At 47.9% G+C, this 115343-nt stretch carries 105 protein-coding genes, 1 tRNA gene and 1 pseudogene (2 of these 107 cut by a window edge); 76 read left to right on the top strand and 31 right to left on the bottom strand.

Annotation, left to right across the window (positions count from 1 at the left end; genetic code table 11):
* From QM657_RS05645 to QM657_RS05620, 6 genes are all read right to left on the bottom strand, one after another.
* On the bottom strand, window positions 1-379 hold the 5' end (the start) of the coding sequence (locus QM657_RS05645) for a PTS system mannose/fructose/sorbose family transporter subunit IID (protein ID WP_415065600.1). Its footprint begins 446 nt before the window's first position; only the first 379 of its 825 coding nucleotides appear in the window; its start codon is at window positions 377-379; its stop codon lies beyond the left edge, outside the window.
* Window positions 379-1167, bottom strand: a complete 789-nt coding sequence (locus tag QM657_RS05640) for a PTS mannose/fructose/sorbose/N-acetylgalactosamine transporter subunit IIC (protein ID WP_415065599.1) — start codon at window positions 1165-1167, stop codon at window positions 379-381. Before QM657_RS05640 ends, QM657_RS05645 begins: the two co-directional genes overlap by 1 nt.
* Window position 1168: 1 nt before the next feature.
* On the bottom strand, window positions 1169-1633 hold the full coding sequence (locus QM657_RS05635; RefSeq protein ID WP_415065598.1) for a PTS system mannose/fructose/N-acetylgalactosamine-transporter subunit IIB: 465 nt from the start codon (window positions 1631-1633) through the stop codon (window positions 1169-1171).
* Window positions 1620-2054 (bottom strand): PTS sugar transporter subunit IIA, encoded by a 435-nt coding sequence (locus QM657_RS05630; RefSeq protein ID WP_415065597.1) that lies wholly within the window; start codon window positions 2052-2054, stop codon window positions 1620-1622. Before QM657_RS05630 ends, QM657_RS05635 begins: the two co-directional genes overlap by 14 nt.
* Window positions 2042-3136: a tyrosine-protein phosphatase gene (locus QM657_RS05625; protein ID WP_415065596.1), complete on the bottom strand. Its 1095-nt coding sequence runs from the start codon at window positions 3134-3136 to the stop codon at window positions 2042-2044. Before QM657_RS05625 ends, QM657_RS05630 begins: the two co-directional genes overlap by 13 nt.
* Window positions 3137-3460: 324 nt before the next feature.
* Window positions 3461-4261: a MurR/RpiR family transcriptional regulator gene (locus QM657_RS05620; protein WP_415065595.1), complete on the bottom strand. Its 801-nt coding sequence runs from the start codon at window positions 4259-4261 to the stop codon at window positions 3461-3463.
* A 287-nt stretch (window positions 4262-4548) separates the two neighbouring features.
* Here QM657_RS05620 and QM657_RS05615 point away from each other — a divergent pair, with 287 nt between their 5' ends.
* The 5 genes from QM657_RS05615 (at window position 4549) to QM657_RS05595 (ending at window position 8387) form a co-directional block, all read left to right on the top strand.
* Window positions 4549-4665 (top strand): putative holin-like toxin, encoded by a 117-nt coding sequence (locus QM657_RS05615; protein WP_415065594.1) that lies wholly within the window; start codon window positions 4549-4551, stop codon window positions 4663-4665.
* A 260-nt stretch (window positions 4666-4925) separates the two neighbouring features.
* Window positions 4926-5201 carry a metal-sensing transcriptional repressor gene (locus QM657_RS05610; RefSeq protein ID WP_415065593.1) on the top strand — a complete coding sequence of 92 codons (276 nt, stop codon included), beginning with the start codon at window positions 4926-4928 and terminating at the stop codon, window positions 5199-5201.
* 118 nt (window positions 5202-5319) lie between these two features.
* Entirely contained in the window at window positions 5320-7203 is a 1884-nt protein-coding gene (locus QM657_RS05605; protein ID WP_415065592.1) for a heavy metal translocating P-type ATPase, read from the top strand.
* On the top strand, window positions 7200-7373 hold the full coding sequence (locus QM657_RS05600; RefSeq protein ID WP_415065591.1) for a hypothetical protein: 174 nt from the start codon (window positions 7200-7202) through the stop codon (window positions 7371-7373). Before QM657_RS05605 ends, QM657_RS05600 begins: the two co-directional genes overlap by 4 nt.
* A 129-nt stretch (window positions 7374-7502) precedes the next feature.
* Entirely contained in the window at window positions 7503-8387 is an 885-nt protein-coding gene (locus QM657_RS05595; protein WP_415065590.1) for a DMT family transporter, read from the top strand.
* 11 nt (window positions 8388-8398) lie between these two features.
* On the opposite strand, the gene QM657_RS05590 is transcribed toward QM657_RS05595, so the two are convergent.
* Window positions 8399-9502, bottom strand: a complete 1104-nt coding sequence (locus QM657_RS05590; protein WP_415065589.1) for a 5-methyltetrahydropteroyltriglutamate--homocysteine S-methyltransferase — start codon at window positions 9500-9502, stop codon at window positions 8399-8401.
* A 236-nt stretch (window positions 9503-9738) separates the two neighbouring features.
* Here QM657_RS05590 and QM657_RS05585 point away from each other — a divergent pair, with 236 nt between their 5' ends.
* The 3 genes from QM657_RS05585 to QM657_RS05575 all read left to right on the top strand — a co-directional run bounded on the left by QM657_RS05585 (window position 9739) and on the right by QM657_RS05575 (window position 13960).
* Complete coding sequence (locus QM657_RS05585) at window positions 9739-10362, top strand: TetR/AcrR family transcriptional regulator (RefSeq protein WP_415065588.1); 624 nt, start codon at window positions 9739-9741, stop codon at window positions 10360-10362.
* A 95-nt stretch (window positions 10363-10457) separates the two neighbouring features.
* Entirely contained in the window at window positions 10458-12209 is a 1752-nt protein-coding gene (locus QM657_RS05580; RefSeq protein ID WP_415065587.1) for an ABC transporter ATP-binding protein, read from the top strand.
* The gene (locus QM657_RS05575) at window positions 12206-13960 is read left to right on the top strand and encodes an ABC transporter ATP-binding protein (protein ID WP_415065586.1); all 1755 of its coding nucleotides are present in this window, start codon (window positions 12206-12208) and stop codon (window positions 13958-13960) included. Before QM657_RS05580 ends, QM657_RS05575 begins: the two co-directional genes overlap by 4 nt.
* Window positions 13961-14112: 152 nt before the next feature.
* On the opposite strand, the gene QM657_RS05570 is transcribed toward QM657_RS05575, so the two are convergent.
* The 3 genes from QM657_RS05570 to QM657_RS05560 are packed head-to-tail and all read right to left on the bottom strand — an operon-like array spanning window position 14113 to window position 17989.
* The gene (locus QM657_RS05570; protein WP_415065585.1) at window positions 14113-15345 is read right to left on the bottom strand and encodes an MFS transporter; all 1233 of its coding nucleotides are present in this window, start codon (window positions 15343-15345) and stop codon (window positions 14113-14115) included.
* Window positions 15342-16517, bottom strand: coding sequence for an ROK family transcriptional regulator (locus QM657_RS05565; RefSeq protein ID WP_415065584.1), 1176 nt, complete (start codon window positions 16515-16517; stop codon window positions 15342-15344). Before QM657_RS05565 ends, QM657_RS05570 begins: the two co-directional genes overlap by 4 nt.
* Window positions 16514-17989 carry an arylsulfatase gene (locus QM657_RS05560; RefSeq protein WP_415065583.1) on the bottom strand — a complete coding sequence of 492 codons (1476 nt, stop codon included), beginning with the start codon at window positions 17987-17989 and terminating at the stop codon, window positions 16514-16516. The genes QM657_RS05565 and QM657_RS05560 overlap by 4 nt, the downstream gene beginning before the upstream one ends.
* Window positions 17990-18282: 293 nt before the next feature.
* Here QM657_RS05560 and QM657_RS05555 point away from each other — a divergent pair, with 293 nt between their 5' ends.
* The 7 genes from QM657_RS05555 to QM657_RS05525 all read left to right on the top strand — a co-directional run bounded on the left by QM657_RS05555 (window position 18283) and on the right by QM657_RS05525 (window position 24714).
* Complete coding sequence (locus QM657_RS05555) at window positions 18283-19584, top strand: ABC transporter substrate-binding protein (RefSeq protein WP_415065582.1); 1302 nt, start codon at window positions 18283-18285, stop codon at window positions 19582-19584.
* A 105-nt stretch (window positions 19585-19689) separates the two neighbouring features.
* A complete protein-coding gene (locus QM657_RS05550; protein ID WP_415065581.1) occupies window positions 19690-20583 on the top strand; it encodes a carbohydrate ABC transporter permease in 894 nt (297 codons plus the stop codon).
* A 12-nt stretch (window positions 20584-20595) separates the two neighbouring features.
* The gene (locus QM657_RS05545) at window positions 20596-21429 is read left to right on the top strand and encodes a carbohydrate ABC transporter permease (protein ID WP_415065580.1); all 834 of its coding nucleotides are present in this window, start codon (window positions 20596-20598) and stop codon (window positions 21427-21429) included.
* Window positions 21430-21441: 12 nt separating this feature from the next.
* Window positions 21442-22752 carry an alkaline phosphatase family protein gene (locus QM657_RS05540; RefSeq protein ID WP_415065579.1) on the top strand — a complete coding sequence of 437 codons (1311 nt, stop codon included), beginning with the start codon at window positions 21442-21444 and terminating at the stop codon, window positions 22750-22752.
* Window positions 22752-23588: an MBL fold metallo-hydrolase gene (locus tag QM657_RS05535; RefSeq protein ID WP_415065578.1), complete on the top strand. Its 837-nt coding sequence runs from the start codon at window positions 22752-22754 to the stop codon at window positions 23586-23588. Before QM657_RS05540 ends, QM657_RS05535 begins: the two co-directional genes overlap by 1 nt.
* A 39-nt stretch (window positions 23589-23627) precedes the next feature.
* Window positions 23628-24317 carry an MgtC/SapB family protein gene (locus tag QM657_RS05530; RefSeq protein ID WP_415065577.1) on the top strand — a complete coding sequence of 230 codons (690 nt, stop codon included), beginning with the start codon at window positions 23628-23630 and terminating at the stop codon, window positions 24315-24317.
* A 133-nt stretch (window positions 24318-24450) separates the two neighbouring features.
* On the top strand, window positions 24451-24714 hold the full coding sequence (locus tag QM657_RS05525; RefSeq protein WP_415065576.1) for a hypothetical protein: 264 nt from the start codon (window positions 24451-24453) through the stop codon (window positions 24712-24714).
* 262 nt (window positions 24715-24976) lie between these two features.
* On the opposite strand, the gene QM657_RS05520 is transcribed toward QM657_RS05525, so the two are convergent.
* From QM657_RS05520 to QM657_RS05510, 3 genes are all read right to left on the bottom strand, one after another.
* Complete coding sequence (locus QM657_RS05520; RefSeq protein ID WP_415065575.1) at window positions 24977-25828, bottom strand: lysostaphin resistance A-like protein; 852 nt, start codon at window positions 25826-25828, stop codon at window positions 24977-24979.
* A gap of 101 nt (window positions 25829-25929) precedes the next feature.
* Complete coding sequence (locus tag QM657_RS05515) at window positions 25930-26430, bottom strand: hypothetical protein (protein WP_415065574.1); 501 nt, start codon at window positions 26428-26430, stop codon at window positions 25930-25932.
* Between the two features lie 315 nt (window positions 26431-26745).
* The gene (locus QM657_RS05510) at window positions 26746-27264 is read right to left on the bottom strand and encodes a hypothetical protein (protein WP_415065573.1); all 519 of its coding nucleotides are present in this window, start codon (window positions 27262-27264) and stop codon (window positions 26746-26748) included.
* Window positions 27265-27507: 243 nt separating this feature from the next.
* On the opposite strand from QM657_RS05510, the gene QM657_RS05505 reads away from it, so the two are divergent.
* From QM657_RS05505 to QM657_RS05495, 3 genes and pseudogenes are all read left to right on the top strand, one after another.
* Entirely contained in the window at window positions 27508-27897 is a 390-nt protein-coding gene (locus QM657_RS05505; protein WP_415065572.1) for a BlaI/MecI/CopY family transcriptional regulator, read from the top strand.
* Window positions 27897-29096: a M56 family metallopeptidase gene (locus tag QM657_RS05500; RefSeq protein WP_415065571.1), complete on the top strand. Its 1200-nt coding sequence runs from the start codon at window positions 27897-27899 to the stop codon at window positions 29094-29096. The genes QM657_RS05505 and QM657_RS05500 overlap by 1 nt, the downstream gene beginning before the upstream one ends.
* 360 nt (window positions 29097-29456) lie before the next feature.
* A pseudogene (locus tag QM657_RS05495) lies at window positions 29457-29618 on the top strand (MgtC/SapB family protein); the annotation flags it as partial.
* Between the two features lie 91 nt (window positions 29619-29709).
* Here the strand turns inward: QM657_RS05495 and QM657_RS05490 are convergent.
* Window positions 29710-29850 (bottom strand): hypothetical protein, encoded by a 141-nt coding sequence (locus QM657_RS05490; RefSeq protein ID WP_415065570.1) that lies wholly within the window; start codon window positions 29848-29850, stop codon window positions 29710-29712.
* Between the two features lie 124 nt (window positions 29851-29974).
* Here QM657_RS05490 and QM657_RS05485 point away from each other — a divergent pair, with 124 nt between their 5' ends.
* Window positions 29975-31201 (top strand): amidohydrolase, encoded by a 1227-nt coding sequence (locus tag QM657_RS05485; RefSeq protein WP_415065569.1) that lies wholly within the window; start codon window positions 29975-29977, stop codon window positions 31199-31201.
* Window positions 31202-31327: 126 nt separating this feature from the next.
* Entirely contained in the window at window positions 31328-31747 is a 420-nt protein-coding gene (locus tag QM657_RS05480) for a hypothetical protein (protein ID WP_415065568.1), read from the top strand.
* Between the two features lie 105 nt (window positions 31748-31852).
* Here the strand turns inward: QM657_RS05480 and QM657_RS05475 are convergent, their stop codons facing one another.
* Both QM657_RS05475 and QM657_RS05470 read right to left on the bottom strand, forming a co-directional pair.
* Entirely contained in the window at window positions 31853-32548 is a 696-nt protein-coding gene (locus tag QM657_RS05475) for a flavodoxin family protein (RefSeq protein WP_415065567.1), read from the bottom strand.
* 134 nt (window positions 32549-32682) lie between these two features.
* Window positions 32683-35226, bottom strand: coding sequence for a LuxR C-terminal-related transcriptional regulator (locus QM657_RS05470; RefSeq protein ID WP_415065566.1), 2544 nt, complete (start codon window positions 35224-35226; stop codon window positions 32683-32685).
* 288 nt (window positions 35227-35514) lie between these two features.
* Here QM657_RS05470 and QM657_RS05465 point away from each other — a divergent pair, with 288 nt between their 5' ends.
* The 15 genes from QM657_RS05465 to QM657_RS05395 all read left to right on the top strand — a co-directional run bounded on the left by QM657_RS05465 (window position 35515) and on the right by QM657_RS05395 (window position 57098).
* The gene (locus QM657_RS05465; RefSeq protein ID WP_415065565.1) at window positions 35515-35874 is read left to right on the top strand and encodes a four helix bundle protein; all 360 of its coding nucleotides are present in this window, start codon (window positions 35515-35517) and stop codon (window positions 35872-35874) included.
* Window positions 35875-35893: 19 nt separating this feature from the next.
* Window positions 35894-42418 (top strand): S-layer homology domain-containing protein, encoded by a 6525-nt coding sequence (locus QM657_RS05460; RefSeq protein WP_415065564.1) that lies wholly within the window; start codon window positions 35894-35896, stop codon window positions 42416-42418.
* Window positions 42419-42706: 288 nt separating this feature from the next.
* Entirely contained in the window at window positions 42707-44230 is a 1524-nt protein-coding gene (locus QM657_RS05455; RefSeq protein ID WP_415065563.1) for a DNA methylase, read from the top strand.
* Window positions 44227-44646, top strand: coding sequence for a hypothetical protein (locus QM657_RS05450; protein WP_415065562.1), 420 nt, complete (start codon window positions 44227-44229; stop codon window positions 44644-44646). The genes QM657_RS05455 and QM657_RS05450 overlap by 4 nt, the downstream gene beginning before the upstream one ends.
* A 236-nt stretch (window positions 44647-44882) precedes the next feature.
* Window positions 44883-45707 carry a helix-turn-helix domain-containing protein gene (locus QM657_RS05445; protein WP_415065560.1) on the top strand — a complete coding sequence of 275 codons (825 nt, stop codon included), beginning with the start codon at window positions 44883-44885 and terminating at the stop codon, window positions 45705-45707.
* Window positions 45708-45802: 95 nt separating this feature from the next.
* On the top strand, window positions 45803-46807 hold the full coding sequence (locus tag QM657_RS05440) for an ABC transporter substrate-binding protein (protein WP_415065559.1): 1005 nt from the start codon (window positions 45803-45805) through the stop codon (window positions 46805-46807).
* A gap of 225 nt (window positions 46808-47032) precedes the next feature.
* On the top strand, window positions 47033-47863 hold the full coding sequence (locus QM657_RS05435) for a helix-turn-helix transcriptional regulator (protein ID WP_415065558.1): 831 nt from the start codon (window positions 47033-47035) through the stop codon (window positions 47861-47863).
* Between the two features lie 127 nt (window positions 47864-47990).
* The gene (locus tag QM657_RS05430) at window positions 47991-49019 is read left to right on the top strand and encodes an ABC transporter substrate-binding protein (protein ID WP_415065557.1); all 1029 of its coding nucleotides are present in this window, start codon (window positions 47991-47993) and stop codon (window positions 49017-49019) included.
* Between the two features lie 91 nt (window positions 49020-49110).
* On the top strand, window positions 49111-50880 hold the full coding sequence (locus QM657_RS05425; RefSeq protein ID WP_415065555.1) for an ABC transporter ATP-binding protein: 1770 nt from the start codon (window positions 49111-49113) through the stop codon (window positions 50878-50880).
* 9 nt (window positions 50881-50889) lie between these two features.
* The gene (locus QM657_RS05420; protein ID WP_415065554.1) at window positions 50890-51942 is read left to right on the top strand and encodes a FecCD family ABC transporter permease; all 1053 of its coding nucleotides are present in this window, start codon (window positions 50890-50892) and stop codon (window positions 51940-51942) included.
* Window positions 51942-52982: a FecCD family ABC transporter permease gene (locus tag QM657_RS05415; RefSeq protein WP_415065553.1), complete on the top strand. Its 1041-nt coding sequence runs from the start codon at window positions 51942-51944 to the stop codon at window positions 52980-52982. Before QM657_RS05420 ends, QM657_RS05415 begins: the two co-directional genes overlap by 1 nt.
* Before the next feature lie 16 nt (window positions 52983-52998).
* Complete coding sequence (locus tag QM657_RS05410) at window positions 52999-53823, top strand: ABC transporter ATP-binding protein (RefSeq protein WP_415065552.1); 825 nt, start codon at window positions 52999-53001, stop codon at window positions 53821-53823.
* Complete coding sequence (locus QM657_RS05405; RefSeq protein ID WP_415065551.1) at window positions 53823-54578, top strand: AAA family ATPase; 756 nt, start codon at window positions 53823-53825, stop codon at window positions 54576-54578. The genes QM657_RS05410 and QM657_RS05405 overlap by 1 nt, the downstream gene beginning before the upstream one ends.
* Window positions 54575-55873 carry a nitrogenase component 1 gene (locus QM657_RS05400; RefSeq protein WP_415065549.1) on the top strand — a complete coding sequence of 433 codons (1299 nt, stop codon included), beginning with the start codon at window positions 54575-54577 and terminating at the stop codon, window positions 55871-55873. The genes QM657_RS05405 and QM657_RS05400 overlap by 4 nt, the downstream gene beginning before the upstream one ends.
* Complete coding sequence (locus tag QM657_RS05395) at window positions 55854-57098, top strand: nitrogenase component 1 (protein WP_415065547.1); 1245 nt, start codon at window positions 55854-55856, stop codon at window positions 57096-57098. The genes QM657_RS05400 and QM657_RS05395 overlap by 20 nt, the downstream gene beginning before the upstream one ends.
* Before the next feature lie 75 nt (window positions 57099-57173).
* Here QM657_RS05395 and QM657_RS05390 read toward each other — a convergent pair whose 3' ends face one another.
* The 7 genes from QM657_RS05390 to QM657_RS05360 form a co-directional block, all read right to left on the bottom strand.
* Window positions 57174-59528, bottom strand: coding sequence for a heavy metal translocating P-type ATPase (locus QM657_RS05390; protein ID WP_415065546.1), 2355 nt, complete (start codon window positions 59526-59528; stop codon window positions 57174-57176).
* Window positions 59529-59550: 22 nt separating this feature from the next.
* Complete coding sequence (locus QM657_RS05385; RefSeq protein WP_415065544.1) at window positions 59551-59778, bottom strand: heavy-metal-associated domain-containing protein; 228 nt, start codon at window positions 59776-59778, stop codon at window positions 59551-59553.
* Between the two features lie 62 nt (window positions 59779-59840).
* Entirely contained in the window at window positions 59841-60026 is a 186-nt protein-coding gene (locus QM657_RS05380) for a hypothetical protein (RefSeq protein WP_415065542.1), read from the bottom strand.
* Window positions 60027-60122: 96 nt separating this feature from the next.
* Complete coding sequence (locus tag QM657_RS05375) at window positions 60123-60491, bottom strand: metalloregulator ArsR/SmtB family transcription factor (protein ID WP_333649279.1); 369 nt, start codon at window positions 60489-60491, stop codon at window positions 60123-60125.
* A gap of 137 nt (window positions 60492-60628) precedes the next feature.
* A complete protein-coding gene (locus QM657_RS05370; RefSeq protein WP_415065541.1) occupies window positions 60629-61156 on the bottom strand; it encodes a GNAT family N-acetyltransferase in 528 nt (175 codons plus the stop codon).
* Window positions 61157-61195: 39 nt separating this feature from the next.
* Window positions 61196-62404, bottom strand: coding sequence for a DUF3810 domain-containing protein (locus tag QM657_RS05365; protein WP_415065539.1), 1209 nt, complete (start codon window positions 62402-62404; stop codon window positions 61196-61198).
* A gap of 153 nt (window positions 62405-62557) precedes the next feature.
* A tRNA-Ser gene (locus QM657_RS05360) sits at window positions 62558-62645 on the bottom strand.
* A gap of 205 nt (window positions 62646-62850) precedes the next feature.
* Between QM657_RS05360 and QM657_RS05355 the strand changes: the two genes are divergently transcribed.
* Together QM657_RS05355 and QM657_RS05350 are read left to right on the top strand one after the other, a co-directional pair.
* Window positions 62851-63072 (top strand): HPr family phosphocarrier protein, encoded by a 222-nt coding sequence (locus QM657_RS05355; RefSeq protein WP_415065538.1) that lies wholly within the window; start codon window positions 62851-62853, stop codon window positions 63070-63072.
* A gap of 72 nt (window positions 63073-63144) precedes the next feature.
* Entirely contained in the window at window positions 63145-63870 is a 726-nt protein-coding gene (locus tag QM657_RS05350; protein WP_415065537.1) for an N-acetylmuramoyl-L-alanine amidase family protein, read from the top strand.
* A gap of 19 nt (window positions 63871-63889) precedes the next feature.
* Here the strand turns inward: QM657_RS05350 and QM657_RS05345 are convergent, their stop codons facing one another.
* Window positions 63890-64645 carry a hypothetical protein gene (locus tag QM657_RS05345; protein ID WP_415065536.1) on the bottom strand — a complete coding sequence of 252 codons (756 nt, stop codon included), beginning with the start codon at window positions 64643-64645 and terminating at the stop codon, window positions 63890-63892.
* Between the two features lie 208 nt (window positions 64646-64853).
* On the opposite strand from QM657_RS05345, the gene QM657_RS05340 reads away from it, so the two are divergent.
* From QM657_RS05340 to ftsH, 8 genes are all read left to right on the top strand, one after another.
* Window positions 64854-65630 carry a basic amino acid ABC transporter substrate-binding protein gene (locus QM657_RS05340; protein WP_415065535.1) on the top strand — a complete coding sequence of 259 codons (777 nt, stop codon included), beginning with the start codon at window positions 64854-64856 and terminating at the stop codon, window positions 65628-65630.
* Window positions 65631-65647: 17 nt separating this feature from the next.
* Window positions 65648-66340 carry an amino acid ABC transporter permease gene (locus tag QM657_RS05335; protein WP_415065534.1) on the top strand — a complete coding sequence of 231 codons (693 nt, stop codon included), beginning with the start codon at window positions 65648-65650 and terminating at the stop codon, window positions 66338-66340.
* Window positions 66330-67079, top strand: coding sequence for an amino acid ABC transporter ATP-binding protein (locus tag QM657_RS05330; protein ID WP_415065532.1), 750 nt, complete (start codon window positions 66330-66332; stop codon window positions 67077-67079). Before QM657_RS05335 ends, QM657_RS05330 begins: the two co-directional genes overlap by 11 nt.
* A 108-nt stretch (window positions 67080-67187) precedes the next feature.
* Window positions 67188-67829 (top strand): precorrin-2 dehydrogenase/sirohydrochlorin ferrochelatase family protein, encoded by a 642-nt coding sequence (locus QM657_RS05325; protein WP_415065531.1) that lies wholly within the window; start codon window positions 67188-67190, stop codon window positions 67827-67829.
* A complete protein-coding gene (gene hemC / locus QM657_RS05320) occupies window positions 67819-68721 on the top strand; it encodes a hydroxymethylbilane synthase (RefSeq protein ID WP_415065529.1) in 903 nt (300 codons plus the stop codon). The genes QM657_RS05325 and hemC overlap by 11 nt, the downstream gene beginning before the upstream one ends.
* A gap of 12 nt (window positions 68722-68733) precedes the next feature.
* The gene (cobA, locus tag QM657_RS05315) at window positions 68734-70257 is read left to right on the top strand and encodes a uroporphyrinogen-III C-methyltransferase (protein WP_415065528.1); all 1524 of its coding nucleotides are present in this window, start codon (window positions 68734-68736) and stop codon (window positions 70255-70257) included.
* 131 nt (window positions 70258-70388) lie between these two features.
* The gene (bilS, locus tag QM657_RS05310; RefSeq protein ID WP_415065527.1) at window positions 70389-70886 is read left to right on the top strand and encodes a flavodoxin family protein BilS; all 498 of its coding nucleotides are present in this window, start codon (window positions 70389-70391) and stop codon (window positions 70884-70886) included.
* A gap of 122 nt (window positions 70887-71008) precedes the next feature.
* A complete protein-coding gene (ftsH, locus tag QM657_RS05305; RefSeq protein WP_415065526.1) occupies window positions 71009-72874 on the top strand; it encodes an ATP-dependent zinc metalloprotease FtsH in 1866 nt (621 codons plus the stop codon).
* A gap of 763 nt (window positions 72875-73637) precedes the next feature.
* Here ftsH and QM657_RS05300 read toward each other — a convergent pair.
* A complete protein-coding gene (locus QM657_RS05300) occupies window positions 73638-74546 on the bottom strand; it encodes a radical SAM protein (protein WP_415065524.1) in 909 nt (302 codons plus the stop codon).
* Window positions 74547-74648: 102 nt separating this feature from the next.
* On the opposite strand from QM657_RS05300, the gene QM657_RS05295 reads away from it, so the two are divergent.
* Both QM657_RS05295 and QM657_RS05290 read left to right on the top strand, forming a co-directional pair.
* The gene (locus tag QM657_RS05295; RefSeq protein WP_415065523.1) at window positions 74649-75356 is read left to right on the top strand and encodes an AzlC family ABC transporter permease; all 708 of its coding nucleotides are present in this window, start codon (window positions 74649-74651) and stop codon (window positions 75354-75356) included.
* Window positions 75353-75688: a branched-chain amino acid transporter permease gene (locus tag QM657_RS05290; RefSeq protein ID WP_415065522.1), complete on the top strand. Its 336-nt coding sequence runs from the start codon at window positions 75353-75355 to the stop codon at window positions 75686-75688. Before QM657_RS05295 ends, QM657_RS05290 begins: the two co-directional genes overlap by 4 nt.
* On the opposite strand, the gene QM657_RS05285 is transcribed toward QM657_RS05290, so the two are convergent.
* On the bottom strand, window positions 75685-76581 hold the full coding sequence (locus tag QM657_RS05285; protein WP_415065521.1) for a helix-turn-helix domain-containing protein: 897 nt from the start codon (window positions 76579-76581) through the stop codon (window positions 75685-75687). The genes QM657_RS05290 and QM657_RS05285 overlap by 4 nt on opposite strands.
* A gap of 188 nt (window positions 76582-76769) precedes the next feature.
* Here QM657_RS05285 and uxuA point away from each other — a divergent pair, with 188 nt between their 5' ends.
* The 5 genes from uxuA (at window position 76770) to QM657_RS05260 (ending at window position 83517) form a co-directional block, all read left to right on the top strand.
* Window positions 76770-77825, top strand: coding sequence for a mannonate dehydratase (gene uxuA / locus QM657_RS05280; protein ID WP_415065519.1), 1056 nt, complete (start codon window positions 76770-76772; stop codon window positions 77823-77825).
* An 18-nt stretch (window positions 77826-77843) separates the two neighbouring features.
* Window positions 77844-78692: an SDR family oxidoreductase gene (locus QM657_RS05275; protein WP_415065517.1), complete on the top strand. Its 849-nt coding sequence runs from the start codon at window positions 77844-77846 to the stop codon at window positions 78690-78692.
* Window positions 78693-78921: 229 nt separating this feature from the next.
* Window positions 78922-80955, top strand: a complete 2034-nt coding sequence (locus tag QM657_RS05270) for a methyl-accepting chemotaxis protein (protein ID WP_415065515.1) — start codon at window positions 78922-78924, stop codon at window positions 80953-80955.
* 202 nt (window positions 80956-81157) lie between these two features.
* Window positions 81158-81691, top strand: coding sequence for a glutathione peroxidase (locus QM657_RS05265; RefSeq protein ID WP_415065513.1), 534 nt, complete (start codon window positions 81158-81160; stop codon window positions 81689-81691).
* Between the two features lie 95 nt (window positions 81692-81786).
* Window positions 81787-83517, top strand: a complete 1731-nt coding sequence (locus tag QM657_RS05260; protein WP_415065512.1) for a methyl-accepting chemotaxis protein — start codon at window positions 81787-81789, stop codon at window positions 83515-83517.
* Between the two features lie 147 nt (window positions 83518-83664).
* Here QM657_RS05260 and QM657_RS05255 read toward each other — a convergent pair whose 3' ends face one another.
* Window positions 83665-83868 carry a hypothetical protein gene (locus tag QM657_RS05255; RefSeq protein ID WP_415065511.1) on the bottom strand — a complete coding sequence of 68 codons (204 nt, stop codon included), beginning with the start codon at window positions 83866-83868 and terminating at the stop codon, window positions 83665-83667.
* Between the two features lie 159 nt (window positions 83869-84027).
* Here QM657_RS05255 and QM657_RS05250 point away from each other — a divergent pair, with 159 nt between their 5' ends.
* The 8 genes from QM657_RS05250 (at window position 84028) to QM657_RS05215 (ending at window position 93554) form a co-directional block, all read left to right on the top strand.
* On the top strand, window positions 84028-84603 hold the full coding sequence (locus tag QM657_RS05250; RefSeq protein ID WP_415065509.1) for a LytTR family transcriptional regulator DNA-binding domain-containing protein: 576 nt from the start codon (window positions 84028-84030) through the stop codon (window positions 84601-84603).
* A 338-nt stretch (window positions 84604-84941) separates the two neighbouring features.
* Window positions 84942-86390: a histidine kinase gene (locus tag QM657_RS05245; RefSeq protein ID WP_415065508.1), complete on the top strand. Its 1449-nt coding sequence runs from the start codon at window positions 84942-84944 to the stop codon at window positions 86388-86390.
* A 10-nt stretch (window positions 86391-86400) separates the two neighbouring features.
* A complete protein-coding gene (locus tag QM657_RS05240; protein ID WP_415065677.1) occupies window positions 86401-87243 on the top strand; it encodes a response regulator transcription factor in 843 nt (280 codons plus the stop codon).
* Between the two features lie 131 nt (window positions 87244-87374).
* Window positions 87375-88406, top strand: a complete 1032-nt coding sequence (locus QM657_RS05235; RefSeq protein WP_415065506.1) for a PDDEXK nuclease domain-containing protein — start codon at window positions 87375-87377, stop codon at window positions 88404-88406.
* A 341-nt stretch (window positions 88407-88747) separates the two neighbouring features.
* Complete coding sequence (locus QM657_RS05230) at window positions 88748-90274, top strand: sugar ABC transporter ATP-binding protein (RefSeq protein ID WP_415065676.1); 1527 nt, start codon at window positions 88748-88750, stop codon at window positions 90272-90274.
* A 24-nt stretch (window positions 90275-90298) separates the two neighbouring features.
* Window positions 90299-91354 (top strand): ABC transporter permease, encoded by a 1056-nt coding sequence (locus QM657_RS05225; protein ID WP_415065505.1) that lies wholly within the window; start codon window positions 90299-90301, stop codon window positions 91352-91354.
* A gap of 27 nt (window positions 91355-91381) precedes the next feature.
* The gene (locus QM657_RS05220) at window positions 91382-92446 is read left to right on the top strand and encodes an ABC transporter substrate-binding protein (RefSeq protein ID WP_415065504.1); all 1065 of its coding nucleotides are present in this window, start codon (window positions 91382-91384) and stop codon (window positions 92444-92446) included.
* A gap of 73 nt (window positions 92447-92519) precedes the next feature.
* Window positions 92520-93554, top strand: a complete 1035-nt coding sequence (locus QM657_RS05215; RefSeq protein WP_415065503.1) for a TRAP transporter substrate-binding protein — start codon at window positions 92520-92522, stop codon at window positions 93552-93554.
* 83 nt (window positions 93555-93637) lie between these two features.
* Here QM657_RS05215 and QM657_RS05210 read toward each other — a convergent pair whose 3' ends face one another.
* Window positions 93638-96115, bottom strand: coding sequence for a doubled motif LPXTG anchor domain-containing protein (locus QM657_RS05210; RefSeq protein WP_415065502.1), 2478 nt, complete (start codon window positions 96113-96115; stop codon window positions 93638-93640).
* A gap of 351 nt (window positions 96116-96466) precedes the next feature.
* On the opposite strand from QM657_RS05210, the gene QM657_RS05205 reads away from it, so the two are divergent.
* From QM657_RS05205 to larE, 11 genes are all read left to right on the top strand, one after another.
* The gene (locus QM657_RS05205; RefSeq protein ID WP_415065501.1) at window positions 96467-97183 is read left to right on the top strand and encodes a transglycosylase domain-containing protein; all 717 of its coding nucleotides are present in this window, start codon (window positions 96467-96469) and stop codon (window positions 97181-97183) included.
* A gap of 139 nt (window positions 97184-97322) precedes the next feature.
* Window positions 97323-97991: an exonuclease domain-containing protein gene (locus tag QM657_RS05200; protein WP_415065500.1), complete on the top strand. Its 669-nt coding sequence runs from the start codon at window positions 97323-97325 to the stop codon at window positions 97989-97991.
* Between the two features lie 46 nt (window positions 97992-98037).
* Window positions 98038-98553 carry a GNAT family N-acetyltransferase gene (locus QM657_RS05195; RefSeq protein WP_415065499.1) on the top strand — a complete coding sequence of 172 codons (516 nt, stop codon included), beginning with the start codon at window positions 98038-98040 and terminating at the stop codon, window positions 98551-98553.
* A 271-nt stretch (window positions 98554-98824) separates the two neighbouring features.
* The gene (locus QM657_RS05190; protein ID WP_415065675.1) at window positions 98825-100384 is read left to right on the top strand and encodes an ABC transporter substrate-binding protein; all 1560 of its coding nucleotides are present in this window, start codon (window positions 98825-98827) and stop codon (window positions 100382-100384) included.
* Window positions 100381-101373 (top strand): ABC transporter permease, encoded by a 993-nt coding sequence (locus QM657_RS05185; RefSeq protein WP_415065497.1) that lies wholly within the window; start codon window positions 100381-100383, stop codon window positions 101371-101373. Before QM657_RS05190 ends, QM657_RS05185 begins: the two co-directional genes overlap by 4 nt.
* Window positions 101370-102194, top strand: a complete 825-nt coding sequence (locus QM657_RS05180) for an ABC transporter permease (protein ID WP_415065496.1) — start codon at window positions 101370-101372, stop codon at window positions 102192-102194. Before QM657_RS05185 ends, QM657_RS05180 begins: the two co-directional genes overlap by 4 nt.
* Window positions 102195-102206: 12 nt before the next feature.
* Complete coding sequence (locus QM657_RS05175) at window positions 102207-103148, top strand: ABC transporter ATP-binding protein (RefSeq protein WP_415065495.1); 942 nt, start codon at window positions 102207-102209, stop codon at window positions 103146-103148.
* Window positions 103145-103756 (top strand): ABC transporter ATP-binding protein, encoded by a 612-nt coding sequence (locus QM657_RS05170; RefSeq protein WP_415065494.1) that lies wholly within the window; start codon window positions 103145-103147, stop codon window positions 103754-103756. The genes QM657_RS05175 and QM657_RS05170 overlap by 4 nt, the downstream gene beginning before the upstream one ends.
* Window positions 103757-103774: 18 nt before the next feature.
* Window positions 103775-104518, top strand: a complete 744-nt coding sequence (gene larB, locus QM657_RS05165) for a nickel pincer cofactor biosynthesis protein LarB (RefSeq protein WP_415065493.1) — start codon at window positions 103775-103777, stop codon at window positions 104516-104518.
* 1 nt (window position 104519) lies between these two features.
* Window positions 104520-106136: a nickel pincer cofactor biosynthesis protein LarC gene (gene larC / locus QM657_RS05160; RefSeq protein WP_415065492.1), complete on the top strand. Its 1617-nt coding sequence runs from the start codon at window positions 104520-104522 to the stop codon at window positions 106134-106136.
* The gene (gene larE / locus QM657_RS05155; RefSeq protein ID WP_415065491.1) at window positions 106121-106951 is read left to right on the top strand and encodes an ATP-dependent sacrificial sulfur transferase LarE; all 831 of its coding nucleotides are present in this window, start codon (window positions 106121-106123) and stop codon (window positions 106949-106951) included. The genes larC and larE overlap by 16 nt, the downstream gene beginning before the upstream one ends.
* A gap of 446 nt (window positions 106952-107397) precedes the next feature.
* On the opposite strand, the gene QM657_RS05150 is transcribed toward larE, so the two are convergent.
* From QM657_RS05150 to QM657_RS05140, 3 genes are all read right to left on the bottom strand, one after another.
* Complete coding sequence (locus tag QM657_RS05150; protein ID WP_415065490.1) at window positions 107398-108315, bottom strand: ketopantoate reductase family protein; 918 nt, start codon at window positions 108313-108315, stop codon at window positions 107398-107400.
* Between the two features lie 26 nt (window positions 108316-108341).
* On the bottom strand, window positions 108342-108851 hold the full coding sequence (locus tag QM657_RS05145; protein WP_415065489.1) for a hypothetical protein: 510 nt from the start codon (window positions 108849-108851) through the stop codon (window positions 108342-108344).
* A 99-nt stretch (window positions 108852-108950) separates the two neighbouring features.
* The gene (locus tag QM657_RS05140; protein WP_415065488.1) at window positions 108951-109904 is read right to left on the bottom strand and encodes a LysR family transcriptional regulator; all 954 of its coding nucleotides are present in this window, start codon (window positions 109902-109904) and stop codon (window positions 108951-108953) included.
* A gap of 224 nt (window positions 109905-110128) precedes the next feature.
* On the opposite strand from QM657_RS05140, the gene QM657_RS05135 reads away from it, so the two are divergent.
* The 5 genes in view from QM657_RS05135 to QM657_RS05115 are tightly spaced (at most 58 nt apart) and all read left to right on the top strand, a layout consistent with a single transcriptional unit that may run on beyond the window.
* On the top strand, window positions 110129-110962 hold the full coding sequence (locus tag QM657_RS05135; RefSeq protein WP_415065487.1) for an ABC transporter permease: 834 nt from the start codon (window positions 110129-110131) through the stop codon (window positions 110960-110962).
* Window positions 110955-111737 (top strand): ABC transporter permease, encoded by a 783-nt coding sequence (locus tag QM657_RS05130; RefSeq protein WP_415065486.1) that lies wholly within the window; start codon window positions 110955-110957, stop codon window positions 111735-111737. Before QM657_RS05135 ends, QM657_RS05130 begins: the two co-directional genes overlap by 8 nt.
* Window positions 111738-111749: 12 nt before the next feature.
* Window positions 111750-112784 carry an ABC transporter ATP-binding protein gene (locus QM657_RS05125; protein ID WP_415065485.1) on the top strand — a complete coding sequence of 345 codons (1035 nt, stop codon included), beginning with the start codon at window positions 111750-111752 and terminating at the stop codon, window positions 112782-112784.
* A gap of 58 nt (window positions 112785-112842) precedes the next feature.
* Window positions 112843-113898: an ABC transporter substrate-binding protein gene (locus tag QM657_RS05120; RefSeq protein ID WP_415065484.1), complete on the top strand. Its 1056-nt coding sequence runs from the start codon at window positions 112843-112845 to the stop codon at window positions 113896-113898.
* Window positions 113899-113910: 12 nt separating this feature from the next.
* A protein-coding gene (locus QM657_RS05115) for an adenine deaminase C-terminal domain-containing protein (RefSeq protein WP_415065483.1) crosses the window boundary here: on the top strand, window positions 113911-115343 show its 5' portion. The gene runs 271 nt beyond the window's last position; only the first 1433 of its 1704 coding nucleotides appear in the window; it begins with the start codon at window positions 113911-113913; its stop codon lies off the right edge, out of view.

Genomic DNA, 115343 nt, shown 5'->3' with positions numbered 1-115343 from the left:
CTAAGGAGGCTCCGATACTTCCTACGATAGGAACCCAGGTGAACTTCACAAGGCTGTCGCCCAGTCCGGCCAGAGGGCCCATAAGGCCTGTCTTTAAAGGATTGATGCCTTCCTTTTCATCGGGGCCTGTGGATTCTTCCATGGCCGCTGCCAGCCCCAGGATGGCCGCATCTCCGTTTACGTGGGAGTTGTAGAAAACCGCATGGCGTTTCATGGCTTCGGATAAGTCCTGTTTATCCGGATAAATCTTTTCCAGGGCGGGAGAAATGGCGCGCATGAATCCGACTCCCTGCAAGGTTTCGTAATTTAAGGTGATTCTCATGGTGTTTAAGCGCATAAACATGATCCATAAGTCTTTTTTTGTCAATTTCTGTTCCATTATAAATCATATCCCCCTTCCTCTGGGCTTTGAGGTGCTTCAACGGTGACTGTATTTTTCTGGGTAGCCAGATCGTATAAGTAAGCGATGACCAGAGCGATCAAGGTGATGGGCAGGATTGCCAGACCTAAATAGGAAGCCAGCACAAAACCGAAGATCAGGAACATCCAAAACTCCGCCTTTTTGATCATGGCCATCATTAACAGGGCGATGCCCACGGCGGGAATGATCTTTCCGGAGGTGGCCAATCCGTCAATGATGATCTTTGGAAGGGAGTCCACCAGAGACTGAATCGCACCTGCGCCAAACCGCAGTGCGATAAAGGTGGGGACGGAACGGGCCAGGCCTGTTAAGATGGCAGGTGGATAAATCAGCCATACAGTGCCTTTTACATCGGCGTTTTCAGCCAGACGTGCGGCCCAGGCATTTAAGGAGCAGTTGACGGTCTCGATGAGCACCAAAAGCTGCTGTGCTAAAAGCGCTGTCGGAACTGCCAGGGTAACGGCTGTCGCAACCGTGGTTTCCAAATCAGCGCCGCCCCGGCTTGCGATGGCGAGAGAAGTGCTGATCAAGGTTCCGGTGATGATGTCCGGAGCCATGTAAGCGCCTACGTTTCCGATGCCCATCCACATGATTTCAAGGGTGGCTCCGATTGCCAGACCTGCCTGGACATCTCCCATGATAAATCCGATGATGGTGGCAATGAATAAGGGCCTGCGGAAAAACTTTGTGCTGACATCATCAATACCGATGAAAAATGCCACTACGGTTATTAAAAATGTGGTCATATTACAGTACCTCCCTCATCTTGACTGCGGCGTCGCTGGGAACCATCTGAATCTCTACGTCCATGCCGCCTGCAATCAGCTTTTCAAATGTTTTTCTTTCCTCAGGTGTTAAGAAAACGGCTCTTGTCACCTGGGAACGGTCTGTATTTCCCCTCATGCCTCCCACATTCAGCTTTGGAATGGAATAGCCTGCATCCACCAGTTTTTCCACATCAAAGGGAGATGCGAACAGCAGCATGGTGTTTCTGGTAATGGGGTTTTTCTGGATGATTTCCAGGAACTTCTCCGGTGCGAAGATGTGGAGCTTGATGTTGCTGGGGGCGCTCATCTTCAGGACGTTTGACTGGATTTTATCCTGTTCCACTGCCGCATTTAAAATAATGATCTGTTCGATTTTATGTACATTCACCCAGGTGGTCACCACCTGCCCGTGGATCAGCCGGTCATCGATTCTACAAAATTTCACACTCATCTTCATCTTTCCTTTCTTTGAATAATTCCGTCACGTTGGTAAATCCGTTGTGGTACGTTTCCTCTAAGGACTTTGCGATTTCTTCCAGGCTCCGCTCCCGGTTCATCAAAAGATCAACCAGCAGAGGGAGATTGAGGCCGCTGACCACCAGCACATTTTCCTCGGTCAGAGCCAGACGCCCGCTGACATTGGAGGGGGTTCCGCCCAGAATGTCAACCAGAATCACGGTTCCTGCGCTGCGGTCCAGACTGTTGAAGATTTCTTCCATCTGCTTCACGGCATCCTCTAAAGTGAAATCCATGGTCACGGTTAAAACGCCGCAGTTTTCCTGTTTGCCTACTACCATTTCCGCGCTGTCAAGGGCATACTTTGCAAGCTGTCCATGGCTGGCGACGATAAAAGCTACCTGTCCCATACGGCACTTCCCTCCTCTAAGTAAAATGATTTCATTGTCTCAATCTGTTCCTTCGTCAGTTCAAAATGCTGAATCATATAGTCCTCCACAGAATCGTAGAGCTCATAAATCCGGTCCATGCTGGCTTCTATGTACTCTCTTCTGGTCTCAATCAGTGCCATGAGATAATCCAGATGATTCTGATTGGAGGTCAGTTCCCGGTACTGCTCATATTTTAGCTGGTTCCGCTCTTTTCTGATGATTCCTGTGAGGATGTAGTCTTCGATGATGTCTTCTCTTTTTACTCCCAACAGGAGCAAAAGCAGCATGGATGCAAATCCGGTCCGGTCCTTTCCGCCCCGGCAGTGGTGCAGCAGGGGAAGGTTTTTTTTGTCTGCGCAGGCATGGAGGAATTGGCCGTAAGCCTTCTTTGCGGTTTCGGCAGTCACCAGGTCCCGGTAGCTGAGAATTACCTTCTCCCCTTTTCCGTTTAAGTATTTTTCCTCTACCTCCCCGTTTTCTAAGGAGTTTACCAGTTTGACGTTTTCGCTGTGAAGGTCAATGGCATTGGCTGCGGACTCGGAAAAGCTTGACTGGGGATCGCAGTGAAGAAGGTTTTTCACTGTCCTGATCTCTTTGTTGGGATTGATGGTGCGTTCATGGTCAGATCGGTAATCGACGAGAGTGGTGAGTCCGATGCGCTCCAGCATGGAGATATCCTCCGGCACTAATTTTGACAACTGGTCTCCCCGGTAGAGAAGCCCCCATTTGACGAATTTTCCAGCCTCTGTTTCATACCCTCCCATGTCCCGGACGTTGATGGCCTCCTTTAGCTGAAGGACCCGCTCTGAGAAGATATTTGTCTGAAAGTCCTGGGCCTTTATCATAAAATAACAGGGGCCGTTTTCTGCCGGAAGAGTCAGGTGAAACACTCCGTCCCTGCTTTTGGCAGCGGGCTGGGTGATGGCCTCGGCCTGGGGGCTGCTGCCCATATACAACTGATAATCTGATGGTTTCACAGCTTCCAGGGCAACCGTTAATTCATCACCTTCCCTTTGGACTGAAATGCCTGGAATTGTGTATGGCTGTTCATAAACTTTCACGTAGAGCTCCTTTCTTCTGTTTTTTAAATTGGCTTTGTAATACCATCATATATCACGGTAATTATTTTTTCAATAATAATTTTCGGTAATAATTTTCATAATAACTCATTTTCATAATGGGAGGCAAAAGAGAAGAAGAGAGATTGTTTACAGTACACAAGAATATAGCTGAAAATTATTTTCTGATCTGAAATAGTTTACAAAAAAAATATTTAAAAAATATTTATTTAGGAAGTATTAAACATAAAAGTCTGGGATTTTGATAAAATAATAAAAACATCCGGAGCTTTTCCTGTAAAAGGGAACCGGATGTTTTTGGCGGATTCATATGTCGTTGATGATCTCCCTGGTAGCCAGGAGGGGGGTGCGAAACTCTTCATCCTGGAGCAGATAGGTGGTGATCACGTCAATTAAGTAGATGTTGGAAAACTGGGAATTGGCAAATTTTTCATTGTGGACGAATCTGGTGTTGTATACGTGGAAGATCAGATCGCTCAGTTTGGAAATGGGATTTTCCGAATAGCTGGTGATGGACACAATGGTGGCTCCCCTGGACTTTGCCTGTTCCAGAGTTTCAATGACGGAGCTGGTGACGCCGCTGTTTGAAATGGCGATGAAAAGGTCTCCTTTTGAGCAGATGCCGGCCTGCATCAGCATCCAGAGCGGGTCGGAATAGCTCTTTACGGTAAGCCCCATCCTCATCAGGCGGATGCCGAAAATCTCTGCGGTGATGCCGGAGCTGCTGGCCCCGATCAGGATGATGTTTCTGGCTGCCTTGATCAGTCTGGCAAATTCTTCAATTTTTTCCGTTTCGATTAGGTGCTGTGTGTTTTTGATCACGTTCTGGTAGTATACGAAAACCTCATCGGCAATTCCGTTGGATTTTTTGTATTCCACAGGGGCGGACTGAGCGTTGATGTGAAACTTCATGTCGGAATAGCTCTTGCAGCCGATTTTTTTGACAAAGCGGGTGACAGAGGAATTGGAGGTTCCTATTTTTTGTGACAGTTCGGTGATGTTCATGTTTTGAAGCTGATGGCTGAAACGCAGGATATAATCTGCAATTTTTTTCTCCTGTTTGGAAAAGCTCAAATAGTCTTTTTGGATATTGTTCAGTATATTCATTATTTTGCAGCCTTTCTTTTGTTTTTTCGATCAGTGGATGATGTAGATATTATACACATTTTTGAAAGTCATTACAAATATTTCTTGATGGCAGTAATTATTTTCAATGGGGAAAAGGGGGCGATTTGGTTTTTCGTTTGATGGGAAAGAAATAAAAAGAAAACCCGATTGCCAAACATATGTTCTTGTGATAAAATGAAATCAGGAAAGCACTCACGACAGGAGTGGAAGCCTCCCGAAGGTGTAATACCGGCTCGCCGGAATACATAGGAAAGGAGGCGGCGCCCATGACAGCATATGAAGTCATTACGATTCTCATCGAGATATTAGCTCTGTTAATATCTTTTGGCAGCTTGATTGTAGCGTTTCTTGCCTTTCTCGATAAGAGAAGCAAGCGGAAATAAAAATGCCCACCCTGTCTGCAAACAGGGTGGGCGGTGTCCGTAAGGACATTTAGCACTTAACCTTGAGAGCATCCACTTTTGGAGTGAGTGCTTTCTTTTATATTTCTATTATAGCTAATTTTCTTCTCAAATTCAAGTCATTTCTGTAAACTATACGGCAATCATTGTTTTCAATATCGGCCAGGGCTGGTCCTGTCTTGACAAAGAAGAGTATTGGAAGTAAGATGTACATATACCCCTATTGGTATGGAGGTGGAAACATGAAGCAATGTATGGATTCAGAAAATCTGCACCGCAGGTTGAAAAAGATCGTGGGACAGGTGCAGGCCATTGACCGGATGGTCGATGAAGATGTTCCCTGCGAGGACATCCTTTCCCAGATCAATGCCGCCAAATCCGCGCTGCACAAGGCGGGACAGGTGGTTTTGGAAGGACATATCAAACACTGTGTGCGGGATGGGATTGAACACGGTGATGCGGACAAGACAATTGAAAGTTTCACAAAAGCAGTGGAGAGATTTGCAAACCTCACCTAGTGCCAGCGCTTAAACAGCCGTTTTTCAATGGCTGTTTTTTCTTTTTCTCCTTGACAAACCCATACCCCCTATGGTATCAATGTACATATACCCCCATGGGTATAAAAGGGAGGTTTCTATGGATAAGACAATAGAAAAAATAGAAGATTTAATGGATGCAGGCGGCACGAAAAAGGATATTATTTTCCTGGCAGTTTCCGGGGCTGCTCTTCTGGTCAGTATTTTTGATTTGCTCCCCCTGCCCTTTGACGCCGCCTGGGTGGCTATTGTGCTGTGCGGGATTCCCATTATTCTGGAGGCGGTCATAGGGCTGATCACTGCTTTTGACATTAAAGCAGACGTTCTTGTTTCCCTGGCTCTGATTGCGGCGGTCTGCATCGGAGAGGACTTTGCAGCCGGGGAGGTGGCCTTTATCATGCAGCTTGGCGCCTTACTGGAGGATTTGACCGTTGCAAAGGCCAGGGCTGGAATTGAAAAGCTCATCCGCCTGACGCCCCAGACCGCAAGGATCATAAAGGACGGACAGGAGCAGATCATTTCCGCCCATCAGGTTTTAGTCGGAGACCTTCTCCGTGTGCTTCCGGGAGAAACCATTCCAGTGGATGGAGTACTGATTTCCGGCCAGACCTCCGTCAATCAGGCTGTTATGACGGGAGAGTCTCTTCCCGTGGATAAGGGTGTGGGAGATGAGGTGTCCAGCGGAACATCCAATCAGTTTGGAGCATTTGAAATGAAGGCTTCCAGGGTGGGAGAGGACAGTTCCATTCAGCGGATGATCCGGCTTGTCCAGTCGGCAGATGCGGGTAAGGCAAAGATCGTGGGCATTGCAGACCGGTGGGCCACCTGGATTGTGGTGACTGCCCTTACCGTTGCCGCCCTTACATGGCTGATGACAGGAGAGGTGATCCGGGCTGTCACCATTCTGGTTGTGTTCTGCCCCTGCGCTCTGGTGCTGGCTACGCCTACTGCTATTATGGCGGCCATCGGAAATGCTACGGGACACGGATTTCTGGTCAGGGAGGGGGATGCCTTAGAGAGGCTGGCTCTCGTTTCTAAAGTCGCATTTGACAAAACAGGGACCCTCACCTATGGAAATCCTCAGGTCATAAAGGTGAAAAGCATGCTGCCTCAGTATGAGGAACAGGAATTATACGAGCTTATCGCTTCGGCAGAGCTGTTGTCGGAGCATCCTCTCGGCAAGGCGGTGGTCCGTTGTTATAAGCAGGAGACTAAAAGCCCTGTTTTGCCTGCCAGGGAGTTTCAGATGATGCCGGGAGAGGGCGTGTCTGCTGTCATTGACGGAAAAAGGCTTCTTGCCGGAAACGAAAAGATGATTTCTGCCAATGGGATGCTGCTTTCCAAGGAGTTGAAGGAAGAGGCAGAGCAGTATTTTTCACAGGGATGTACAGTCATTTATATTGCCATTGATCAGGAGATTGCCGGTTTTGTGGTTCTGTCGGATACGGTCAGGAAGGAAAGCGGACAGATGATAGAGCAGCTAAAGAAATTGAAGCTGCAGCCGGTTCTGTTGACAGGGGATAATGAAAATGCTGCCAGGGCCATTGCCGGGGAGCTGTACATAGAGGAGGTATACGCAAACTGTCTTCCGGAGGATAAGTTAAAACGGATTGATGCCTGCCAAAAGGGCGGGGAGAAAATCTGCATGATCGGTGACGGAGTCAATGACGCTCCTGCCCTGAAAATGGCGGATGTGGGCATTGCCATGGGAGGGATAGGAAGCGATATTGCGGTGGATGCCGCGGACATTGCCCTCGTGGATGACGAGGTGAAGGAGCTGCCTCATTTGCTGGCCCTTTCCCGGAAGATGATGGCGACCATCAAATACAACATGGTATTTTCCATGGGTCTGAATTTTCTTGCCATTGCCCTGGCAGTTTCCGGGACGCTGAATCCTGTTGCAGGGGCTTTGGTGCACAATGCAGGCTCTATTGCCGTGATTATCAATTCATCACTATTATTAAAATGGAGGAAAAAAGTATGATTTTTAACGCAATCAGTCTGGTTATCGGAGTAATGATTTTGATCGGGGGCATTTATTATCTGATTAAAGAAAAGGAAGATGGGGAGTCGAAAAAGATATATTCCATCGTATCGGCAGCAGGAGCTGTCATTGTGACCGGCATAATATTGAAAATCTTAATTGCAGGCTGATGAGCCATAGAAAGAACGGTGATTAAAAACTGATTTGAGGATTGGTAAAAATATGGTATACTAACTCGCAGAAGCACGCTGTTACTGTACGCACAACATAAGATTATTTAAGAGAGGAAGTACCATATCATGAGCATGGCAGGCGGCAAACGGCCCCAGGCATATTTCAAATACCTTTTATCCCTTTTGTTTTTCGGTTCCAATGGAGTTGTGGCAAGCCGGATTTCCCTCAACAGCTATGAAATCGTCTTTTTCAGGACTTTGCTGGGAAGTTTATTTCTCATTGCAGTGTTCCTGCTTTCAAAAGGTAAAATGCAGGGCTTTCGGAACAAAAAGCACCTGATGTTTTTAAGCATTTCCGGGGTGGCCATGGGGGTGAGCTGGATGCTCCTCTTTGAAGCTTATACCAAGATCGGGGTCAGCATGGCAACGCTGGTGTACTATTGCGGACCTGTCATTGTAATGGCCCTGTCCCCTCTGATTTTTCATGAACGGCTGGGCATGGGCAGGATCACAGGCTTTGGGATCGTTTTAGCCGGAATGCTTTTGATCAATGGAGAGGCCCTGCAGCAAAATGAATTTTCCTGGGGCCTCCTTTACGGAATACTTTCCGCGGTCATGTACGCTTTTATGGTTATTTTCAACAAAAAGGCCAAAACGATCACCGGACTGGAAAATGCCATGCTCCAGTTGATTGTCAGCTTCGTGACTCTGTCGCTGTTTATGATGGCAAAGCAGGGATTTCCCATGGCTTCCCTGTCACAGAACCTGCTCCCTGTATTATTTTTGGGAATCGTCAATACAGGGATTGGGTGTTATCTCTACTTTTCTTCCATTGAAAAGCTGCCCGCCGGGACCATCGCAATTTTCGGCTATTTGGAGCCATTGTCAGCCGTGGTATTTGCCGTAGCTTTTTTGCAGGAGAGATTGTCGGTTGTTCAGATTCTTGGAGGAATCTTCATCATCGGCGGAGCAGCCGTCGGAGAACTGTCAAGCCTGAAAGGCTCCCGCTGAGTGCCCGGTCATTATATAAAATCCTTGCAGGAAACCAGCAAGTCAATCTTTTTCCACTGGGTTTCTTCATCAATGCAGTTGCCTTCTTCCACGGAGGCAAATCCGCATTGGGGAGAAAGTGCGATATTGTCTCCCACAACAGCCTTCGCTTCTGCATATCTTCTCTTAAGGTCTTCCAGGCTTTCTAATTCCGGATTCTTGGTGGAAATCAGACCGGCCACAAAGGTGGCATCACTCCCCTTTAACACCGCCCAGGGCTCAAAGGAGCCGGAGCGCTCATCGTCATATTCCACGAAAAATCCGTCATAGGGAATCCGGCTGATGATGGGGGCTACCGTGTCATAAAAGCCTGAGAAAAGAGGATTTCCCTTAAAATTGCCCTTGCAGAAATGAGTGGCAATTACCATGTCCTCAGGCCTGCCTTCCAACGCCTTGGTGGATACGCGCTGGAACCAATCCAACACCTCTTCTTTTTTATATCCAAGAGAAGCTACTTTCTGCAAAAATTTCTCGTCGATCATATAAGTCCAGGAAGTATCGTCAATTTGAAGGTATCTGCATCCGTGGGCATACAAATCCTTAATTGCGTTCTGGTATGCGATGGCAATGTCCTCAATCAGCCCTTCCACATCGCTGCCATAATAGGGAACTTCTTTAATGCCAAGCTGAAGATAGTTGTCCACCAGAATCATATTTGGCCCGGAAATGCATTTCTTTGCTGTAATGCCGGGATATTTCCCTGCTTCCTTGTGGAGAAAATCGTAGGCCTCGATCTCCGGGTGAGAGCGGTCCGGGTCATAGAAAATCTTTCCGGTGATGTAACCCAGCTCAATGTGGTTGATGACACCACCCCGTTCTATGTCCAAATGTTCCGTTGTAAAGCCGTCAAACTCCTTAAGCCAGTCCAAGTGCCACCATCTGCGGCGGAATTCTCCGTCAGTCACAAATTTCAGGCCGTGAGCCGCCTCTTTTTCAACCAAATCTGAAATCGCCTCATCCTCAACCGCTCTTAATTCTGCCAGTGATATTTCCCCGTTTGCGTATTGAGCTCTTGCTGTCTTTATCTGTGACGGTCTTAAAAAAGAACCGACAATATCATATTTAATATTTAACATATTTTACTCTCCTTTTATGTGGAATTTATTTGATCAATACCTCTGCAATGCATTATATATCATTTCGGCTGACATGTGTTAATATATAAAAATTATAGTTTGCAATAACTTAAATCTATCACTGGATACGGAACAGTTATAGATAATTCCTTGACAATCTCCATAAGGCCTGATAAACTGATAACTAAAATACCGATAATTTAATTATCGGTTATGAGAAGGAGGTGAAATAATACATGTCAAAGCCAGATCGTTCCATTGACCCGCGGATTATGGAGAGCGCAAAGAAGGAGTTTCTTGCCCATGGATTTGAAAAGGCATCCTTAAAAACAATCTGCCAGGAGGCAGGGGTCACGACAGGGGCACTTTATAAGCGGTATAAGGGGAAGGAAGATTTGTTCTGTGCCGTGGTAGCGGATACGGTTGCAGCTCTGGATGGTTTTGTAGAAATGCGAAGCTCTGCCCAGGTGAAAGACCTCTCTGACGAGGAACTGGTGGGCGCATGGGAGATGGAAGAGAGCATGCCGGAGTGGTTCCGGTTTCTCTATGAACACCAGGAGGGGTTTACCCTGCTCATTTCCAGTGCAGGAGGGACCCGGTATGCAAATTTTCAGCACGACCTGGCAGACAAAATGACGGCTAAGACCTACGAATATTTTCAGGAAGCCAAAGTCCGGGGGCTCACTCACGGGGATATCTCTGAGGAGGAAATGCACATCCTGCTTTCCGCATTCTGGACGGCTGTCTGCGAACCCTTTATCCACGGATATACGTGGGAACAGATGGAGGCTCACAGCCGCATCATATGCAGCCTGTTTCACTGGAGCCGGGCTTTAGGGTTTGACGCACCCGTTATTTAACCTGCGACCAGCAATCCCTTTGTCAAAGGGATTTCTGTTTGCCAATGGGTTAGTTTTATCTAACCTAAATCAATCAATAAAAGGAGGGATTTGTTTTGTTTAAAAAGGTACTGGAATATGCCGGTGAGCACCGAAAAACAACTTACTGCGCCGTAGCCGCCATGCTGGCCGGCATGGTGATGCAGGTGCTGCCGTTCTGGTTCATCTACCAGATCATCAGGCCTCTGCTGATGGGGGAAACAGTTGCAGCAGAGTATATGATCTGGCGCATTGCCGCCATTGCAATCTGTACGGTGCTCTATGCCGTGATCTATATCCGGGGGCTTTCTCTTTCCCATAATTCAGCCTACAACACCTTGAAAAACTTGAGGATTTCCCTGCAGGCAAAGCTGGAGAGCCTGCCTCTGGGCATGATTCAGGAAAAAGGGGTGGGCGCCGTCAAAAAAATGTTCATCGATGACATTGAAAAAATAGAGCTTCCTCTCGCCCATGCCCTTCCGGAGGGAATTGCCAACGTGACCATCCCTGTTCTCGTATTTCTGGGCATGTTTCTGGCGGACTGGCGGATGGCCCTTCTGGCCCTGGCCTCCCTGCCTTTTGGAATGGTTGCCATGATGATGATGTACCGGAGCGGCACGAGCAAAATGGAAGACTATTATGAGTCGGCCCAGAAGATGAACAACACCATCGTGGAGTATATCAACGGCATGGAGGTGGTCAAGGTATTCAACCGGGACGGCGAATCGTATCATAGGTATGAGCAGGATATCAGGAGCTACCGGGATTTCACCCTGGCCTGGTACAAGGCGTGCTGGCCCTGGATGGCCATTTATAACAGCCTGGTTCCCTGCGTGGCCCTCTTTGTCCTTCCGGTGGGCTCCTGGTTTGTCATGAAGGGGTATTCCACCCTTCCCGGTCTGGCCCTTGCGCTGTGCATGTCCTTTGGAATCAGCGGCCCTCTTTTAAGGGCCATAAGCTTTCTTCCCACCATGGCCCGCATTGACTATACCATATCCAGTCTGGAGCAGATGATGAATGAGCCGCCTCTCATCCAGTCGGCAGAGCCATTTTCCGGCAAAGATCACGGAGTGAAATTTGAGAACGTGAGCTTTGCGTATAAGGAAGCAGAGGTGCTTCACGGAATCACCCTTGAGGTGCCGGAAGGCAGTCTGACTGCACTGGTTGGGGAGTCGGGAAGCGGAAAAAGCACTCTTGCCAGACTGCTGGTCCATTTCTACGATGTGACAAAAGGCTCTGTCAGAATCGGAGGCCAGGACGTGCAGCACATGAGCCTGGAGGCCCTTAATAACCAGATATCCTATGTGGCTCAGGAACAGTTTTTATTCAACATGAGTTTGATGGAAAACATCCGGCTGGGCAGGCCTGAGGCAACGGATGAGGAAGTGCTGGAAGCTGCTAAAAAAGCGCAGTGCGGCGAATTCCTGGACCGGCTGGAAAACGGCATTCATACCATGGCAGGAGACGGAGGCAGGCAGCTTTCGGGAGGGGAGAGGCAGCGGATTTCTTTAGCCAGGGCCATTTTGAAAAATGCGCCTGTTGTGGTTCTCGATGAGGCCACAGCATTTATGGACCCGGAGAATGAGGAAAAGATGAATGAAGCCATCGCCCAGGTCATTGAGAGGAAGACTGTTATCGTCATCGCCCACCGGCTCCACTCCATCATAAACGCCGACCAGATCTGCGTGCTGGAGACGGGAAATCTGGCAGCAGCAGGAACCCATGAAGAGCTGCTCACAACCTGCCCGGCTTATCAAAGGCTCTGGCAGGCAGCCGAAGGCAGCGCGCAGTGGAAGGTCAGCACCGAGAAAGGGGGCAATACCTTATGACAGCGTTAATGAAACGCATCTTCACCGCTTCCGGGAAGTACAAGGGCAGGATTGCTGTAGCTTTTGTGTTCTCCTTTTTAAAAGGAATTTTGAAAAATGCACCCATCGGCCTTGCGCTTTTTGTGCTTTCCGCTTTTTATCACGGGACGGAAGCTCCGGAGCTGTCCCTGGGCATTGGAATTACCCTGGTTGTCATTCTTCTGCTTCAAATTCTGTTTCACAATATTTCAGACCGGCTCCAGTCAGCGGCAGGCTTTCTCCTCTTTGCTGACAAGCGGATGGAGCTGGGGGCTCATTTGCGTAAAATGCCCATGGGCTATTTCACGGAAGGGAACATAGGAAAGATCAGTTCCGTGCTCTCTACGGATATGGTGTTCATTGAAGAAAACTGCATGAGTGTGCTGGCAGATATGATGAGCTACATCTTTTCACAGGGCATTTTGCTGGCATTTATGTTCTACTTTGACATATGGCTGGGATTTGCGGGGCTGGCTGTGCTTGTTCTGATTCTGCTGGTGGCACGGGGGCTGAAAAAGGAGGCCCTTGAAGATTCCGCGATCCGCCAGGAACAGCTTGAAAACCTGACGGAGGCGGTTTTGGACTTTACCGAGGGAATTGGCATCATCAAGACCTACAACCTGCTGGGGGAGAAGTCTCAGGCTCTTTCCGACAGCTTTCGGGAGACGTGCCGCACCAGTCTGGAGTTTGAGGAAAACCACACCCCATGGCAGAGGGGGCTGAATCTGGTTTACGGCTTTGGCGTGGTTGCGGTAACGGCCCTTTCTGTATTCTTGTATTTTCAGGGAAAGCTGGATGTGCCTTATCTGGTGGGAATCATGCTCTTTGTATTTGACTTGTTCGGCCCATTAAAGGCCCTGTACGGACAGAGCGCACGGCTTACGGTGATGGATAGCTGCATGGACCGCATTGAAGATGTGTTTGCGCAGCAGGAGCTTTTGGACACAGGCAGGGAGGAGATTCCGGAGCAGAGTGATGCTCCTGAGGTACAGTTTGAACGCGTCAGCTTTGCCTACGGTGAAAAAGATGTGCTCCACGACATCACCTTTGATCTGGAAAAGAACCGGATGCTGGCTTTAGTGGGACCGTCAGGCGGAGGAAAATCCACCATTGCAAGCCTTTTAGCCCGGTTTTGGGATGTGAAATCCGGGCGGATTCTGGTGCGGGGAAAGGATGTAAGAAATGTTCCCCTCAGTCAGTTGATGGACCATATCAGCATGGTGTTTCAGCGGGTGTATTTGTTTCAGGATACGATTTACAATAACATCAGCATGGGAAGGCCGGGGGCCAGCCGGGAGGAAGTGATGGAGGCGGCCAAAAAGGCAAGGTGCTACGATTTTATTATGGCTCTGCCGGAGGGCTTTGACACATTGGTGGGAGAGGGCGGCGCAAGCCTTTCCGGAGGGGAGCAGCAGCGGATTTCCATTGCCCGGTGCATTTTAAAGGACGCTCCCATCGCCATTCTGGATGAGGCGACAGCCAGCGTGGATGCGGATAATGAAAGCTATATCCAGCAGGCCATCAGCGAGCTGTGCAAGGGAAAGACTTTGCTGGTCATTGCACACAGGCTGAACACCATCCGTCATGCGGATGAGATATTGGTCATTGCAGAGGGCGGTATTAAAGAGCAGGGAACTCATGAGGATTTGATGGAAAAAGGCGGTATTTATAAGAATTTTATAACGGCCAGAGAAAACAGCCGCGGTTGGAGCAGAGTGACTGGTCCGTCTTAATGCCTGAAAAATAAGAAAAGGTGTGCCTCTATAACAACGGGCACACCTTTTTTAATAGCAGCTAATGAATCCCATAAGAAATGCCGCATGCGAAGAAACTGATTCCAGTCGTGATCAATGCCGCCCATAAAGTGAGAGACAGATATCTTTTATCAGCCATTTTCTTTCAGGAATTTCCCCCACCGGGGAATGCAGATCAAACTTCCAAGAACCCCCGCGCCTGCCACCGCGCACAAAAATTTCAGTATAAAGGACCAGCCTGCAGTATCCGCCAAAGCTCCCAGACCATAGGTGGCTATGCTGCTTCCGATATAAACCGTGGAATTGAGCAGGCCTGAGATGGTGGACACCTTGCCAAAGCGGATGAAGTAAGAAGGAATAAAGCTGACCAGCATCACATTAATGCCCATCATGCAGGAAGTGGTCACGGCAAAGAAGAACAGGGATAAAAACAGTGACATTCCTTCAAACACGATCAGACAAAAGATGGAAAAAAGGGAGATCACAAACAGGATCATGGTGGTTTCCAGTTCATTTTTCTTCCCCTTCCGGTAAATCAGATTAGCGAAATACACGCCGAATAAATTAATAAACGGAAGAAATGCGGTAGCAAAGATGGCGATAAAGGTTCCCACCTGATACGTATTTGATAAGTAAGAAGGCACCCAGCCCGTCACCCCATCCCGCAGCGCTCCCTGAACCGTGAGAAGAAAGCCGGCCAGAGACAGTAGAAGAACCAGGCTTCCCGTAAACCGGAAATCCTGTCCCATAGTGCCGTATTCATCCAGGGTCTTCCTGCTGTAGCTGCGCTCTCCTTCCGGATATAAGCGCTCCAGCCTGGTAAAGCCCAAAATCCATAGGGCGGACACTGCCGCCATAAAGCCGCCGGACACCAGAAACACCATCTTCCAGCCGGAAATATAGATCAGAAAGGAGCACAGAGGATAGATGAGAAATACGGCTGCCGGATATGTCGTGGCAATATTGACACAGGCTGTTTTCTGTTCTTCCTCAGGAAGGTATTCCGCAAAAATACGCAGCAAAGGCGACCAGGTCATGGACTGGGCGGCCCCGTTGACGCACCATACCGCTGTCATGGCCTCCGGTGTGGTCAGAAAAGCCATGGAAAGGTTGGATAAGGAAGATAAGAAAATCCCTGTAAAAATCATCCACTTGGGGTGAAACCGGTCCCCCAGAAACCCGCTGATAATCTGTCCTACCCCATAGGTGATGAAAAATCCGGTTCCCACCAGCCCGCAGGTGCGGTTTAAATAGCCCTCTGCGGCGATGATTTCCGACATGGAAGCCGTGTAGTTCTGCCGTCCGATATAGGTGGAAAAATAGGCGATCCAGCATAAAAGGAATAAGATACGGTGTTTTTTCATTGCTCATCTCCGGCGGATCTGGTGCAAATCTGCTTAAAGTAAAATTCCCGGCTGGTAGCGATCAGGCCCAAAACAGATGCCTTTTCTCCCAGCCTTGAGGGGATGACAGGAACCGGGATGGCAGCGTGGCTGTCAACGATTTTCTGTATTCCGGGGATCAGCCGTTCCTCAAAGGCCAGATAATCACCGCCGATGATCACCAGTTCACAGTCAATGACGGACAAAAGGTTGCAGACCGCACAGCCTAATTCAGTGCTGATAAGGTCCACCATCCCAATGATTTCAGGATCGCTGGTCTGATACTGCCTGATCATATCCGGGAAAGTGAGGGGGGGGTCCTGGCGGCCATCATTGAGCTGCTTTAATACAGAGTCAATACAAATCCTGTTTTCCAGGGAAGCATTTTTGGAGTTTAAGGTTTCCGGGGTGATGGAAAAACCGATCTCACCTGCTGCCAGATGGCTTCCTTCATACAGCCTACCATTTAGCAGGATACCGGCACCCACGCCCTGTCCGCAGCTTATAAAAGCCAGATGTCTTTTATCCTGTCCGCCGCCGCAGCACCATTCTCCCAGGACGGAAGCGTTGGTGCTGTTTTTGATCAGGACAGGAACGGGAAATGCAGCGGAAAGCTGTTCTTCCATCTGTCCCACGTTAAAGTCCCCGTATTTGGAGCTGACAATATAGTTCTTGTCGCTGTCATTGAGAATACCGGGAGCTGACACGGCAATGGTCGCTAAATCCTGATGGGTAATGCCCTGAGAGGCCATCAGCATGGATACCGCGTTGATGCACATGGTGATCCAGGAATTTAAATCAGCAGTAGGCGTTTGCTGGATAGTAAACTGATTGATGATGGTGCCTCTTAAATCGCTGAGACAAAAATAAGAGTGCTGATACTGGAAATCCATCACAATAATGTATTTAAAGTCATCGCAGAAACGCAAAAGAGTCGGTTTTCTGCCGCCGCCGCTGGAACAGGCCCCTTCCCCCATCTCTTTAATAATGCCGATCTGCAAAAGCGCTGCCACGTTGTCGGCCATGGACGGCTTGCTCATGTCCAGCATCCGGGCCAGTTGGGCCTTGGAGCTTTCCCCGTTTTGGAAGATGGCATCCAGAATAGCCCTTTGATTGACTGTGCGGACGTGGCTTAAGTTTACTGTTTTTTTCATAGTTGCTCCTGTTTGTCAGATATGTTTTTTAACTGGGATACCGGCTCTTTACCCGGAATCAGGGAAATGCCGTCAGAATAGCCTTCTTCCCTGCCCTTTAAAACTTCGATCAGATGGTCCCGCAGACAGGCAATCCGCTCCTGGCTGCCTGGGTCCCGGATTAAGTCGTGAAGCTCCTTGGGGTCCTGGTCCAGACGGAAATAGTGTTCCTGCCCTGTCTGGCTGTACCAGATATACTTGTCCGAAGCCGTGACAATGAACTGGTTGGACAGTTCTCCCCAGCTATGTTCGCCGTGTAAATATTCCCTGTTAAAGCCGTTTTCTCCAAACAGAGAAGAAAAGAAGCTCTGCCCATCGGCTCCGTCAGGCAGGGCCAGATTTAAAGCATCCAGAATGGTAGGCATAACGTCCCTCAGCTCCACCAGATCGTCGCAGACCCGGACCTGAGTTTTATCCGGAATGAGGTTCTTTCCTACCCGGATGATCATGGGAATCCGGATGCTGCCCTGGTAAGGCTGTACCTTCCGGAACAGGCCGTGATCAAAGAGCAGCTCTCCGTGGTCAGAGAGGAAAATCAGGATGCTGTCCTCTAAAACCTCCTGCTGGTAAAGGGCCTGTAAAAGCCGCCCGATCTGATGGTCCATATGGGTAATGCAGGCGTAATAGCCGGTCATGGCATCTTTTTTGACCGCATCATTTTTCGTTCCGTAGGGAGAATCGTAAAGCCCTTCGTAATCCTTTGCCTTCCCGGAAAAGTCCTCCCAGTCGCCCATGGCCGGAGGCGTAAGCTCACGGCTGCGGTAAAGGTCAAAGTATTCCGAGGGAGCGTCCAGAGGCGGATGAGGCCTCACAAAAGAGGTCATCAGGAAAAATGGCAGGTCAGGGTCCCGTTTTTCCAGGAAGCGGATGCTCTCCGTCACAGTCCAGTTGGTAGGGTGGGACATGGCGTCGTACACCCAGGGGGAAGCGATGAAGGAGTTGCATTCCAACCCGGTATCGTTGACATCCGCATCATTTCCGTGCCGGTCTTTCAGCCAGCCTAAGTAGCTGTCGTTTCGAAGCTGGTGCTGCCTTGCGGGAATGCCGGCCTTGCGGTAAAAGCCGATATATCCGTCATGGAGGGTCAGGTTATGAAAGCCGCAGCGCCGAAGGGGCGGATGAACGTGAAGTTTTCCAACAGCTTCTGTGTGATAGCCGTGGTCTGAGAGGACTTTGGGAAGCATGTTGGGATAATCCCAGTCAATACCGTCCTGATAGCCCACCCTGCCGTGGCGTTCCTGGCTCATGCCGGTGAATAAGGCGGCTCTTGACGGGATGCAGCTTGGGCAGGAAGCATAGGCATTGGGAAAATAAGTGCCTTCTGCTGCCAGAGAATCCAGGTAAGGCGTCTGCACATCCGGATGCCCTGCAACTCCCATACAGTCCCCCCGCATCTGGTCGCACATGATTAGAACAATATTGGGCTTTTTCATAAGTGCCTCCTTAAAGTGAAATTTCATTCATAAATTCCATACAAAGATAGTAAGGAATAATTGCTAAATCAATAAAAATATTATACGCCATTCTGGAAAAAAAGTAAATGTGTTTTAGGAAAACCCCGATTAAGTGGTGAAAAAATACGAATAAACTTAAAAAACACAGTAAAAAAGGTGCAAAGTTTACAAAAAACTTTAAATCCCCTATTGACTTGATAAGGAAAACTTGCTAAGATGGTGCCATCTACATAAAGTCAATGAACCTATCCAAATAAGGAGGAGAATCAATCATGAAAAAAAGAATCGGAGCGATCGCATTATCGTTAGGCCTGGTCTGTTCACTTTTAGCCGGCTGCGGCAACGGAGGGCAAACGTCTGACAAACCGGCCGGAGAGGCAGCCGCCACCAAAGCAGGGGAAACTGCCGGAGCAGCAGGGGGCCAGGTCACCCTGGAGCTGTATCTGCAAAAAACAAACGTGGTGGATGTGTTTAAGGAAATCATCACCCGCTTTGAAGCCCAGAACCCGGAAATCAAGATCGAACTGACAAGCGTTCCTGACCCTGAAACAGCCCTGGTTACGAGAATCGCTTCCAACGATTATCCTGATATCGTGACCATCTGGCCGGCAGAAAAATTTTACCGGGATTTAATGAGAGACGGAGCTCTGATGGATATTTCCGATCAGGCATTTTTAAATGACATCGCAGATGAAACCAGAGAGATTGCCAAATACGACGGCAAGGATTACGCCCTTTCCATGACAATGAGCGCCTATGGCCTTATCGTCAACAATAAGCTGTTTGAGGAAAACGGCATTGAAAAGCCCCAGACATGGGATGAACTCATTGCCGCAGCAGAGGCATTCCAGGCAAAAGGAATCCAGCCCTTCGCATTCTATGACAAATCCACAGAGCAGTTGGGACAGATGGCAGAAAGACTCATAGGCGTCATCAATAACGACATCACCTCCCAGTTTAAAAAGGTGGGCAAAAGTGAGACAGCCTGGGAAAATGAAAAAGAGATGAAAGCTCTCGCAGACGCCATGCTCCAGCTTCGCCAGTATGGACAGAAGGACACATTAGGCGCAGGCTATGAGGATGCATTCAACGATATCGCAACAGAAAAGGCAGCTATGATATTCTACGGAAGCTGGGGAATCCAGACCATTCTCAACTTAAATCCGGACCTGGATATTGAGATGATCACCATTCCCAATCCTACAGGAGAACTCGCCAAGGTTCCAGCCAGCATTGATACGGCGCTTTCCATCACAGAAAGCTGCGAGAACAAGGAAGCAGCCCTTAAGTTCCTGGCATTCATGGGCTCCAAGGAGATTGCACAGTATTATGCCGATACCGAGCAGAATCCTTCCGTCATCAAGACCGTGGATTACAAGCGTCCTCAGCTTCAGACCATGAGCGAGAAGCTGAAATCAGGAGACATGTTCTTCAGCCCGTCCGTATACTGGCCGGCAGGCTTTCGCAAGAGCTGGGAAGCACCGCTTCAGCAGTTGATTCTTTCCAAGGACGTGAACGCCTTCTTAAAGGACAGCGATTCCATCAGCGTGGAATATTTTCAGAATGAAGAGTAAGCAACCGTAACCTGGATTTCTGCCAGGATATGTGATACCATGCGGCTGCCGTTTCCCGGTAATTCCGATAAACGGCAGCCGTACTCTGATAGAGGGAGAAAGAAAATGAACAGCCAAAACAGAAGGATGACGTTTTTTAAAAAACAGTCCATTATTTTGAGCCTATTTGCAGTTCCCCAGGCAATCATCTATGTGATCTTTTTTATTGCCCCCATTATTGGCGGAATTTTTTACAGCTTCACCGATTATAACGGAATCAACAAAAAACTGAACTTTGTGGGATTTGACAATTACCGGATGGTGTTCAGCAATTCCCGTTTTTTAAAAACAGTCATGTTCAACGTAAAGTACAGCGCCCTTCTGGTTCTGTTCATCGTGTCCTTAAGCCTGGTGCTGGCCCTCATTCTAAACAGCAGCTTAAAGGGCAAGACCGTGTTCCGTTCCGTGTTCTTTTTCCCGGCAGTGCTGCCGCTGCTGACCATGGGACTAGTGTTTAACAGCATCATCACAAAGGGACTGCCTCAGCTCGGTGCAAGCCTTGGCCTTGAAAGCTGGGAGATCAGCGTTTTGTCAAAGCCCGATACCGCCATGTACGCCATCCTGTTCGTAGCCATATGGCAGGGGCTGGCCATTCCCACGGTCCTGTTTCTGGCGGGCCTTCAGACCGTTCCAAAGGAGTTGGAGGAGTCTGCCAGCCTGGACGGCGCGACGGCCTGGAAGCGGTTTCTCTACATCACCCTGCCTTTTCTCGTTCCCACCATCACCATGGTATTTGTGCTGACCTTAAAACAGGGGCTTATGGTGTTTGACTTAATCATGTCCATGACCCAGGGCGGCCCTGCCGGCTCCACGGAGAGTATGGCGATGCTGATCTATAACCACGGTTTTGTGGAGCGGCGCTTAAGCGTGGCAATGGCAGAGGCTTTGATACTGGCAGTGATTGTCTGCACCGTTTCGTTTATCCAGATTGTCTGGTCAAACAGAAAACGAATCTACTAGGAGGAAATGGATATGAGCCAACGTAAAATACTGAACGCATTAAAATACGTGATCCTGCTGTCCGGGGCCGTCACCATAATCCTTCCTCTGATTCTCGTGGTGATGACTGCCTTTAAGTCAAATCTGCAGATTGCAGAAAGCTGGTTTTCCCTTCCGGTACCTTTGTATCTGGACAATTTTAAAACCCTCTTTGACAAGAACGAGCTCAAATACGCTTTCATAAACTCCGTTTTGATCGCAGGCGTTTTCCTGTTCGTCAGCACAGTGACCCTTCCGCTGACGGCTTACGGCGTGTCCCGGACCATGGCAAATAACCGTTTTCTCCGGTTTTTCTATTACTTTTTGATCATCGGCCTCTTTGTTCCCTTCCAGGCGAAAATGATTCCGCTGATCATTATCGCCAGCAAGCTGGGCATGATGAACGTGCCGGGAATTATTGTGCTCTACATCGCCGGTTCCACCTGTGAGGGGGTGTTCCTCTGCGCCGGTTATCTCCAGTCCATTCCCCCGGATATGGAGGAAGCCGCTTATATTGACGGGGCAGGCTTTTTTGGAACGTACAGCAAGGTGATTCTGCCCCTTATGAAGCCCATACTGGCTACCGTGGCAATTCAGAATGCCCTTTGGGTGTGGAATGATTTCCAGCTTCCCCTGCTGGTGCTGAACAAATCGTCGAAATTTTGGACGCTGATTCTCTATGTATATAACTTTAAAACGGCATATCAGACGGACTTTGGTTTGATTTTTGCGTCATTCCTGATTTCCATGCTGCCAATTATGGTATTCTATATTCTCATGCAGAAGCAGATTATCGGAGGCTTGACGGCAGGAGCAGTGAAAGGGTAAGGAGGAGTTGAGATGAAAAGAAAAAAGCTGATTTTGGTATCCCTTGATGCCTTATCCTGCACGGATTTAAAATATGTGAAGACCCTGCCTCATTTTTCCAGGATCATGGAAGAGGGAGCTTACTGCACCCATGTGCATTCGGTATACCCATCCCTCACATTTCCAAGCCATGCCAGCATTGCGACAGGCTGCCGCCCTTCCTCCCATGGAATCGTGAACAATTATGTTTTAGACCCCTTTGCCAAAATCCAGAAATGGAATTTTTACGCTTCCAATTTAAAGCGTAGGGCCATATGGGACTATGCCAACGAGAGCGGAAAACGGCTGATGAGCATGTCCTGGCCCGTCAGCGCCGGGGCGCACATGGCCTATTCCATGCCGGAAATGTCTCCGGTCAAGCCTAAGGTCTGGAACATGGACAGCTTTGTCCGCCAGATGAAGGTGCTGTGTAAGTACGGAACCCCCGGTTTTGCTGTCAGGACCCTTTTAGCGGACAGAGCCCTTCCCAAAGCATGGTTTCTGGGAAAACAGCCTCATTTGGACTTATCCATGATGAACCGGTTCTTAGACGCTCTGAACCGGTATGATTTTGATATCGCTTTGCTCCATATTTATGGACTGGATGATGCCAAGCATACGGATGGCATCTATTCCAAAAAGTCCAGGTACTATCTGAGACAGTATGATAAATTTGTGGGGCAGCTCATGGAGTATGCAAGGCAGCGGGACAATGAAGATGTGACGCTTTTGTTCACCGGCGACCATTCCCAAAAACAGGTGTCTTATGCCATTCACGGAAATATGGTTCTGGAGCGTCTGGGCTTTTGTGTCTATGAAAAGGAAAAGCTCGCAGATTACAGGGCTTATTTGGACTCCGGTGACGGAATGGCCTATATTTACATAAAGGGCGGGGATAAGGAGCCGGTGATTGCCGCGATAAAGGAAGCCTTTGCCGCAAACAGGGGCGTGAGCCGGGTCATGGAGAAAGAGGATTTTGAACATCTGGGCTGCGCAAAAGAGGCCGATCTGGTCCTTGAGGCGAAGGACGGTTATTATTTTGAGTCCGGATATGAGGCGTCAGCCGATGAAGAGGGAATCGTGGAAAGCCATTATAAAGGCGTTCACGGATATCTTCCCGATGGAAAAGATTATCAGACCATGATGTTTGCCTGGGGAGAGGATGTGGCCCCTGTCAAGATGGAAACGATGGGGATTATTGATATTCTGCCCTCAATCTGCCACTGGCTGAATATGAAAACGGACCCCATGGACGGAATCGCCAGAAAAGAGATGTGGAAGGAAGAAACGGGGGGAGATTTCTGATGAAGGTCCGGTATTTAGGTACAGGAGCGGCGGAAGGAATCCCTGCCGTTTTCTGCCAATGTGAAACGTGTCAAAAAGCTTCGGAGCAGAAGGGAAAGGACATCCGCACCAGGGCCAGCGCTTTGATCAATGATAAGCTGCTTTTGGACATTTCTCCGGATTTGTACTTTCATAAGCTTCGCTATGACCTGGACTTATGGAAGGTAAAGGCGGCCTGTATCACCCATTCCCACAGCGACCACTTTGACGGTGCGGAACTGACCCGCCGAAGCAGCGCAAACTACTGCCATATCCTTGATGAGAAGCCGTTGCAGGTCTATGGAAATTCCAAGGTCTGCCGCCTGGGAGCGGAAAGCTTAAAAGAGGAGTTTGGAAGAGAAGATGACCCGTCTGTCCTGTTTCTTCCAGCCGAGCCGTTTACAGAAATCAGGATAGAGGAACTGACGGTTACCCCCATCCCTGCAAACCATGATCCGGCGGAAATGTGTTTTATCTATCTGGTGGAAGAGGGGGAAAACAGAATCCTTTATGCCAATGATACCGGGCTTTTGGGAGAGGAGGCTTACGCATTTCTGAAAGGAAAGGCGCTTTCCCTTGTGAGCCTGGACTGCACGTTTGGGGCCGGCGGATACCGCAGCAGTGTCCACATGGGGATAGAAGAAAATCTTCTGGTTGTAAAACGCTTAGAGGAAGAGGGCTGTCTGACTTCTTCTACTGTGATCGCTGCCACTCATTTTTCCCACAACTGCGGGATGAATCACCAGGAACTGGAGAAAAAGCTGGGTGAGGCGGGAATCCGTGCGGCCTGGGATGGGCTGATGCTTCAATGGCAGTAAAACACAGACGGCTTTCGTACAGGAGAAAGGAGGGTGTCCATGATAAGCGGGGAAATATTTGAAAGCATAAATCTGGTATCTGTTTTAACCCGCCTGACCATTGCAGTCATACTGGGGGGAATCCTGGGTTTTGAGCGGGGAAGAAAACGAAGGCCGGCAGGGCTGCGCACTTATATGATCGTCTGTCTGGCCTCGGCCCTGGTGATGATCACGGGAGAATATTTAACGGAGAGATATCAGACCGGTGATCCGGCCCGCCTGGGTGCCCAGGTGATCAGCGGAATCGGATTTTTAGGAGCAGGAACCATCATCGTCACCTCAAAACAGGTGAAGGGCCTGACGACTGCTGCCGGGCTTTGGGCCGCGGCCTGTCTTGGACTGGCGGTAGGGGCCGGTTTTTATATGGGGTCTATGGTGGCAGGGGCATTCCTGCTGCTCATCATGTCCATGATGCAGAGGATTGACCGCTATTTGTGTCTCAATTCCAATCACATCCATTTCTTTGCAGAGTTTAAGACCATGGAGGCGCTGGGCAGCTTTATTGAACAGCTTCGGGAAATGGGGTGCCAGTTGGATGATTTAGAACTCAATTCCAGAGGGGGTTATACGGATTATGTTGGTGCCACCTTTTGGGTGAAGATGGATATGCCCATCAATCATATAGAAGCGATCCAGAAGATGAGTAGGATTAAAGGAGTGAAATATCTGGAGGAGCTGGAATTTATGTGAGGTAAAAATACTGAATGCCAATGGGCCTGATTTTGCCGGCAGTGAGGTGTGCTGAATCCGCAGCTTTTATCTGGAGTCCCTGCTGTCTGGACACAAAGACTGTCATATGGTACAATAATAAGCATTCAGAATCATGCAATTTAAAACAATATTTCTCATACTGCCGGCAAAAAATACGGTTTCTCACAGAAGGGTTACCGTATTTTTTACTGGTCGCCATGAGGATATCCATGAAAAGTGCCTGTGCCTGGTCGAATTTGACGGTGTTCAGAAAATCGAACCTCCGCTGGCCTTTGACCATCAGGGCAATATGGACGATTGGCTGATTATTGATAAGATTGAAGATATGGTTGTGGGTACAAGCATACCCTATAACTATGAAAATTCCAGATTTTAGCACCATTATATTACGCAGGGTTGTTGCAAAAAGCATAATCTAAAAGCTCAACAGCTCCCTAATCCAGAAAAACACGAGAGTGACTGATAAAATCAGCCATCTCGTGTTTTCGTGGGTAAGGGGCGTCTACATTTTCAATAATGCTTTTTGCAACACCCTCTTTATCTCGGCCTTAGTAAATGGGCTTTGTTCAATAAGCAATAAATTTCCTGTAGCCTTCTCTGATTCGCTTATAGGAGCGAATGCTCATAATCTTGATATGCTATCTGAATGTCTTTTTGTTGTAGAATTTTCCTTTACAGAAGACAACAAGTACAACGACAAATGAGACCGTTTGTGCGATGGTAATCCGCATAAATTGCAATTCATCTGCACCTGTTATAGTAGAAATGTGCAATATGTTGATGATGGTATTGTTAAAAAAATGGTCTGCCATCGGTAGCCACAAAGAGCCTGATATTTTTGTAAGCAGGCAAAATTTTGCCCCCGTAATTCCTGTTGTTACAATAAGCAGGAGCATCATCGTAAGTGTGCCGCCAATACTTCTTTCTGCGTCCAAAAAACTTCGCAGAGGGGAGGCTATATGCCAAAATCCGAACAACACGGACGAAATAATTACAGCAATGTGAAATGAATATTTCTTTTCTGCAAGTTTCAAAAACAGTCCCCTAAAAATGCCTTCTTCCATAACAACATTTATGATGTTGCCAATAATGCAAATGGCAAAGAATAAAAATTCTGTTTGATTTCCTAAATTGCCCTCGACAGAATAACTTGTCACGTAAAGCTTCAATGACGGCGTATTGCCTGACATAGAAGTCATAAAAAATTCAAACCCATAAGCCAATGCATAAACGGATGATCCAAGCAACAATCCATACAGAATGCTTTTAAGAACCCTTTGGGAAAGGAAGCCTATTTCGTTTATACCAATAGATAAATACTTTATTGCTACGAACAGAATGCCAATTCCTATTAGTTTATGTATAAAAGCTTCCCCTAAAATACTTTGATCGGTCCTGATAAACATATACTCAATTCCACGGAATGCAAAGCATATGAAATAAATAAACAATATAATTCCAAGCACTGTTTGCGCGTGTTCCTTTTTCATTTCCAAACCTCCTGCACTTATTGAACTTGCGTGAGTTATATAAATTTCCTGTAGCTTTACTTTACTTCGCCTACAGGAATGAATGCTCATAGTATGTGTAGTTATACTAAAACAGAAAATGGCTCTTTTACATACGAATAATAATCTTTCATAGTAAAATCAGATGGCAAACTTGCTAAGTCGGAGCGCCCTGCTTCGATATTATCTTTATTCATTTTAAGCCACTGCACAAACATTTCGGGGTCATTTTGTTTTACATCCTTAACCCAGTTTATCCCCTCATTTTTTATAAACTCAACTCTATCATTAAATGACAAGTTCAGACTATCCGCCTTTTTTAGACTTTCATCTATATGACTAATGCGACTATCTAATGCTTCAATGGCAATTGTCCACTCACGAGGTTTGTTTATTTTGATTTCACATGGCGCATTTAAAAGCATACTTTTTGAAATCACCTCATTGTTTAGTTCTAATTTGTCACAACGAGGTTCTTGATTTATTATTTGTGAAGATTGCCTATCTGATATATTTTTAGGAATGCTATTTACGGTAAATTTCTGTATAGGTCCTGCATATGTAGGATTTATTGAGTTTATCATAATTAATACCTCCTTGCTAATTTTTATCATCTAATTTACTATAAAGTTAAGTTTTTGAACAAGGTTATATAAATTTCCTGCAGCCTTGTTCTAATTCGCCTACTGGAGCGAATGTATTTTGTTCACAACGATACTAACGTTCTTTTATAATGCGCCCTGTGATAATGTATTCTTAAAGCTGACATAAGAAGTATCCGCACGGTTTTTTCTGCTTATATAATTTTTGGCACGGTGTAAGAGGGTTGCCTGTTCCCATAGTGTGAAACGATCGTCTTGGCGACGATTTTTCGATTATAGGAACAGGTTCTCAGAATTCTATACCTTGACGTTAAGAAGCTCACCAACAGGCATCGGCTGCGGGAGAGGAGTTTCCGGCACAGTCATAGGGGCGTAAGCCGTCATTCTTCGTCCGTAGGTACTGATGTCCACTATATCTCCATCTACAGATTTTGCATATGTACCGCCTGTCTCAGATACGCCATCCGGTGTTGAAGCAACCGATTCTGGTGCCTTGGCAACTTCTGCTTCTTTCGCTTTCTCGGCAGCCTTCTCCTTGTTGATTTTTTCGTTATCATCAGCAACCTTATCGTTTAGCTTATCTGTGTTTTCCGCAATCTGCCCCATAAGGTTGTTCGAACTGGCTTCTAATTCCGAAACTCTTTCTTCTTTGTTCGACGTGTCTATGCCACGTCCCTTGTCCGTCTTGATCTCACTGTTAAGCACGCCCATTTCGCCTTTCATCATGTTACGATTTCTGCTTAAATCGCTTGTGTGCTTCAGCACTGCCTGCGAGGACAACAAAGCGTTCATTTGTGCTGATCCTAAACCTACCATTTTTCATGCCACCTTTCTTTTGACTGCATTTGTAGTCAATTTGTATAACAAGCAATTCGCTTCGCAATATACTTGTTATCATTAGGAAAGTCGTTTATAATTCTGTTAAGAGAGCCTTTTCGCCTCCATATCAAAATTTAACTACATATGTAGTCATTATATATATCGTCTGATTTTTGAAAAAGTAAAGGGCTTTCGTCGAGAAATCGACTACAAATGTTTTCGATTAAAAAGGAGATGCTTATGCAATACAATATTTCCAGTTCGGAGTGGTACATCATGCAGGTGCTTTGGGCAAGCGACGAGCCGATGACCTCCGCCGAAATTGTCACAAAAGTAAAGGACGGGCGCGACCGCAGCCCGACGACCATCAAAACACTTCTGCAAAGGTTGGTTTCAAAAGGCTTTGTGGATTTTACAGTTGATGCTGCAGACAGCCGCATATACCATTACCGCCCCAGGGTAACTGAGGACGAATGCGTGGAAAAGGAAAACCGGGATTTCGTATCGCTCTATTACAGGGGCGATGTAGGGGGAATGCTGGCGCGCTTCATTGGTGACAGTGATTTAAGCCCGGAGCAGATCAAGGAACTGACTGCACTACTGGAGGCAAAAAAGGAGGATGGAGTGTGATGGTAAATCGGATTATGTTTGGCTATCTTCCGAAGCTTACAACACTGTTAAGCCTTTTGACCGGCAGGATTCTGTTTGCGGCTTTTGTGCTGGCTATTTTAATTGGTTTCATCATGCAGGTGCGTAGAAAGCTCTCACCTGCCATTCGCTCATGGCAGTGGGGGCTTTGTCTGCTTGCCTTGTTTATCCCTTTTGAGCGTAGCGCCATTATCATAGCACAGGAACTGAAGTTCTTTCCTTTTATGCAGGACGGCACAATTGCTGATATCCCGCTTTTATATTGGACGTTCAAGTTATGGAGTCTTATCTGGTTTTTTGGATTTATTTTCTCTGCCCTAAAAACACACAGGGCGCACAAATATACGTTACGCCTGCTGAAAGAGGGTAAAATGACCGGCTGCGCAGCTTATTTTTACAGAGGACGTTCGCATATCTATCTGCCACCGGAGTTTAAGAAAGCGTACACATCCACCGAACAGGCGATGCTGATTGCCCATGAAAAGCAGCACATCAAGCATCATGACCCATTGCTATACCGGTTTCTCCAGGTTGTGCAATGCGTTTTCTGGTTTTGCCCGTTCATTCATAAAGCGTTGCGTCTGATTCGTCAAGACAGGGAGCTTTTATGTGATGAGCGAGCGTCCAGCGGCTTCTCCAAGCGGGAATACGGTATGCTGCTGTTACGGGAGGCGCAAAAGGAAGTTCCTGGTCGAGCGGTAGCCGGAATCGTTTCGGAACCAAGCGGTGTTTATGAGCGTGTTCAGGCTTGTGTATCACCATTTCCGGGCAATACCAAGGCAGCCGTTAGAGTTGTGTGTATTGCAGCAGCGATGTTTGCAGTCGGTTTTATTGGGATAATAAAACCGGTGGTTTCAGCACCTATGGATATTCGTGTATTTCTCGCAGATGATAAAAGCTTTTTACATATTGAGGGCACGGAACGATTTGTTTTGTTGAAGCAAGGCGGTATTGCCTTAGCCCAACAAGAGCTTTATGAATATGCAATATCGGTTGGGTTAAAACCCGAACAGCGTTTGAATGTGAGTGTACTCCAAGGGGAGCGGCCGACATTGGTAGGTTTCCACACAGTAAACGGCGGGGGCTGGTTTCTGATAAGCGAGTTGAAATCAAAGGATATATTTTTCCCGTACTATGACGAAGGGTTTAATCTATGGAGTGTGCTGTTTAAGGGGCTGTAATATCTCACATGACAAACACTTTTACTGTTACGGGAACCGCAGCTTAGAGTTTTTGCGGGAGGAGATAAATAATCTACAGCGGGAGCTGGATTCAGCAAAGCAAAAGGATGCGGAACTGACCTCACTGTTCAAAGTCTCTATGAGGATAATGTGCTGGTACGTGTGACCAATGAGCAGTTCCAAATGCTGTCTGCCGATTACAGTGATGAGCAGAAGGTATTGCGGGATGCGATCCCCGCCAAGGAGGCAAGGCTGCAAAAACTGATGGACTCCGTATCCGATGTGGAGGCTTTCATCGAAAAGGCCAAGCGGTATACGGAGATACGGGAGATTACACATGATTTGACGGAGATATATCAGACTGGTGATCCGGCCCGCCTGGGTGCCCAGGTGATCAGCGGAATCGGATTTTTAGGAGCAGGAACCATCATCGTCACCTCAAAGCAGGTGAAGGGCCTGACGACTGCTGCCGGGCTTTGGGCCGCGGCCTGCCTTGGGCTGGCGGTAGGAGCTGGAATTTATGTAAGGTAAAAATACTGATGTTTTGGATATGGCATGTGAGTATTGCAGAATATATAAAGAAAACGTCTTTTTAGGAAAAGTTTGGGGTGATTCAATCCGCTTTACTCAAAGAGGCGTTTTCTTTTTTGGTTTCATACGGAATGTCAATGGGCCTGATTTTGCCGGCAGTAAGGAGTGCGGCATCCGCAGTTGCTGTCTGGAGTCCCTGCTGTCTGGACACAAAGACTGCCATATGGTACAATAATAAGCATTCAGAATCATGCAATTTAAAACAATATTTCTCATACTGCCGGCAAAAAATACGGTTTCTCACAGAAGGGTTACCGTATTTTTTACTGGTCGCCATGAGGATATCCATGAAAGGAGATCATCTGATGCGCTGGCTCACAAATATTAAAATGGAAACAGGATACGATTTCAGCAGGGAAAACAATATCCGCACTAAAACGGAATACGCCGCAATCGGAATTGAGGACGGAGTGATCCGTGCCATTGAAAAAGATGCTGTACCAAAGGAGGAGGAAACGGTCATTGACGGGCAGGGATATCTGCTTCTTCCCGCATTTGCGGACAACCACATCCACCTGGATAAAGGCCATTACGGCGGCCCCTGGCAGGCGGTTGTTCCTGTGGCAAACGGAGTGCAGGACCGAATCCGGGAGGAAGAAGGCTTTCTGCTGAATTTCCTGGAAAGCACCCCTGAAAAGGCTCAGGCTCTCATTGATTTGGTGGCAGGAAACGGAGCCACATTTTTAAAGGTACAGGTCAACGTGGACCCGGTTGTGGGCTTGAAAAACTTGGAGTGTGTGTACGAGGTTCTGAAAAAGAACTCTCACCGTCTGGAATATGAAATTGTGGTATTCCCTCAGCATGGCACCCTGGCGACAGAGGCGAAGGGCTGGCTTACAGAGGCCATGAAGCACCCGGCAGTGACCGCCATCGGCGGCCTGGACCCGGCCACCATTGACGGTGATATTGAAGCTTCCTTAAAAACCGTTTTCGATCTGGCGGCAGCTTACCAAAAGCAGATTGACATCCACCTCCACGACGGCGGCACTCTGGGACTGTTTGAAATGCACCGCATTGTGGACTATACGGAAAAGTATCAGATGGAGGGCAGGGTGCAGATCAGCCACGGCTTCTGTCTGGCCGATCACCCGGAAAAGGAGATTATACGGATCGCACAGCGTCTGTCTCAGGCCGGAATTGCCATTAACAGTGCGGTTCCTCTCGACGGAGCCCCCAACCTACCCCTTTTGCGCAGAAATGGCGTCAAGGTGCATGTGGTAAATGACAATATCAACGATCACTGGAGTCCTTTTGGAACCGGAGACCTGCTTCAGCGCGCAAGCCGCGGGGCAGAAAAGTTTGATCAGGTGGATGAGCGTTCCCTGGCACAATGCCTGTCCATGGTCACCAGAGGCGTGGCTCCATTATCCTGGGAAGGAGAATTGCAGTGGCCCAAGCCCGGCGACCCTGCGGATTTCGTTCTGGTTCCCGCTGAATCGGCAGCCCACGCAGTCGCCAGAGTTCCCCAGGAACGTGTTGTCATATTCAAAGGAGAGGTTGTTTCTCAAAAGTGAGGACCTGCTTCTGAAATTGAATAAAGGCCTTTTTTTAGGTATTGGTCATTCCATATAATTAAAAGGGGGAAAACAAGAATGGTGCATCTCGTGTATTGTGATAATACGGGCAAAAAAGGGGAACATGTGTTAGATAAAATTTTAGAGGGAACGAAAACAATGGTTGTGAGAGGTGCGGCCGGCCGCAAAATACCCCACAGCCGGGTATTTGAGGGGGAAACCGTTTACTTTATGGAAAAGGGAACATCCCTTATTTCCGCTCTTGCCTCTGTGACATCGGTTCAAAACCACGTGAAGCTGACGGAAGATGAGATTGTGAAAATATTAAATAACAATCAGGACAAGCTGAATTTAACCGAAAAGCAAAAGGAGCGCTGGCACAAGAAATGCCTGTGTCTGGTTGAATTTGACACTGTTCAGAAAATCGAACCTCCGCTCGCCTTTGACCATCAGGGCAATATGGACGATTGGCTGATTATTGACAAGATTGAAGATGTGGTTGTTGGTACAAGCATACCTTACAACTATGAAAATTCCAGATTTTAGCACCAGTATACCAAAAGAGCCCATCATGGCCGTAAACCGTGACGGGCTCTTTCTTATGGCAGTACCGATGTCTTGAGTGTGGGAAGTGATGCGGGAAGTTGTATTTTATAGTTTGATCCATCCCTTCTCAACCCAATGCTGATTGTCGGCAGACAGCGGATTTTCGTTTTTAGCAACAGCTTTGTGCATCATTTTACACATGAAAAATTTTGCAGAAACGATGATTCCTTTATTTGCTCTGCCGGGTTTTTCATATCTTTTGGAAAGCCGCTTCACCTTGCTGATAATAGCTTTTCTGCGTTTGACGGACAATTCATTCCAGATAACACCCTCCATCAGTCCGATCCCAAGCTTTTTAATATCGGATACTCCCAGCCATGAAAGACTGGTTGCAATATCCTTTTGTGCGCCGCCGTTTAACACTCCGATTGCATTTGTCAATATAACGGCTCTTTTGGTAAACATGTGATCGTCCGGCCGATGGACCATCCAATGTACGCAGAGATGGTCAAGCAAAGCCTTCATCTGTCCTGTCGTTCTGAGCGCATATACAGGAGAGGAAAAGACAAGCAGGTCAGCAGATAAAACAGCATTCCATATGGGCAAAACGTATTCGGCGTGAGGGCAGTTTTTTTCGCTCTTGAAAAAACAAACCTTGCATCCGCAGCAAAAATGCGGCAAATCCTTTGGAAGGTAAAACTCCTGTATTTCATTGTCTTTCCTCAACCCTTCCAAAAAGGCTTCCTTGATATGGTAGGTGCAGCCTTTCACTTCCGTTCCATTTATTACGACAATTTTCATGAACATCTCCCTCGAAAAATATAAATACTCCCACGGTAAAACCGGTTAAAGCCTGTGGACATTCCAATCCTGGCTTTTTTGTAATGATAGCATAATACTCTGTTCCGATCAAAGTATTTATACATGGAAGGCCTTTATTCCATCAACCCCAGCTTCCTGGCTTTTAATACGGCATCCATGGAGTTATTTACATCCAGCTTTCCGTAAGCGGCGGTGGCGTGAGATTTGACGGTGTGGATGGTAAGTCCGGTAAGCTCCATGATCTCTTTGTATTTATATCCCATTGCGAGCAGGCCCAGGATGCGTTTTTGCTGTTTTGACAGCTTGATTGTTTTCGGGTTCAGAGGGATAGCAAGCCCTTTTTTCCGCCTGGACTGCTCATAGGCGGCTAACGTGACTTCGTGAACGTATTTTGATGTCAGTTCTCCCGCATAGCCCTCCCGTTCGGTCTTTAAGGAAATTTTACGGAGAATGGGCAGGATTGCGGCGCCTTCTTCCGCAAATATCCGCACATAACCGTATTCCTGAGCGGCGGCCAGTGCAAGCTCCAGTGTATGCTGCGCTTCCTTGCGTTTACCAAGCGCCCATTCAAGAATTGCCTGCAAACTGCCTGCTTCCGCCATATCAAGAGGCCTGCAAAAATCCTCCCCCAGCTTTTTCAAACCGGCAATATAATGCATGGCTTCTTCTGCTTTTCCAAGCACCATATAAGCCCTGGCCGTTGTGAAATGCTGGGAAATCTTATACAGCTCCAAATCTTTGGAAGAAGTCACAAAATACTGTTCAAACCACTGAGCAGCAGCGCTTTCATCCCCCTCGGACAGGCGCAGCCTGGTTTCGTATGCCTTGAAGTTGGGCAGCAGAAAGAGAAACCCCTGTTCCATGATGACATTTTGATTCCGGATGAGCTCTGCCTCCACTTCCTCATTGCGCCCAAGGGCGGAGAGAATGGCAATCCGGGTCATCTGTGTGCTGAAGCACAGCTCCGGCATGGCTTTCTGCGGCAGGAACCCCATGGCCTGTTCACAGCAGGCGTTTGCTTCCTTTAACATATTCCTTTCATAATAGAGCATGGCGCGCAGCAAAAGCACCATGCGGGTGTCGTCTGCGCTGATCAGGGCGGCAAGTATGGGCTCTGCCATTTGTACATTTTTCTCAATGTCCGGTATGAAATCGGAGTAATCCCGGTGGCTGCGGTGGATAAAAGGCAGGGCTTTCATCAGAGAGGTGGCCTTGGCATTGCCCCTTCTGGCCTCCTCGATGGCTCCGGGGAAAAACTCCAAGACGCTGAAAATCGGGCGGCGAAAATCAATGGCCGCCATGAAAAGAGCATATTTCGTAAATGACTGATACTGCTCCATGATTTCCGGCAGTTTCCCATACAGTCTGTCCAGGCAGCCGCAAAACCGCTGCGCATCCCCAAGCAGATAATAATACCAGCTCTGGCTGATTAAAAGATAAGGCTTGTGGTTTGCAAGGCTTTCCGGAATGCTGTCCCCAAGGTGGGAAAGGTCCTGTATGGAAATGCGGTCAGCGGCTGTCTTTCCGGGAGTGCTGTATTCGTACATCTCCAGCATATCAGCGGTGAGAGCCTCAAAGTCCTTTGCTTTGACTGCAAACCGGATGCTGTTGTAATACTCCCCCCGTTCTCTATAGTAGGCAGCCGTGGACTTGTAAAGGTCCTCTTTGTCAAGGCCGTCTTCTTCCTCCAGCACCTCTCTCAGAAAATCCAAAAACACATGGTAGTAACGGTAATGCTGCTCATCGGTGCGGCTGACAAAGAAGCTGCCAAAACAGAGCCGGTCCAGCAAATCCCCGCTGTCTTCCCTTCCGGTCAGGCGGTTTGCCAGCTCCGGGGTCATTTCATCCACGGTACACGTTTTCAGCATGAAGTGCTGCAGCTCCCTGTCGCATTGATCCCATATCTGATGCCTGATATAGCGCTTTAAGGCTTCATCCATCTTTCCACCGGATTCCAACTGTCCGCTTTTCGCGACCACATCCACGCCAATGGCCCAGCCTCCCGTAACGGCTTTGACTGCAAGGGCCTCCTCCGGAGTGATAAAATGGCCGCAGGCTTTGAAATATCTCTGTATTTCAGACTCAGAGAAAATCAACTCCCCGGAGGTGATCCGGGCCGCTTTCCCTTCCTGGATATAAGACTCTATATAACCGGTATACTCTTCCCTGGTCAGGATCAATGTGATAAAGGACATGGGAAGGCGTTTTAAGATAAATGGCAGGGATTTTCGGATTTCCTCGTCCGTAATTAAGTGGATGCCGTCAAGCACCAGGGCGTAAGGCGCAGAGTCAGGCTCAAGGCAGGATAAAAAGTTGATGGTATTTTCCACCGGCAGGGCGGCAAAAGCCGGATTCTTGATCAGCTTTGCCATGGCCCTGTTGCCGGGGAAGGCTGACAAAATTCCGGTGCAGAGCAGCTTGTAGAAAACAGCCGGGGAATTATCGTACTCATCCAGTCCGATCCAGATGTTCTTTCGCCCCGAAGCTGCAAGCCAGAGGAGGGATGATACTGTTTTTCCAAAACCGGCAGGGGCGGATACGAGGATGGCTCTTTTTCCGGCATATTCGTTAAATGTATGTAAAAGTGCATGCCTTGGCACACAGACGGAAGGCAGTTCTTCCGGTATGAATTTTTCGTTTAATAAATGGCTGTTCATAAAAATCCCCCTTTTTTTCAGTATATCACTGCCTTTTTGGAATTGCACGAAAAATATACTTGTGTATGAAGTTTTTGAGGGTATTTAGGCATGCTGAGAAATCAATCAGATAAAAAACCTCATACTTTTTGAAAAATAGATGTTTTTTGTTTCGGAATCCCTGAAAATATTTCCCTAAAACCTCATACAAAGCTAATTGTTTTCTTTATGGGCGTGTCTCTATAATAATAAAAAATACAGTTCTATGATGCAGCGTTTAAACACAGGTTATGGTTTGGAGGTGATTCAATGAAGAATGAGATTCAGGAAAGAGCATTTGACTTTTCCATCCGTATTGCAGAGCTTGTGTCATTTTTAAGAGAGGACCCAAGAGGTTTTCCCTTATGTGAACGGCTGCTGGTCTGCGGGGTCGAAACAGGGCTTGCCTGCCGGGCGTCGTCGGATAGCAGATATCCGGCAAAGAGGGCAAAACAGGCGGCCGCCTATGTTATGGAAGCGGATTATATCATTGAAATGGCTCAAGTGGCCGGATATCTGACCCAGGAGCAATGCATTCACATCCGGGCGGATTGCAGCAATCTGTTTAAGCTGCTTGCGTCTGGCACAACCATAGATGAGCCATATGCGGGTAAACGGTTTAAGGAATAGAAGAGTGGAGGGAAGACATATGAACAAGCACAAAACAATACGGCGATTTTTGGCGATGGCATTATCTGTCGTCATGGCAGTGGGAATGCTGCCGGTTTCAGCAGCGGCGGAAGTTTTGACGATCGGGGCAGGCGGAGAGATTATTGCTTTTGAAAAGCTGGCTGAAGGAACTGCGAGGCAGACGGTATCACCCGGAACAACTATGGCTGAACTGGATTTACCGGAAACGCTGACGGCAACGGTGCGTTTTTCAGTGGATGACGGGGAGTTCACGAAGGATTCCGAAGAACTGGGACAGCAGGGAGCAGAGGAACCGGAGGAGCCGGATTTGGGTGATGTACCGCAGCCTGGTGAAGGCGAAAGCAACCCGGATGAACTTAAAACAGCAACCGCCAGTTCTGCAGACCAGGCGGATGAAAGCGAGATGCCGGAGCAGACTGCTGCGGAGCCTGAGTGGGAAGAAGACGGAACCGATACAGTGGAAATGCTCATCCCCGTGCCGGTGGAGTGGGTTTCCTCACCGGAATATGACAAGGATAAGGCGGATACTTACATTTTCACTGCTGAGACCCAGGGATTTACAGTGTCTGTACCAATGTTGGAAATCAGGGTAACAGTGGGAGAGACGGCAGCAGTTACGGGTATGGTTACGGCATTCGACGATCTGCCTGACGAACTCCGCTGGCAGAATACCCTGACGCCGGACTTTCCCCAAACCGTTTCCGGCACTGTGGAAGGGAACACGGCTCCAGTCCCGGTGACATGGGAAGCAGATCATCTATATGACACAGAGAATCCGGAACGGGGACTGTATGTGTTCACGGCTGAGCCCGGCGAGGGTTATGCACTTGCGGACGGCGTTCAGGCTCCGCGCCTGACTGTATATATTCCGCAGAGAATTATGGGACGCATGGCTGGCAGCGGAACGGCGGCAAGTCCATTGGAAATCACCACGGCGGCACAGCTTGCAGAGGTTGCCACGCTGGTAAACGCGGGCCGGCTTGAAACCTTCCTGTTCAACGATGCGGGGGCAAAGGTGAGTCTGGAACTGATGAACGATATCGACCTCTCTGCCTACACAAGCGGAGAAGGCTGGCTGCCCATTGGCGGAGTGAGTAATCCATTTAAGGGCATCTTTGACGGTGGCGGCCATAAGATAAGCGGCCTGACCATTGACCGCACCGGTATGGAGTATCAGGGTCTGTTTGGATATGTCGGCATCGGTGCATCGGTAAAAAATCTCGGCATCGAAAACGCAACGATTGTGGCGAAAAGCTTTGCCGGGGGAGTGGCGGGGCATGTTTATGGGGGAACTGTGCAAAACTGCTATACTGTGGGCAGCATCAAAAGCACCGATGCAGGCGGCTATAGTATCGGCGGCGTAGTAGGACGCCTTAATCTTAGCACACTGCAAAACTGCTACAGCATCGGCAGTGTCGACGGCGCAAATAACATTGGCGGAGTGGCGGGCGCTGTTATCGGCGGCAGCACGCTGCAAAATTGCTACAGTGCCGCCAGCGTCAACTCCACTGCCGTCAGCGGCGGCGGAGTGGTGGGATATCTTGTTAACAGTACGGTCACAAATTGCTACAGTACCGGCGATGTCAGCGGCAACAACCATATTGGCGGCGTGGTTGGTTTGGTTTCAACCACCAGCAGCATGCGTAACTCCGCTGCGCTGAACTCCTCCGTCACCGGCACAGGCAATGTCGGGCGCGTGTCAGGAAGTGTCAGTGACAGTATTCTTTTGAATAATATCGCTTTTAGCGGCATGGCGGTGACAGTGGGAGGCAGCCCAAAATCGATCACCAATAACGCAGCAGGATTGGACGGCGATTCCAGAACCGCCGCCGAAATCGGTGCGGAGGACTTCTTCCAGACGCTGTTTGAGGGCAATTCCGCATGGACTTACGAAACCGGAAAACTGCCCGGCCTGAACGGCGTGGCGGTGGATATGCCGATTCACATTGCGGACAAGGGCGGCGCGGAGTTTCTGGGCAGCGGCACGGAATTAGCCCCCTGGCAGATCCGCACGGCTGCGGAGATGAAACGGCTTTCTGAGCTGGTCAACGCGGGAACGACCCCTTATGCGGATTCGGGCAAGCACTACAGGCTGATGCGGGACATCGACCTGTCTGATTACGCCACTGGTGAGGGCTGGGTGCCCATCGGAAACTCTTCGGCTCGGTTCAATGGCAGCTTTGACGGCGGCAGCCACAAAGTCACCGGCCTTTTCATCAACCGCCCGGGCATTGAATATCAGGGGATGTTCGGATATGTTGCCGCTGCAGGTGTGGTGAAAAGACTCGGCGTGGATGCCCATATCACGGGTAAATCAATGGTTGGCACTATAGCGGGATACGTGGACGGAACGGTGGAAGGCTGCGGCGTCACCGGCAGTATCGTCGGCGCAGGGTGGGGTACCGGCGGTGTGGCGGGGGTTCTTGAAGGAACAATACGGCACTCCTACTCTGCCGCCAGCGTCAGCGGCGCATGGTATGGCGTCGGCGGTGTGGCGGGAAGCAGTGGGGGAACGATCGAATATTGCTATGCCACCGGCAGTATCACCGGCGCAGTTGACAAGGTCGGCGGCGTGGTGGGATTTATGAATTACTCCTCTGCTACGGTGGAGCGCTGTGCCGCGTTGAACACCTCAATCAGCGGCGACAGCAGTGATAGCCGTGTGGCGGGGTATATCGCATCTGGAGCTGCAACCGGCAACGTAGCGTTTTCGGGAATCCCCGGCTCCTGGGGAAGTAACGGATCGAACGGCGAAGACAAGTCAGCCGCGCAGATCTGCCAGACGGGCTTCTTCCAAGCGCTGTTTGGCAGTGATCCCACATGGACCTATGCAGACGGTAAGCTGCCCGGGCTGTTCGGCGCGGCGCTGCCGATGCCCCCGCACATCACCGAAACGAGCAGCGGAGGAGTGTTCTGGGGCGCGGGCACATCCGGCGACCCCTATCAAATCCGCACAGCGGCGGATCTTGCCCAGATGGCCGTGTTGGTCAACGCAGGGAACGCCACTTATCTCAACAAATACTACAAGCTGATGAACGACCTCGACCTCTCCGGCTATGCCGGTGCGGACAGCGGAGCGGGCTGGACGCCAATCGGGACAGCCAGCCCCGGCGGGTCCTTTAGAGGACATTTTGACGGAGGCGGCAAGGTCATCACCGGTCTTTTCATCAACCGTCCCAGTGCTGATAACCAGGGTCTGTTTGGGATTATTTCTACAGCTGCCTCGGTGAAAAACCTCGGCGTGGTAAATGCGAGCATTACAGGTGCGGACTATACCGGAGGCGTGGCGGGACAAATTTCGGTCAACAGCACGGTGGAAAGCTGCTATACCACCGGCAGAATCAGCGGCGGCACCGGTACGGGAGGTCTGGTCGGTGTGGTTGGCCTCAGTACCACACTGAAGAATTGCTACTCCGCCAGCGAGGTCAGCGGCATTGCACAAATTGGCGGTGTGGCAGGGAGAACCAACGGCACGGTACAGAATTGCTATGCCACCGGCAAAATCAGCGGAAGCACCTATTCCGCCAGCGGTGTGGCGGGAGAGGCACGGTCCGGGAGCACAGTGAGCAACTGCGCTGCGCTGAACACCGCGGTTACCGCAGGGACAGCGCCTAAACGCGTGACCACCAGCTCGGGAGCAACTCTCGCCGGAAACGTGGCTTTCAGCGGGATGCCCGGAACATGGAATGCATCCCTCATGGACGGGAACAAGGAAAACGGCGCAAGCATCACCCTTGCACAAATTGATTCCGCCGATTTCTGGCGCAGCGCGGCCAACTGGGACACCGCAGGCTGGGACGAGAGCGTCTGGACGCTGGCGGACGGCAAGCTGCCCGTACTGAAAAATGCCGGCGGTGCGCAATCCGGCGACGGCGGACTGGGGTTTACCCAGCGGGATATTGCCCATGCCGTCGTGCAGGTGACGGGAACCCACACCTACACCGGCAGCGCCGTCATCCCGACCATGACCGTTACCTTTGACAGCGTGACACTGACGAAGGACGAGGATTATACGGTATCCTCCGGCAGTATAAACGTCGGAGCCGCGACTGCCACACTCACCGGAACAGGCAACTTCACCGGCACAAAGGATGTGACGTTTACGATCGGCAAGGCCGCGGGGCCGGCCGTGGCCACGGTTACCGGCAGTTCCATCCTGAGCGGCACAACCCATACCTATACGGTGGACTCCATCCCCGGCGCACAGTATCGGATGGGTAGCGGTGATTGGCAGGACAGCAACGTATTCCACGGCATTGTGCCGGGCAGCAGCCATTCCTTTTTTGCCCGTATCAAGGAAACAGAAAACTATGAGGCCGGAGCAGAGGGAAGTACCGGTACAGTCGTTTTTGAAAAGCTGGATGGCGGCTCTGCCCCAGTGCTCCAGTACACCGTGAGTACAGGCGGCTTCCCCAAAGACGTGACGATCACGCCGGTTGCGGATGCGGAGTACCAATTTAACAGCGGAGGGTACAGCCCGGTGAATACATACATCTCAAGCAGTGCCGAGAATGTGACCCTGTATATCCGGCTGGCGGAAACAGCCACACATAAATCTTCCGCGGAAGCCAGTGCAATCGTCAGCACGGAAGACCAAAGCCAGGCTGCACCGGATGCGTTCACGCTTATCTATGAAAGCGTGAATGATACGGCCTACACCGTAACAATTCCAGCCACAACAGGTGCGGAATACAGCTTTGACGGCGTTGCGTGGAGCAGTGACAATACAAAAACCGACTGTCTCCCCGGTTCGGTTACCGGCTACAAACGTGTGGCGGCAAAGCCGGGATTCCATGAAAGTCCTGCTGTAAGCTCCAGTGTGACCCTGCCCATGTTCCGGGTAAAAACACCGGCGGCATCGCCAAATGGCTCCACCTTTATCGGCAGCCAAATCGTAACTCTTTCCAGCGAAACAGTGGGAGCCGCAATTTACTATACCACTGACGGAAGTACGCCGACAGCAGGCAGTACCCTTTATACGGTGCCATTCAGCCTCACATCCACTTCTGCTGTTAAAGCAATTGCAGTGAAAGCGGGGATGGAGGACAGCGGTATTTTGTCTGTAACATTTACAAAGCGAGCGGACGGTGGTTCCGGCGGTGCTGATTTCACAGCGGTAAATGTGCCGGGAAGACGGCCCAATCAGCCGGTGATGGCGGCAATGCCCATTACGGCAGCCGCAGGCGTCAATGGTTCAGCCAGCGTGAGTGTCCCAGATGGGGCCATTGCAGAAGCCATCTTCAGAGCTCAGGCTGACGCAAAGACCCAGGGCAAAACCGCAAATGGAATTGCCGTGGAACTGAATATTGTCTTACCGGAAGGGACGGCTTCCATTTCCTCAGTATTTTCAGCCAGTGCGCTTCAAAGCCTTGCAGATGCAGGCGTAACGAGATTTTGCATCAACAGTGCGCATTTATCATCCGTATGCTTTGACTTAAATGCACTGAAAGCGATCCAAAGACAGAGCAGTGATTCCGTAATAGTGAGCATGACCCCTGTAAGCAATCTTTCCGAGGGTGCCAGGAATCTCATCGGTACAAGGCCGGTATATGACATTGCGGTGAGTTTTATAAAAGATGGAAATACCGTCAGAATTTCAGATTTTAACGGCGGAATTGTAACAATCTCGATTCCATACACAGTAGATGCAAATGAAGCTGCCGGATATCTATACGGTGTATACGTGGATGAAAAGGGCAATGCCTCCAGAATAGACGGCTCAGCCTATGATGCAAACAGCAGAAGTATTCTGATTTCTACCGGGCATCTGTCGGTGTACGGCGTGGGATATACTGCTCCAGGCGTCAGGTTTACGGATATTAACGGCCATTGGGCAAAGGAAAACATCAATTATGCAGCAGGACGGGGGCTTATCTTCGGCACATCGGAAAATGCCTTTTCACCGGATGTTGCTATGACCAGGGAAGTGCTGGTGACAGCACTTGGAAGGCTGGCTGGCATAGATGTAAACGAATATACCTCTGACGGCGCCCTTAGTCCCTACGCAGAATGGGCATACAGGCAGGGCATTATTCAGAACAACGGCAGCAGACAGTTTGTACCAGACAGCCCGGTCACCCGCGAAGAAATGGCCCTGATTCTGCAAAATTACGCCAGGGCTGCAGGATATCACCTGCCTGTGACCCGCGAGGCCGCCGTTTATGCGGATGCTTCCAGCATAGGCAGCAGTTACAAGAATGCGGTCACAGCCATGCAGCAGGCGGGAATTATGATGGGTGGCAGCGGCAGGAAGTTCAATCCGAAAGCCAGTGCCACCCGCGGGGAGGTCAGCGCCATGCTTCACCGTTATATCAAGCTGACCATTGACCCGGAAACGGCTCAGGACTGGGCGCTGAATGATGCCGGACAGTGGCTCTACTTTATGGATGGCCGGATGGCATCCGGTAAGTGGCTTCTGATTGACGGTAAATGGTATTATTTTTACGCTGACGGTTCCCTCGCCCAAAGTACCGTAGTTGACGGATGGGAAGTGGATGAAAACGGTGTGAGAAAGACAAAATAAAACCATCTGGCTATGAGAAATTTTACCGGTAAAACAACATAAAGACAAAACGGTTCGTGTGGATTGCCCCGCGGACCGTTTTATTTGATTCCATTGATTTAATATTCTTACTCTGACTTTTCTGTTTAAAAATTTCAGATAACAGATAAGGCTGTATTTCCCTTTTTTTATTTGTTATAATTAACAAACAGGAATCTAACGCTATGTATTACAATTACTGAAATAGAAGACGATAATTTCCAGCTTGCAGAGCGTATAAAATTTTAAGGAGGCGGCCGCAGAATAAACATGAAGAACAGAACCTATATTGCAATCGATTTAAAGTCTTTTTATGCTTCGGTCGAATGTATCGAACGAAAACTTGACCCGATGACCACCAACCTTGTTGTGGCTGACGCAAGCCGGACTGAAAAAACCATTTGTCTTGCTGTTTCACCGTCACTCAAAGCGTACGGCATTCCCGGCAGGCCCCGGCTGTTTCAGGTGGTGCAAAAGGTCAGGGAAGTCAATGCGGCACGGCTGCAAAAAGCGCCGGGGCGGGCCTTTTCCGGTACCTCCTTTAACGATATTGAAGTAAAATCCTCACCGGAGATATCCCTGGACTACGTGATTGCCCCGCCGAGAATGGCACATTATATAGAACACAGTACACGGATTTACAATATCTATCTGAAATACATTGCCCCTGAAGATATCCATGTTTATTCCATTGATGAGGTCCTTATTGATGTCACCGGGTATTTGGATACGTACCATCTTTCGGCCCGTGAACTGGCCACGAAAATGATCCTGGATGTTCTGGAAACGACGGGCATAACCGCATCAGCGGGAATCGGCACAAACTTATACCTTTGTAAGGTTGCTATGGATATTCAGGCAAAGCATATTCCGGCGGATGAAAACGGGGTGCAGATTGCTGAATTAGACGAAATGAGCTACCGTCATCTATTGTGGCCGCACCAGCCTCTGACAGATTTTTGGCGTGTTGGCAGAGGATACGCAAAGAAGCTGGAGGAACAGGGCATTTTTACCATGGGAGATATTGCGAGATGTTCTCTCGGCAAACCCACCGATTATTACAATGAGGACTTACTGTACAGATTATTCGGCATCAATGCAGAGCTGCTGATAGACCATGCCTGGGGCTGGGAGCCATGCACGATTGCCGACATTAAAGCGTATAAACCGGCCACAAACTGCATTGGATCGGGACAGGTGCTGCAATGCGCCTATCCCTTTGACAAAACGAAGCTGATCGTGCGGGAAATGACCGATTTGCTGGTGCTCGATCTGGTGGATAAAAGGCTTGTGACCGACCAGCTTGTTTTAACGGTTGGATATGATATTGAAAATCTGACCAACCCGAAGATAAAGAAATTATATCTTGGACCGATTACCGTAGACCACTACGGACGTTCCGTCCCGAAATCCGCCCACGGTACGGCAAACCTTGGCAGGCAGACCTCCTCCACCAGGCTGATTATGGAGGCTGTTACAGACCTTTTTGAGCGCATCGCCGACAAAAATCTCCTGGTCAGGAGAGTCAACGTCACTGCCAATCATGTTGTGGATGAGGGAACCGTTCATCAGGAAGACGGATTTGAGCAGCTCGATCTCTTCACGGATTACGAAGCTGTGCAGGCGAAAAAAGAGGCGGAAGAAGCCGAACTTGTGCGGGAAAAAAATATACAAAAAGCTATGCTGGAGATAAAAAAGAAATACGGCAAAAACGCTATCATAAAGGGAATGAACCTGGAGGAAGGCGCCACCTCATTAGACCGGAATAATCAGATTGGAGGGCACAAGGCATGACAAAGACGTATGACGATATCATTCATCTGCCCCGCCATATCTCTGAAAAACACCCTCATATGGCAGTCAGTGACCGGGCAGCCCAATTTTCCCCCTTTGCAGCCCTGACCGGCTATGATGCCGCTGTCAAGGAAACCGCAAGGCTCACTGATGAGAGAGCAGAGCTGGACGAATATATGAAAGCTGTTTTAAGCCATAAGATGCAGATCATATCTGACAGGTTTAAGGAGCAGCCTGAAATCGCAATCACCTATTTTCAACCCGATGAGAAGAAGAATGGCGGTGCCTATGTCACTGCTGATGGAATTATTAAAAAGATAGATGAATATGAACGGATTATGATTATGGCAGATGGGACCGTGATTTCCATTGATGAGATCATCGGTATAGAGGGACAGATATTTGAAAATATGTAACACAAACCATTTCTGATATTGGCTTTATATCTATGGACAACCCGGTTCCTGAGACGTGCGCATTATTCTTGAAAATCATTCTGAAACATGGTATCATGTTGGTTAGATTTGACTAACTTATATTTACCGCTGATGCACAAAAAGGTAAATCAAACAGAGCCATGTGAACGGAGCGATCAATATGAAGATTAATTTGGAGGCTTTCTGCAATCCATTCATGAAAAGGAGTGCGCAGTATGAAAATTGACATAAACAAACTGGCGGAACACTTTGCGCGAACTTCTTTTCAGGTTGAAACAGTATACCGCTGCGTGCGTGAGCCTGGGATGTGTTACAATGCCTATTCCAAGCCGTTCCCAGGCTTTGTGTTTCCTCTGAGCGGCAAGGCGGAGTTCATTTTTAACGGTACGCCCTATATTCTTGCACCGGGAAACATCGTTCATGGCGGAGCTGATATGCAGCTCAACAGCCGCGTCCTTGGAAATACGAGATGGGAGTATCTGCTGATTCTTTATAACATTACCGTTCCGGAGCCGAAAGGGTTTAACCTGTCAAAAGAGCATTTTGAGCTTGGGGTCGGCCAAAGTCTCCGGCTGTCCCAATTGCTTCAACGCTTGCGGTTTGTCTCCAGCCGGCCCGGAGGTGTTGCCATGTTTCAGACAGAAACACTATTCCGTGAAATTTTGGAGGAAGTATTCGTCTGCATGCGCAATCAGACCAATGGTGATGCACAGAAATTATTTGAACAGGTGTCCGCATATATTCATGAACGGTACATGGAGGCACTTACCGTTCCAATCCTCGCGGAAGAAAACGGTGTAAATAGAAACCGGCTCGCTTACGTGTTTCATAAATATGCAGGCATGGGGCCGGGGGATTACTTGCTTCAATACCGTTTAAACAGGGCGAAAGAGATTCTGCTTTCCAGTAAAGCTCCATTGCATGAGGTGGCGCAGGCTGCCGGGTTTAACGATCCTTTTCATTTCAGCAAGGCATTTAAGAAACAATTGGGAATTTCTCCCAGCCAGTTCCGGAGTAAATTCATAAATAACACATATTAGTTTCATAAATAACACATTCCCCTATGGTGATCGGCTTGCTATACTAACTAATGCAGAGTTAGACAATACTAACTACTATGGCATTGGAGGAATGAATGATGAAGAAACTGATGGGGCTGATTTTATCAGCCGTGTTATTAACAGGATCGCTGGCGGGCTGTACAGGAGCGCCTGCTGGAAATAGTGTTACAACCACCCCGGAGAGCACCCCGTCTGCAAAAACCGGCACGCCTGCGGCAAGCGCCGGCACAGAGGCGGCATGGCCGAGAACGTATGTCGATGAGCTTAAGCGGGAGATCGTTCTCGAAAAGAAACCGGAAAAAGCCGCCCTTTTGTTTTTCCGCAATTTTGAGCATATGTTCCTGCTTGAAGAAGGTCCGGCGGCGGCCACTGAGGTGAACATGCTGGATGAATGGGCTTCTTTAAAACCGTATAAAGAGCAGTATGATATTGCTGATATAGGCTCCATGAGAGGTCCCAACATCGAAAAACTTCTGGAAATTGAGCCGGATATCATCATCATGTTTTCCGGTTTATATGAAACATACGGGGAAGAACTTGAGAAAATCGCCCCGGTCATTACGGTTGCTGCAAATGAAAATAACTGGAAAGGCGCTTTGCGGGGATACGGTGAAATATTCGGAAAAGAGGAGAAAGCCGAATCCGAGATATCCCGGATTGAGACCCTGATTGCCGATTCCAAAGAGCAGTTGGCAGACTACAGCCATAAGACCTTTGGGGTGATCATGCTGGGAGATAAGCAGTTTTGGGCGTTTACCACACAGTTTGTTTTCGATGAAGAAAACGGCCTGGGGCTGAATTCTCCGGAAAATTATGTGGATATGGGGACAAAAGGGGAAGAGATTTCCTTAGAAGCGCTGGCAGGCATGAATCCTGATTACATATTTGTTGCGGATATAAACGGCTCTTCGGCTGCTTTGGAAAAATACTTAAAAGACCTGGAGAGCAACTCCGTATGGAATTCTCTTAATGCAGTGAAAAACGGAAATATGTACGCACTGGACAGTTCTATTGCAGCCGGAGGCCCTTTAGGAATTGAATTGGGTGTGAAAACCATCATCGAAAATCTTTCAGACTGATAACAGCATCTTATGCCGGGGACGGCTTGCTTTCGCGGCCCTTCGCCCGGCTTTATGAAACGGTGCGGATGGAGAAGGTATCGTTGTTTATTCTTGAAAAATCCATAGAATTATGATATCATAACAAAGGTTAGAAAAGACTAACTTATATGGCTTCAGTGCCGGACCATTGCTGTAAGGCAATGTCAGATAACCATGACGTTATGGTAGCAAAAGGGTGAAATTATGGAAACCGATATCAATCAGATCATAGATTATTACGCGAAGGCAGACACCGCATTTGCAGGGATGTTTTTTGAATACAGAGAGTTTAACAACAGAAGCATTGACAGAAGAACCAACCCTTTTTGCGGGGGACTGGTGATTCCTCTTATAGGAAGTGTTTGTTTTACCTTAGATGGAACGGAATACACGATTCAGCCGGGTGTGGTGGTACATGCCGGACCCAATATGAGAGTGAGCATAAAGGGATCGGATGATAAACCGTGGAGGCTGGCTGTCATCCATTATCACATTCCTGAAAATGAGATAAACCGTTTACCGCTTTTTCAAAAGCACTTTTCTTTCGTAATAGGTGAAAATGTGAAAATTCCGGATTTGATTCAACAGCTTTTGCTGAGCCAATCCACGCCGGGAGCCTTTGCATTGTTCAAAACAAAGTTACTGTTTACAAACCTTTTAGGGGAGTGCCTTGATTCGGCAAAGAGGCAGTGCGCCGACAGCGGCAGCAAACTGGTAGAACAGATCATGGAGTATATCCGGCAAAATCATGCGGAGCCAATTACCATCTCCCAGACAGCATCCCGTTTTGGCTTGGACAGACGGAGGCTCGCCGCGTTGTTTGAACGCCATGTGGGCATGACGCCCAGCAATTATTTAATTGAATGCAGAATACTCAAAGCAAAGGAGCTGCTGTGTACTTCTTCCTGCCCCATCAGGCAGGTGGCCGAATGCGTGGGCTATTCCGACAGCCTCTATTTCAGCAAAGCTTTTAAAAAGCTGTCCGGCATATCCCCGTCGGAATTCCGGGACCGCATGGCCCGCAGCGCAGATTGAATAAAAGGATGAGATGACGGACAAAATTCCATGCCATTCAGGTCATTATTCCATTTCAATATGATTTTGGTTTTGCTATACTAAGTCGAGTTAAATGAAACTAACTGATGCCATATTGGAGGAATGAATGATGAAAAAATTTATAGAAGTATCCGCTTTGTTATTGGCTTGTGCAGGCCTGCTGGCGGGCTGCGCAGGAACACCTGCCGAAAATAACGGGACAACCGCCCCGGCTGCTGCAGAAACCTCTGCACCGGAATCAAGGAGCGAAACAGAAGCCCAATGGCCGCGGACGTATGTGGATGCTCTCGGCAATGAAGTGGTGATTGAAAGCAAACCTGAAAAAGTCATTTCGACTTTCCACGCAATGTTCCCTGATTATTTCTATACGTTCGGTCTATCACCCTTGGCTGTAGCTGCCGCAGAAAGCAGGTTTCATCACTTATCAGCCTTTGAAGAGTTTCTGGCAGTCAATAAGCCGGAAGATATTGGCCCGGCCAACTCCCTGAATTTTGAGAAAATACTCTCCCTGGCTCCTGACCTGATTATTATGACAAAGCTCCAGGAAGAAGTTTACCCGCAGCTTTCTCAGATCGCACCTGCAATTGTTTTAGATCATACCCAGATAAATGCTGACTGGAAGTATGGCGTCAATGAGTTTGCAAAGATTTTCGGGGAAGAAGATAAGGTTGATGAAATCATCAGCGGAGTCGAAAAAACCGTGGCTGACGGAGCGGAAAGCTTAAGTCAGTTTAGGGATAAAAATGAAACGGTGATATTCCTTGCCGTGACGGGAAAGCAGTTATTTCCCTATCCTGTAACCCAGCTTCAAACAGTATACAATGGTGTAAATGAAGGCGGTCTCGGTTTAACAGCGCCGGAAGCATATACAAAGCTGACCGACTATTCCCAGCCTCTTTCCTTAGAAACGGTTGCGGTTGATTATAAACCGGATCACTTATTTATCATAGCCGACAATGTGGACGGAGATGCGGCGCAGTACATAACCCAACTGGAAGAGAATGCCGTATGGAAAAATATGGATGCGGTAAAAAATAACCGTGTTTATAAGATTGACCGTTCCATATTCGGTTTTAATGCTCCTATAGGCACAAAGTTCGGAGTGAAGTTCGTGGTTGACAGCCTGACTGAGTAAGGGGTATTGACCGGTATAAGAGTTTAAATGAAAACCAGGTGCAGCCGGCAACGTGGGCCTGTGCCTGGTTTCTTATTGCCGGAATTACTTTATGATTCATAAGAGAGGAATAAAACAGGCTATGATGAAAAACTTAAAACGCTTCCTGCGGTATTACCGCCCCTACAAAGGGTTGTTTTTTCTGGACTTATTCTGCGCAGTGACGGCGGCTCTGCTGGGGCTGCTGTTTCCGTTTACGGTAAGCCGTATCGTGGACAGGCTTTTGCCCACCGGGGACTGGATTCTGATTTTGTCTGCCTGTACAGCGCTTGCAGGAGTGTATCTCGTCAACACTGTCCTCAAATATATTGTAGGTTACTGGGGGGAGAGGCTGGGACTGTACATTGAAACTGATTTGCGCACCGAACTGTATACCCATCTGCAAAAGCTCTCTTTCCGGTTTTTCGATAACAACAAGACCGGGCAGCTCGCCTCCCGCATCTCCAACGATCTTCTGGATGTGGGGAACATGGCCCATTACGGCCCGGAGCACTTCCTGATTGCGGTTTTCACTCTGATCGGGTCCATGTTCCTCATGTTCCGGGCGAACTGGCAGCTTGCCCTTTTGATGAGTGCCTTTGTTCTGGTGCTGCTTGCCGTCAATATTTCCTTTATGAAGAAACTGGTGGCAGCCAGGAGGCGGATGTTTGGTGCTATTGGGGGCTTTATGTCCCGGCTGGAGGATGGAATCGGCGGCATCCGGGTGGTGCAGGCTTTTGCAAATGAACAGTATCAGCAAAAGCTGTTCTTAAAAGACAATGAAAGGTTCTGTGAGGCCAAAATCCAGGGGTTTAAATATACCGCACGGAATGAAGCCGTAACCTATATTTTTCTCAACCTGCTGCCTGTTGCTGCTTTGCTCGGCGGAAGCTGGTTTACTTTGAATGGAGGCATGAGCCGCGGTGAGCTGTTCAGCTTTATCCTTCTGGCCAACGTTATGGTTATGCCCATTCAAATGCTGGCGGCTTTTTCTGTCCGGTTTCCCAACGGAATGGCGGGATTTCAGAACTTTGCTGAAATCATGGACACGGAACCGGAAATCAAAGACGCCCCGCAAGCTGTGGAAGTATGTTCTCTAAAGGGTGATATCGAGTACGAAGCCGTCACCTTTGGCTATGACGAAAACCGTCACGTGCTAAAGGGGATCAGCCTGTCGGTCAGAGCCGGGGAAACGGTTGCTTTTGTGGGGACTTCCGGTTCAGGAAAAACCACCCTGTGCAGTCTGCTGCCCCGGTTTTACGAAGCGGATGCCGGGCGCATCAGCATCGACGGGATCGATATTAAAAAGATGACACTCCAGTCCCTGCGCCGGCAGATCGGTGTGGTGCAGCAGGAGGTATTTCTGTTTGCTGGCACAATCCGGGAAAATATTCAGTTCGGCAGACTGGATGCCACGGAACCGGAAATCTGGGAGGCAGCAAGGCGGGCCCGGCTTGATGACTTTATCCGGGAACAGCCGGATGGCCTGGATACCGTCATCGGGGAGAGAGGTGTAAAGCTCTCCGGGGGACAAAAGCAGCGCATGAGCATTGCCCGGATGTTTCTCAAGAACCCGCCCATCCTCATTCTCGATGAAGCAACTTCCTCTTTGGACACGGAAACCGAGGCAGCAATACAGAAATCCCTGACCGAGCTTTCCAAAGGCCGCACAACCCTTATTATCGCTCACCGGCTGGCAACGATCCGAAATGCTGACCGCATTATTGTGCTGACGGAGGAGGGGATAGCGGAAGAGGGAAGCCATGAGGAACTGCTGCAGTCGGGCGGAATATACCGCCGTTTACATATGGCCCAGGCAGGAGCCTGGACAGCAAGGAGGTAATAGAAGAACATGAAAATACAAAACGAACCGGAAAACAGGGTTCAGGATATAAAAGAACGGACGAAAGGACGTGCCTGGGCGGCATGGCTTATCATCGTCATAGGCAGCGGGGCTTTGATCCTTCTCATGGCATTTTCCATTGCAAACGGCGCAGCGGGCGTACCCCTTGAGACGGTGTGGGACGCTTTGTTTCACTTTGACGGATCAAGCACCCATCACCTCATTGTGATTGATTTGCGCCTGCCCCGCGTCATTGCCAGTGCTCTTGTAGGTGCTGCTTTTGCCGTGTCCGGGGCCATTATGCAGGGGACGACACGCAACCCCATGGCGGATTCCGGACTTTTAGGCCTCAATGCAGGAGCCGGATTTGCCCTGGCCATTTGCTTTGCTTTCTTTCCGGGGCTTGGTTATATGAATGTGATTCTGTTTTCCTTTTTAGGAGCGGCATTGGGAGCGGCGCTGGTGAACGGCATCGCATCCATGGGCAGGGGAGGGGCTGCACCCATGCGCCTTGTTCTGGCGGGCGCAGCGGTCAGTTCGCTGCTGGCAGCACTCAGTCAAGGCATCGCCCTTTACTTCCATGTGGCACAGAGTATTATGTTCTGGACTACAGGGGGTGTAGCGGGTTCCAACTGGGAGCAGATTAAAATCATGTCTCCGTGGATCATTGCCGCTTTGCTGGGAGCGTTTGCCTTGTCCCGTTCCATATCCCTTCTCAGTCTGGGAGAGGATGTGGCAAAGGGGCTGGGCCTGAATACTGCCGCCGTCAATGCACTCTGTTCTTTCATTGTGCTGATTCTGGCCGGAGCTGCGGTGTCCGTTATAGGGGCAGTGGGATTTGTCGGCCTTATGGTTCCCCACCTGGCCCGGTATCTCGTGGGCGTGGATTACCGTTTGATCATCCCTTCCTCGGCTGTGCTGGGCGCTTTGCTCATGGTAGCGGCGGACTTGGGTGCCAGGATGGTAAACCCGCCCTTTGAAACACCCATCGGCGTACTGACTGCCCTCGTGGGCGTACCCTTCTTTTTGTATCTATCCCGTAAGCAGAGGAGGGCATTGTAATGACAGAGCTGCAAAAGAAAAATGAAGCATATAGGCGAAAGATTGCCATTCGCAACACAACCGTTGTGATCGGATGCGCGGTGCTGCTCATCATATCCTTCATCATCAGCATGAATACCGGCTATACGAAGCTCTCTCCGCTGGATACCCTGCGCACACTGTTTGGAGGCGGTACGGATAAGGAAAATTTGATACTGTTCGATTTCCGTCTGCCCCGCATCGCAGTGTCCGTTCTTGTGGGTGCAGGGCTGGCTCTGTCCGGCTGCATTATCCAGGGCATTTCCAGAAATGCCCTGGCTGACCCAGGACTCTTAGGCATTAACGCCGGAGCCGGACTGATGGTCATCCTGTATGTGATGTTCTTTGGAACCCAGTCCTTTCTTTCAGTGTTCACTTTGCCTTTCCTGGCCCTGGCAGGGGCAGGAGTTACTGCGGTGCTGATTTATGGGCTGACTTTCAAAAGAGGTGAGGGAATTGCCCCCATGCGCCTGATATTGACCGGCGTGGCAGTCCAATCGGGAATTTCCGCACTGACCACCTTACTGGTGGTCAGGCTGGACGAAACCCAGTTTGACTTTGTGGCTGCGTGGCAGGCGGGCAGCATTTGGGGCAGCAACTGGAAGTTTGTGCTGGCCTTACTGCCCTGGCTTATATTACTGATTCCCTATGTGCTCTATAAAGCCCGTATCCTGGATGTGCTGAATCTGGGCGATCATGTGGCGTACAGCCTGGGCGCCTCTGTAGAAAAAGAGCGGCGGCGACTTCTTGCTGCTTCCGTTGCCCTGGCAGCCTCCTGTGTGGCAGTCAGCGGCAGCATCAGCTTTGTAGGGTTAATTGCCCCCCATCTGGCAAGGCGTCTGGTGGGACCAAAGCATGGGGTCCTTCTGCCAGTCTGCACCCTGACAGGGGCGGTACTGGTATCCGCTGCTGACACCGTCGCACGTGTGATCGTGCAGCCCTCCGAAATCCCCACCGGCATAATGGTAGCGATTATCGGCGCACCGTATTTCCTGTATCTTCTGGCAAAGAACAGGCAGTAATGAAAGGAAGAGAACTATGAACAGCATTGCAACAGAGAACTTAACCGTCGCCTATGAGGAAAAGCTTGTGGTAGACGGATTGGATATGCAAATTCCCCAGGGGAAAATAACGTCCATCATCGGGCCAAACGGCTGCGGAAAGTCCACGGTATTAAAGGCGGTGGGCCGAATCCTCAAGCCCAGGAATGGGGTGGTGTACTTAAACGGCGACGACATTCACCGGCTGACGACAAAGGAAGTGGCACAGAAGATGGCGATTCTGCCTCAGTCTCCCCAGGCTCCGGCCGGACTGACTGTGGGAGAGCTGGTGGCCTATGGCCGGTTTCCTCATCAGCGGGGATTTGGCAGGCTAAAATCTGAGGATAAGGAAATCATCCAGTGGGCGCTGGAAGTCACCAGACTGACGGAGCTGGAAACCGCCGCAGTGGACAATCTCTCCGGCGGTCAGCGGCAGCGGGTGTGGATTGCCATGGCTCTTGCCCAGCAGACAGACCTGATTTTACTGGATGAGCCGACCACTTACTTAGACCTTGCCTATCAGCTTGAGGTGCTGGAGCTTCTTTACCGCCTGAACCGGGAGCAGGGCTGCACGATTATTATGGTGCTCCATGACTTAAATCTGGCTGCCCGTTTTTCCGATTACATGATAGCCATCCGGTGCGGGAATATCATCAGGCACGGCACTCCGGAAGAAGTGATGATTCCCCAGGTGCTGAAAGAAACGTTCCACATTGATGCCGAAATTGTGAAGGAACCGCGCACAGGACGCCCCACCTGTGTTTCTTATGACCTTATTCCCCAAATGCGCAAAACTGGAGACAATTGTGAGGAGGCATGTTGATGAAAAAAATAGCGATTTACGGCAAAGGCGGCATCGGTAAGTCTACCACCGTATCAAATGTATCAGCGGCAATGGCAGCAATGGGGCTGACTGTCATGCAGATTGGATGCGATCCCAAAGCAGATTCCACGCGAAACCTGACAGGCGGTAAAAATATCCCTACCGTGTTGGATACCCTGCGGGAAAACGGCGACGCGGAACTCACGGATCTGGTGGTCAAAAGTACAACAGGCGTACTGTGTGTGGAATCAGGCGGGCCTGTTCCCGGTGTGGGATGTGCAGGGCGGGGCATCATCACTGCCTTTGAAAAGCTGGAGGAACTGGATGCCTACGAAGTCTATCAGCCTGATGTGGTGCTGTACGATGTGCTGGGCGACGTGGTATGCGGCGGCTTTGCCATGCCCATCCGGGGCGGGTACGCCGATGAGGTGTGTATTGTGACTTCCGGAGAAATGATGTCTCTTTACGCCGCCTCCAATATCTCTCACGCTGTCAAGAGCTTTGGCAAGCGGGGCTATGCTTCCCTGCGGGGGCTGATTCTCAATGCCAAGAATTTTGAGGGAGAAAATGAACTGGTGGACAAGGCCGCAGCGGAGATCGAAACCGACATCATCTACCGTCTGCCCCGGAATCCATTGGTGCAGCAGGCAGAAGCTGAGGGAAAAACCGTTGTGGAGGCGTTTCCCGATTCTGAGATGGCAGACTGTTACAAGGCACTGGCAAAGCTGCTGTTGGAAGGAAGTGAAGGGTCATGAAGGAATTGCAGCATTTAAAAAAGTTATCTGCGGTGAAATCAAACACTGCAATCAAATTTTTATCCCCTGCTGTTTCCCCTGGCTGCCACTGTCCCATGCGCATGGCGGCTCTGACGGCAAAGGACATCCGGGGACTTTCATCCCTGTTGGTGGGCATGCCTGAATGCACCACCCATGTGCGGCTGTTTAATCCCAAACCGGAGGGAAAGGATGGCGAACTGCACTGGCTTTATGTGCTGGATCAGCATGAGGTGGTGTTTGGCTGCCGGGCAGGGGTGATGGATGCCCTCAGGAAGATGGATCAGGACGGAGCAAAGGCCATCCTTTTGATCGCCACCTGCATTCCGGAGCTGATCGGAGAGGATATGGAAAGCGTGATCCAGGAGGTGCAGCCGGAGCTTTCCGCCCCTGTCACCCATGTGATGCTGGGACAGTTTAAAAATTTCAGCTACCCTCCCGGTTACTGGAAGACCATGGAAGCGCTGGCTTCACTGATGAAGCCGCAGCAAACAAATCCTGTGCAAATCAATGTATTAGGGCGCAGCCCCAGGGAAAAGCACATTCCCATGCCATCCCTGTTTCCGGAACTGGAGCGCAGGGGGGTGTCCCTTCGTTATCTTGCGCCGGGGGCTTCTCTCACAGATTTTCAAAGCGCCCCCGATGCTGCAATGAATCTGGTGGTTTCCCCCTATACACAGCCCCTGGCAGTCCGGATGGAGCGGGAATTTAGGGTGCCGTTTATTTCTCTGCACACACTCTTTTCCGTTGAGGCTATTGACAGGACTTATGGGGAAATTGCGAAACAGTTCGGCTTCACCTGGGGCAATGAATTCGATGAGGAACGGGAAAGAGCCCTTTCTCTGGAAGAAAAGGCGGCGGGCAGGCTGAACGGACTGCGTTATATTGCTTCTTTAAGAGTTGGAATGCCCCTTGCCCTGGCCGGTTATCTGGCGGGATTTGGCATGGAGCCGCTGCTTTTGCATATGGATGAATTTTATCCTGAGGATAAGGGACACGCAAAGGCTCTTCTTGCCCTGGGGCATGCCCCCTATATCTGCCGGATGGTAAACCTCCCCGCAGAATATCCCATTCTTGAAAGGCTGGCTCCGGACATCTGCTTCGGCTATCTGCGGCCTGGGAGCGAAACCATTCCCAATATGGAGAACATGCATCAGTTATACGGAAAAGCAGGCTACGGACTGACTATAGAGCTTTTGGAACAGACCATGGAGGTAGTGGACAAATCCGGAATATCCGGGAAAGGAGGTGACGTTTATGGGACTGCATCGGTTTAAACCGCTTCCTTCGGGGCGCATGGGGATTTTGTGGACGCTTTCTTCCATTCGGGACGCAGCGGTGGTGGAATTCGGCTGCATGGGACATATGATGTACAGCGGTGTGACGCTGGAGAACACCGGAGTCCGGGGTGCCTGCAAGCGGTACTCCACCCACATAGATGAAACGGACATTGCCCTGGGCGGCATGGACAAGCTGGCCCACACCGTTGCCCATGTGGTAGAGCGCGACAATCCCCGCGTGATTTTCCTTCTTCCATCCTCTATCCCTGAGGTGATCGGGACAGACCTGCGGGCAGAAGCGAAAGCGCTGCAGCGGGAATATCCCGATACCCTCTTCCTGACCTTTGGGCAAGGCGGCTTTGAAGTAACCCAGCACCGGGGCGTGCAGGAAGCCCTTCTGAGGCTGGTACAGGCACTGCCCAGGGATACGGATAAAACGCCTCAGCCAACCTTTAATGTGATTGGCTCCTGCGCCGACTTGTTCCGGTTTCAGGCCGATGCTGGTGAGATTCTCCGCATCATGCAGGGGGCTTTCGGCATGAAGCCTTTGTGCATACTTACTTCGGATACATCGGTGCAGGATATTGAGAATATGGGCGGTGCCCATATCAACCTGGTTCTCCGGCGCGAAGGAGGGCCTGCTGCCTTGGACTTACAAAAGCGGTTTGGCACCCCGTACCTGATGGGACGGCCTTATGGCATTGATGGAACGGCCCAGTGGATAGAAGAGGCAGCCAAAATCCTGAAAATCTCCGCGGACCGTGATTTTATGGACGGCCAGCTCAGGGAAGGGAAAAAACTGCTTTCGGATATGCAGCCCCTGATCCGGCATTTAAAACAGGAACATACCGAAGAAATCCGGCTGTCTATCGGTGCACACGCCGATGTGGTACGGGGCATACTTGACTTTGGCTGCAAAGAGCTGGTCCTGCCCAAAGGCTATTGCTGGTGTGAAAGCCCAGACATGGCAGGTGATGAAGTTCCGTATTTTACAGAAGATCAGTGGATACAGGCAATTCAGTCTCAAAAAAAGGGACTTTTGATGGCCAGCGGTGAGGCCCTGGCATGGGCAGATCGGAACATGTCGCTGCAAATTGCCAATCCCGATACAAAGCGGCGGTTGAATCCTTATGTCCCTCCCTTTGTTGGCTTTCGGGGCGCACTGCACCTGATGGATCTGTGGATCAATGCGGCGCTGGAGCAGGAGGATGATGAAGATTAAAGTTTCCCTTTTAAAAAACCCCAGGAGAGCATTTAAAGCTCCCCTGGGGTTATTTTTTTGGCCGGTCAACCGTCTTTATTTCATTGTTTTCATCGCCCTCATAGCATTTAAAATGGCAATGACTGTCACACCCACATCTCCGAAAACAGCTTCCCACATGGTCGCCATACCTCCGGCAGCGAGAATCAGAACGATAATCTTGACCCCCATCGCAAAAATAATATTCTGCCAGACAATGGACCGGGTCTTGCGTGCTACCTGGATAGCGGAAACGATCTTGGAAGGCTCATCGGTCATCAAAACCACATCAGCCGCTTCAATAGCAGCATCAGAACCCAGGGCGCCCATGGCAATGCCGATATCCGCCCTTGCCAGAACAGGTGCATCATTGATTCCGTCGCCGACAAAGACAAGCTTGCCTTTTCCTTTTCTGTTTTTATCCAGCAGCTCCAGTTGCTCGACTTTCTGGTGCGGAAGCAGCTCTGTATATACGGCATCCAGCCCGATTTCTGCGGCAATGGCTTCCCCCACGGCCCTGCTGTCGCCTGTCAGCATGGCGGTCCGGTTTACGCCAAGCTTTTTCAAGTCAGAAATGGCCTTCTTGCTGTCAGGCTTTAATTCATCAGAGATGACGATATGCCCGGCAAACGTTCCGTCAACAGCCAGATATACAATGCTGCCCAATGCATCCGCAGGTGTCCAACTGATACGCTCGGAATCCATTAATTTTCCGTTCCCGGCCAATACAGTTTTGCCGTCAATTTTTACCTTGATTCCCAAGCCGGGAATTTCCTTCTGCTCCGTCAGCCTTTGTGAATCAATTTCCTGACCGTATTCCTTTTGAATCGATAAAGCGATTGGGTGATTGGAGAAGCTTTCGGCATGGGCCGCATAGGATAACAGCTCCTGTTTGGACCAACTGTTTGCTCCCGCAACCGAAGTCACCTTGAAAATTCCCCTGGTCAATGTTCCTGTTTTGTCAAAAACAATGGTATCCACATTGTTTAACGCTTCCAGATAGTTGCTTCCCTTGACCAAAATTCCATTCTTTGAAGCCCCGCCAATTCCGCCGAAAAAGCTGAGCGGAATGGAGATGACCAGCGCACAAGGACAGGATACAACCAGGAAGGCCAGTGCCCGGTAAATCCAGTCGCTGAAAACGGCTCCCGGAATCACAAGCGGCGGTATCACCGCAAGTGCGAGGGCGGCAAAGGTGACAACAGGAGTATAATATCTGGCAAACTTTGTGATAAAGTTCTCCGTAGGCGCCTTTTTGCTGCTGGCATTCTGAACGAGGTCCAAAATCTTCGAAATTGTGGACTCCCCAAATTCCCTGGAAACCTCAACGGTCAAAACGCCGTTTTTATTGATGGAGCCGGACAACACTTCATTTCCCGGTTCCACGTCCCTGGGCAGGGATTCTCCGGTGAGAGCGGAAGTATCCAGAGCGGAAACGCCCTCTATAATGCGTCCATCCAGCGGTATCTTTTCTCCTGGCTTTACAACGATAAAGTCCCCGATGCCCACCTCCTCTGGTGTGACTTTCCGGATTTCACTGCCGACTTTTAAGTTGGCAAAGTCAGGTCGGATATCCATCAAAGCGGAAATGGATTTACGGGAACGGTTGACTGCCAGGCGCTGAAATGCCTCTCCGACCTGATAAAAGAGCATGACCGCTACGCCTTCCGGGTATTCCCCGATGGCAAAAGCGCCGATGGTGGCAACACTCATCAAAAAGTTTTCGTCAAACACCTGCCCTTTGGAGATGTTTTTTAACGCCCTTAAAACGACTTCCCCGCCTACCAGAAGGTAGCTGATCAGAAATACAATGAAACCCATGGGCTGCTGAAAATCAAACAGAGTGCCGGCGATGAATAATGCAGCGCCTGTACCGAGACTGAAGCGGTGGACCCATTTTCTCATATCAGCGGACTTGTCTGAATCAACAGGCTTTTGATTGGTATAGGAGATCTGAATGGCTGGTTCAATATCCCTGGCGATTTGGGAAGCCTGGCGCACGATGGAAGGAAGATTTCTGCTGTCTGACGCCTCAATGGTCAGCTTTTGGGAAACGAAATCCAGCGCAGCCATTTTGACACCGTCAATGCGGTTGACCTGGGCTTCAATTTTCTGAGCGCAGTCACCGCAGCATAATCCGAGTAAAAACAAGACCTTCTGGCCAGGCTGTATTGTTTCCTTTTCAATCATCACAACCTGGGAATCGTGCCGTTTTACAATTGCATCAGCCTGAGCAGCCAAACTGTTTACCGCATCACCGGCTGTAATCTCCATAGTCAGAGTTTTTGACATAAAATCGACATTGGCTGAAGAAACGCCGTCCAGCTTATTCACATCCCTTTCGATTTTAGCTGCACAGTTGCCGCAGCAAAGTCCTTCTAACACGTATTCTTTTTTAATAGCAGTATCCATAACCGGTCACCGTCACTTTCTTTTAAGCCTCTTTTACTATAATGTCTTCGTCATGTGATATGGCGATACGGGTAATTTCTTTGCTCAGGGTTTCTGCGTCCGCATCAAATTCAACGGACAGGACAGCGGTATCAGCATTGACCTCTGCATGTTTTATGCCCTCCAGCAGGTGGATATCATTTTGAATTTTAGCTGCACAGTTTCCGCAGCACAGCCCTTCCAGAACAAATTGTTTCTTTATAGCAGCCATAGTAATTATCTCCTTTTGATATATGATTGTACAACTATTCAACTAATTTGCGAAAAAAATAATCAGAGCCCTGAAACTCCAATTTTTACTGCCAGGCCAACGGTGATGACTGCTCCAATTACCGTAATCGCACGATATATTTTTACAGATTCCTGATCATGCTTTTCCTTTTGCCAATAGTAAATTCCTGATCCGGCGACAGCGAGACCGGTCAAAAGCCCTAAAACTGAAAAAATAGCGGACTGCATAAGTAAATCCCTCCTTTTTATCATCAAAATAAAACCAGTATATGTTACTTGAGGGAGCTGCAAAATGATTTTGAATTTTTACATTCTGCAACACCCTTATTTTTCACAGACATGAATCAGTCCCTGGTCGAAAATACACTTAACATGTTCGTCTGCGAGAGAATAGTAAACAACACGGCCGTCTTTCCGGTACTTCACCAGCTTTGATTGTTTTAAAATCCTTAACTGATGGGAAATGGAAGACTTGGTCGCTCCTAAAAGAACGGCGATATCACAGACACACATCTCAGCCCGAAACAATGCACAGAGTATTTTCACCCGTGTTGAGTCACTGAACACTTTGAATATATCAGCTAAATCAAGCAGGGTATCCTCATCCGGCATGTGCTCGCGGACATCATTTACAACCTCTTCGTGTATTGTGCTGCAATCACACCTGTCAATATCGGGTTCATATGTTCCCATAAAATCACCTCACATAAGTTGAATAGTTGTATCGCCTTTCAACTATTATATGCTGTTGTTTTTATTATGTCAATGGGATTTAATAAAAACTGTTATCATTGAGGAAAAAAATTCTCTGGAATAGGTGAATTCTGCCATCAATCCAGCTTTTTTTCAATGCACACCAGATTTACTCCGGATATGCCGTTGAAAACACAGGGGACAATTCCGATTTCTTTATATCCGCAGCGTTTATACAATTCCCGTGCGCGGGTATTCAAAGCATTCGTGTCAATTCTTAAGTAAGGGCAATTGTTTTCCCTTGCATAGTTCTCATAGAAACTCACCATTTTTCTTCCGTAACCATGCTTTTTCACCGAAGGTTCCACCACAAGGGTATGCATTACCATCACCTGATCATCATTTGCAGGATATTCCCACTGGCAGTTCTTATACACAGGAACCTGTTCCTTGTTCAGGCGCATTGCGGCCATAACCTCTCCGTCTTCTTCCATCACAAATAAATCGTCATTTTCAAGTGCTGCCATAGCTGTATCCCTGGTGGGATACACACCTCTTTGCCAGCCTACGGTACAGTTAGACTTTTCCTCTTCATCAATAATATGTTCAAAAATCAGTGATACTGCGTCTATGTCTTTTTGTTTCGCTTTTCGTATGATATTCATGTCTTTATTCTCCGTTTAACGTGTTGCTTTTAATTGGTATTACACTCTTTTTTCCACATAAAATCCGCTCCGGCTGCGGCCGCTGTTTTGAATCCAGGATACCAGCATGACGACGCAGTCATTATAGGAACGGACACCGGCAGCGACGCCATTTGACTTTAAGTAAGAGTCATACATTGTCGTGACCGCTTCCGTGGCGGGAGTTTCGCGGCTGTTCCAGTAATCGTTGTTTTCATTCCAGTCCTGAGTGACATTCTCATTAAATGTTGATGTAATCTGGCCATAGGCGTGGGGATCGGCCTTACTCAAGTCGTTTGTGAGATAAATGAGGCCAAGCAGATACCCTGAATACTCATATATGGGATTGTCTGATGTGATGCAGGCGGCAATGGAGGCGAAATTGGCTTCTGCCTCGGAGTTGACACCCCGCTGGTGTGACATTTCATGTGCAATTGTTACAGGGATGAAAGGGGCCGGTATGTCGATGTTGATATTCATTTCACCGGTCAGAGCGATGTAAATACCTGAAAATCCACTGGCACTCATAAGTTTTGAGTACATCATTGCTTTCGGGACAGAATTGCTGCCCTCCAGTGCGGGAAATTCCTTCACAATATTCGTATAGAGGTCTTTGCCGGGGGTAAAACAGGTTTGCCGGCTCTCATGAAAGCGGTTGTCTGCATCGCGTTTTACGTGAGAGGACAGCTCATTGGCTTTTTCTGCGAAATACCTTGTGACTTCTGTAAGCTGCTCTGTTGTGATGCCGCCGGAGTCAAGATCTGTTTTTTCCGCAAGGCTTGTGCTGTGATATCCTGAGTCCCACATCCAAAAATGTGCAGCCACTATGTACAGTGCAATAACGGCAATGATATAAAATCTGTGTCCGAGATTTAACAGCCTGTTGGAACTTCTTTTTAAAATAATGATTGATTTCACAATGAAGTACAGCGCCCACAGTATGAGAAATGTGATCAGCATTTCTGCCACAGAAAAGTATTGAAACGGACCGAAAGCGGTGATCTGTGCAGCCATGTCACGATATGGAAGGGAAATGTTTGCCAGAACCCAATCCATGATATGTTTTCTGTCATTGAGTATGTAATATAGGGCCATCAGGACAGCCGGCGGCAGGGCAAGCAGGATATAAAGCCAGATGCGGCGCAATAAACTTTTTGACGCTGCGGACTGGATCTTCAATTCCGGCGCCATGACGCACCTTTGCGGCGAAGTATCATATTTGAATTCCATATGGCCTCTCTTTCCTCTGATTCGTGTATTTTTCTCAGAATATGAAATCCCGGTTCATCGGCAGACACAAGTACGGTTATATCGGTAAGTATCCAATTGCTTATGATAAAAAAGACATATCTTCCTGCTGGCGGAAAATATGTCTTTTTTAAACGGAGACGGTGGGATTTGAACCCACGTGCCGGTTGCCCGACAACCTGATTTCGAGTCAGGCTCGTTATGACCACTTCGATACGTCTCCATCAGATTGCAATAAGATTATACATGATAAACCCATTTTTGTGTAGTAGTTTTGCGAAAAATTTGTTTTTTCCTGTTTACCCCTTCAAAATATTGTAAACAATAGAAATATCTATAAAATACCTATATTTGTAAGAAAAAATCTATATCTTTTCGTTGAAAAAAGAGATAAAATACTTAAATAAGGGGGAAAAGGAGGGGTAGAGATGAGGCATATGGAACATACATTTTCCACAGTAGAAGAGCTGGTGGAATTTGTCATAAGGGCGGAACGGTGTGATTTCAGCATTGAGGTTATTTGCGGGCAGACGGTGATTGACGGAAAGTCACTGATGGGCGTTATGAGCATTGGAATTGGAAAGCAGGTAAAGATCGTGTGCCACAGCGCAGATGCCCTCCCTGAAGAACTGGTAAGCCATGCAGCTTAAGCCGGAGCAGATGGGGAGTGTCTGAAAGAAACAGTATAAACGCAGGAAAAGAGAAAACCAGGAGTTTTGCATATGGACCAAAGGAAAAAAGAAGGCTTGGACGAGCTGGAACGCCGCCGCCGGGCCAGAATCCGGCGGAAAAAGAACAAGAGAAAACAGAAAAGGAAGCGTACACTTTTCACAGGAGCCGCAATTCTTGTGCTGACTGCCGTATTGGCGGGCGTATTGTGGCTTATGAACCTGTTATTTAACAGGGATTACATATATTTAAAAGAAATCCGGATGCCGGAGTGGATAGAAGCAGATTTTCTCCAGATCAATCCCTACTCAAGGCCCGGCACAGAAATGGACAAGGTCAATGAAATTGTCATTCACTACGTAGCCAATCCCGGAACTACGGCCAAACAGAACATGAACTATTTCAACAACCTAAAAGACCAGTCAGGGATTAAGAAAATCTCAGCCAGCAGCCATTTCATCATCGGCTTAGAGGGAGAGATTTTGCAGGGAATTCCTATCTATGAAGTGGCTTACTCCACATCAAAGGAAAAGAACACCAATACGGTTTCCATCGAATGCTGCCACCCTGATGAAACAGGGAAATTCAATGAGGAAACGTATGATTCCCTGGTAAAACTGACCGCCTGGCTTTGTAATAATATGGGATTGACGGAAAGGGATGTCATCCGCCATTACGATGCAACGGGAAAGGACTGTCCGCGGTATTATGTAGCCCATGAGGATGAATGGAAACAGTTTTTAAAGGATGTAAAGACGGAAAGAAAACAGCAGGATTAAAATTGCCGGTTTCTTTCCGTCATGTTTTTGAACGGCTGAACAGAAGATGAAATAAAAAGCCGCCCAGGCAGGTGGCAGACAGATAAACGGCATTTCCAACATGGATTCCGTATTTCAGCGCGATCTCATGAAAGATGATCTGGGCAGAGGGATAATAGGGGGAAATATAAAACATGTCCGCCTGTCCCAATGGCCTTGCAGTCACATTTATAATAGAAGCAATGATACAGCAGGCGGCAAACAGAGGCAGTATTTTAACAAACCCCATAAGGGAAGAATCCGCAAGGCGGGAAAATGCGATGACAAGCCCGATAAAGATTAGCAGCAGATGCCAGATCAGCCCGTGAAGGGTCAAAAACCAGTAGCCGTGAAACAAACCTGACGGCTCCGCCAGAGCCATGACACCTCCCAGAAGATTAAAGTCCTGCATAAATGTGTAAAGGACCTTTCTTTTTTTAGGGGAAGAAAAGGCAGGGAGAGCCAGACAGAAGTACATGGGCAGGCTGCATAGCTGAAATGGAAAGTACCACCAGTTATACGTCTGGTTATTCACCACGTAAAATAAAAAAAGCTGCTTCCAGACCTCAGAGGCCGTCAGAAAAAGGCCGCAGAAAAAGAACAGGCTGGGAAGCTTGTCATCTTTTACTTTTCCTGCTGTATAATGAGCCAGAAAAACCACAAACAAAAGCCCTGTTACAAGGAACAAAATATGAAAAAGAGAATAGGGTGACGGAGCTTCCATGGGCCAGGCCATTTTTACAAGAATATCTTTCATAAACCATTACCTTCATTTTCGCTTTGTATCCGGTTAAACCATAGTATATAGGATTGCCTGAAAACATGCAATATAAATACAAATCTCCTAAAAAATAAGAATCTTATTTACACAGGTACTTGATTAATTTTGAAAATACTATATAATGTATAACTGACACATGTTTTATAATTATGCAAGTTTGTGCATATATCGAGGAGGAAACATTATGAAAAAGAGTGTAATTACAATCGCAGCGGCTGTTTGTATGGCAGCATTGGTGACTGCCTGCGGCGGTTCTCAGACAAAGACAGAGACAACTGCAGCAGCAGGAACAGAAGCAGCAGGCGGAAAGCTGATCATGGTAACCAATGCAGAGTTCCCGCCGTATGAGTTCCGTGATAACAACGAAATCGTAGGAATTGATGCAGATATCGCAAGAGCTATTGCAGACAAATTAGGTATGGAACTGGAAATTCAGGACATGGCTTTTGATTCTCTGATTCCGGCTATCCAGTCCGGCAAGGCTGATTTTGCAGCAGCAGGTATGACCGTTAATGAAGACCGTAAGAAAAACGTGGATTTTACTGATACTTATGCAGAAGCTGCCCAGGTTATCATCGTAAAAGAAGACAGCGCCATCGCTTCTCCTGATGACTTGACAGGCAAGAAGATTGGTGTTCAGACAGGAACTACCGGAGATATTTATGCAGATGACATTGAAAATGGAGATATCCAGCGTTTTAATAAGGGAATGGAAGCTGTTATGTCCCTCACTCAGGGAAAGATCGACGCAGTTATCATTGACCGTGAACCGGCAAAAGTATTTGTAAAGGAAAATGCAGGCTTAAAGATTTTAGACGAGGCATTTACAGAAGAAGAATACGCCATTGCCATCAAGAAGGGCAATACAGAATTAGTGGATAAATTTAACACTGCTATCAAAGAGTTAAAGGAATCCGGTGAATTACAGAAGATCGTAGATAAATACATCACCGCAGAATAAGAAAAAGGAAGAGTGCCATGTGGGAAAAGCTAAGAGATGATTTCTATCAGAATTTTATCGTAGATGACCGTTGGAGGTATGTCACCGATGGCTTGAAGAATACGCTGGTCATTACGTTTTTTGCAGTGCTGATCGGTATTTTGCTGGGATTTCTGGTTGCGATCATCCGTTCAACCTATGAAAATACCGGCAAGCTGAAGGTTTTGAATGCCATTTGCAGCGTTTATCTTACGGTGATCCGGGGAACGCCGGTTGTTGTACAGCTCATGATCATGTATTTTGTCATTTTTTCGATGACCAATCCGGGTCAGGTGGTTACGGCAGTTCTTGCGTTTGGAATCAACTCCGGCGCCTATGTGGCGGAAATCTTCCGAAGCGGCATCAGTGCCATTGAAAAAGGGCAGTTTGAGGCCGGAAGGAGCCTGGGCTTTAACTACTTCCAGACCATGTGGTTCATCATCATGCCTCAGGCTTTTAAGAACGTAATTCCCACTCTTGCCAATGAGTTCATCGTTCTTTTAAAGGAAACTTCTGTAGCCGGATATATCGGTCTGCAGGATCTGACAAAGGGCGGTGATATTATTAAGAGCCGCACCTACTCTGCATTTATGCCCCTGGTAGCAGTTGCCATCATCTATCTGATCATGGTTACGGCGTTTTCCTACCTTGTAAAATTACTGGAGAGGAGGCTGCATAAGAGTGAGCATTGACAATAGGAACGAACCTCTGATTCAGGTAAGGAATCTGGGTAAGAAATTCGGCGATACAGAAGTCCTTAAGGACATTTCCGTGGATATTTATAAAGGCGATGTGGTTTGTGTCATTGGGCCGTCAGGTTCAGGAAAGAGCACATTTTTGCGCTGTTTAAACCGTTTGGAGGAGCCTACGGGCGGCCATATCCTGTTTGAAGGCGTGGACATTGTGGACAAGAAAACAGACATTGACAGGCACCGCCAGAAAATGGGAATGGTATTCCAGCAGTTTAATTTATTTCCCCATATGACGATTTTAAAAAATCTGACCATTGCGCCCATGAAATTACAGGGACGCAGCAAGGAAGAGGCAGAGGAACAGGCTTTTAAGCTCCTTCATAAGGTAGGGCTTGGGGACAGGGCAGAGTCTTATCCCAGCCAGTTATCCGGCGGACAGAAGCAGAGAATCGCCATTGTCCGGGCCTTGTGCATGAATCCGGATGTGATGCTGTTTGACGAGCCGACCTCCGCTCTTGACCCTGAGATGGTCGGAGAGGTATTAAACGTTATGCGGGAGCTGGCCGAGGAAAAGATGACCATGGTGGTGGTCACTCATGAAATGGGCTTTGCCAGAGAAGTGGGGACCAGAGTCATGTTCATGGATGGCGGCTATTTCCTGGAGGAAAATGAACCGAAGGAATTCTTTGCAAATCCGAAAAATGACAGATTAAAGCTGTTTTTAAGCAAGGTATTATAAAAGTAACGCTCTCCCGGTGAGGACTTGTCTTCCGGGGGAGCATTTTTCATTGCCCTTTTTTTCCGGTGATGATAGAATAGGAAGGAGTTTTTAAAGGAGGGGATAACCATGGCATATTTTCCGTTTTTTGTGGATATTGAAGGGAAACACTGCCTCATTGCGGGCGGAGGCAGTGTGGCCTACCGGAAGGTTCTGGTGTTAAAGGATTACGGTCCTGTCATTTATGTGGCGGCTCCCTATGTGATTCCTGAGCTTAGGCGGCTGATGGAGGAAGAGGGAGAAAAACTGATATGGCTGCACCGTGATTTTGAAGAATCAGACCTGGAGAAGGCGGATTTTGTGGTGGCAGGAACCTCTGATGAGCTGTTAAATGAGCGGATTTCCCTTTTGTGCAGGGAAAGAAAGATTCCCGTTAATGTGGTGGATGATCAGGAAAAATGCAGCTTTATCTTTCCCGCTCTGATCAGAGAAGGAGATATTACTGTGGGAATTTCTACGGCAGGCAGTGCGCCGTCCATTGCACAGTATTTAAAAAAGAAGCTGAAGGAGGCCATTCCTTCCGGGCTTGGAGAACTGGCCCGGCAGCTTGGCTCTTACCGGGGCATGGTAAAGGAAGAGGTGGACTCCCCTTCTCTTCGGATGTCCATTTTTAAGGAAATGGCTGAGGAAGGAATCCGCCAGGGCGGAACCTTTACCAGAGAACAGGCGAAAGAGCTGATAGAAAGGAAGCTGGCTGAAAATGAGAAGTAAAACCATTCGGATCGGAACGAGAAGGAGCGCTCTGGCCGTGGCCCAGGCAAAGCTGGTGGCAGAGGCTCTGGAGCGGACCGGGTCTGGACTGTCCACAGAGCTGGTCTTAAAGCAGACGGAAGGGGACAGAAATCTTCATAAGCCTCTTTTGGAATTTGGAGGAAAGGGCGTATTTGTAACGGAATTTGAGCAGGCAATTCTAAAGGGGGAGATCGATATTGCGGTACACAGCGCAAAGGACCTTCCCATGGAGCTGGAGGAAGGGCTGGGAATCGTGGCGGTTCCTGAACGGGAGGACCCCAGGGATGTGCTGGTAACTCCTGCTTCCAGTGACATTTCCGGGAAAAAGGAAATCGTCATCGGCACCTCCAGCTTGAGAAGAAAGCTTCAGATAGAAGAAATTGGAAAGACCATGTGGCCGGATTCCCTGGTGCGGTGTGAAAATTTAAGGGGTAATGTGCAGACCAGACTGGCAAAGCTGATGGAAGGGTCTTATGACGGCATTCTTCTGGCAGCAGCCGGATTAAAGCGGCTGGGGCTGACAGAGGACAGACAGTATCATTACCATTACTTTGACTGTGAAACCTTTATTCCTGCCGGAGGACAGGGCATCCTTGCAGTGGAAGGAAGGCTGGATTCCGGAATCGGGGAGATCATAAAAGCCATTGAAAACGAGGAGGCCAGAATGTGTCTGGCTCTGGAACGCAGAATCCTGAAGTTTCTGGATGCAGGCTGTCATGAGCCTATCGGAATCTATTCCCGGCTGAGGGAGGAGAGGATGGAAGTCCTTGGCATGAGCAGAAGAGGGGAAGAGACGAAACGGATTCATCTGTGGGGAGAGCTCGACGATCTGGACAGGCTGGCATGGCAGGCGGCTAAAGGGCTTTCGTAAAAGGAGGATGTGATGAAGAAAACAGGAGTGGTCTATCTGGTGGGAGCCGGTCCCGGAGATCCCGGCCTCATTACGGAAAAAGGCTTGTGGAGGCTGCGGATATGCGATGCGGTGGTCTACGATTCTCTTGCCTCGGAGCGCCTTCTTGACGAGGTGCGCCCGGAGTGCAGAAAAATCTATGTGGGAAAACGGGCTGGAGCCCATTCCATGAAGCAGGAGAAGATCAATAAGCTGCTGGTGGAACTGGCTGGAGAAGGACTTTTGGTGGTGCGGCTAAAGGGAGGCGATCCCTTTGTCTTTGGCCGGGGAGGGGAGGAGATCATGGCTCTCTCCCAGGCGAAAATCCCCTATGAAGTGGTTTCTGGAGTCACTTCTGCCGTTGCAGCTTTGGCCTCTGCCGGAATTCCGGTCACTCACCGGGCTGTGAGCAGAAGCTTTCATGTGATGACAGGCCATACTCTTTCCGACCAGAGCACATTGCCTGAGGATTTTGAAGCGTTTGCAGGGCTTAAGGGAACCCTTGTATTTCTCATGGGCCTTGGAAATTTATCTCTCATTGTAGAGGGGCTTTTAAAACAGGGAAAATCAGCGGAAACGCCTGCTGCGGTCATTGAGAATGGGACCCTTTTGGAGCAGAGAGTGGTCCGGGGAACCTTAAAGAATGTCATAGAAATGGTAAAAGAGGCAGGGATTGGAAGTCCTGCCATTATTGTGGTGGGTGAAACGGCGGCTCTTGACTTTTCGTCCACCTACCGCCAGCCTTTAGAAGGGTGCCGGATCGGGGTGACAGGAACGGAAAGCTTTGGTGTCAGGTTTTTGAAGGCTTTGGAATCCCTTGGAGGGACGGGGGCCTATATCTTAAGGCTTTCCATGAAATCCCGGAGGGGAGAGGAAGCCATGAAAAAGGCTTATGAGCAGCTTTTCGCCTATACCTGGATTGTGTTCACCAGCGCCAACGGGGTGAAGGAATTTTTCCTGGGCCTTTTGGAGCAGGGGTGTGATTTCCGGTCTGTGGGCCATGTAAAATTTGCCGCTGTGGGAAAGGGAACAGCCGAAGAGCTGCAAAACCACGGTTTTTTTGCAGATTACATTCCGGACAGATATCAGGTGAAGGATTTAGCGCAAGGGCTTAGAAGTCTGGTGTCAGAAGAAGACCGGATTTTGATTCCCAGGTCTTCGGGCGGCTCTAAGGAGCTGAATCAGGTTCTCGATGAGGCCGGGATTTTTTACGAGGACGTGGCTTTATATGACGTGGAATGGGATGGAACAGGGGAGAAAAAGAGAAGTGAAGCTTTGAAGGATTTAGATTACGTTGCCTTTGCCAGCGCTTCCGGTGTGGAAGCATTTTTCCAGGGATCAGAGGAGGACGCAAGGGAAGCTTTGGAGGGAAAAAAGGTGGCCTGCATCGGGGATATGACTGCAAGGGCTCTTTTGGAATACGGAAAAAAGGCCGATGTGGTGGCCGGTGTTTACACTGCTTTGGGGCTTTCTGAGGCCATATGCCGGGACTGGAACAGGGGGAAAAAAGATTCATAATTGTGTTATTTATACTTATGAATTTTACTGTATCGATTCTAAAAGTTACATAAATTGTATTAACATTTCCGATTATCTATTGATAAATAAGCCAATTCGGTATATTTTATTGTGTAGAGGAGGCTGAATATATGGATTATTTGGTTGTGTATACGAGTAAAACCGGAAACACCCAGAAAGTAGCCGTGAAGATTTTTGAATCGCTTCCAGGAAAATCCAAGGACATTGTCAGTCTGGAGGAATTGGGAGGAGAGGAAGCAGATACTTATTTTGTAGGGTTCTGGAACAACCGGGGAATCTGTACGACAGAAGTGATCGATTTTCTCTCAGGACTGCACGGGAAACGGGTGGCTTTATTCGGCACCTGCGGGCTTTCCGGAAATAAAGAGTATTTTAAGCAGGTGGAAAAACAGGTTTCAGTTTTTATCCCTGATGACAATGAATATCTGGGCTGTTTTCTCTGCGGAGGAAAGATGGCGCCCAGGGTTTTGGAAAAATACAGGCAGATGCAGTCGGTATGCGATACCCCTCAGATCAGAACCCTGATCGCCGCATATGAGGATGCCATGCTTCATCCAAATGAACAGGATTTTCAAAATGCCTGCGAGTTTGCAGAATCGGTGAGGTGAATTTGCCCAAAGGGCAAAGAGAGGACCCCCTGGGGGGTAAGGTGAATTTGCCTGAAAGGCAAAGAGAGGCCCCCCTGGGGGGTAAGGTGAAAAAATGACGGAAGAAAAGGGAGGTGGATTTTATGGGGTTAAAAGATGATGACGGTCCAAAGAAAGGACCGAGAAAACCATTTATTTATTATTACGGCATTGTGCTCATACTCATGGTCATATTCAATTCCATGGCGGTGCCCTGGCTTCAGTCCAAGTCTGTGACAGAGGTGCCTTACAGCACATTTTTAGAAATGCTGGAAGCCGGAAAGGTCCAGTCCGTTGCGAGGACTGATACGGAAATCCAGTTCAAATCCGATACGGGAAAAACGGACTGGGAAGGCAAGCCGGATTACGAGATTTATAAGACGGGTCCATGGCCTGATGAAGATCTGACAGAACGGCTGATCGCCAATAACGTCCAGTTTGAAAAGAGCATTGTCAAGCAGATGTCTCCCATGATTTCTTTTCTGCTGACCTGGATTTTTCCCATTTTGATTTTTGTATTTCTGGGAAATTTCTTATCGGGGCAGATGCAAAAGAGGATGGGCGGCGGCAATGCCATGACTTTTGGAAAGTCCAATGCTAAAATTTATGCGGAATCTGAAACAGGAAAGACCTTCCGGGATGTGGCCGGTCAGGAGGAAGCCAAGGAGGCTTTAAAGGAAATCGTGGATTTCCTTCACAATCCCAGGAAATATGCGGATATCGGGGCCACTCTTCCCAAGGGAGCCCTTTTAGTAGGCCCTCCGGGAACAGGTAAGACCCTGCTTGCAAGGGCCGTGGCAGGAGAGGCACACGTGCCGTTTTTCTCCATTTCAGGCTCTGAATTTGTGGAAATGTTCGTGGGAATGGGCGCTGCAAAGGTCAGGGACTTGTTTAAGCAGGCCACTGAAAAAGCTCCCTGTATCGTGTTCATCGATGAGATCGACACCATCGGAAAGAAGCGTGACGGCCACGGATTTTCAGGAAATGATGAGAGAGAACAGACTTTAAACCAGCTTTTAGCGGAAATGGATGGATTTGACGGCAAAAAAGGCGTTGTCATACTGGCGGCTACCAACCGTCCTGATTCTCTGGATAAGGCCCTCTTAAGGCCGGGCCGTTTTGACCGACGGATTCCGGTGGAGCTGCCGGACTTAAACGGGCGGGAAGCCATTTTAAAGGTTCACGGCAAAAACGTGAAGCTGTCTGATGATGTGGACTTCCACGGAATCGCCCTGGCAACAGCAGGAGCCAGCGGAGCGGACCTTGCCAACATTGTCAATGAGGCGGCCTTAAGGGCAGTCCGCATGGGCAGACATACCGTGTCCCAGAGAGATTTAGAGGAAAGCGTGGAAGTGGTCATCGCCGGATACCAGAGAAAGGATGCTTCCATCAATGTGAATGAGAGAAAGATCATCGCCTATCACGAGGTGGGACATGCTCTCGTTGCAGCTTCTCAGAACGATTCGGCTCCGGTCCATAAGATCACCATTATCCCAAGGACTTCCGGAGCGTTAGGCTACACCATGCAGGTGGATGAAGAAGAACGCCATCTGCTGACAAAGGATGCGGCTCTCAGCAAGATCGCCACCTTTACAGGCGGAAGAGCTGCCGAGGAGCTGGTCTTTAAGACCGTCACCAGCGGGGCTGCCAATGATATTGAGCAGGCAACCAGAATTGCCAGGGCCATGGTGACCCGTTACGGCATGAGTGATGAGTTTGATATGGTGGCATTGGAAACAGTGACCAACCAGTACTTAGGCGGAGATACTTCTCTTTCCTGTTCTTCCAAGACAGCTAAAAAGATCGATGATGAGGTGATCCGGATTATCAGGGAACAGCATCAGAAGGCTCTTAAGATATTGAAGGATAACGAAAAGAAGCTTCATGAAATCGCAGAGTATTTACTGGAGCGGGAGACTATTACCGGAGAGGAATTTATGGAAATCTTTCGCAGGGAACCGGCTGTATAATCACGACCTGGGACTGGATAAAAGACAGAAGCAGAGCAAGGCATAAAAGCTGCCGGCTCTGCTTCTTTTTTTGTTCATGTATATGGAAAAGTTGAAAATGCTGGAATAAAAGCAAAAAATGTTTTTTATTTATCTGAATAAATTGCATATAATATCTAAAAAGTTATATACAATTTGAAAATTTACAAAATATATAAAAATAAATTTAAAATAGTATTGACAAATAAAAACTTGTACGCTATAATAAAGCCATAACAAAAGGGACCCCAGAGTTATATAAAGTTTATAGTTATAAGGTTTAATAGCTATTTAAGAAGTTAAGAAGTGAAAATTTATGAAAGGAGGTACAGTCCACCAAAACGTGAAGCTTCGTTTCATTTATAATTTTATAAATGGAACAATAGGAAAATCCCAATCTACCGATGTTAAAAGCCAATCTTTGCAGCATAAGATCATTGATTAAAAAAGATAGAATTCATGGAGATGCGATATAAGATTTTGGACGAAAACGAAAGATATGATATAATTTGTTGTGTGTGCGAATGAATATAGAAGGAGAAGAAACGATAATCCATGAAGCTGGTGTATAACGACGGAGAGCGGAAAAAATTTTAATATAGATCATGCTAATGTATACCAATACAGAGAAACATGAGAAGGAAAAGAGGTATCAAGACCATTGGATGACATAACAAAGAACGGATAACGAATGCTTGGAACAGTTGGCAGTCGTTATCCGTTTATGTTTGCGCTTTTTTACATATTACAGGATTCCTTCCAGATCAAAGGGCGGCGTGTATTCTTCTTTTGCGCTGCTTTTTTCCTGCATAAAACCCTGGGTCAGACTGAGGCGGATGGCCTCTTCCACCACCTTATTGTATTCATAAGAAGTGATCCTGCGGTTGATTTCCGGAAATTCCATGCTGCGGTAAAATGGGGTGTACTGGCTTAGGAGGCTGATGTAATACATTCCCTGGGGAAGCTCTTCCTTCATCCAGTGAAGGAGGCGGATGGAATCCTCCCTTGCGCCGGGCAGCACCATGTGGCGTATGATGACGCCTTTTTTCATCAGGGTTTTGGAGGAATCAAATTCAGGGGCTCCGGTCTGGCTGATCATCTGTTTAATGGCTTTGGAGGCCATATCAAAGTAATCGGCTGCTTTGCTGTAGCGTGAGGAAAGGCTGGAACTGTAATATTTTAAATCGGGAAGCCAGATATCCACATATTCTTTCAGCTCCCTGATGAGTTCTGTGGATTCATACCCTCCGCAGTTATAGACCACGGGGATAGAAAGCCTGGGCTTTACCAAGTCCAGGGCCTCTATAATAGAAGGAATGTACTGGGTTCCGGTGACTAAATTCAAGTTATGGGCTCCTTTTTCCTGGAGGTTCAGGAAAATCTGGGCCAGCCTGGGGACTGTCAGCTCTTTTCCGAAATCTTCCTGGCTGATGGAATGGTTCTGACAGAAACAGCAGCCTAAGGTACAGCCGGAAAAAAACACGGTTCCGCTTCCCTGGTTTCCGCTGATACATGGCTCTTCCCAGTGATGGAGTGCGGCGCGGGCCGCTTTTATAGTGTCCTTGCAGCCGCAGAAGCCGGCAGCCACCCGGCGGTCTGCTTTGCAGCTTCTGGGACATAAACTGCAGGATAGGTATGCGTCTTTTAAGTTCATGAAATATCTCCTGATATTGACAAAGTGAATTTTGTGCATTAATATAGTGGGAAAAATGCTTTTGCGTTCTTGAAAAATATTATGTACAGGTGAGTGATAAAAATGGGAGAAACGAAATCAATGTCTGCTTTGCGCTATGCATTTCCAAAGACGGTTCCGGTCATGGCCGGTTATCTGGTTCTGGGGACGGCCTATGGAATTTTGATGAATGTCAATGGATACGGAATCTGGTGGTCTGTTTTGATCAGCATATTTGTATACGCCGGAAGCCTCCAGTATCTTGGAATCACGTTCTTTGCGGCAGCGGTCAATCCCTGGTACGCTTTTTTTATGTCCCTGATGCTCAATGCCAGACACTTGTTTTACGGCCTTTCCATGCTGGATAAGTATAAGGATGCAGGGAAGTTAAAGCCTTACCTGATATTTGCCCTGACTGATGAAACCTTTTCCGTTCTCTGTAATGAGGAAGTTCCGGAGGGCATTAATAAATACCGTGTGTATTTCTTTGCCTCTCTTTTAGATCATCTGTACTGGGTGACGGGCGCCCTCATCGGCAGTCTGGCGGGCGGGCTGATCCGTTTTGATACCGCAGGAATGGACTTTGCCCTGACAGCCCTCTTTGTGGTGATCTTTGTGGATCAGTGGAAGTCGGGACAGGGGCACAAGGCGGCTCTTGCAGGAGTGGGGGCCTCGGCCCTTTGTGTGGCAGTCTTTGGGCAGAGCGTATTTATCGTACCTGCCATGATTTTGATTCTGACCATTATTACAATCTGGTACTTTAAGGAAAAGAGAGAGGGGGAACGGTCATGAGCCAGGATACGGTAAAATACCTTATGATTGCAGGAGTCATGGTGCTCGCTACGGTCATCACCCGTTTTCTTCCTTTTTTCCTGTTTCCGGCCGGGAAAAAGACTCCCAAATACATTCACTATTTAAGCCTTACCCTTCCCTATGCCACCATCGGGCTTTTGGTGGTTTACTGTTTAAGGGGAATGGACGTTTTTGCTTTTCCTTACGGACTTCCTGAGATCATTTCCATCGCTGCTATTACGGCTCTTCACCTTTATAAAGGAAATCCCCTGCTGAGCATTGGGGCAGGAACGGCCCTTTATATGATTCTGACCCAGACCTTATTCCGTTAGTTTCCTGAATAGTTTTCATAGCCCTCTGGCAGGAATTTCTGTTCTTTAAATTCCTTTGGAGAGAGGCCGAACTCCTTTTTAAAGGCCCGGTAAAAGCTGGTGTAGTCTGAAAAACCGTACTGATGGCACAGCTCGCCTAAGGGAATGCCCGATAGAATGGCATTTTTGCTGGCCTGAAGCCGCTTTTTTATGATGTACTGGTGGAGGGAAATTCCCATATTGTCTTTAAACACATGGGAGATGTGGTACTTGCTGGCATAGAAAAAGGCTGCCAGACGGTCTAAGGACAAATCCTCTCCCAGGTGATTATTGATGTAATCACAGAGGTTTAAATAGAGCACATTTTCATAAACAGCGGGAATCCGGTGAAGGTTCTCATAGGTGATCCGGTTTAAAGACAGCAGGAAGGAGTGGACTAAAAGCTCGGCACTGAGCCTGTGAAATGGCTTGTTTCCGTGAGTTTCCTCCAGCAAATCCAGAAGGCGGCTCTGTATATCCTGAAAAACCACAAAATCCATACTGAAATGATAATGCTTATGTTCCAAAGCATAATTAAAACCATAGGAAAAGTCTTCAGACCAGGAGCACATGGCCTGATAATACCGGTCACTGATCCAGAGCACAAAACGCTGGTACGTTTCTCCGGTGGAGCGGAAGATGGGATGGTGCTTCACTCCGGGAGGAATCAGCAGATAATCGCCGTACTGCAATTCGTACTGAATGCCCTCCACCTCATAGCTCACATCTCCGCTCATGAAGAAAAACATTTCATAATAAGGATGGCTGTGATTCACGATCCGGCTTAAATCCATATCTCTATAGAAAAACACTTCAAATTCTCCTGAATTCATATACTGCCGTTCATTAAAGCCGGTGGACAATTCTTTTTTCAACGGTAATTCCTCTTTCCTATCTGAAAATTTCTTTTACAGCTTCCCTTAAGATTATAAAATAAAACCGCAAGTTTTGCAATGTTAACGGCAAATAAAACCATGGTAATGATGTCCCCCTTTGTATATACTGAATCCATAAGACAGGAATGTGATTATTAACTTTGATTCCAAAACAAGGAGGTATTTCTATGAAATTATCATTCAGATGGTACGGAGACGACGACAAGGTTACACTGCAGAACATCCGCCAGATTCCCGGCATGAGCTCCATTGTGACAGCAGTTTATGATGTTCCGGTAGGAGAGATCTGGAGCAGGGAAACCATTTCCCACTTAAAAAAAGAAGTGGAAGATGCCGGTCTGGGCTTTGACGTGATCGAGAGCATTCCGGTACATGAAGACATTAAGCTTGGAAAGCCCACCAGGGACAAGTACATTGCCAATTACTGCGAAAACATCAGACGTGTGGCAGAAGCGGGAGTGAAGTGCATCTGCTATAACTTCATGCCTGTATTTGACTGGACGAGAACTCAGTTAGACCACGTATTAGAGGATGGCTCCACTACTCTGGTTTACTACCAGGATCAGGTGGATCAGGTAAATCCTCTGGAAAGTGAAAGCGACTTGACCCTTCCTGGCTGGGACTCCAGCTATACCAGGGATGAATTAAAGCAGATCGTGAGTGAGTACAACGCGTTATCAGAGGATGATCTTTGGGGCAATTTAAAATATTTCCTGGAGGCCATCATTCCTGTGGCGGCAGAATGCGATGTCAACATGGCAATCCATGAGGACGATCCATGCTGGAGCATCTTTGGACTGCCCAGAATCATCACATGTGAGGAGAATTTGGACCGTTTCTTAAAGCTTGTGGATGACAGGCACAACGGCATCACCCTCTGTACCGGTTCCCTGGGCTGTTCCAATCAGAATGACGTGGTGAAGATGGCTGCCAAATACGCTGCCATGGGACGGATTCACTTTGTACATGCAAGAAATGTGGCAGTTCTTGAAGACAACAAGGGCTTTGAGGAAAGAGCTCATTTATCCTCCTGCGGTTCTCTGGACATGTTCGCCATTTTAAAGGCCCTTCACGACAATGGCTTTACCGGCTATATGCGTCCGGACCACGGCCGTATGATCTGGGGTGAAACAGGCCGTGCAGGCTACGGTCTTTATGACCGCGCTCTTGGAGCTACTTACTTAAACGGTCTTTGGGAAGCCATTGAGAAAACCAGCAAATAAGAAAGAAGGATTACGGCCATGGCATTGACATTTGGAACGGATTTAAGCGGTAAGGTGGCAGTGGTCACCGGAGCAGGCGGAATTCTCTGCGGCATGTTTGCCCAGACTCTTGCAGAGGCAGGGGCAAAGGTGGCAGTACTGGATTTAAATGAAGAGGCTGCGCAGAAGGTGGCTTCCTCCATCACAGAAGCAGGGCACACGGCAGTTGCCTATAAGGCCAATGTGCTTTTGCGGGAGAGTTTAGAGGAGGTCCACGCCAGGATTTTTTCCGAGCTTGGTCCCTGCAGCATTCTCATAAACGGGGCAGGGGGAAACAGCCCCAAGGCCAATACGGATAAAGAGTACTTTGAAATGGGAGACATTGAGGCGGAAACCAAGTCCTTTTTCGACTTGGACCAGTCCGGTGTGGAATTTGTCTTTAACTTAAATTTCCTCGGAACCCTGCTTCCGTGCCAGATTTTTGCAAAGGACATGATCGGCAGGGAGGGCTGCAGCATTTTAAACATCTCTTCCATGAATGCGTTCACCCCTTTGACCAAGATTCCGGCTTACAGCGGGGCCAAGGCAGCCATCAGCAATTTCACCCAGTGGCTGGCAGTTCATTTTTCCAAGGCAGGCATTCGGGTCAATGCCATTGCTCCGGGATTCTTCGTGACAAAGCAGAATGAAAAGCTTCTGTTTCATGAGGACGGTTCTCCTACACCGAGAACAAATAAAATCCTGGCTGCAACTCCTATGGAACGGTTCGGAGAAGCCCATGAGCTCAACGGAGCTTTGCTGTTTCTCTTAAACAACCAGGCGGCAGGATTTATTACAGGCGTGGTACTGCCTGTAGACGGAGGATTTTCAGCTTATTCAGGCGTTTAAATTTCGGCCCCTTCCTATTTGCTTTTCAGAATGCGGATATGAAGGGGTTCTTTTTGCGGATATTTTTAAATTCGACAATAAAATTTATTTAGTTTGAAAATTCGAGAAAATTTTTTTACATCTTTTGCCAAACTTGACAAATAGTTACAAGATGTCGTATAATAGATAACATCATTTGTAAATGTAATATTTTTTTGTTTACTAAAGACGAAGTTAGGAGCAGAGCACAATGAAAGCATCGGTGGACAAGAAGCAGAAGCAAAAGGCATTAAAAACAGCGAAAGGAACGAAGCGGAAATTTAAAACGCTGTTTGAACTGAAGTCATTGAAAATTAAGATGACCATGTTCATTATTTCCATCATTCTGGTATTAGCTGCGGCTAATATGGCAATCAGTATTTCTGTCAGCTACAAAGGAATTACAGATGTTGTAAAGAATGATTTAAAATCAACGGGTGTCCTGGTCAACAGCCTGGTGGAAAATCATCTGACTCAGATGAAAACCAGCATCGAAGCCAGTGCCCAGGGGGGCAGTTTGAAGTCCATTAACTCCAGAGTTGTAACGGAGTATCTTGCCAATCAATGTAAGCTTTACGGTTATAAGAATCTCGAAGTGCTCAACCGGGAAGGAGCTGTGATCCGGAGTGCGACCGGAGAAGGCGTCGGAGAAAGCTACATAGAAAAAGAGTACATGATCAAAGCCCTAAACGGAGAGACCATTATTTCCACTACGGAGTTTGACACCAACAATGAACTGGTAGTCCGGATTGCAACTCCTTATGAATACGGAATTCTTCTTGCAACGTATGACGGCCATAACTTAAGCGAGCTGATCAAGGACTTAAGAATCGGAAAAACCGGCAACGCAATTCTGGTTGACAGTACAGGAACCGTCATCGCCAACATGACAGAAGAGATGGTTTCCCAGCGTCAGAACTTTATTGAGATTGCAAAAACGGATAAGTCCTATGCTTCAGCCGGACGTATGTATCAGACCATCATCGGAGGCGGAACAGGCATCGGACAGTATGATTATAAGGGCGTAAGCCGGTTCTGCTATTACAGTCCTGTGGAGGGCAGCGATGGCTGGGCTCTGGCAGTGGTAGCTCCGATCAATGAGACCACTACTTCTATTTATACGGTAATTATTGCCATGGCGCTGTTTGCAGTGGTTTCCGTAGCAGTGGGCTGCTTCCTTGCTTTCTGGTTTGCAGGCTCCATTGCAAGTCCTTTATCAGCCATTGCAAAGCGGATGGGACTGTTTGCAGAAGGAGATTTATCCAGTGAGGTTCCAGTGATCAAGCATAAGGATGAGATCGGTCTTCTGGCACAGGAGATCACCAATTCCGTTCAGAGCGTCCGCTCCTATATCGACGAGATTTCTTCTGTTTTGGGAAATGTGGCTTCCGGAGATTTCAGCAGGTCCGTTTCCATGGAATTCCAGGGAGATTTCAAGGTGATTCAGGACTCTATTGAAAGGACGGAAGATCTGCTTTCCAAGACTGTGGACACCATCAACAAATCCGCTGAGGAAGTGGCAAAGAGCAGCTATCAGGTATCCCAGGGAGCCCAGAACTTAAGCCAGGGAGCCGTGGAGCAGGCCGCTTCAATCCAGGAGCTGTCCTCTTCCGTCAATGAGATATCAAACAGCATTATGAGCACGGTAAAGACCGTCGAAGGAGTCAACCAGCAGGCCGGACGTGTTGGAAATGCCATGGAAAGCGGCAACCAGCAGATGCAGGAAATGATGGAATCCATGGAACGGATCAACCGCAAATCCAAGGAAATCGAAAAGGTGAACAAGCTCATAGAAGATATTGCATTCCAGACCAATATTCTGGCGCTGAATGCGGCTGTGGAAGCGGCCAGGGCAGGAGAGGCAGGCAAAGGCTTTGCCGTTGTTGCCGATGAGGTCCGCAACCTTGCAGGAAAGAGTGCCAATGCGGCTAAGGATACTTCCAGCTTAGTGGCTGATACCATCGAGGCTGTCAAGAAGGGAACTCAGATTGCAGCTTCTACGGGCAATACCTTAAGCGGAGTTCTTTCAGAGACCAGAACCATGGTTTTGGCCATTGAACAGTCCTCAGAGGAATTAAAGCAGCAGAGTGAAAAGGTGACTGAAGTGACCATGGGAATCGAACAGATATCCTCTGTGGTTCAGAGTAACTCCGCTACGGCAGAGCAGAGTGCGGCAGCCAGCGAGGAGCTTTCCAGCCAGGCTGAGGGACTGCGCCACTCCATGAGCATTTTTAAGACCAAATAAATGTTTTGAATTAAAGGATAAGAGCATACGTATCGGCAGACAGCGGGATTCGCTGCCTGCCGATTGTTGCTGTAGTATGTTTTTTCTTACTAAGTTATCTTTTTCTGCGTTCTTGAAAAAATCTTATTATATATATAGAATTGTATCATAGGCAAGATCTGAAATAAATTTATTCTAAATTCAAAATACGGAGGACAGTACTATGAACATTTATGATTTTAAGGTAAAGGCACAAAACGGCGAAGAAGTATCTCTGGCACAGTATCAGGGAAAGGTTTTACTGGTTGTGAACACAGCCATCAAATGCGGTCTGACCCCGCAGTACACCGCATTGCAGGGACTGTATGATAAATACAGGGACAAAGGGCTTGAAATCCTTGATTTCCCCTGCAATCAGTTTCTGGAACAGGCTCCTGGCTCTGATGAGGAAATCCACGAGTTTTGCACCCTCAACTATCAGACCACCTTCCCACGCTTTGCTAAAATTGACGTGAATGGGGAGACAGCCCATCCTTTGTATGTCTGGCTGAAGGAGCAGGCCCCTGAGGACCGGGGAGACGAGAATTCTGCCGGATTTGAGGAGCGGGTAAAGAAGTATACGCCGGATAATCTTCCCGGCGATATCAAATGGAATTTTGGAAAGTTTTTAACAGACAGAAGCGGAAATGTCATTGCAAGGTTTTCACCGGCTGTTTCGCCTGAAACACTGGAAGCGGAAATTGAAGCTCTGCTGTGACATGATTCTTCTAAGCGGCAGATTTTTCACCCCCCTTGGGAGGTTAAAAATCTGCTGAAGATGAAAATTTTAAAATACGAGTCGGAGAATTCAACATGAAGATATGGTTCAGCAATGCAAAAATAAGGGTCAAAATTATCAGCGGTTTCTTAATTGTAACATTGATTGCCGGTCTTGTAGGAGGTCTTGGGATTGCCAGCTTAAGCAGTGTGTCCACGTCATACGGACGCGCTTATTCGGACACGGTTAAGGCTTTACAGCACAGTGAAAAGATCAGCTCTTCTTTCCAGGAAATACGGGCAAATCTTTTTGAAATGGTCCTGGCGGAGAGCGGGGAAGACAAGAAAAGCTGTATCAGCAGTATCGAACAGCACAGAGACAGCATATACAGCAATTTAGAACAGTACAAAGTCCTGATGGGACATCACACGCCGGAAGAGTCGGCAGAACCCCGCCGGCTGGTTGCCGAAGTGGAGACCGATATGGCTGCCTTTGATGCAAAAGCCACTGAAATTATGAACGGTATCGGTATGGAGCCCACACGACGCAGAGATGCATTTGCTGTTATGAGCGATGGCGGTGAGCTGCATACGCTGTCCCAGACCCTGGAAACTGCAATTGCAGCCTTTATTGATTACAATGCTACATATACAGAAATACAAATTGCCGCAAACAGAAGCCGGGCAATATACTCTGAGATTCTCATGGCAATCGGCATTGCCATTGGACTTTTAGTGGCAGTGCTGATCGGACTGTTTATCGCCCGCGGGCTGTCCAAACGGATCGAAAAGATTGTGGATGTTTACGGCGAAATCGCCAAGGGCAACAAACAGGCCAATGTGAGCGATGAAAGCCGGGACGAGCTGGGACGGATGGCTGGACTCATCCGTCAGGTGAACAGCCAGGAAGGCGCTATTGTTGAAGATATCATCCGAAACTTAACAAAGATTTCAGAAGGCGATTTAAGAATTCAGGCAGAAACCGATTACCCCGGTGACTTTGCCGCCATAAGACAGGCAATTGAAACCACCGCCGCAGCCCTCAACGAAACCATGCAGACCATTGACACTGCTGCCGATCAGGTTGCAGTCGGCTCCGGGCAGGTATCCAGCGGAGCCCAGGCTCTGGCAGCCGGCTCTACGGAGCAGGCAGCTTCCGTTGAGGAACTTAGCTCTGCCGTTGAGAGGGTAGCGGAACAGGCAGCGGAAAATACCGCCGCTGTGAATACCGCAGTAGGTTATTTTGACAAGGCTGCTGTGGACTTTGCCACAGGAATTGAGCGGATGGAGCAGTTGACTGAGGCAATGGATGAGATATCATCTTCCTCCAACCAAATCGTCAGCGTCACCAAGGTCATTGAAGACATTGCGTTCCAGACCAATATTCTGGCCCTGAATGCTGCTATCGAAGCGGCCCGTGCCGGAAATGCAGGAAAAGGATTTACTGTTGTAGCGGATGAGGTGCGCAATCTTGCCGCTAAGTCAGCGGAAGCTGCCCGGCAGACCGGGGAGCTCATTCAGACTGCCGTTGCCACGGTAAACAAGGGCACGGAGATGACGGGAGAAACGGCGCAGATTTTAAAAGATGTGGTTAAAGCAACCCAGGAGGTGAGCAGGCACCTGGTTCAAATTAAGCAGGCCTCCGGAGAGCAGTCTGACGCCATCGAACAGATCAAGGACGGGCTTTCCCAAGTCTCTGCAGTTGTTCAGACTAATGCCGCTACCGCAGAGGAAAACTCCGCAACAAGCGAGGAAATGTCGGCACAGGCTATCACACTGCGGGATGAAGTCGGGAAATTTAAGCTGTCGGAGCAGGCTGTTATTTAGTCAGAGCTGATCTGCCGATTCATTTATCATAAAATACGCCTTTGGCTGATTCAGCCCCAGGCGTATTTTTCTATTTCATTTGTATTTTGTTTTCTCTGCCTGTATTGCCCTCATCATATTGCGGATTTGATGGCTGACGATCTGTTTTTATGAGTCCTTTACGGCCTTCGCACGGGGCAGATAGGGATAAAGGTCTTCATATGCTTCCAGTTCTGCCTCTGATTCCGGCGCTGCGGGGATTAAGCCGGTGCAGTCTGTGGTGGAGCATGCCTGAATGTCGATGTCATAATCATTCTTGGAATATATTGTTTCCTGACTTTTATTTTCTTTCTTCTTTTTTTCCTGTTTCATTTCAAATCCTCCTTTCGTTCTTAGTGTGAGAAAAAACAAAGCAATCTATTCGCTGTCCGCAGGCAACTTTTCTGCGTTACACAAGAACCTTGGAAACGTTATTTTAAAGGGGTATTTTGAGGTTCACAAAAATGATATGGTTATGGGAGAAAAGATGAGATGAAAATTGCTTTTTGTACGGATCAGGAAAAACTGCAGGAACTGGTGATGAGATACTGCCGCGATAATGACAACGGTTTTTTAAAAATTGACTGTTTTTCAACGGAGGAGCCTTTTGCGGCCATGGAGGATATGCCATACGATATGATTGTGATTTACCGGAAGAAAAAGGCTGTTTCCTGGAGAGAAATCACCAGACGGGAAAGGGCACTTAGAAGGAGAGGGGTCAGCCGCAGCACAGCAAAATACACGGCAATTTTTAACGGTAAAATCCGGATATTCGACACCAGAGACATCCTTTACCTGGAGTCCTATCAGAGGAAAACCAGCGTTGTGGTGGGAAGGGAGAGGCTGCGGATTAAGGCAAGGCTTGATGAGGAGGAAGGAAAACTTCCCAGGGACTTTTTTATCCGGATCAACCGGCATAATATCATCAATATGCAGCACATCAGGAACGTGGAGGGAGAGGCGGTTGAAATGGGAAATGGAGAGATTTTATACATAAATGATGGGCGAAGGAAGAAGTTTGAACGGAATTACAGGAAATTTATTGAGGAAAATAGTATGATATTGTAGAAAAAGGATGAAAAAACGCAATAATTCAATCAAAATAGGCAGAGGGGATTGTCGTTGCTCTAATCCAGTGATATGTTTATATCTGCCTGAAAAATGAACTATTCTTGAAATATCGGCAAAGCCTATCTGAAATCACATCTTTTTTTCTGTAAGATTTGGGCAGGCAGCAGAAGTCAGCCGGTTCTGCTGCTGCAAATATTAAGATTTTCTTAATATTCAACTTCCTTTCTTGACACCTATTTCCCTTTTTCTTATAGTAACCCCAGCAGGACCAGATTTTGAGAAAGGGGATTACTGTGGAGAAGGCGAAGAAAAGAATACTTGATATCTGGTATCATATGACACTTAGAAAAAAGCTGTATGTCATAATCGGCAGCGTTGCGCTTATGATGGCAGCTTCTATTTATATTAATCTGCAGGTGGTTTATTTCTTTATTGACAGTGTGCAGATGATCATGGATGATAATTTATCGTGTTATAAATTCCAGGATTCCTTAGGAAGCGAAGCCGATCATTTTGCCAAATTTGCCATGGACAGAACTCCGGAAAATGAAGCGGCTTATGAGAGCGCCCGCAGGGAGGTGGAAGGGCATTTGAAGAAGCTGCCTTACGACTACGATCAGGTGGGAGAGGCGAGGTACGGCATCACCTGGAATATATTTAACTCCTATGGAGAGTACGAAAAGCAGAAGGAAAAGATTCTTTCCATGAGGGCAGGGGATGACGGTTATATCAGGGAGCTTTATAAGGCTTACAGCATGCAGGAGTATTTAGACACCTATGCCGCCCGCCTGACGAGAGCCGTTCTTACGGAAGGCAATGACTATTATGAATCCCAGGTTCCCGGACTTAAGCGGATGCCTTATCTGCTGTTTGTGATCAGTGCAGTGGCTTTTTACATTCTGGTGATAGAGCTTAGGTTCATTACCGGAAGCATTGTAAAGGTTTTGGTGGAACTGGCATTGTCCTCCCGGAGAATTGAAAAAAATGATTTTACCGGTGATGATGTGAAATGGGATGGCAAGGATGAGATCGGCCATCTGGTCAGCGCATTTAATAAAATGAGACATGCTACAGAAAGTTATCTGGCAGCAGCGGAGGAAAAGCGGATGATGGAAGACCGCCTGCACCGGCAGGAGCTGGAGCGTTCCGAGCTGGAGCAGAGATTTTCCCTGGCTCAGCTTCAGTTGATTAAAAGCCAGTTGAATCCTCATTTTCTGTTCAATACCTTAAATATGATAACCCGCATGGCCCAGGCAGAAGAAGCGCCTGTGACAGAGGATATGCTGGTGTCCATGAGTAATTTGCTGCGGTACAGCATCCGGACTTCCAATGCATTTACCCCTCTTGGGCAGGAGCTTAAGGTGGTGGAGGATTATATGTACCTCCAGAGGATGCGTTTTGGAGCCAGAATCCGGTGGCATGTGGACTGTGACCCCGCTCTCTGGGAGGAGGAAGTTCCGGTCTTTATTCTCCAGCCTTTGGTTGAAAATGCGGTGATCCACGGGATTTCAGAAAAAGAAAAGGGCGGGGCTATCTATATCCGCATCAAAAAGAAGGATGAGGGGATTTGGATTTCTGTGGCCGATACGGGACAGGGAATGGATGAGGAGCATTTAAAGGAAATACAAAAGGCACTGACTGCAAGGGGGAAGGGGCTTGGAATCGGCCTGGGAAATATTTACAGAAGGATTATGGCCTATTACGAAAATGGAAATGTGCTGCTGGACAGCAGAAAAGGGTGCGGAACTGTAGTTCAAATGGAGTTTGGGAAGAGGAAGGGGTAAGGTGCGGCAGATGTTTGGTTTGCTCATTGCAGAAGATGAATTGATCGAGAGGCAGGTCTTAAAAAAGACACTTCAAAAGAAGTTTGAGGACCAGTGCGTGATATGGGAGGCTGAGAATGGAAATGAAGCTGTGGAGGTGTTTTTAAAAGAGGATATCCAGATCGTCATTTTGGATATCGGGATGCCGGGGCTTAACGGAATCCAGGCTGCGGAGGCCATACGGAAGGAGAGCCCGGAGTGCTGCATCATCTTCCTCACGGCCTATGACCGGTTTGATTATGCCAGGAAAGCCATTTCCGTAGGGGCTATGGAATATCTTTTAAAGCCTTATTCCAGAATGGAGATCATCAATGTGGCGGGGGAGGCCTTAAGATTAGCGGAACAGTACCGGAAATGGCGGTCAGGTGTTTCGGTGGATGAAGATATCATAAGGAGGAACTTCCGGTATTTTCTGGAAGAGGAAAAGGTTTGGCAGGAGGAAGCCCTGGAGGAACGGGAAGAAGACGGAGCCAATACCCGCCTGTCGGTCATGACCTCCATGGTGGAAGAGTATGTGCGCAGCCATTATATGCAGGAGATATCCATGCACGATGCTGCAAGGGCAGTCAGCTATTCAGAACCTTATTTCTGCAAGATGTTCAAGCTCCAGTTTGGCCAGAGCTTCACCTCTTATCTGGCCGAGTACCGGATCAATGAGGCGAAAAAGCTCCTCTGCCAGCCCAATGTGAACGTGAAGGATGTGGGCACCAGAGTGGGGTATCCTGATTCCAATTATTTTACTAAGGTGTTTCGGAGGCTTACGGGGATGAATCCTTCGGAGTACCGGATGGATGTGTTGAAGAAAATCACCTGATATATTTATGCCTTCAGGTAAGGCAGATTAAATTCTGATTAAACATGCTTTTCTATGATAGACATGCTATAATTATTGAAAAATAATGAAATAGTATTAGTGATCAACAAGGAAACAGGGGGTGTTTAAACATGAAATCTGATGTCAAAAAACGGGTGCCGGATAACACCGCCGCTTTTGAAGAAGTTGTCTCTATCATCGAGCATGCGCGTGAGAATGCTTTCCGGGCAGTAAACCGGGAGCTGATCTCGATGTACTGGGAAATCGGTCATTACATCAGCGATAAGGTAACTGCCGGCAGTTGGGGAAAATCAGTAGTTCAGGAATTTTCCAGGTTTATCCAGTCGCATTTTGCAGGAATTAAAGGATTTTCTCCGCAAAATATCTGGAGGATGAAACAGTTTTATGAAACATATGCAGGAAATGAAAAACTCTCACCACTGGTGAGAGAAATTAGCTGGACGAATAATATATTGATCATGATGGCTGCAAAAAGTGATGAGGAACGGGAGTTTTACTTACTTCTTTCATCAAAAAACAATTACTCTAAGCGTGAATTGGAGCGTCAAATCGACAGCGGCCTATATGAACGGACAATGATTTTTTCAGAGAAGAATCAAATGTTCTTGTCACGCAATGCCGGATTGACTGCATTGCGCGACAGCTATGTGCTTGAATTTCTTGATGTTCCGGAACATCATAGAGAAAAGGAACTGCGAAAAGCCATTATCGCCAATTTGCGTGACTTTATTCTTGAATTTGGCAGGGACTTTACATTTGTTGGTGAGGAATACCGAGTGCAGGTTGGTAACACTGACTTTAATATCGATCTGCTTTTCTATAATCGTGAACTTTCCTGTTTAGTCGCGATTGAACTAAAAATTGGCCGCTTTAAACCGGAACATCTTGGGCAGCTTGAATTTTATCTTGAAGCTCTTGACCGGGATGTGAGGAAACCGAGTGAAAATCCAAGCGTGGGATTGATACTCTGTGCCAGAAAAGACGATGAGGTTGTGGAGTATGCTTTAAGCCGCACCATGTCGCCGGCATTGATTGCAGAATATCAAACCCATCTGCCGCAAAAGTCACTGCTGGAAAATAAGCTGCGTGAATTGCGTGAATTGGCAGAGGGATTGGAGGATGGCGAGGGAGTGTCCGAATGACATAGTTGTTTTTGCAGATGCTGGCGGGGAAGAAAGAGAAGACATGCATCATTGCAAGGAAAGAATAAAAATATAAAATGAGCGGCGGCAGTACAAGATATCTCCTGTACTACCGCTGTTTCCTTCTGCTGTTGGCAATAAGCTCCATTCCCATTCCTATGTGTACTGTCTTTTTATATCGGGTGTTTTTTTGACAATACAAAAAGCTAAGAATTTACTAGAAATGATAAAATGTTACGATAGAATTCCCCTTCTGTAACCGTTATAATCAGATAGTAAAATCAATGAATCGGTAATCGTGTCGTCAAGACATGATCGTGAAAGAGGAAGGAGGACGGGATATGGAACAGGAGCTGTTTCGAATGGAAGGGATCAGCAAAAGCTTTCCCGGAGTAAAGGCTCTCGATAAAGTCTCCCTTACTGTAAATAAAGGGGAAGTTCTTGGGCTCGTTGGAGAAAACGGCGCAGGAAAGTCCACACTTATGAAGATCCTGTCAGGAGTGCACCGTGCAGATGAAGGTGAGATATTCATCGAAGGGGAAAAGGTGACCATTGATTCCGTTGCCAAGGCCCATGACCTGGGTATCAGCATCATCATGCAGGAGCTGAACATGTGCGGCCATTTGAGCGTGGCTGATAATATATTTATCGGAAGAGCCCATAAAAAAGGCATTTTCATCGATGATAGGACCATGCATGAGGAAGCTAAGAAAATACTGGACGATCTGGGAATCGATTTAAATACGTATTCCCGTGTGGGAAGCTTAAGCATTGCCCAGCAGCAGATGGTGGAAATTGCAAAAGCCATCAGCTTTAATTCCAAAATCCTGGTTTTAGATGAGCCGTCAGCTACCTTGACAGAGAGGGAAGTGGAGCAGCTCTTTGGAATTATCCGCAGACTGAAAGAAAAAGGCGTGGGAATGGTTTACATCTCTCACCGTATGGCGGAGTTAAACAAGATCTGCCAGCGCGTTACCGTTATCCGTGACGGACAGTACATAGGAACCAGAAATTTGTCCGAGATCACCATGGATGAGCTGGTGAACATGATCGTAGGACGTTCTCTTGAAGACAAGTATCCAAAACATAAGAGAACCATAAAAGAAGTGGTCTTAGAGGCGAAGAACGTGCACCGGGGCGATAAAGTGAATGCAGACCATTTCGTCGTAAGAAAAGGGGAAATCCTTGGAATTGCCGGTCTGGTGGGGGCAGGAAGAACAGAGCTCATGCGCTGCATCTTCGGCGCAGACAGACCTGATACCATGGACCTTTGGATTGACGGCAAGCAGGTAAAAATCAATTCCGTTATCCAGGCCATCAAGCACGGCATCGGCTATGCTACGGAGGACCGTAAGAGAGACGGACTGGCTTTAGGCCTTGATGTTAAATACAACACCAACATGGCTCACTTACCAAGCCTCACCCATTTCGGATTCCTCGATGACAGGGCAGGAGCGGAAAATGCCCAGAAGTACGTAGACCTTCTCCGCACCAAGACCCCCAGCATCCATCAGCTTTGCGGAAACTTATCAGGCGGAAACCAGCAGAAGGTGGTACTGGCAAAATGGCTCTGCAACGATGTAAAGGTCCTCATTGTGGATGAACCCACCCGCGGAATTGACGTAGGAGCCAAGTTTGAGGTATACGAGCTTTTCAACAAGCTGAGTGACCAGGGAGTAGCCATTATCATGATTTCCTCAGAGCTTCCTGAGGTCCTTGGAATGAGTGACAGGATTCTGGTAATCCATCAGGGAGAGATCAACGGAGAGCTGGATGCAAAGACAGCCACCCAGGAACAGATTCTCTATCTGGCGGCAGGCTATAACAAGCTGGAGGGAAAACCGGCTCCCAAGCTTCAGTTGAACTAAGAGCATGAAAGGAAAAGAAGAATAATGGCTGAGTTGAATACAAAAACAGAAAAGAAAGCAAAGAGCGGCAGTTCTTTTGGAAAATTAGATGCCGCGACCAGAAGAGCGATTTATTCCCTGGGAATTCTCATTGGACTGTTTGTCCTGTTTTCCCTTCTCAAACCGGATAAATTTCTGGCGGCTGCCAACTTGCAGAACCTGTTACAGCAGATTGTTACATATACCATCATCGGATGCGGACTGACCTTCTGTCTCGTCTGCGGCGGAAACGATTTATCTGCCGGTGCTTCCATGGCTTTATCAGGAATCATCATGGTAAGCCTTCTGACCCAGGGGCTTCCCTTGTGGGTATGCATCATATTCTGTCTGGCTATGGGTATACTGACAGGTATTATGAACGGATTTTTCATTGAAATCCTTGGAGTTGTGCCCTTTGTGGCGACGCTCGCGACCCAATGGGTATACAGGGGTATGGCTAACGTTTTGGTAAACGGCGCTCCTCTTTATACCACCAACATTCCTTCCGAAGCAGTGCAGAAGCAGTTTTATGTGCTGGGCGGAGGAAGAATCGGAGGCAACGGCCTTCCTTACAGCGTTATCATCACTTTGGTTTATGCCATTATTTTAGGCATCGTGCTTTCCAAAATGAGAATCGGACGTCAGATTTACGCCTGCGGTTCCAACTTGGAGGCAGCCAAACTTTCCGGCATCAATGCCGTAAAAACCCGTATGTTCGCTTACTGCATTTCCGGTTTATCCGCTGCAATCTGCGGTATCCTGGTGGCTTCCCGCCTTTCCAGCGCCCAGCCTACAGCAGGAAACGGATATGAGATGGAGGCCATTGCAGCTTCCGTTCTGGGCGGTATCTCCATTCTCGGCGGTGAAGGTACAATCCTCAACACAGTAATCGGAGCATTGATGATGGGTGTGATCAGAAATGGGTTAAACTTAAACGGAGTGAACTCTTTCTGGCAGCAGGTAATTGTAGGTTTTATCCTGTTGATTGCGGTTGCATCCCAGACTGCCAACAGACGCGGAAACTTAAATTCAATCAAGCGCTTTTTCGGTATGACTAAATAAACCGTGAGCAGATAAAAGGAGGAAGAAATGAGAAAATTAACAGCAGTTTTACTTGCAGGAGCATTGGCAATGTCAGCACTGACAGGCTGTTCAGGCGGTACAAAAGAGGCGCCTACAACAGCAGCTCCCCAGGAAACAACAAAGGCAGCAGAGACTGAGGCAGGAACCGTAGCAGCAGTGGACAACAGCGACAAGACGATTTATGTAATCGTTAAGGTGTTAGGCAACCAGTATTGGAGCGTGCTCCAGGCAGGTGCTGAGCAGGCAGGAAAGAACCTGGGATGCAAGGTGGTAGTAGTAGGAACTGCTCTGGAATCTGACATCGAAGGACAGCTTACTCTTCTTCAGAACGCAGTTTCCGCTCAGGCAGCAGGAATTGTTATCGCACCCCTTGACAGCGTTTCCCTGGATGCACCGATTACAGAGGCATTTAACTCCGGTATACCGGTAGTTCTGGTGGACACTGTGATTAAAAGTGAAAACTACAGCGCAGCACTTCTGACCAACAACGTAGAGGCAGGAAAGACAGCAGCTGATGAAATGATCCGCAGATTGAAAGAAAGAGGAATTTCTGAGGATGAAGTTGCTCAGATCGGTATTCAGGTTGGTTCTACAGGTTCTCAGACCATCATTGACCGTGTAAAAGGCTTTAACGAATATTGGGAGGCAAATGCTCCTGAGAAATGGGTAGTGCTGAACGATGACATCAAGGTAAACGAAGGCGATATCAGCAAGGCAGTAGGTTTCTGCCAGGATCTCCTTACCACATATCCTGACATCAAAGGTGTATTCGGTCCTAACAACGGTTCTACTGTTGGATTCGTAACAGGTCTTACAGAAGCAAAGCGTACCGATGTTACCATGGTCGGCTTTGACTTCTCCGCAGAGATTGAAACCATGATCCGTTCCGGCGAATACGATGTTGCTTCCGTAGTACAGCGTCAGTATTTCATGGGGTATGACGGAGTTAAGACTGCTCTTGATCTGGCAAACGGCGAGACAGTAGCAGAGAAATCCATTGATACCGGTGTTGCTTTAGTAGATGCAAACAATGTAGACACTGAGGAAATTCAGGGTATTGTAAATCCATAAAAAAAGTCAGCAGGGGCTGTTGCAAAGGCAGATGATTCATCTGTCTGAGCAGCAGCTCCTTTGGAGGTTCATAATGAAGAAGGCAGTTGTTGTGTTCATGGGGGTATGCGGAGTTCTGGCGGCAGGATGTGTGGCTCTGGCTTTGGGAAAAGGGGGAGGAAGCTTTCCCTTTCTGAAGGAGAAAAACGGAACAGGTCCGGAATTTGTGTTTACTTATGCGGAAAACCAGCCCCAGGAATATCCGACCACCAGAGGAGCCATGCGGTTTGCGGATCTGGTGTATAAGGAGACAAAGGGAAGGGTCAAGATAAACGTATTTTCCGGAGGAGAGCTGGGAGATGAAGTGTCCGTCTTAGAGCAGCTTCAGTTTGGCGGCGTGGACTTCGCCCGGATTTCCGTCATGACCATGGGCACTGCAGTGCCTCAGTTAAATGTGCTTCAGCTTCCTTATTTATATAGGGATGGGGAACACATGTGGAAGACCCTGGATGGAGAGCTGGGAGAGGAGTTCATGGAAAGTCTGGAAGGCAGAGGAGTGGTGGGAATGTCCTGGTATGATGCCGGAGCAAGGCATTTCTATAATTCGGTAAAACCCATTGAGCGGCTGGAGGACATCCGGGGAATGCGAATCCGGGTGGCGGAGTCGGAGCTGATGAGCAGGATGGTGGAAGCCCTGGGGGCAAAGCCGATACCAATGGCCTATTCGGAAGTCTATGCGGCCCTGGAAACAGGGAGGATAGACGGAGCGGAAAACAACTGGCCTTCTTATGAATCCATGAGGCATTTTGAAGTGGCGAAATACATGACGGTGGATGGCCATAACCGCATTCCTGAACTGCAGCTCGTGTCTGAGGCTACCTGGAATAAGCTGGGGGAAGAAGACAGGGAAATCATCATGAAATGTGCAAAGGAATCCTCAGTTTATGAAAGAGGGCTTTGGGCTGAATGGGAGAAGGCAGCGGAGGAAAGGCTTTTGAAAAAAGGCTGTATCGTGACCGAGCTGACACACGGAGAGCAGCTCCGGTTCCGGGCCTCGGTGATGACTGTTTATCAGATGTATGGGAAGGATTATATTGATATTGTGAATCGGATTGAGGAGATTCAGTGATACGATCAATGATGAAAGGGGTGCGGCTGCACCCCTTTCCCATTGATTTTATGAAGAAAAATCTGTTGTTGAAGCAAATATGGTTATTTCGTTCTCTTTCTTTCATTTAGCAGCAGGAATAATCCGGCTGTCAAAGACATAAATCCGCTCATAAAAGCCATGAAACCAGGTATGGAAGAGGTGGAATCTCCAGTTTTTGGAAGTCCTGCAAGTGGAACCTGATTATCCGGAACGATGATGGAAATTCCCTGAACGCCTCCTCCCGGAAGTGCGGCAAGAGGTGTCTGATTATCTTCAATCGTTACGACAGGGGTGGTGCCGGCTCCTGGGCCGCTGCTGTTGGAGCTTCCGCCGTCATTGGAACCGCCGTTTCCGCCGGGAACATCATTATCAGGAATGGTTTCGTTAGGCTGTTTCGGGTCGGTAGGATTGGTGGGATTTGTGGGCTGCTCTGGGTCCACAGGCTCCTTGGGGATTTCAGGAATCTTGATATCGGTGCGGGAGCTGTAGCCGCCAACGGTTGACAATTCCATACCAACGGATTCTGCTCCAGTGGCTTTATCTATGCCTGCTTCCAGTTCAGGTGGAGTCAATGGGGCAGCCGGGTCACCGTAAATCCAGGAGAGCTGTTTTAAACCGGCCTCACCAACTACGCAGTCATTCTGATATCCAGGAGTTGGATTCTGCTTATTTGCCTCACTTGCCTTTTGGATGCTGTGGTTTTCCATGTGGATTTCATATCCGCGCTCAGTCTTTTCAATCCAATAGGTCACTTTGATTTCACCCCATACGGTCTGACCTTTGTACGATCCTACCTTATATGGAGTTGTGACTGTTATGGAATTTTCTTTGCCGGTACCGGTAAAGTTATATTCAGGAGCATTGTTTTCAGGTTTAAAATAGGAAGAATAGTTAGCCGTGTGATTGAGGAAAACATTCTCGAAATTTTCAACCTTGGTATTCTTCTTATTGGACCAGACAAACCACTTATCATCCGTAGTTTTGAACAATACATAGTCTAAATCGGAACCTGCGGGCATATTAACACTGTATCCTACATTCTTGTGATTCTGTTCATTCCAGAGCCTTAAGAAAGAATGACCGTCTTTTTGTCCGTTTTCACTGGTTTCATAACCGGAAATACGTTCATCCATGGGAGTTAATATATAATCACCGGTTCCGGGAGCAACCTCCATGTATCCGCCTCCGTCTTTTTTCACATAATTACCTTTCCCGCTTCCAACATTCGTATAATTGTTATTTTGTGAACCAGGACTGAACTTATTTATGTTATGCGTATATGGAGTGACTTTTCCGTAAATGTTTTTAGGCTGCCTTTTCTTCAGCGCAGTCAAATCACTTGTGTCAACTAACTGAGTTTCTTTTGCCAAGACTTCCAAATCGCTGACCATTTCATCGATTGACCAATCTGTGTTATTTACCTGATCCACCGCTTCATTGGCTATTGCAATGGCTTCCTGTGCGGATACATAAGTATCGATAGCGTTCTGTCTGGCTTCTATTGCCTTATCCTTTGCGCTCAACGCAGCATCACGGGCCTTTGCACGGCTGGCTTCTAATTCTTTCAGTTCAGCGTCATTGGTATTTTCCAAAGCTGCCTTCATAGCTGCTTCGGCTTCCTGCCATACAGCATACAGTAAATCGGCTTCGGCCTGGGCTGCTTCCGCTTTTTCATAAGCATCCTTTACAGCGCCCATAGCCTCATCAGCTTTTTGTTCAGCAGCTAATGCCATATCCTGAGCTTCTATGGTTAAAGTATCGGCTTTGTTCTTCTGATTGGCGTATTCATTCCAGGCCTTGTTCATGGCATTTTCGGCCTGTGCCAGCTCTTTGTATTTTTTTGGATCGTTTTCTACGGCTGCTGTCAGTAATTCATGATAAATCTTCTCAGCCTCTTCCGCCTTTTCCAGTGCTGTCTGAGCTTGTGTAAGTGCTTCTTCAGCCTTAACAGCGGCCTCTTTTGCAGCGGTTTTAACTTCTTCCGCCTCTTTAACAACTTCCTCGGCCTTTTCAACAGCAGTATTGGCTTCTGTGATAACTGCTTCCACACCCTCGACAGCTTTATCGATGGCATCCTGCTGCTGCTTCACTGTTTTGGCTTCTTTCAGTTCCTCTTTGGCCTGATTCACCACAGAACCAACAGTACCGGCGCCGTTTGCGGCCTTTGCATCTTCCGCTTTTGCAGCCTCCAGTGCAGCTTTTGCGGCGTCATTGGCCTCGTTCACTTTGATCAGGCCTGACTCAGCGCTTTCTTTTGCATCTTCTACGGCCTTTGCGGCACGTTCCGCATTGGCTGCTGCGGTCTCTGCTTCCTGGGCCAGTGACTTCAACTGATCGGCAGGATTAGACGTCTGCGGTGCAGCAAGAGCCTGCGGTGCAGCGGCGGCAGAAGCTTCTGTTTCGGCAGGAGCCTCTGATTCAACCTCAGTCTGGCTTTCAGTGGCAGGGGGAGTTCCCGTCTCAGCAAATGCATTGGCCGGCACCATGGAAATTGCCAGGGTTACCGCTAAGACTTTGCTGAGCAGCTTTTTTCGTCTCATAATCATTCACCTTCTATCTCTCAATTATTTTCATTATTCTCGTCATGTAAAATGGGTGTTCGTAATTTATAAACCAATTATATTATAAAATGGTTACATATGGGTTACATGCAAACCGTTTCATGAAAAAAATTATGAAATTTCAATGATATATCATAAAACATTTTACGTATATAAAAAGGTATTTCCTTTCATTTTATAATTCCGTAAGAAAAGGTAATACTTCTGACAGAATCTGCCAGGAACTTTCAGAAAAATATAAGGAATTATTCCTATTTTTCATAGGAGTCTATGATACAATGAATTCAGAAGCAAAAGACATGATTTTAAGATAAAGGAGGCAGTAAAATTATGAAAATTGGAATAGTCATCAAACGAATTGTATTTTTGCTGCTGGCAGTCTTTCTTTTGACTGGATTCACCGTATCATATCAAGGCTACCAACTGTACCGGGAGGCCCTGGGAGAGACTGGGCTTAAGGAGCGGGTGGAGGCCATTCAGCAAAAAGAAGGTTACACAGAATTTGAAGACCTGCCCCAGGTTTACGTAAATGCAGTGCTGTCGGTGGAGGATCACCGTTTTTACAGCCACGGCGGAATTGATCTCATCGCGATCAGCCGTGCAGCCATAAATGATATCAAAGCCATGAGTCTTGTAGAGGGTGGAAGCACCATCACCCAGCAGTTGGCTAAAAATATGTATTTCAGCCAGGAAAAGGATTTCTCCAGAAAGGCGGCTGAGGTGTTTATGGCCTTTCATATAGAAAGAAATTATACAAAAGATGAGATTTTTGAGCTGTATGTGAACGGAATCTATTTTGGAGAGAGCTATGATACGGTGGGCGAAGCCAGCCAGGGCTATTTTCAGAAGGCTCCGGAAGATATGACAGAGTATGAAAGCACTCTTTTGGCGGGAATCCCCAACGCACCTTCCAAGTATGCCCCTACAAAGAATCCTGAACTGGCAGAAAAAAGACAGAAAAAGGTGCTTCAGAGAATGGAGGCCTGCGGGTATTTTTCCAGGGAAGAGGTGGAGACAGTGGCAGCCCAAATGGCAGCGATTCCATGATTTTACGAAAGCGGTACTGCACATCCGGTGCGGTGCCGCTTTTTTCTTGTCAGTTCCATGAAGTTATGTTAAAATCTTCTTGTAATACGATCATATTGTAACAGTGTTATGAATGCTTATATACAGAATGGAGGAAACTATGGCTGTCAGAGACTTAACAGGCAGACGTCTGGACCAATACATAGAAGATTATGTGGTATTTGATTTGGAAACAACGGGCATCAGTGCGGAGGAGGATTCCATTATTGAGATTTCCGCCATTAAGGTGAAGGGGCATAAGCCGGTGGCAGAATTTACAAGTCTGATCAATCCGGGCAGTCATATCCCCGCAGGTGCTACCAATATAAACGGCATTACCGATGAAATGGTCAGGGAAGCCCCTCGGCTGGAAGAGGTTTTGCCGGATTTTATGTCCTTTATTGAAGGAGAGATTTTAGTCGGACACAATATCCAGTCCTTTGACCTGCTTTTCCTTTACCGCGCGGCAGAAGAGCTGCTTAAAAAGGAAGTGGTCAATGATTATGTGGACACCTTATACATGGCAAGGGCCTGCCTGCCTCAGCTTAAACGCTACCGCCTGACAGATATTTCGGCTCATTTCCAGATCGGGACAGAGGGCGCTCACCGGGCTTTAAATGACTGCATGATGAACCAACAGTGCTATGAGCACATGGGAAAGCTGTTAAAAACAGTAGAACCAGAGGTGTGCCCTCAGTGCGGAAGTCTGTTAAGACGCAGAAGCGGAAAATTTGGAGAGTTTTACGGCTGTTCCAATTATCCCAACTGCCGGTTTACAAGAAATGTCTGATAAGGTGAATTTGCCCTTTGGGAAAAGAGAGAAACCCCTGGGAGGCATGGAATTTTTAATTGAAAAGGCCGTCACCGGAGACCATGATATTTTGGCCGGGGTCATTCGGGAGGTCTGGCTCCAGATGGAACGAAAAGAATGGTTTGTGGCAGATGACTCCAAAGCCATCTGCCAGGTTTTAAAAGAGGGCAGGGGCCTGGGATATAAGGCTTTTGAAAAGGAGTCCAAAGCCCTGGCCGGGGTATTTATTGCAGTGCTCCCCGGAAAAGGGAAAGAAAATCTGGGCCGGGACATAGGGCTTGCCGATGAAGAGCTGGAGAAGGTTGCACATATGGAGACCATTGCCATCCTCCCTCAGTACCGGGGAAACGGCCTTCAGCATACGATGATGCAGGCGGCAGAAGAGGAGCTGAAAAGCCGGGGATATAAGTACTTCATGTGTACAATTCATCCGGAAAATATTTACAGTGAAAAGAATGCCGTAAAGCAGGGCTATGAGGTTGTTCTGACAAAGGAAAAGTACGGCGGATATGTAAGGGATATTTTGTTAAAAAGACGATAGGAATCGTGAAATCCATTGACGGAGAGCCGATTTTTTTGTATAATTTTTGTAACGGCTGACAGAAGTCACCACAGAAAAAGAATCACAGGAATCACAGAAAATATTTGATGAAAACAGATGCCAGGAAGGTATAGGTGTTCTTAATGAACGCGTAGACTGTTTCCGGTATCTTTTTTTGTGGCGGAAACGGGAAATAAGGGGATAAAATCAGGAGAAGAAAGTCATGATAAAACAAAAATGGAAAATTGCTGCTGTGCTGGTTATGGCTGCTATGGCTGTAACCGGCTGTAAAAAAGAAAAGCCCGAAACTCCGGATATTTCTGCCAGAACAGAGGACAGTGTGGTGGTTGTGATGGGAGTTACCTCAGAGCCTGAGGCAGGCTTTGACCCTGCATACGGCTGGGGAGCAGGGGAGCACGTCCATGAACCGTTGATTCAGAGCACTCTTACGGTCACAGACAAGAATCTGGCAATCGGCTATGACCTGGCTGAAGATATGAAAGTCAGTGACGATGGATTGACCTGGACAGTGAAAATCCGGCAGGATGTTTCCTTTACTGACGGAGAAAAGCTGACGGCTGAGGATGTGGCATTTACTTACAATACCTTAAGGGATACCAGCTCAGTGAATGATTTTACCATGCTGGACCGGGCGGAGGCAGCGGATAACTCCACTGTGATCTTTCATATGAACAGGCCTTATTCCATCTGGCCCTATACCATGGCCAATGTGGGAATTGTGCCGGAGCACAGCTACGGACCGGATTATGGAGCACATCCCGTTGGTTCAGGCCGGTATATATTAAAGCAATGGGACAGGGGCCAGCAGGTGATTTTGGAGGCTAACCCTGCCTATTACGGGGAAGCCCCGAAGATGAAAAAGGTCACGATACTCTTTATGGAAGAGGATGGAGCCCTGGCAGCCGTAAGATCGGGACAGGCGGACTTAGCTTATACCGCAGCCCCCTATTCCGGTCTGACCATACCCGGCTATGAGCTTTTATCCTTTCAGACCGTGGATAACCGCGGCTTTAACCTTCCGGCCATTCCCTCTGGAAGCATTTCAAAAGACGGAGTTCCCATTGGAAATGATTTCACCAGTGATGTGAGAGTCAGAAGGGCCATTAACATGGGCATTAACCGGGAAGAAATGATTGAACACGTGCTGAACGGCTACGGCAGCCCTGCCTACAGCGTTTGCGATAAAATGCCATGGTATGAGCCATCCTCTAAGATCGAATTTGACCAGTCAGAGGCAAATGCTCTTCTTGACGAGGCCGGCTGGCTGAAAGGATCAGATGGAATCCGGGAAAAGGATGGAAAACGGGCAGAACTTCATTTTATTTATCCTGCCAATGATTCCGTCCGTCAGGCCCTTGCAGCCGATACGGTGAATCAGTTGAAAGCGCTTGGAATTGACGGAAAGATGGAAGGGGCCGGTTGGGATACTGCCTATGATTTAGCCCAGTCCAATCCCCTTCTCTGGGGCTGGGGCGCTCATACGCCTATGGAATTTTACAATATTTACCATACCATGAAAGACACAGGGCTCGCCGCTTACTCTCCCTATGCCAATTCCAAGGTGGATCAGTACATGGATGAAGCTCTGGCTGAAAAGGATTCAGAAAAGTCCAATGCGCTTTGGAGAAAGGCTCAGTGGGATGGAGAAACAGGAATCACCCAGGATGGAGATATTCCATGGGTATGGCTGGTGAATATTGATCACTTATACTGGTCAAGAAAAGAGCTTCAGGTTGCAGACCAAAAGCTTCATCCCCATGGCCATGGGTGGTCGATTGTCAATAACGTGGATCAGTGGAGCTGGAAATGAGAAAAGAACTTTTATTTCTGCTGAAAAATTTCATACGGATGGCGGTTCTTCTCTTCTTAGTCAGCATTGCCGCATTTTTCCTGGTGTCAATTTCTCCCATAGACCCCTTAAAGGCCAATGTGGGGCAAACGGCTCTGGGGTCCATGAGTCAGGAGCAGATCGCAAAGCTTTCCCAGTACTGGGGGACCTCGATTCCGCCGGTGAGGCGGTATCTTTCCTGGGCAGGTGACTTTTTGCGGGGTGATATGGGGATTTCCCTGTTATACCGCCAGCCCGTTGCCCAGGTCATTGGGGTGAAGCTGTCAAATTCCCTTTTGATGATGGCAGTTTCATGGCTGATTTCCGGAGCCGTCGGTTTCTTTCTGGGAATCCTTGCAGGGGCAAACCGGGGGAAGCGGCTGGATAAAGGGATTTTGGCTTATGCGCTGGTCACTGCCAGCACTCCGGCCTTTTGGCTGGCCCTGGTATTTTTAATGGTTTTTGGGGTCTGGCTGAAAATACTGCCCATCGGTTTAAGCGTTCCCATTGGAATGGAAGCGGCAGAGGTCACTTTTAAGGACAGGATTGTCCATGGAATCCTGCCTGTTCTCACCCTTTCCATAACAGGAATATCTTCCATGATTCTTCATACAAGGGAGAAGATGATTACAGTTATGGAAAGCGACTACGTGCTTTTTGCAAGGGCAAGAGGAGAAAAAGGAATTCAAATCGTTCTCGGACACGGTGTCCGCAATGTCCTTTTGCCTGCTCTGACCCTGCAATTCGCATCAGTGAGTGAAATCATCGGAGGTTCGGTACTTGTGGAGCAGGTGTTTTCCTATCCGGGTCTGGGCCAGGCCGCGGTGACGGCTGGGCTGGGCGGTGATGTGCCCCTGCTTTTGGGAATTGCGGTCATCAGCGCTGCCATTGTATTTGCCGGTAACTTTACTGCCAATCTTTTGTATGAAATTGTGGACCCAAGAATAAGGAGAGGGAGGAAAGAAGGATGAGACAGTGGAACAGCCGCAAGAGAATGGTCTGCTTTTTTGTTCTTTCCATCATATTTCTGGGGGCAGTGACCGTTGCAGGATACTTATTCCGGGAAAAAGCCCTTGTCATTGATTTTTCACGGAAAAACCTGCCGCCCTGTTTTTCTTACCCTTTTGGCACGGACTGGCTGGGCCGCGACATGTTCGCCCGGACCATGACAGGCCTTTCCATGAGCATACGGATCGGGCTTTTAGCCGCTGCTGTCAGCGCCTGTCTGGCCTTTCTTCTTGGAGTTATGGGGGCAGTTATGGGGAAGATTGCAGACGGGTTCGTCACAGGTCTCATTGATCTGGTCATGGGAATTCCCCATATTCTTTTGCTGGTTCTCATATCCTTTGCCCTGGGAAAAGGTTTTAAGGGGGTGGTGATAGGTATATCCCTGACCCATTGGACTTCTCTGGCCCGGCTGATTCGGGGAGAGGTTTTGCAGTTGAAGGAGAGTCAGTACATTAAAATAGCCCAAAAGCTTGGGCAGGGGAAAGTTAACATAGCGGTTAAGCATATGATGCCTCACTTAATGCCTCAGCTTCTGGTGGGACTGGTGCTGCTGTTTCCCCATGCTATCTTACATGAGGCCGGAATCACCTTTCTGGGATTCGGACTCTCTCCGGAGCAGCCTGCTGTGGGAATCATTCTGTCAGAGAGCATGAAATACCTGGCAATGGGAAGCTGGTGGCTGGCATTGTTTCCTGGTTTGTTTCTGGCAGCAGTGGTATTGCTGTTTCATCTGACCGGAGACATATTAGGGCGGCTTATGGATCCGGGACGGATACATCAATAGGAGGAGTTTAAATTGGAAGAGAGGAAAACGGTTTTGTCCATCAGGCATTTATCCGTGTCATTTTCCCAGTATGAACGGGGATTTCACCAGACCAATCTCCTTGCCATCAAGGACTTAAGCCTGGATGTAAAAGAGGGGGAAATGGTGGCAGTGGTGGGCTCCAGCGGTTCCGGGAAAAGTCTGCTGGCTCACAGCGTTCTGGGAATTCTGCCTTATAATGGGGCGTGGACCGGGGAGATTTCCTATTATGGAGAAGTCCTTACGGAAAAGAGGATGGGAGAGCTCAGGGGAAAAGAAATGGTTCTGGTGCCTCAGAGTGTTTCTTATCTGGACCCTTTGATGAAAACCGGGGCTCAAATCCGCAAAGGAAAAAAGGATGAAACCAGCAGAAAGAAAAGCCTGGAGGTTTTGAAGCGGTATGGGCTTGATGGGCTGACGGAAAAGTTATATCCTTTTGAGCTGTCCGGCGGCATGACAAGGAGGGTTTTGATTTCCACTGCAATCATGGAGCAGCCAAGGCTGGTGATCGCAGATGAGCCTACTCCGGGACTTCATATTGATATTGCAAAACGGGTGCTGTCTCATTTCCGGGAAATGGCTGATGAAGGGGCCGGAGTGCTCCTCATCACCCACGATTTGGAGCTCGCTCTTGAAGTTGCGGACAGGATTGTTGTATTTTATGCGGGAACGAATGTGGAAGAGGCATTGGCTTCTGATTTTAAGGAAGAGAGCCGTCTTCGTCACCCTTATACGAGGGCTCTTTACCGGGCAATGCCGGAACATGGATTTTTTGCGGAACCGGGAGCGCAGCCTTATGCCGGGAGCCGGCCTGAGGGCTGTCCCTATGCGCCCAGATGCGCTGATGTGCAGGAACAATGTTTAAGGGAAGTGGAGTACCGAAGCTTTCGGGGCGGGATGGTGCGCTGCATAAAGGCAGGTGGAGAAGCGGTATGAAGCTGGAAGCGATTGATATTTCATTCCGATATGATAATGGAAACAGACAAATACTGAACAATTTAAGCATGTATATGGACCAAAAGGAACGCCTTGGGCTTGCTGCTCCCAGCGGTTTTGGAAAAACGACCTTTTGTAAGATTCTGGCAGGCTATGAAAAGCCGGATTCCGGACAGGTGCTTTTGGATGGAAAGCCTCTTTCTTCTTATAAAGGTTATTGTCCGGTTCAGATGGTATGGCAGCACCCGGAATTTTCCGTAAATACCAAGCTCCGGCTGAAAGAGGTTTTAAAGGAGGGGGACAGGGTGGAAAAACGGGTGATAGAAGGTCTGGGCATTGAACCGGACTGGCTGAACCGTTACCCTTCTGAGGTTTCGGGAGGGGAGCTGCAGAGGTTTTGCATTGCAAGAGCCCTTGGACAGGGAACCGGGTTTTTGCTGGCAGATGAGATCAGCACCATGCTGGATTTGATTACACAGAGCCAGATATGGAATTTTCTAATAGAGGAAACAGAAAAACGCGGCATTGGATTACTGGTTGTGAGCCATTCAGAAGGGCTTTTAAAGCAGGTCTGCACAAGAAGAGTGGATTTGGACAGGCTGGAGTAAAAGGAGGGAAGGAAGACGATGGATATAAGAGAAATGTTAAATCTGGTGAAATCCGGAGAAATGGAGATATTGGAGGCGGAAAAGCTGCTAAAGGACCTTCCCTATGAAGACCTGGGATATGCCAAGCTGGATCATCACCGGGCCCTTCGCTCCGGTTTTGGAGAGACTGTTTTCTGTCAGGGAAAGCCGGACCCGTATCTGGTGGAGATTTATAAGAAGTTTTATGAACGGGATGGAGAAGTTTTGGGAACGAGAGCTTCAAAAGAGCAGTTTGAGCTGGTAAGGGCAGTTGTGCCTGAGGTTCAATATGATCCCATATCCGGAATTTTAAAGGTGGAGAGGCCGGACAAGGAGAAAAAGGGCTGTATTGCGGTTTGCACCGGAGGGACAGCCGATATCCCGGTGGCAGAGGAAGCGGCTCAGACAGCGGAATATTTTGGCTGCTATGTGGACCGGATTTATGATGTGGGCGTAGCGGGCATTCACCGTCTGCTGTCTCAGAGAGAACGGATCGGCAGGGCTCATTGCATCGTTGCTGTGGCCGGAATGGAAGGGGCACTGGGGACTGTGATCGCAGGCCTGGCAGAAAGCCCGGTCATTGCGGTTCCTACTTCGGTGGGGTACGGAGCAAGCTTTCACGGGCTGTCAGCACTTCTCACCATGCTGAACTCCTGCGCAAACGGAATCTCAGTGGTGAATATTGATAATGGTTACGGAGCCGGTTATCTGGCAACACAAATAAATCGATTGGCGGTGAAATGAAATGGGAAAAGTACTGTACCTGGAATGTAATTCCGGAATCAGCGGGGATATGACCGTAGGGGCTCTGCTGGATTTGGGGGCTGATAAAGAGGTTCTGATGAAGGCTCTTGATAGTTTGGGAGTGGGAGGATATCGTCTTCATTTTGGGAGGACGGTAAAATGCGGGTTAGATGCTTATGATTTTGATGTTCATTTGGGAGAGGGAGATGGGCGTGAACATGAGCACGGTCATGAGCACCATCATGGACACGACCACAAACATGATGATGAGAATGTCCATGAACATGGCCATAATCATCATGAACATAACCACGAGCATTCTCATGGTCACGATCATAAACATGACCACGAAGATCATCATAGCCACGATCACCATCATAAGCACGATCACGAAGATCATCATAGCCATGATCACCATCATAAGCACGATCACCATCATAAGCACGACCACGATGATCATCATAACCACGATCACGAGGATCATCATAGCCACGATCACCATCATAAGCACGACCACGAAGATCATCATAGCCACGATCACCATCATGTCCACGACCATGAACATGCCCATACCCATGACCATATCCACAGAAATATCCGTGACATTTATGCCATTATTGAACGCCTGGATGCAAACAGCCGGGTAAAGGAAATGGCAAAACGGATGTTTGATATTGTGGCAGAAGCGGAATCAAAAGCTCATGGGATTCCCTTGGAAGAGGTTCATTTTCATGAAGTTGGAGCTATTGATTCTATTGTAGATATCATCGGTGTTGCAGTATGCGTAGATAATCTGGGGATTGAAGAAATAGTAGTGTCTCCTCTGGCAGAAGGATTTGGAAGTGTCCGCTGCCAGCATGGAGTGATACCGGTTCCGGTGCCTGCAACTGCCAACATATCATCAGCTCATGGCTTAAAACTGCGGTTTACAGACAATATGGGAGAAATGGTGACCCCTACGGGAGCAGCCATAGCAGCGGCCCTTAAAACGAGAGAAAACCTACCGGCTTCCTGCCGCATATTGAAAACAGGCCTTGGCGCCGGAAAAAAAGATTTTAAACAGGCTAATGTTCTTCGTGCCATGATACTTGAGGATTCCTCCCATGAGGTGAATTTGCCTGTAGGGAAAAATGAGGCCACCCTGGGGGATAAAGAACCTTTGGAAAAACCAGGGGAGCAGATGTGGGTGTTAGAGGCCAACATTGACGATTCCAGCGGAGAAGCCCTTGGACTTGTTATGGAGTCTTTGCTGGAAGCAGGAGCCGCCGATGTGTGGTATACACCTATTTACATGAAAAAGAACCGGCCAGCCTATATGCTGTCTTTAATCTGCCGGGAAGAAGAGATAAACAGGATGGAAGATATCCTGTTCACTCAGGCCACAACCATAGGTGTCAGACGGCATCCGGTGTCCAGAACCATTTTAAACAGGGAAAAAAGAAGGATCAGTACAGAACTGGGTGAGGCAGAAGTGAAGATCTGCACTCACGGAGAAATGGTTTTCTTTTACCCGGAATATGAGAGCATAAGGAGCATATGCAGGCAAAAGGGACTGGATTACCAAACTGTGTACTGTAAGATCAGAGAAGAGGCTGAAAGACTATGGAAGAACAATTAAATACCATAAAAATGCGGCTGGAACAGGCCATGGCAGAATACGCCAAAGAGGATATCTGCCTGGCTTTTTCAGGAGGAGTGGATTCCAGCCTTTTGCTGAAAGCGGCATCAGATGCAGCAAAAAAGACCGGAAAAAAGGTGTATGCAGTGACCTTTGACAGCCGCCTCCATCCTTCCTGCGATCTGGAGATCGCGGCCAGAGTGGCAAAGGAGCTGGGAGGCATTCATAAAGTGGTTTCTGTGGATGAGCTGGAGCAGGAAGAAATCCGCTTTAATCCTGTAAACCGGTGTTATCTGTGTAAAAAAAAGCTTTTCCAGACCCTCAAAGATTTTGCCAAAGAGATGGGAATTTCCTGCGTTATGGATGGTACCAATGAAGATGATCTCCATGTTTACAGGCCGGGAATCCAGGCATTAAAAGAGCTGGGTATTGTAAGTCTGTTGGCCCAGCTTCATATTACGAAAGCTCAGGTAAAGGAACTGGCTGCAGAGTACGGAATCTCTGTAGCCTCCAGACCCTCTGCCCCATGCATGGCGACACGCCTTCCATATAATACGGAGATTGATTACGATATTCTTGACCGGATTGGACAGGGAGAAGAATTTTTGAGAACTCTGATAAAGGGAAATGTGCGTTTAAGGCTTCATAAGGACATTGTGCGGATTGAAGTGGATTTGGACGCAATGGGAGAGTTGGTTAAAAACAGGGATAGGATCATTTCTTTCTTAAAGGAACTGGGATTTTCTTATATTACCATGGATTTAGAAGGATTCCGGTCCGGAAGCATGGACATCGGAATAGAGCCCATTCCATAAAACTGATGGGCCTTCAGAACTGGATTTATGCTCAAATAATCATATATAGAATTGTCAGAAATAAAGGAATGTGATAAAATCTTATTAAGGAACAATCGTGTTACAGGGTGGCTTGGCCTTCATTCTACATAGAGTGGAGGTGGTGCTTATGAAGAACAAATTCAGTTTTAATGACTTGATGCAGTTCGGATTATTTTTGATTGCGCTACTGACATTCATTCATTTGATTAGTCATTAGGCACGCAGAAAAACTACCCCTGAAACTTTGACCGGTATCGAGGTGGTATTTTCTGCTTCAATATAGGCCAAACCACTTGTGGGCGGTTGTTCCATTTGTGGTTATAGTATATCATAAAGTAGAGGATAATTCAATATTATCCTTGATTTACGATTTGTGGAATAAAAGCTTTGATGCTAAAATAAACACTCTGATCAGAAATCTGCCTTTAATAAGCGGACTCCATTTCTTTGATCCTCTCATAAAGCCTGTTATTAACCGGAACCTCTAACCCATGTTTTGCCGCCAGCCGGCGCACCGTACCGGCAAACATTTCCACCTCAGAATGACGGCGGGCAATTCCATCCTGGCGCATGGAAGGGGCGCTTTTGGGGGGAAGGCTTTTTATCAGGTCAATGTAATAGTTCAAATCTTCTTCCGACAAATTGATTCCCTCTTTCTGAGAGAGATCAATCACTTCCCTCATGGCTCCGAGTAAGGTATCATTGGCTTCACCGGGGGCTAAAATCCCAGCATAATCAGTCTCATATGCCATGCAGGTCTGATTGATCCCCACGTTCACCATGAATTTCCCCCATAAACGTTTCTCAATATTCTCCTCTATCCGGTAGGGTACCTCTGCCTGATCTAAATAAGCGGCCAGGGCATTCAGCCGTTCTTCCTGCCCCTCCATTCTCACACCAAGGCAAAGCTCCCCGCAATGGGTAAACGTAAATGCCGGCCCAAACTTCATGGCATCCATTCCCTGCGCAATGCAGTATAAAACCTTTTCATGTCCAAACCGTTCTCCAATGATAGACTCACTTTCGATTCCATTCATAACCGATATGATGGTAGTATCCGGGCCAACGCTGTTTTTCATGGTTTTCAATGCGGAAGCGAGGCCAGTGTATTTAACTGCCACAATGACAAAATCTGCCGGTTTGGCCTCTTCACAGTCCTCAATCAAAAATGAACAAGGCTCACCGTTTATGGTGAAAGGCATTTTGCGGTAACGCTCCATTCTTTCCTTATCTGCAAGAAAAGAAACCGCTTCCGGGCCGAGAGTCCGGCTGATCTGCCCGGCATAAAGCATTCCAAGTGCACCCAGCCCTACAATAACGGTCTTTTTTGTATCTTTATTCATAACAATTCTCCCCTTTCAAATAAGCCTTATGGAACCAGATTCTGTATGTTATCAAAACCATCAGTTTTTATGCTGTTTTCACCCCCAAAGGGGTTCGCTCTTTGCTCTGCGGAGAAACCCTCCTTATAAAGCTGCTCCAATGTTTCTAAATGAAAAGTGCCGTCAGAAACCCGGTAATATTTTCCGGTTTCCGGAAGATAGAAGGTGCTGTTTCCATCTACATTGATGGCGGCAACCTGTTCTTTTGCGCTGGCAAAATAGATTTCATAAACAGTGTTTTGATCCAGGTCCCCTTCAGAAACCTCTTCCAGAGAAAAATCCTGAAAAAGTCCGGCTGTCTCAGCGATGATATCTTTGTCTTCACTGAAAAATGAGTAACAGAGAGGGCGGTAGTAGATGGAGACGGATTCCGCCTTTTCCACATCAATTCCAATGCCGGGCGGATTTTTGGAAGCAGTTTTTTCCTGGCTTTGGCATCCGGTGAGGGTAAGCAGGAGCAGGAATAAGAGAAATAGAGTATTTCGGATATTTCTCATGATGTCACCTCTTTGTCTGTCGATTTTATGTTAAGAATTCTCTGCCTTCTATATTAACATAAATCAACTGAATAGGAAAGCATTGAAACGTTTCCAAGATTATGGAAGAATCACGGTTCCCCCTTTGCGCCGGTGGTTCCTGTAGTGTTCCGCCAGAATATTCAGATAAGCCTTGGCGTATTTAGGAAGGTAACGGTTTTTCCGGTAGGCAGCGATGAGGGTGTTTTCCACCCTTTCCTTTCCAATAGAAAGGCAGACGGAGTCTCCCGGCTCCCGGCTTTCGAGATAATGGTAATAGCTTTCGGGAGCAAATGCAGCACCCAGACCCTCCCTGGCAAGGCGGATGGACATTTCGCTGTTTCTGGTATGCAGAAGGACATTCGGCTCCATTTCATAATCCTGAAAGAGTTTTAAGGCCAGCCCTCCCGTATTCTGGTCGGGATAGAGGAGGATAAAGGCCTCCTCAGACAGAAGTCTTAAATCGATCCAGGGGTATTGAAATCCTTTTTTAGAAACGGATTTCCTAACCAGAGGGTTAGAAGAGGACATGACCAGTATGGTTTCTTCCCTTCCTATAATCTGGTAATCCAGGTCGTCGGGGAATTGGCGGACATTGTAAAAGGTCAAATCTATGGTGTGATCAGTCAGGGTGTGTTCCGCTACAAAACTGACTTCCTCCATCATATTGACTATCACATGGGGATACAATTGATGGAATCTCATTAAGGTGGGCCCGATTAAACTGTTTCCCAGCATAATGGGAATGGCAATGTTTAAACGGCCATGGTCCTGATGCATGATGTCATCAAACTCAATATCCCATTCTGTACCGAATTCCACTATTTTTTCCGCATAGTAGATGTAGCGTTCCCCCAGGTAAGTGGGATAATAGCCGTTTCCCACCCGGTCAAAAAGGCGGGTTCCAAGCTGCTGCTCCAGATTTTTTAAATACTTGCTTAAGGAGGGCTGGGAAATAAACAAGGTTTCCGCAGCCTTGCTGATGCTTTTGTGTCTGGCTATTGCCAGAATGTATTTGGCTTCTTTTAATTCCATGAATAGGTCCCCTTTGTACAGGTATTAATTTGTTACTATAGCTTTAATGCATAGAAAATATAGATTATATGTATTTGACGTATATTATATCATAAAATATAATAAAAGTATAGATATAAATTAATTATACTTATAAGTAATTATAAGAAAAACAATAAAATACAGATATACCATGATGCCCCCGATGTGAGGGCAGGAAACAAGGAGATCAGGGAGAGGTCGAGATGAAAAAAAGTAGCGCATTTGCAATGGTTGTGCCAGGGCTTGTGATTCTGGCAGTGTGTCTGTTCCTTCCGCTGTTAAGGGTATTGATTCCGTCTTTTCATACCGGAAATTATCCGTTCAGCGCTTACGTGGAATTCTTCCAGGATGAGTATTACCGGAAGATTTTTGCAAGGACCATAAAGGTTGCCGTCCTGACTACGGCTGTCTGTATGGCAGCAGGAGTTCCCACCGCTTATTTTATCAGCCGGTGCAGAAAAAAATGGAGAGGCCTTCTTTTATCGGTTTCCATTTTTCCGCTGATGACCAACTCTGTCATCAGAAGCTTTGCCTGGATCAATATTTTAGGAAGTAATGGAATTATCAATAAATTCCTCATAGCAGCCGGATTTGCGGAAAAACCTGCGAAGCTTCTGTATACGGATTTTGCCATCATCATCGGTTCCGTGTACCTGTTTCTCCCTCTTATGATCGTTACCGTGGCGGGAATTATGGAAAACATCGGAGACGATATGATGGAAGCGGCCCTCAGTCTGGGAGCGGACAGGCTGAAAGGCTTTATGAAGGTAATTTTTCCCATGAGTCTGCCGGGCATTATTGTAGGAGGCATTCTGGTGTTCACCGGGACGTTGACAGCTTATACCACGCCCCAGCTTCTGGGAGGCAATAAAAACATGGTTCTGGCTACCTTTATCTACCAGAGAGCCATGACTGTAGGAGATTGGGATGGAGCTGCTGTTATTTCCCTTATTATGATTGTCGTGACTCTGGCTGTGATCAAAGGCTTTCATGCCCTGGCCGCCAGACTGGACAGAAGAGGAGGAAACCATGGGTAAAAGTAAAATTCTCACTGCTTTTGTTACGCTGGTTTTTGCATTTTTAATCATTCCATTGATTATTATTACGGTCACTGCCTTTGGAAAGGGCAGCGCCATTACCTTTCCCATTGAATCCTTTTCCGTGAAATGGTTTGTCAATGTATTTGCAACAAAATCCTTCCGGAATTCATTTTTAACCAGCTTGGAGATCGCCTTTTTTGCCACAATACTGGCTCTGATTGCAGGCATTCCTGCTGCTTATGCCCTGGCCCGGTCCGGTATGAAGGGAAGGGAGCTGTTAAAATCCATATTCCTTTCCCCTACCATTGTGCCGGGAATCGTAATCGGTTTCGTCCTTTATCAGTTTCTGGTGCTGTCTTTAAGGATTCCGGTGTTTTTAGGACTTCTGGCAGGGCATTTTATGGTGACTCTTCCTTATGTGATCCGGGTGGTGGGGTCCAGCCTGGACCAGTTTGATTTTTCCATGGAAGAAGCGGCCTGGAGTCTGGGATGTTCCAAGACAGGCGCATTTTTCCGGGTGGTGCTTCCCAATATCACTTCGGGAATTTCGGCCGCATTTATGCTGGCTTTTATCAACTCCTTTAACAATATCCCGGTTTCCATGTTTTTGTCGGGCCCCGGCATATCCACATTTCCGGCGACCTTGATGAATTACATTGAATATAATTATAACCCTACCGTATCGGCTGTTTCTGTGATCTTAATGGCTTTGACCGTTCTGATTATGGTAATTGTGGATAAGACCCTGGGAGTTGCCGCTTTGGCGAAATAGGAGGATAAGATCATGGCATATATGAGCCTGAAAGATATTGATGTCTGTTATGATAAGAAGAAGCAGGTTTTAAAGGGACTTCATCTGGAAGTGCAGCAAGGGGAACTGGTTTCCCTTTTGGGGCCAAGCGGCTGCGGAAAGACCACAACTCTTCGGGTGGTGGCTGGATTTATTGAGCCTCAAAACGGTGTTTTCTCCCTGGACGAAGAGGACTTGACCAAGGTTCCGGTCCACAAAAGGAATTTTGGAATCGTGTTTCAAAGCTATGCCTTATTTCCTCATCTGAGCGTTTATGACAATGTGGCCTTTGGCCTTAAGATGAGAAAGATGGACAAGGCGGAGATCGATCAGAAGGTAAAACGGATTCTGGAGGTCTGTGATCTTACGGAATTCGGGGGCCGTTTTCCCCAGCAGATGTCCGGAGGGCAGAGGCAGAGAGTGGCTCTTGCCAGAGCTCTGGTAATCGAGCCCAAGCTTCTCCTGCTGGACGAGCCTCTCAGTAATTTAGACGCAAAGCTTCGCATCAACATGCGGATGGAGATCAAGAGAATCCAGAAGCAGCTTGGCATCACTACTTTATTTGTAACCCATGATCAGGAGGAATGCTTTTCCATATCTGATAAAGTGGCGGTTATGAACCAGGGGGTGATCGAGCAGTTTGATACCCCGGAAAATATCTACCAAAAGCCTGAAACGGAATTTGTAGCCAGGTTTATCGGGTTTGAAAATTTCCTTTCCTTGACAAGAGACGGCGATGGATACAGAACAGAATCCGGAGCGGCATTTACCGTTGAGACAGGAAACAGGGAAGGCGCCTGCATGGGCACCATCCGCCCTGAGGACATCCGGGTGGCAGAAGAGGGGCAGAGCAAAAATATCCTGGAAGGAACAGTAGGTGTCCGGACATTCCTTGGAAAGAGCTATCAGTATGAGGTTTTAACCGATGCAGGAAAGTTCCTGGTGAACAGGCCGTCAGAGGAAACTTATGAAGAAGGCAGCAGAATCCGTCTTTACCTGCCCGAACAAAAGCTGATTCTCGTTTCTTAAAAACGGGTAACTTCGGCTCATAAAGCCGGTCAATTATAAAAAAGAGAGGATTAAAATTATGAAAAAAGTGATGGCATTATCCCTGTGTGCGGCTCTCCTGTTGTCAGGATGCGGCGGCGCAAAAGCCCCGGAGGAGAAAAAGAGCGGAGGCGAAGAAAAGAACCTGGTGTTGTCCACCTACGGCTTAAGCGAAGATATTTCTGCAGAAGAGGTTTACAAGCCTTTTGAGGACCAGTTTAACGCGAAGATTGTAACGGAAACAGGAAGCACCAATGAGCGTTATACAAAGCTTTCCGCAGATGCTGAAAGCACCATTGACGTCATTGAACTGTCCCAGGCCATGACTGCCAAGGGAATTGAAGAAGGTCTGTTTGAGCCCCTGGACTTAAGCAAGATCGAAAACAGCCAGTACCTGATCGGAGCTGCAAAGTCCATGGCAGATGCCGGACAAGGCGTTGCCTATACCATCAACAGCATCGGTATTATGTATGACCCTGAAGCAGTTGGATTTGAGATCACAAGCTTTAACGATTTATGGAAGGCAGAATTAGAAGGAAGCATCGCCATTCCGGACATCACCACCACCTTTGGCCCTGCCATGGTATATATGGCAAGCGATTACAAGGGCGTTGATGTAGCCAGTGACAGCGGAAAGGCTGCATTTGAGGCTCTGGAAGAGTTGAAGCCAAATATTGTAAAGACCTATGCAAAATCCTCTGACTTGATCAATATGTTCACTTCCGGTGAAATCAAGGCAGCCATTGTAGGTGATTTCGGTGTTCCTACCATTCAGGAAGCAAATCCCAGCCTGGTATATGCAACTCCCGACGTGACTTATGCCAACTTTAATACCATCAGCATTACCAAAAACTGCAAGGATAAGGATCTGGCATATGAGTATATTAACTACCGCTTGAGCAAAGAACTTCAGGAGAAAACCAGCAAGGCTTTAAATGAAGCGCCTACCAATAATCAGGTGAAAATTGCAGAGGACCAGGCAGCCAATATGACTTACGGCCCTGCTGCAGAAAATGCAAAGGTTCTGGATTATTCCTTTGTAAATCCCATTTTAAGCGACTGGATTGACCAGTGGAACCGTATTATTAACAGCTAAGGAAAGAAAAATATGAAGGTTGACTTATTAATTCAAAATGGATGGGTCTACCGGACATACAGGCAGTGTTTTGAAAAAATGGACATTGCGGTGGTTGGGGAAAGGTTTTACGACATTTCCCCTTCCTCATATGAGGCAGACCTTGTGGTGGACGGTACAGGAACATATATCATCCCCGGACTGATCGACATCCATATGCACATTGAAAGCTCTATGACCCATCCGGCAGAATTTTCCAGGGCAGTCCTGCCCTGGGGAGTCACCTGCGTGGTGGCAGACCCTCATGAGATCGCCAATGTATGCGGGCTGGAGGGAATCAAAAGCTTTATGAACCAGGAAACAGACCTGGATATTTACTATGGAATCCCTTCCTGCGTCCCGTCTACCAGCAGCAGCCTGGAAACCTCAGGCGGGCAGATCGGGGAAGAGGAAGTGAGGGAGCTGTTAAAGGACAGCAGGGTCATCTGTCTGGGAGAGGTGATGAATGATCTGGATTTGGTTTCTGAGGAAGATACCCTGATTAAACGGATTGTCAGGCTGTGCACCCAGGCAGAGCGGCCCTTACAGATAGAAGGCCATTGTCCGGCCCTGACAGGAGCTGAGCTGGCTGCTTTTATCCGGGGAGGCGTTGATGCGGACCATACCCAGCAGACTCCGGACTCTGTTCTGGAAAAAACGGATATGGGCATGTTCCTGGAATTACAGGCAAAATCCCTGACCCCCGATGTGATAAAAACCGTTGTATCCCACAGGCTTTACGAAAACATCGCCCTGGTTACCGATGACACCATGCCGGACCATTTGGCGGAGGGCCATTTGAATAAAATCCTTTCTCTTGCCGTGAAGCAGGGAATGGCAGCCGAACAGGCAGTTTACTGTGCCACCTTGACACCTGCCCGCAGAATGGGTCTTTCTGACAGAGGAATGATCGCTCCCGGAAAGCTGGCAGACTTCGTGATCATCGAGGATCTAAAGGATTTTGTTCCCCTGGCAGTCTATAAAAGCGGGAAAAAATATGAAAAGGATTCTGAGGCCCGGAGAGCAGTCTTTCCCGACCATTTTTACCAGTCCGTCAAATGCCGCCTTGCCCTGTCCTCTGACTTTAAGCTGGACCGGTGTGAAATCACCGAGGGGACAGCAGTGGTCAATGTGATGCAGATTCAGGGCTTTGGAACAAGGGCAAAGCATGTAAAGAGAGAGATTCCGGTGCGGAACAAATGCCTTTGCTGGCAGGATGCAGGGCTTTGTCTGGCGGCTGTATTTGAGCGCTACGGAAAGACCGGTGATGTTTCCTATGGGCTTGTGGAACATGGTTTTAAGATTCCCGGCGCAGTGGCAACCACCTGGAGCCATGACAGCCACAATCTGCTGGTGGTCGGAAGCTCTGTGGAAGACATGGTGCTGGCCCAAAACCAGGTGGTACACATGCAGGGAGGATACGTGAC

The sequence above is a fragment of the Lacrimispora sp. genome, assembly GCF_047605665.1.
GTDB lineage: Bacteria > Bacillota > Clostridia > Lachnospirales > Lachnospiraceae > Lacrimispora.
Note: the sequence above shows the minus strand (reverse complement) of the source record. Positions and strands in the feature narration are given on the sequence as shown.

What these genes read in the sequence shown, in the direction of transcription:
- QM657_RS05640 (WP_415065599.1), bottom strand. Translation starts at nt 1,167, where the DNA reads ATGACCACATTTTTAATAACCGTAGTGGCATTTTTCATCGGTATTGAT.
- QM657_RS05630 (WP_415065597.1), bottom strand. Translation starts at nt 2,054, where the DNA reads ATGGGACAGGTAGCTTTTATCGTCGCCAGCCATGGACAGCTTGCAAAG.
- QM657_RS05620 (WP_415065595.1), bottom strand. Translation starts at nt 4,261, where the DNA reads ATGAATATACTGAACAATATCCAAAAAGACTATTTGAGCTTTTCCAAA.
- QM657_RS05615 (WP_415065594.1), top strand. Translation starts at nt 4,549, where the DNA reads ATGACAGCATATGAAGTCATTACGATTCTCATCGAGATATTAGCTCTG.
- QM657_RS05610 (WP_415065593.1), top strand. Translation starts at nt 4,926, where the DNA reads ATGAAGCAATGTATGGATTCAGAAAATCTGCACCGCAGGTTGAAAAAG.
- QM657_RS05605 (WP_415065592.1), top strand. Translation starts at nt 5,320, where the DNA reads ATGGATAAGACAATAGAAAAAATAGAAGATTTAATGGATGCAGGCGGC.
- QM657_RS05600 (WP_415065591.1), top strand. Translation starts at nt 7,200, where the DNA reads ATGATTTTTAACGCAATCAGTCTGGTTATCGGAGTAATGATTTTGATC.
- QM657_RS05595 (WP_415065590.1), top strand. Translation starts at nt 7,503, where the DNA reads ATGAGCATGGCAGGCGGCAAACGGCCCCAGGCATATTTCAAATACCTT.
- QM657_RS05590 (WP_415065589.1), bottom strand. Translation starts at nt 9,502, where the DNA reads ATGTTAAATATTAAATATGATATTGTCGGTTCTTTTTTAAGACCGTCA.
- QM657_RS05585 (WP_415065588.1), top strand. Translation starts at nt 9,739, where the DNA reads ATGTCAAAGCCAGATCGTTCCATTGACCCGCGGATTATGGAGAGCGCA.
- QM657_RS05575 (WP_415065586.1), top strand. Translation starts at nt 12,206, where the DNA reads ATGACAGCGTTAATGAAACGCATCTTCACCGCTTCCGGGAAGTACAAG.
- QM657_RS05570 (WP_415065585.1), bottom strand. Translation starts at nt 15,345, where the DNA reads ATGAAAAAACACCGTATCTTATTCCTTTTATGCTGGATCGCCTATTTT.
- QM657_RS05565 (WP_415065584.1), bottom strand. Translation starts at nt 16,517, where the DNA reads ATGAAAAAAACAGTAAACTTAAGCCACGTCCGCACAGTCAATCAAAGG.
- QM657_RS05560 (WP_415065583.1), bottom strand. Translation starts at nt 17,989, where the DNA reads ATGAAAAAGCCCAATATTGTTCTAATCATGTGCGACCAGATGCGGGGG.
- QM657_RS05555 (WP_415065582.1), top strand. Translation starts at nt 18,283, where the DNA reads ATGAAAAAAAGAATCGGAGCGATCGCATTATCGTTAGGCCTGGTCTGT.
- QM657_RS05550 (WP_415065581.1), top strand. Translation starts at nt 19,690, where the DNA reads ATGAACAGCCAAAACAGAAGGATGACGTTTTTTAAAAAACAGTCCATT.
- QM657_RS05545 (WP_415065580.1), top strand. Translation starts at nt 20,596, where the DNA reads ATGAGCCAACGTAAAATACTGAACGCATTAAAATACGTGATCCTGCTG.
- QM657_RS05540 (WP_415065579.1), top strand. Translation starts at nt 21,442, where the DNA reads ATGAAAAGAAAAAAGCTGATTTTGGTATCCCTTGATGCCTTATCCTGC.
- QM657_RS05535 (WP_415065578.1), top strand. Translation starts at nt 22,752, where the DNA reads ATGAAGGTCCGGTATTTAGGTACAGGAGCGGCGGAAGGAATCCCTGCC.
- QM657_RS05530 (WP_415065577.1), top strand. Translation starts at nt 23,628, where the DNA reads ATGATAAGCGGGGAAATATTTGAAAGCATAAATCTGGTATCTGTTTTA.
- QM657_RS05525 (WP_415065576.1), top strand. Translation starts at nt 24,451, where the DNA reads ATGCAATTTAAAACAATATTTCTCATACTGCCGGCAAAAAATACGGTT.
- QM657_RS05520 (WP_415065575.1), bottom strand. Translation starts at nt 25,828, where the DNA reads ATGAAAAAGGAACACGCGCAAACAGTGCTTGGAATTATATTGTTTATT.
- QM657_RS05515 (WP_415065574.1), bottom strand. Translation starts at nt 26,430, where the DNA reads ATGATAAACTCAATAAATCCTACATATGCAGGACCTATACAGAAATTT.
- QM657_RS05510 (WP_415065573.1), bottom strand. Translation starts at nt 27,264, where the DNA reads ATGGTAGGTTTAGGATCAGCACAAATGAACGCTTTGTTGTCCTCGCAG.
- QM657_RS05505 (WP_415065572.1), top strand. Translation starts at nt 27,508, where the DNA reads ATGCAATACAATATTTCCAGTTCGGAGTGGTACATCATGCAGGTGCTT.
- QM657_RS05500 (WP_415065571.1), top strand. Translation starts at nt 27,897, where the DNA reads ATGGTAAATCGGATTATGTTTGGCTATCTTCCGAAGCTTACAACACTG.
- QM657_RS05490 (WP_415065570.1), bottom strand. Translation starts at nt 29,850, where the DNA reads ATGGCAGTCTTTGTGTCCAGACAGCAGGGACTCCAGACAGCAACTGCG.
- QM657_RS05485 (WP_415065569.1), top strand. Translation starts at nt 29,975, where the DNA reads ATGAAAGGAGATCATCTGATGCGCTGGCTCACAAATATTAAAATGGAA.
- QM657_RS05475 (WP_415065567.1), bottom strand. Translation starts at nt 32,548, where the DNA reads ATGAAAATTGTCGTAATAAATGGAACGGAAGTGAAAGGCTGCACCTAC.
- QM657_RS05470 (WP_415065566.1), bottom strand. Translation starts at nt 35,226, where the DNA reads ATGAACAGCCATTTATTAAACGAAAAATTCATACCGGAAGAACTGCCT.
- QM657_RS05465 (WP_415065565.1), top strand. Translation starts at nt 35,515, where the DNA reads ATGAAGAATGAGATTCAGGAAAGAGCATTTGACTTTTCCATCCGTATT.
- QM657_RS05460 (WP_415065564.1), top strand. Translation starts at nt 35,894, where the DNA reads ATGAACAAGCACAAAACAATACGGCGATTTTTGGCGATGGCATTATCT.
- QM657_RS05455 (WP_415065563.1), top strand. Translation starts at nt 42,707, where the DNA reads ATGAAGAACAGAACCTATATTGCAATCGATTTAAAGTCTTTTTATGCT.
- QM657_RS05450 (WP_415065562.1), top strand. Translation starts at nt 44,227, where the DNA reads ATGACAAAGACGTATGACGATATCATTCATCTGCCCCGCCATATCTCT.
- QM657_RS05445 (WP_415065560.1), top strand. Translation starts at nt 44,883, where the DNA reads ATGAAAATTGACATAAACAAACTGGCGGAACACTTTGCGCGAACTTCT.
- QM657_RS05440 (WP_415065559.1), top strand. Translation starts at nt 45,803, where the DNA reads ATGATGAAGAAACTGATGGGGCTGATTTTATCAGCCGTGTTATTAACA.
- QM657_RS05435 (WP_415065558.1), top strand. Translation starts at nt 47,033, where the DNA reads ATGGAAACCGATATCAATCAGATCATAGATTATTACGCGAAGGCAGAC.
- QM657_RS05430 (WP_415065557.1), top strand. Translation starts at nt 47,991, where the DNA reads ATGATGAAAAAATTTATAGAAGTATCCGCTTTGTTATTGGCTTGTGCA.
- QM657_RS05425 (WP_415065555.1), top strand. Translation starts at nt 49,111, where the DNA reads ATGATTCATAAGAGAGGAATAAAACAGGCTATGATGAAAAACTTAAAA.
- QM657_RS05420 (WP_415065554.1), top strand. Translation starts at nt 50,890, where the DNA reads ATGAAAATACAAAACGAACCGGAAAACAGGGTTCAGGATATAAAAGAA.
- QM657_RS05415 (WP_415065553.1), top strand. Translation starts at nt 51,942, where the DNA reads ATGACAGAGCTGCAAAAGAAAAATGAAGCATATAGGCGAAAGATTGCC.
- QM657_RS05410 (WP_415065552.1), top strand. Translation starts at nt 52,999, where the DNA reads ATGAACAGCATTGCAACAGAGAACTTAACCGTCGCCTATGAGGAAAAG.
- QM657_RS05405 (WP_415065551.1), top strand. Translation starts at nt 53,823, where the DNA reads ATGAAAAAAATAGCGATTTACGGCAAAGGCGGCATCGGTAAGTCTACC.
- QM657_RS05400 (WP_415065549.1), top strand. Translation starts at nt 54,575, where the DNA reads ATGAAGGAATTGCAGCATTTAAAAAAGTTATCTGCGGTGAAATCAAAC.
- QM657_RS05395 (WP_415065547.1), top strand. Translation starts at nt 55,854, where the DNA reads ATGGGACTGCATCGGTTTAAACCGCTTCCTTCGGGGCGCATGGGGATT.
- QM657_RS05390 (WP_415065546.1), bottom strand. Translation starts at nt 59,528, where the DNA reads ATGGATACTGCTATTAAAAAAGAATACGTGTTAGAAGGACTTTGCTGC.
- QM657_RS05385 (WP_415065544.1), bottom strand. Translation starts at nt 59,778, where the DNA reads ATGGCTGCTATAAAGAAACAATTTGTTCTGGAAGGGCTGTGCTGCGGA.
- QM657_RS05380 (WP_415065542.1), bottom strand. Translation starts at nt 60,026, where the DNA reads ATGCAGTCCGCTATTTTTTCAGTTTTAGGGCTTTTGACCGGTCTCGCT.
- QM657_RS05375 (WP_333649279.1), bottom strand. Translation starts at nt 60,491, where the DNA reads ATGGGAACATATGAACCCGATATTGACAGGTGTGATTGCAGCACAATA.
- QM657_RS05370 (WP_415065541.1), bottom strand. Translation starts at nt 61,156, where the DNA reads ATGAATATCATACGAAAAGCGAAACAAAAAGACATAGACGCAGTATCA.
- QM657_RS05365 (WP_415065539.1), bottom strand. Translation starts at nt 62,404, where the DNA reads ATGGAATTCAAATATGATACTTCGCCGCAAAGGTGCGTCATGGCGCCG.
- QM657_RS05355 (WP_415065538.1), top strand. Translation starts at nt 62,851, where the DNA reads ATGAGGCATATGGAACATACATTTTCCACAGTAGAAGAGCTGGTGGAA.
- QM657_RS05350 (WP_415065537.1), top strand. Translation starts at nt 63,145, where the DNA reads ATGGACCAAAGGAAAAAAGAAGGCTTGGACGAGCTGGAACGCCGCCGC.
- QM657_RS05345 (WP_415065536.1), bottom strand. Translation starts at nt 64,645, where the DNA reads ATGAAAGATATTCTTGTAAAAATGGCCTGGCCCATGGAAGCTCCGTCA.
- QM657_RS05340 (WP_415065535.1), top strand. Translation starts at nt 64,854, where the DNA reads ATGAAAAAGAGTGTAATTACAATCGCAGCGGCTGTTTGTATGGCAGCA.
- QM657_RS05335 (WP_415065534.1), top strand. Translation starts at nt 65,648, where the DNA reads ATGTGGGAAAAGCTAAGAGATGATTTCTATCAGAATTTTATCGTAGAT.
- QM657_RS05325 (WP_415065531.1), top strand. Translation starts at nt 67,188, where the DNA reads ATGGCATATTTTCCGTTTTTTGTGGATATTGAAGGGAAACACTGCCTC.
- hemC (WP_415065529.1), top strand. Translation starts at nt 67,819, where the DNA reads ATGAGAAGTAAAACCATTCGGATCGGAACGAGAAGGAGCGCTCTGGCC.
- cobA (WP_415065528.1), top strand. Translation starts at nt 68,734, where the DNA reads ATGAAGAAAACAGGAGTGGTCTATCTGGTGGGAGCCGGTCCCGGAGAT.
- bilS (WP_415065527.1), top strand. Translation starts at nt 70,389, where the DNA reads ATGGATTATTTGGTTGTGTATACGAGTAAAACCGGAAACACCCAGAAA.
- ftsH (WP_415065526.1), top strand. Translation starts at nt 71,009, where the DNA reads ATGGGGTTAAAAGATGATGACGGTCCAAAGAAAGGACCGAGAAAACCA.
- QM657_RS05300 (WP_415065524.1), bottom strand. Translation starts at nt 74,546, where the DNA reads ATGAACTTAAAAGACGCATACCTATCCTGCAGTTTATGTCCCAGAAGC.
- QM657_RS05295 (WP_415065523.1), top strand. Translation starts at nt 74,649, where the DNA reads ATGGGAGAAACGAAATCAATGTCTGCTTTGCGCTATGCATTTCCAAAG.
- QM657_RS05290 (WP_415065522.1), top strand. Translation starts at nt 75,353, where the DNA reads ATGAGCCAGGATACGGTAAAATACCTTATGATTGCAGGAGTCATGGTG.
- uxuA (WP_415065519.1), top strand. Translation starts at nt 76,770, where the DNA reads ATGAAATTATCATTCAGATGGTACGGAGACGACGACAAGGTTACACTG.
- QM657_RS05275 (WP_415065517.1), top strand. Translation starts at nt 77,844, where the DNA reads ATGGCATTGACATTTGGAACGGATTTAAGCGGTAAGGTGGCAGTGGTC.
- QM657_RS05270 (WP_415065515.1), top strand. Translation starts at nt 78,922, where the DNA reads ATGAAAGCATCGGTGGACAAGAAGCAGAAGCAAAAGGCATTAAAAACA.
- QM657_RS05265 (WP_415065513.1), top strand. Translation starts at nt 81,158, where the DNA reads ATGAACATTTATGATTTTAAGGTAAAGGCACAAAACGGCGAAGAAGTA.
- QM657_RS05260 (WP_415065512.1), top strand. Translation starts at nt 81,787, where the DNA reads ATGAAGATATGGTTCAGCAATGCAAAAATAAGGGTCAAAATTATCAGC.
- QM657_RS05255 (WP_415065511.1), bottom strand. Translation starts at nt 83,868, where the DNA reads ATGAAACAGGAAAAAAAGAAGAAAGAAAATAAAAGTCAGGAAACAATA.
- QM657_RS05250 (WP_415065509.1), top strand. Translation starts at nt 84,028, where the DNA reads ATGAAAATTGCTTTTTGTACGGATCAGGAAAAACTGCAGGAACTGGTG.
- QM657_RS05245 (WP_415065508.1), top strand. Translation starts at nt 84,942, where the DNA reads ATGACACTTAGAAAAAAGCTGTATGTCATAATCGGCAGCGTTGCGCTT.
- QM657_RS05240 (WP_415065677.1), top strand. Translation starts at nt 86,401, where the DNA reads ATGTTTGGTTTGCTCATTGCAGAAGATGAATTGATCGAGAGGCAGGTC.
- QM657_RS05235 (WP_415065506.1), top strand. Translation starts at nt 87,375, where the DNA reads ATGAAATCTGATGTCAAAAAACGGGTGCCGGATAACACCGCCGCTTTT.
- QM657_RS05230 (WP_415065676.1), top strand. Translation starts at nt 88,748, where the DNA reads ATGGAACAGGAGCTGTTTCGAATGGAAGGGATCAGCAAAAGCTTTCCC.
- QM657_RS05225 (WP_415065505.1), top strand. Translation starts at nt 90,299, where the DNA reads ATGGCTGAGTTGAATACAAAAACAGAAAAGAAAGCAAAGAGCGGCAGT.
- QM657_RS05220 (WP_415065504.1), top strand. Translation starts at nt 91,382, where the DNA reads ATGAGAAAATTAACAGCAGTTTTACTTGCAGGAGCATTGGCAATGTCA.
- QM657_RS05215 (WP_415065503.1), top strand. Translation starts at nt 92,520, where the DNA reads ATGAAGAAGGCAGTTGTTGTGTTCATGGGGGTATGCGGAGTTCTGGCG.
- QM657_RS05210 (WP_415065502.1), bottom strand. Translation starts at nt 96,115, where the DNA reads ATGAGACGAAAAAAGCTGCTCAGCAAAGTCTTAGCGGTAACCCTGGCA.
- QM657_RS05205 (WP_415065501.1), top strand. Translation starts at nt 96,467, where the DNA reads ATGAAAATTGGAATAGTCATCAAACGAATTGTATTTTTGCTGCTGGCA.
- QM657_RS05200 (WP_415065500.1), top strand. Translation starts at nt 97,323, where the DNA reads ATGGCTGTCAGAGACTTAACAGGCAGACGTCTGGACCAATACATAGAA.
- QM657_RS05195 (WP_415065499.1), top strand. Translation starts at nt 98,038, where the DNA reads ATGGAATTTTTAATTGAAAAGGCCGTCACCGGAGACCATGATATTTTG.
- QM657_RS05190 (WP_415065675.1), top strand. Translation starts at nt 98,825, where the DNA reads ATGGCTGTAACCGGCTGTAAAAAAGAAAAGCCCGAAACTCCGGATATT.
- QM657_RS05185 (WP_415065497.1), top strand. Translation starts at nt 100,381, where the DNA reads ATGAGAAAAGAACTTTTATTTCTGCTGAAAAATTTCATACGGATGGCG.
- QM657_RS05180 (WP_415065496.1), top strand. Translation starts at nt 101,370, where the DNA reads ATGAGACAGTGGAACAGCCGCAAGAGAATGGTCTGCTTTTTTGTTCTT.
- QM657_RS05170 (WP_415065494.1), top strand. Translation starts at nt 103,145, where the DNA reads ATGAAGCTGGAAGCGATTGATATTTCATTCCGATATGATAATGGAAAC.
- larB (WP_415065493.1), top strand. Translation starts at nt 103,775, where the DNA reads ATGGATATAAGAGAAATGTTAAATCTGGTGAAATCCGGAGAAATGGAG.
- larC (WP_415065492.1), top strand. Translation starts at nt 104,520, where the DNA reads ATGGGAAAAGTACTGTACCTGGAATGTAATTCCGGAATCAGCGGGGAT.
- larE (WP_415065491.1), top strand. Translation starts at nt 106,121, where the DNA reads ATGGAAGAACAATTAAATACCATAAAAATGCGGCTGGAACAGGCCATG.
- QM657_RS05150 (WP_415065490.1), bottom strand. Translation starts at nt 108,315, where the DNA reads ATGAATAAAGATACAAAAAAGACCGTTATTGTAGGGCTGGGTGCACTT.
- QM657_RS05145 (WP_415065489.1), bottom strand. Translation starts at nt 108,851, where the DNA reads ATGAGAAATATCCGAAATACTCTATTTCTCTTATTCCTGCTCCTGCTT.
- QM657_RS05140 (WP_415065488.1), bottom strand. Translation starts at nt 109,904, where the DNA reads ATGGAATTAAAAGAAGCCAAATACATTCTGGCAATAGCCAGACACAAA.
- QM657_RS05135 (WP_415065487.1), top strand. Translation starts at nt 110,129, where the DNA reads ATGAAAAAAAGTAGCGCATTTGCAATGGTTGTGCCAGGGCTTGTGATT.
- QM657_RS05130 (WP_415065486.1), top strand. Translation starts at nt 110,955, where the DNA reads ATGGGTAAAAGTAAAATTCTCACTGCTTTTGTTACGCTGGTTTTTGCA.
- QM657_RS05125 (WP_415065485.1), top strand. Translation starts at nt 111,750, where the DNA reads ATGGCATATATGAGCCTGAAAGATATTGATGTCTGTTATGATAAGAAG.
- QM657_RS05120 (WP_415065484.1), top strand. Translation starts at nt 112,843, where the DNA reads ATGAAAAAAGTGATGGCATTATCCCTGTGTGCGGCTCTCCTGTTGTCA.